This is a genomic window from Alcanivorax sp. REN37 (genome assembly GCF_041102775.1).
In the GTDB taxonomy this organism is placed as follows: domain Bacteria; phylum Pseudomonadota; class Gammaproteobacteria; order Pseudomonadales; family Alcanivoracaceae; genus Isoalcanivorax; species Isoalcanivorax beigongshangi.
This window is the reverse complement of record NZ_JBGCUO010000001.1, coordinates 1,206,114-1,321,456: the sequence shown is the minus strand read 5'-3', so window position 1 is coordinate 1,321,456 and position 115,343 is coordinate 1,206,114. Positions and strand designations below refer to the sequence as shown.

94 protein-coding genes and 2 tRNA genes are annotated in these 115,343 nt (G+C 61.0%); 35 read left to right on the top strand and 61 right to left on the bottom strand.

The annotated features are described in order from the left end of the window. Positions 1–230 precede the first annotated feature (230 nt). The 3 genes from AB5I84_RS05895 to AB5I84_RS05885 all read right to left on the bottom strand — a co-directional run bounded on the left by AB5I84_RS05895 (position 231) and on the right by AB5I84_RS05885 (position 2,544). Positions 231–1,274 (bottom strand): hypothetical protein, encoded by a 1,044-nt coding sequence (locus AB5I84_RS05895; RefSeq protein ID WP_369454930.1) that lies wholly within the window; start codon positions 1,272–1,274, stop codon positions 231–233. Between the two features lie 219 nt (positions 1,275–1,493). Beyond that, complete coding sequence (locus AB5I84_RS05890) at positions 1,494–2,099, bottom strand: glutathione S-transferase family protein (RefSeq protein WP_369454929.1); 606 nt, start codon at positions 2,097–2,099, stop codon at positions 1,494–1,496. Then, positions 2,086–2,544, bottom strand: coding sequence for a VOC family protein (locus tag AB5I84_RS05885; protein ID WP_369454928.1), 459 nt, complete (start codon positions 2,542–2,544; stop codon positions 2,086–2,088). Before AB5I84_RS05885 ends, AB5I84_RS05890 begins: the two co-directional genes overlap by 14 nt. A gap of 129 nt (positions 2,545–2,673) precedes the next feature. Here AB5I84_RS05885 and AB5I84_RS05880 point away from each other — a divergent pair, with 129 nt between their 5' ends. Further along, entirely contained in the window at positions 2,674–3,567 is an 894-nt protein-coding gene (locus AB5I84_RS05880) for a LysR family transcriptional regulator (RefSeq protein ID WP_369454927.1), read from the top strand. Between the two features lie 63 nt (positions 3,568–3,630). On the opposite strand, the gene AB5I84_RS05875 is transcribed toward AB5I84_RS05880, so the two are convergent. Continuing rightward, a complete protein-coding gene (locus AB5I84_RS05875; protein ID WP_369454926.1) occupies positions 3,631–5,013 on the bottom strand; it encodes a dihydrolipoyl dehydrogenase in 1,383 nt (460 codons plus the stop codon). A 147-nt stretch (positions 5,014–5,160) separates the two neighbouring features. Beyond that, positions 5,161–5,757 carry a class I SAM-dependent methyltransferase gene (locus AB5I84_RS05870; protein ID WP_369454925.1) on the bottom strand — a complete coding sequence of 199 codons (597 nt, stop codon included), beginning with the start codon at positions 5,755–5,757 and terminating at the stop codon, positions 5,161–5,163. Positions 5,758–6,034: 277 nt separating this feature from the next. On the opposite strand from AB5I84_RS05870, the gene AB5I84_RS05865 reads away from it, so the two are divergent. From AB5I84_RS05865 to AB5I84_RS05845, 5 genes are all read left to right on the top strand, one after another. Then, positions 6,035–8,011, top strand: a complete 1,977-nt coding sequence (locus AB5I84_RS05865) for a CocE/NonD family hydrolase (protein ID WP_369454924.1) — start codon at positions 6,035–6,037, stop codon at positions 8,009–8,011. A gap of 326 nt (positions 8,012–8,337) precedes the next feature. Further along, on the top strand, positions 8,338–9,537 hold the full coding sequence (locus AB5I84_RS05860) for an acyl-CoA dehydrogenase family protein (RefSeq protein WP_369454923.1): 1,200 nt from the start codon (positions 8,338–8,340) through the stop codon (positions 9,535–9,537). Positions 9,538–9,545: 8 nt separating this feature from the next. Continuing rightward, positions 9,546–10,655 (top strand): sigma-54 interaction domain-containing protein, encoded by a 1,110-nt coding sequence (locus AB5I84_RS05855; RefSeq protein ID WP_369454922.1) that lies wholly within the window; start codon positions 9,546–9,548, stop codon positions 10,653–10,655. 35 nt (positions 10,656–10,690) lie between these two features. Beyond that, positions 10,691–11,824, top strand: coding sequence for an FMNH2-dependent alkanesulfonate monooxygenase (ssuD, locus tag AB5I84_RS05850; protein WP_369454921.1), 1,134 nt, complete (start codon positions 10,691–10,693; stop codon positions 11,822–11,824). After that, on the top strand, positions 11,821–12,678 hold the full coding sequence (locus AB5I84_RS05845; RefSeq protein ID WP_369454920.1) for an amidohydrolase family protein: 858 nt from the start codon (positions 11,821–11,823) through the stop codon (positions 12,676–12,678). Before ssuD ends, AB5I84_RS05845 begins: the two co-directional genes overlap by 4 nt. Before the next feature lie 438 nt (positions 12,679–13,116). Here AB5I84_RS05845 and sfnG read toward each other — a convergent pair whose 3' ends face one another. Beyond that, entirely contained in the window at positions 13,117–14,202 is a 1,086-nt protein-coding gene (gene sfnG / locus AB5I84_RS05840) for a dimethylsulfone monooxygenase SfnG (protein ID WP_369454919.1), read from the bottom strand. Positions 14,203–14,222: 20 nt separating this feature from the next. Further along, on the bottom strand, positions 14,223–14,786 hold the full coding sequence (msuE, locus tag AB5I84_RS05835) for an FMN reductase (protein ID WP_369454918.1): 564 nt from the start codon (positions 14,784–14,786) through the stop codon (positions 14,223–14,225). 419 nt (positions 14,787–15,205) lie between these two features. On the opposite strand from msuE, the gene AB5I84_RS05830 reads away from it, so the two are divergent. From AB5I84_RS05830 to AB5I84_RS05820, 3 genes are all read left to right on the top strand, one after another. Then, the gene (locus tag AB5I84_RS05830; RefSeq protein WP_369454917.1) at positions 15,206–16,429 is read left to right on the top strand and encodes an acyl-CoA dehydrogenase family protein; all 1,224 of its coding nucleotides are present in this window, start codon (positions 15,206–15,208) and stop codon (positions 16,427–16,429) included. Positions 16,430–16,703: 274 nt separating this feature from the next. Next, complete coding sequence (locus AB5I84_RS05825) at positions 16,704–17,312, top strand: OmpW/AlkL family protein (protein WP_369454916.1); 609 nt, start codon at positions 16,704–16,706, stop codon at positions 17,310–17,312. Positions 17,313–17,323: 11 nt separating this feature from the next. Continuing rightward, on the top strand, positions 17,324–18,562 hold the full coding sequence (locus AB5I84_RS05820; RefSeq protein WP_369454915.1) for an SfnB family sulfur acquisition oxidoreductase: 1,239 nt from the start codon (positions 17,324–17,326) through the stop codon (positions 18,560–18,562). Between the two features lie 572 nt (positions 18,563–19,134). Here the strand turns inward: AB5I84_RS05820 and AB5I84_RS05815 are convergent. The 3 genes from AB5I84_RS05815 to AB5I84_RS05805 form a co-directional block, all read right to left on the bottom strand. Next, a complete protein-coding gene (locus AB5I84_RS05815) occupies positions 19,135–20,433 on the bottom strand; it encodes a type II toxin-antitoxin system HipA family toxin (protein WP_369454914.1) in 1,299 nt (432 codons plus the stop codon). Beyond that, positions 20,430–20,780 carry a helix-turn-helix domain-containing protein gene (locus AB5I84_RS05810; RefSeq protein ID WP_369454913.1) on the bottom strand — a complete coding sequence of 117 codons (351 nt, stop codon included), beginning with the start codon at positions 20,778–20,780 and terminating at the stop codon, positions 20,430–20,432. Before AB5I84_RS05810 ends, AB5I84_RS05815 begins: the two co-directional genes overlap by 4 nt. Before the next feature lie 629 nt (positions 20,781–21,409). Then, on the bottom strand, positions 21,410–22,027 hold the full coding sequence (locus AB5I84_RS05805; RefSeq protein ID WP_369454912.1) for a Fic/DOC family protein: 618 nt from the start codon (positions 22,025–22,027) through the stop codon (positions 21,410–21,412). A 692-nt stretch (positions 22,028–22,719) separates the two neighbouring features. Here AB5I84_RS05805 and AB5I84_RS05800 point away from each other — a divergent pair. Next, a complete protein-coding gene (locus AB5I84_RS05800; protein WP_369454911.1) occupies positions 22,720–23,142 on the top strand; it encodes a PACE efflux transporter in 423 nt (140 codons plus the stop codon). Between the two features lie 952 nt (positions 23,143–24,094). On the opposite strand, the gene AB5I84_RS05795 is transcribed toward AB5I84_RS05800, so the two are convergent. The 26 genes from AB5I84_RS05795 to AB5I84_RS05670 all read right to left on the bottom strand — a co-directional run bounded on the left by AB5I84_RS05795 (position 24,095) and on the right by AB5I84_RS05670 (position 55,590). Next, positions 24,095–25,198 carry a hypothetical protein gene (locus AB5I84_RS05795; protein WP_369454910.1) on the bottom strand — a complete coding sequence of 368 codons (1,104 nt, stop codon included), beginning with the start codon at positions 25,196–25,198 and terminating at the stop codon, positions 24,095–24,097. A gap of 198 nt (positions 25,199–25,396) precedes the next feature. Then, the gene (locus tag AB5I84_RS05790; RefSeq protein ID WP_369454909.1) at positions 25,397–26,656 is read right to left on the bottom strand and encodes a CsgG/HfaB family protein; all 1,260 of its coding nucleotides are present in this window, start codon (positions 26,654–26,656) and stop codon (positions 25,397–25,399) included. A gap of 22 nt (positions 26,657–26,678) precedes the next feature. Further along, positions 26,679–27,380 (bottom strand): hypothetical protein, encoded by a 702-nt coding sequence (locus tag AB5I84_RS05785; RefSeq protein ID WP_369454908.1) that lies wholly within the window; start codon positions 27,378–27,380, stop codon positions 26,679–26,681. Between the two features lie 40 nt (positions 27,381–27,420). Next, a complete protein-coding gene (locus AB5I84_RS05780; RefSeq protein ID WP_369454907.1) occupies positions 27,421–28,542 on the bottom strand; it encodes a hypothetical protein in 1,122 nt (373 codons plus the stop codon). A gap of 10 nt (positions 28,543–28,552) precedes the next feature. Continuing rightward, positions 28,553–29,764: a hypothetical protein gene (locus tag AB5I84_RS05775; protein WP_369454906.1), complete on the bottom strand. Its 1,212-nt coding sequence runs from the start codon at positions 29,762–29,764 to the stop codon at positions 28,553–28,555. 347 nt (positions 29,765–30,111) lie between these two features. Beyond that, entirely contained in the window at positions 30,112–31,761 is a 1,650-nt protein-coding gene (gene pgi / locus AB5I84_RS05770; RefSeq protein ID WP_369454905.1) for a glucose-6-phosphate isomerase, read from the bottom strand. Between the two features lie 364 nt (positions 31,762–32,125). Beyond that, positions 32,126–33,019 (bottom strand): UTP--glucose-1-phosphate uridylyltransferase, encoded by an 894-nt coding sequence (locus AB5I84_RS05765; protein WP_369454904.1) that lies wholly within the window; start codon positions 33,017–33,019, stop codon positions 32,126–32,128. 198 nt (positions 33,020–33,217) lie between these two features. Next, complete coding sequence (locus AB5I84_RS05760) at positions 33,218–34,603, bottom strand: phosphomannomutase/phosphoglucomutase (protein WP_369454903.1); 1,386 nt, start codon at positions 34,601–34,603, stop codon at positions 33,218–33,220. A gap of 97 nt (positions 34,604–34,700) precedes the next feature. Next, entirely contained in the window at positions 34,701–35,273 is a 573-nt protein-coding gene (locus tag AB5I84_RS05755) for a PglD-related sugar-binding protein (protein ID WP_369454902.1), read from the bottom strand. Further along, a complete protein-coding gene (locus tag AB5I84_RS05750) occupies positions 35,270–36,280 on the bottom strand; it encodes an MraY family glycosyltransferase (protein ID WP_369454901.1) in 1,011 nt (336 codons plus the stop codon). The genes AB5I84_RS05755 and AB5I84_RS05750 overlap by 4 nt, the downstream gene beginning before the upstream one ends. 17 nt (positions 36,281–36,297) lie before the next feature. Further along, positions 36,298–37,266: an NAD-dependent epimerase/dehydratase family protein gene (locus AB5I84_RS05745; RefSeq protein ID WP_369454900.1), complete on the bottom strand. Its 969-nt coding sequence runs from the start codon at positions 37,264–37,266 to the stop codon at positions 36,298–36,300. Then, positions 37,263–38,420: a glycosyltransferase gene (locus AB5I84_RS05740; RefSeq protein WP_369454899.1), complete on the bottom strand. Its 1,158-nt coding sequence runs from the start codon at positions 38,418–38,420 to the stop codon at positions 37,263–37,265. The genes AB5I84_RS05745 and AB5I84_RS05740 overlap by 4 nt, the downstream gene beginning before the upstream one ends. Then, positions 38,404–40,035 carry a heparinase II/III domain-containing protein gene (locus AB5I84_RS05735; RefSeq protein ID WP_369454898.1) on the bottom strand — a complete coding sequence of 544 codons (1,632 nt, stop codon included), beginning with the start codon at positions 40,033–40,035 and terminating at the stop codon, positions 38,404–38,406. The genes AB5I84_RS05740 and AB5I84_RS05735 overlap by 17 nt, the downstream gene beginning before the upstream one ends. 480 nt (positions 40,036–40,515) lie before the next feature. After that, positions 40,516–41,580: a glycosyltransferase family protein gene (locus tag AB5I84_RS05730; protein WP_369454897.1), complete on the bottom strand. Its 1,065-nt coding sequence runs from the start codon at positions 41,578–41,580 to the stop codon at positions 40,516–40,518. A gap of 266 nt (positions 41,581–41,846) precedes the next feature. Continuing rightward, positions 41,847–42,893 (bottom strand): O-antigen ligase family protein, encoded by a 1,047-nt coding sequence (locus AB5I84_RS05725; protein WP_369454896.1) that lies wholly within the window; start codon positions 42,891–42,893, stop codon positions 41,847–41,849. Between the two features lie 194 nt (positions 42,894–43,087). Further along, entirely contained in the window at positions 43,088–44,185 is a 1,098-nt protein-coding gene (locus AB5I84_RS05720) for a polysaccharide pyruvyl transferase family protein (RefSeq protein WP_369454895.1), read from the bottom strand. Beyond that, on the bottom strand, positions 44,182–45,726 hold the full coding sequence (locus AB5I84_RS05715) for a lipopolysaccharide biosynthesis protein (protein WP_369454894.1): 1,545 nt from the start codon (positions 45,724–45,726) through the stop codon (positions 44,182–44,184). The genes AB5I84_RS05720 and AB5I84_RS05715 overlap by 4 nt, the downstream gene beginning before the upstream one ends. Beyond that, positions 45,727–46,986 carry a UDP-N-acetyl-D-mannosamine dehydrogenase gene (gene wecC / locus AB5I84_RS05710; RefSeq protein WP_369454893.1) on the bottom strand — a complete coding sequence of 420 codons (1,260 nt, stop codon included), beginning with the start codon at positions 46,984–46,986 and terminating at the stop codon, positions 45,727–45,729. It lies immediately after the preceding gene. A gap of 23 nt (positions 46,987–47,009) precedes the next feature. Further along, positions 47,010–48,134, bottom strand: a complete 1,125-nt coding sequence (gene wecB / locus AB5I84_RS05705) for a non-hydrolyzing UDP-N-acetylglucosamine 2-epimerase (RefSeq protein ID WP_369454892.1) — start codon at positions 48,132–48,134, stop codon at positions 47,010–47,012. A 158-nt stretch (positions 48,135–48,292) separates the two neighbouring features. Then, on the bottom strand, positions 48,293–48,625 hold the full coding sequence (locus AB5I84_RS05700; RefSeq protein WP_369454891.1) for a MarR family EPS-associated transcriptional regulator: 333 nt from the start codon (positions 48,623–48,625) through the stop codon (positions 48,293–48,295). A 213-nt stretch (positions 48,626–48,838) separates the two neighbouring features. Then, positions 48,839–49,336, bottom strand: a complete 498-nt coding sequence (gene rfaH / locus AB5I84_RS05695) for a transcription/translation regulatory transformer protein RfaH (RefSeq protein WP_369454890.1) — start codon at positions 49,334–49,336, stop codon at positions 48,839–48,841. Positions 49,337–49,345: 9 nt separating this feature from the next. Continuing rightward, positions 49,346–51,547 carry a polysaccharide biosynthesis tyrosine autokinase gene (locus AB5I84_RS05690; RefSeq protein ID WP_369454889.1) on the bottom strand — a complete coding sequence of 734 codons (2,202 nt, stop codon included), beginning with the start codon at positions 51,545–51,547 and terminating at the stop codon, positions 49,346–49,348. Between the two features lie 14 nt (positions 51,548–51,561). Beyond that, positions 51,562–51,987 (bottom strand): low molecular weight protein-tyrosine-phosphatase, encoded by a 426-nt coding sequence (locus tag AB5I84_RS05685; protein ID WP_369454888.1) that lies wholly within the window; start codon positions 51,985–51,987, stop codon positions 51,562–51,564. Continuing rightward, positions 51,987–53,183: a polysaccharide export protein gene (locus AB5I84_RS05680; protein ID WP_369454887.1), complete on the bottom strand. Its 1,197-nt coding sequence runs from the start codon at positions 53,181–53,183 to the stop codon at positions 51,987–51,989. Before AB5I84_RS05680 ends, AB5I84_RS05685 begins: the two co-directional genes overlap by 1 nt. After that, the gene (locus tag AB5I84_RS05675; protein ID WP_369454886.1) at positions 53,176–54,657 is read right to left on the bottom strand and encodes a capsule assembly Wzi family protein; all 1,482 of its coding nucleotides are present in this window, start codon (positions 54,655–54,657) and stop codon (positions 53,176–53,178) included. Before AB5I84_RS05675 ends, AB5I84_RS05680 begins: the two co-directional genes overlap by 8 nt. A 537-nt stretch (positions 54,658–55,194) precedes the next feature. After that, entirely contained in the window at positions 55,195–55,590 is a 396-nt protein-coding gene (locus AB5I84_RS05670) for a hypothetical protein (RefSeq protein ID WP_369454885.1), read from the bottom strand. Between the two features lie 226 nt (positions 55,591–55,816). Between AB5I84_RS05670 and dauA the strand changes: the two genes are divergently transcribed. From dauA to AB5I84_RS05650, 4 genes are all read left to right on the top strand, one after another. Continuing rightward, positions 55,817–57,544, top strand: coding sequence for a C4-dicarboxylic acid transporter DauA (gene dauA, locus AB5I84_RS05665; RefSeq protein ID WP_369454884.1), 1,728 nt, complete (start codon positions 55,817–55,819; stop codon positions 57,542–57,544). Between the two features lie 61 nt (positions 57,545–57,605). Then, positions 57,606–58,814: an MFS transporter gene (locus AB5I84_RS05660; protein ID WP_369454883.1), complete on the top strand. Its 1,209-nt coding sequence runs from the start codon at positions 57,606–57,608 to the stop codon at positions 58,812–58,814. A 743-nt stretch (positions 58,815–59,557) separates the two neighbouring features. Then, entirely contained in the window at positions 59,558–60,619 is a 1,062-nt protein-coding gene (locus AB5I84_RS05655) for a YeiH family protein (RefSeq protein ID WP_369454882.1), read from the top strand. An 842-nt stretch (positions 60,620–61,461) separates the two neighbouring features. Continuing rightward, positions 61,462–62,448 carry a diaminopimelate dehydrogenase gene (locus AB5I84_RS05650; RefSeq protein ID WP_369454881.1) on the top strand — a complete coding sequence of 329 codons (987 nt, stop codon included), beginning with the start codon at positions 61,462–61,464 and terminating at the stop codon, positions 62,446–62,448. Between the two features lie 100 nt (positions 62,449–62,548). Here AB5I84_RS05650 and AB5I84_RS05645 read toward each other — a convergent pair whose 3' ends face one another. The 4 genes from AB5I84_RS05645 to AB5I84_RS05630 all read right to left on the bottom strand — a co-directional run bounded on the left by AB5I84_RS05645 (position 62,549) and on the right by AB5I84_RS05630 (position 69,164). Beyond that, positions 62,549–62,854: a transposase gene (locus AB5I84_RS05645; protein ID WP_369454880.1), complete on the bottom strand. Its 306-nt coding sequence runs from the start codon at positions 62,852–62,854 to the stop codon at positions 62,549–62,551. Positions 62,855–63,405: 551 nt separating this feature from the next. Next, entirely contained in the window at positions 63,406–65,568 is a 2,163-nt protein-coding gene (locus AB5I84_RS05640; RefSeq protein ID WP_369454879.1) for a 3-hydroxyacyl-CoA dehydrogenase NAD-binding domain-containing protein, read from the bottom strand. Positions 65,569–65,597: 29 nt separating this feature from the next. After that, the gene (locus AB5I84_RS05635) at positions 65,598–66,809 is read right to left on the bottom strand and encodes an acetyl-CoA C-acetyltransferase (protein ID WP_369454878.1); all 1,212 of its coding nucleotides are present in this window, start codon (positions 66,807–66,809) and stop codon (positions 65,598–65,600) included. A gap of 174 nt (positions 66,810–66,983) precedes the next feature. After that, complete coding sequence (locus AB5I84_RS05630) at positions 66,984–69,164, bottom strand: TonB-dependent receptor plug domain-containing protein (RefSeq protein WP_369454877.1); 2,181 nt, start codon at positions 69,162–69,164, stop codon at positions 66,984–66,986. Between the two features lie 261 nt (positions 69,165–69,425). Between AB5I84_RS05630 and AB5I84_RS05625 the strand changes: the two genes are divergently transcribed. Further along, on the top strand, positions 69,426–70,184 hold the full coding sequence (locus tag AB5I84_RS05625) for a glutathione S-transferase N-terminal domain-containing protein (RefSeq protein WP_369454876.1): 759 nt from the start codon (positions 69,426–69,428) through the stop codon (positions 70,182–70,184). 33 nt (positions 70,185–70,217) lie between these two features. Beyond that, positions 70,218–70,460 (top strand): helix-hairpin-helix domain-containing protein, encoded by a 243-nt coding sequence (locus AB5I84_RS05620; protein ID WP_369454875.1) that lies wholly within the window; start codon positions 70,218–70,220, stop codon positions 70,458–70,460. 73 nt (positions 70,461–70,533) lie between these two features. Here AB5I84_RS05620 and AB5I84_RS05615 read toward each other — a convergent pair whose 3' ends face one another. Both AB5I84_RS05615 and AB5I84_RS05610 read right to left on the bottom strand, forming a co-directional pair. Then, positions 70,534–71,991, bottom strand: coding sequence for an MFS transporter (locus AB5I84_RS05615; RefSeq protein ID WP_369454874.1), 1,458 nt, complete (start codon positions 71,989–71,991; stop codon positions 70,534–70,536). 72 nt (positions 71,992–72,063) lie between these two features. After that, positions 72,064–73,545: a RimK family ATP-grasp domain-containing protein gene (locus AB5I84_RS05610; protein ID WP_369454873.1), complete on the bottom strand. Its 1,482-nt coding sequence runs from the start codon at positions 73,543–73,545 to the stop codon at positions 72,064–72,066. Positions 73,546–73,790: 245 nt separating this feature from the next. Here AB5I84_RS05610 and AB5I84_RS05605 point away from each other — a divergent pair, with 245 nt between their 5' ends. Beyond that, complete coding sequence (locus AB5I84_RS05605) at positions 73,791–74,243, top strand: 3D domain-containing protein (protein WP_369456066.1); 453 nt, start codon at positions 73,791–73,793, stop codon at positions 74,241–74,243. A 48-nt stretch (positions 74,244–74,291) separates the two neighbouring features. Here the strand turns inward: AB5I84_RS05605 and AB5I84_RS05600 are convergent. The 7 genes from AB5I84_RS05600 to AB5I84_RS05570 all read right to left on the bottom strand — a co-directional run bounded on the left by AB5I84_RS05600 (position 74,292) and on the right by AB5I84_RS05570 (position 81,034). Beyond that, positions 74,292–74,381: transfer RNA gene (locus tag AB5I84_RS05600), tRNA-Ser, on the bottom strand. Positions 74,382–74,497: 116 nt separating this feature from the next. Further along, positions 74,498–74,686, bottom strand: a complete 189-nt coding sequence (csrA, locus tag AB5I84_RS05595; RefSeq protein WP_369454872.1) for a carbon storage regulator CsrA — start codon at positions 74,684–74,686, stop codon at positions 74,498–74,500. A gap of 179 nt (positions 74,687–74,865) precedes the next feature. Further along, complete coding sequence (locus AB5I84_RS05590; protein ID WP_369454871.1) at positions 74,866–76,095, bottom strand: aspartate kinase; 1,230 nt, start codon at positions 76,093–76,095, stop codon at positions 74,866–74,868. 104 nt (positions 76,096–76,199) lie between these two features. After that, positions 76,200–78,794, bottom strand: a complete 2,595-nt coding sequence (gene alaS, locus AB5I84_RS05585) for an alanine--tRNA ligase (protein ID WP_369454870.1) — start codon at positions 78,792–78,794, stop codon at positions 76,200–76,202. Positions 78,795–78,932: 138 nt separating this feature from the next. Further along, complete coding sequence (locus AB5I84_RS05580) at positions 78,933–79,421, bottom strand: regulatory protein RecX (protein ID WP_369454869.1); 489 nt, start codon at positions 79,419–79,421, stop codon at positions 78,933–78,935. Beyond that, positions 79,399–80,442: a recombinase RecA gene (gene recA, locus AB5I84_RS05575; RefSeq protein WP_369454868.1), complete on the bottom strand. Its 1,044-nt coding sequence runs from the start codon at positions 80,440–80,442 to the stop codon at positions 79,399–79,401. The genes AB5I84_RS05580 and recA overlap by 23 nt, the downstream gene beginning before the upstream one ends. 115 nt (positions 80,443–80,557) lie before the next feature. Further along, the gene (locus AB5I84_RS05570) at positions 80,558–81,034 is read right to left on the bottom strand and encodes a CinA family protein (protein ID WP_369454867.1); all 477 of its coding nucleotides are present in this window, start codon (positions 81,032–81,034) and stop codon (positions 80,558–80,560) included. A 113-nt stretch (positions 81,035–81,147) separates the two neighbouring features. Between AB5I84_RS05570 and AB5I84_RS05565 the strand changes: the two genes are divergently transcribed. Continuing rightward, positions 81,148–83,739: a CehA/McbA family metallohydrolase gene (locus AB5I84_RS05565; RefSeq protein WP_369454866.1), complete on the top strand. Its 2,592-nt coding sequence runs from the start codon at positions 81,148–81,150 to the stop codon at positions 83,737–83,739. A 32-nt stretch (positions 83,740–83,771) separates the two neighbouring features. Here the strand turns inward: AB5I84_RS05565 and AB5I84_RS05560 are convergent, their stop codons facing one another. Beyond that, positions 83,772–84,665, bottom strand: coding sequence for an AEC family transporter (locus AB5I84_RS05560; RefSeq protein ID WP_369454865.1), 894 nt, complete (start codon positions 84,663–84,665; stop codon positions 83,772–83,774). A 170-nt stretch (positions 84,666–84,835) separates the two neighbouring features. On the opposite strand from AB5I84_RS05560, the gene AB5I84_RS05555 reads away from it, so the two are divergent. After that, a complete protein-coding gene (locus AB5I84_RS05555; RefSeq protein WP_369454864.1) occupies positions 84,836–86,404 on the top strand; it encodes a phospholipase D family protein in 1,569 nt (522 codons plus the stop codon). Between the two features lie 54 nt (positions 86,405–86,458). Here AB5I84_RS05555 and AB5I84_RS05550 read toward each other — a convergent pair whose 3' ends face one another. Beyond that, positions 86,459–86,944 (bottom strand): winged helix-turn-helix transcriptional regulator, encoded by a 486-nt coding sequence (locus AB5I84_RS05550; protein WP_369454863.1) that lies wholly within the window; start codon positions 86,942–86,944, stop codon positions 86,459–86,461. A 132-nt stretch (positions 86,945–87,076) separates the two neighbouring features. On the opposite strand from AB5I84_RS05550, the gene AB5I84_RS05545 reads away from it, so the two are divergent. The 6 genes from AB5I84_RS05545 to fdxA all read left to right on the top strand — a co-directional run bounded on the left by AB5I84_RS05545 (position 87,077) and on the right by fdxA (position 94,105). After that, positions 87,077–87,961: an alpha/beta fold hydrolase gene (locus AB5I84_RS05545; protein WP_369454862.1), complete on the top strand. Its 885-nt coding sequence runs from the start codon at positions 87,077–87,079 to the stop codon at positions 87,959–87,961. A 2-nt stretch (positions 87,962–87,963) separates the two neighbouring features. Then, positions 87,964–88,878, top strand: a complete 915-nt coding sequence (locus AB5I84_RS05540; protein ID WP_369454861.1) for a metal-dependent hydrolase — start codon at positions 87,964–87,966, stop codon at positions 88,876–88,878. 28 nt (positions 88,879–88,906) lie between these two features. After that, positions 88,907–89,668: an SDR family NAD(P)-dependent oxidoreductase gene (locus AB5I84_RS05535; RefSeq protein WP_369454860.1), complete on the top strand. Its 762-nt coding sequence runs from the start codon at positions 88,907–88,909 to the stop codon at positions 89,666–89,668. Between the two features lie 56 nt (positions 89,669–89,724). Continuing rightward, complete coding sequence (locus tag AB5I84_RS05530; RefSeq protein ID WP_369454859.1) at positions 89,725–90,804, top strand: saccharopine dehydrogenase family protein; 1,080 nt, start codon at positions 89,725–89,727, stop codon at positions 90,802–90,804. A 323-nt stretch (positions 90,805–91,127) separates the two neighbouring features. Beyond that, positions 91,128–93,695 carry a DNA mismatch repair protein MutS gene (gene mutS / locus AB5I84_RS05525; protein ID WP_369454858.1) on the top strand — a complete coding sequence of 856 codons (2,568 nt, stop codon included), beginning with the start codon at positions 91,128–91,130 and terminating at the stop codon, positions 93,693–93,695. Positions 93,696–93,781: 86 nt separating this feature from the next. Further along, positions 93,782–94,105 carry a ferredoxin FdxA gene (gene fdxA, locus AB5I84_RS05520; protein WP_369454857.1) on the top strand — a complete coding sequence of 108 codons (324 nt, stop codon included), beginning with the start codon at positions 93,782–93,784 and terminating at the stop codon, positions 94,103–94,105. 640 nt (positions 94,106–94,745) lie between these two features. Here the strand turns inward: fdxA and AB5I84_RS05515 are convergent. After that, positions 94,746–95,072, bottom strand: coding sequence for an Hpt domain-containing protein (locus AB5I84_RS05515; RefSeq protein WP_369454856.1), 327 nt, complete (start codon positions 95,070–95,072; stop codon positions 94,746–94,748). Between the two features lie 111 nt (positions 95,073–95,183). Here AB5I84_RS05515 and AB5I84_RS05510 point away from each other — a divergent pair. After that, a tRNA-Arg gene (locus tag AB5I84_RS05510) sits at positions 95,184–95,260 on the top strand. Positions 95,261–95,587: 327 nt separating this feature from the next. Here the strand turns inward: AB5I84_RS05510 and AB5I84_RS05505 are convergent. Next, positions 95,588–96,556, bottom strand: a complete 969-nt coding sequence (locus AB5I84_RS05505) for a quinone oxidoreductase family protein (protein ID WP_369454855.1) — start codon at positions 96,554–96,556, stop codon at positions 95,588–95,590. Positions 96,557–96,704: 148 nt separating this feature from the next. On the opposite strand from AB5I84_RS05505, the gene AB5I84_RS05500 reads away from it, so the two are divergent. Further along, positions 96,705–96,890 carry a PLDc N-terminal domain-containing protein gene (locus tag AB5I84_RS05500; protein ID WP_369454854.1) on the top strand — a complete coding sequence of 62 codons (186 nt, stop codon included), beginning with the start codon at positions 96,705–96,707 and terminating at the stop codon, positions 96,888–96,890. On the opposite strand, the gene AB5I84_RS05495 is transcribed toward AB5I84_RS05500, so the two are convergent. Beyond that, complete coding sequence (locus tag AB5I84_RS05495; RefSeq protein ID WP_369454853.1) at positions 96,887–97,369, bottom strand: hypothetical protein; 483 nt, start codon at positions 97,367–97,369, stop codon at positions 96,887–96,889. The genes AB5I84_RS05500 and AB5I84_RS05495 overlap by 4 nt on opposite strands. A gap of 10 nt (positions 97,370–97,379) precedes the next feature. Next, entirely contained in the window at positions 97,380–98,828 is a 1,449-nt protein-coding gene (locus tag AB5I84_RS05490) for a phospholipase D-like domain-containing protein (RefSeq protein ID WP_369454852.1), read from the bottom strand. Between the two features lie 225 nt (positions 98,829–99,053). On the opposite strand from AB5I84_RS05490, the gene AB5I84_RS05485 reads away from it, so the two are divergent. After that, complete coding sequence (locus AB5I84_RS05485) at positions 99,054–99,221, top strand: hypothetical protein (protein ID WP_369454851.1); 168 nt, start codon at positions 99,054–99,056, stop codon at positions 99,219–99,221. A gap of 158 nt (positions 99,222–99,379) precedes the next feature. Beyond that, a complete protein-coding gene (gene smrA, locus AB5I84_RS05480) occupies positions 99,380–99,940 on the top strand; it encodes a DNA endonuclease SmrA (protein ID WP_369454850.1) in 561 nt (186 codons plus the stop codon). Between the two features lie 3 nt (positions 99,941–99,943). Here the strand turns inward: smrA and sthA are convergent, their stop codons facing one another. The 4 genes from sthA to AB5I84_RS05460 form a co-directional block, all read right to left on the bottom strand. After that, entirely contained in the window at positions 99,944–101,344 is a 1,401-nt protein-coding gene (gene sthA / locus AB5I84_RS05475; RefSeq protein WP_369454849.1) for a Si-specific NAD(P)(+) transhydrogenase, read from the bottom strand. Between the two features lie 150 nt (positions 101,345–101,494). Continuing rightward, on the bottom strand, positions 101,495–105,607 hold the full coding sequence (locus AB5I84_RS05470; protein ID WP_369454848.1) for a choice-of-anchor Q domain-containing protein: 4,113 nt from the start codon (positions 105,605–105,607) through the stop codon (positions 101,495–101,497). A gap of 208 nt (positions 105,608–105,815) precedes the next feature. After that, a complete protein-coding gene (gene hda / locus AB5I84_RS05465; RefSeq protein ID WP_369454847.1) occupies positions 105,816–106,505 on the bottom strand; it encodes a DnaA regulatory inactivator Hda in 690 nt (229 codons plus the stop codon). Between the two features lie 3 nt (positions 106,506–106,508). Then, a complete protein-coding gene (locus AB5I84_RS05460; RefSeq protein ID WP_369454846.1) occupies positions 106,509–107,579 on the bottom strand; it encodes a DUF8605 domain-containing protein in 1,071 nt (356 codons plus the stop codon). 150 nt (positions 107,580–107,729) lie between these two features. Between AB5I84_RS05460 and purM the strand changes: the two genes are divergently transcribed. From purM to AB5I84_RS05440, 4 genes are read left to right on the top strand one after another with little or no spacing between them, the layout of a single operon-like run. Next, positions 107,730–108,767 carry a phosphoribosylformylglycinamidine cyclo-ligase gene (purM, locus tag AB5I84_RS05455; protein ID WP_369454845.1) on the top strand — a complete coding sequence of 346 codons (1,038 nt, stop codon included), beginning with the start codon at positions 107,730–107,732 and terminating at the stop codon, positions 108,765–108,767. Beyond that, a complete protein-coding gene (purN, locus tag AB5I84_RS05450) occupies positions 108,764–109,438 on the top strand; it encodes a phosphoribosylglycinamide formyltransferase (RefSeq protein ID WP_369454844.1) in 675 nt (224 codons plus the stop codon). The genes purM and purN overlap by 4 nt, the downstream gene beginning before the upstream one ends. After that, positions 109,365–110,072, top strand: coding sequence for a DUF3108 domain-containing protein (locus AB5I84_RS05445; RefSeq protein WP_369454843.1), 708 nt, complete (start codon positions 109,365–109,367; stop codon positions 110,070–110,072). The genes purN and AB5I84_RS05445 overlap by 74 nt, the downstream gene beginning before the upstream one ends. Positions 110,073–110,089: 17 nt before the next feature. Continuing rightward, positions 110,090–110,905 carry a DUF3108 domain-containing protein gene (locus tag AB5I84_RS05440; protein WP_369454842.1) on the top strand — a complete coding sequence of 272 codons (816 nt, stop codon included), beginning with the start codon at positions 110,090–110,092 and terminating at the stop codon, positions 110,903–110,905. 110 nt (positions 110,906–111,015) lie between these two features. Here the strand turns inward: AB5I84_RS05440 and dcd are convergent, their stop codons facing one another. Next, the gene (dcd, locus tag AB5I84_RS05435; protein WP_369454841.1) at positions 111,016–111,585 is read right to left on the bottom strand and encodes a dCTP deaminase; all 570 of its coding nucleotides are present in this window, start codon (positions 111,583–111,585) and stop codon (positions 111,016–111,018) included. 87 nt (positions 111,586–111,672) lie between these two features. Continuing rightward, entirely contained in the window at positions 111,673–112,764 is a 1,092-nt protein-coding gene (apbC, locus tag AB5I84_RS05430) for an iron-sulfur cluster carrier protein ApbC (protein ID WP_369454840.1), read from the bottom strand. 131 nt (positions 112,765–112,895) lie between these two features. Here apbC and AB5I84_RS05425 point away from each other — a divergent pair, with 131 nt between their 5' ends. Together AB5I84_RS05425 and AB5I84_RS05420 are read left to right on the top strand one after the other, a co-directional pair. Further along, positions 112,896–113,600 (top strand): SIMPL domain-containing protein, encoded by a 705-nt coding sequence (locus tag AB5I84_RS05425; RefSeq protein WP_369454839.1) that lies wholly within the window; start codon positions 112,896–112,898, stop codon positions 113,598–113,600. A 144-nt stretch (positions 113,601–113,744) separates the two neighbouring features. Beyond that, positions 113,745–115,223: a DUF3336 domain-containing protein gene (locus tag AB5I84_RS05420; RefSeq protein WP_369454838.1), complete on the top strand. Its 1,479-nt coding sequence runs from the start codon at positions 113,745–113,747 to the stop codon at positions 115,221–115,223. The last annotated feature ends 120 nt before the right edge of the window (positions 115,224–115,343 follow it).

Genomic DNA, 115,343 nt, shown 5'->3' with positions numbered 1-115,343 from the left:
TGCCACCGGCACTCTGCTCTTGTCATTCCTTGAATTTATCGTCATCCCTTGCGCAAACGGCTGTTGCCACCTAAAGCGGCAGCACTGCAGCGAAGGCCACCCGCACCATCGCTCATTCCGGCATGAGAATGAAGCCTGTGCGCTGGCTGCACCTCTGCGCTGGTCAGCCACGCCGCCGAGTGGCTCGCCAGGAGAGCTAGTGACGTCAGGGTGGTAGGCAGCGGGCTGCTTCAATACATCAACGGCTGGCCGTACTGCTCTGGCGTGGTGCCTGGAAACAGCAGCGGAGTGCTCGGCAGCGCCACATCGAAAGTGCCACGATAAGGAACGTTCTTTTGCGCGCGAAGATCGGACAGCGTGCCTTCGAATTGCCCACGTAAGCGCCCGAGCTGGCGGCTGACCGTCATGTCACACTGTTGCAGCGCGTAGCGGTTGTGGTAGCCATAACTGCTTTGCTCGCCGTCCCACTCGAAATAATAAAGCAGGGCGTCTGGCCCACCGCAGTCCAAGGGGTTTTCTGTTGCGCCCACCTCGAGCAGCGGATCGATCACCAGCACCCAGTGGGCATCGGCGGTTCGGAACATATGATCTTCACCAATCACTAACGCCCCGTCAGGCCAATAGTGGCTCAACACCAGCTCAGTGCCGGATTGCAATTGAAGGCTGCCATCAACATGGCCGCGAATAAGGTCTTCCTGTCCCCAGGGAGACAGCCGGTAATAGCCCTCCGAGACAATGTATTCACGACCGGTGTTAGCGTCTTTGAGCACGCCGTCGAAGGTCCCTGCGTAGCCGCCGCCTTGCTCGGAGCGCGTGCAGTGAACGTCCCCCCAGAGCATTGGCTTGGCGTCACCCGACACAGGCAAGCTCAACGCCAGACCGCATTGCGCGGCGCCCGTTTCAGTGACTGAGAACATGAGCGTGCTGGTGTGCATCGGCTGGGTGCCGGCAAACCACCAATCTGAATAACTGGCGTCAAAAGTGCCGGCGCGGGTGCCGCTGCCGACGGTTCCATTGACCAGCACCAGCGGCTGTCCACCATCGATGCGCAGGCAGAAGCCATCGTGCTGCGCGGCAATGATGCCTTCGCAGGACAAGCCCAGCGCCGCCATGGCCTCCGCCGCCGGCGATGCTGTGCCAGCAGCTTTGGAGGAACCATCAGCAGCGCTGCTACCACCACCGCAGGCCATCAGCAGGCTGCACAGTGTCAGGAGTCCCAGTTCACGGACCTTGCCCAACCCGTCGCGTCCGCTCGTCAACAGGATCTTTTCCATTGCCGCATCGTTCCTCCATTGGCACTGTTTTCACCCGCCCGCGGCACCCACCTCAACCAGGCAACGCTCGCGGCGATTCAGCCCGCGACAAGATCGAACAGCGATCCTGTCGCGGGCTGCAGTGCTTCAATATAGAGAGCGCCACGCACGCCCCACACCCCCCAAATGGAGTGCCCGGGACGGGCGATAACGGCATAAGAACCGCTCAGGATGAGGCCGTCACCGTGGCTTACCGCCACCCGGCATCGGCACAAAACCCGGTAACGCTTCCACGCGCGCCATCCAAGCACACAGCTGCGGATAGCGCGATACGTCCACCCCGCCTTCCCACGCTACCGACAGGTAGGGATAGACCGCACACTCGGCGATGGTGGGCCGGCCGGCGGCGAGCCAGTCGTGCTGGGCGAGGTGCGCGTCCAGCAGCGCCAGTATGCGAGCGCTGGTGGCCAACGCGACTGACTTGTCCAGCGGGTAGCCGAACTTGTCCACCAACCGTGCCGCATTGGGGCCGTGCTGAACCTCATTGGCCGCCACCGACAGCCATTGCGTCACCTCACCCTGCAGATGTGCCTCGGTCGGCCACCAGGCGGCGCCGCCATAGCGAGCGGCCAGATAGACCAAGATCGCCTGCGCATCGCGCAGCACCACCGAGCCGTCCTCCAGAATCGGCACCTCGCCCCACGGATTCAGCGTCAGCAAGTGTGGCTGCTTGTGTTCGCCGCCGAGGAAGTCCACCGGCTGCAACGTCAGTGGCAGCTGCGCCAGCGCTGCGAACAAGCGCACTTTGTAACAGTTTCCGGATACATCTAGGTCATAGAGTTTCATGGTCGACGTCCTGTTCAGGGATCAGTTGATTGAATTCCAACACGTTGCCGTCCGGATCGCGGATGAACAGTGCCACGCGCCGTGGCCCGATGCGTTTCGGTCCCTCGGTGACGGCAATGCCTGCCTGCGCTAGCCAACATTGCAGCGCCGCCAAATCGGCCACCAGAAACGCGGGATGGGTGATGCCCGGCCACTTCACCGGCTCGTCCAGCAACACATTGCGCCGCCCGGCGCGATGGGCGCCATTGAAGATCAAGTTGATGCGCACCCCGGCGGGCGTCACCATTTCGTTGGCTTCAGCGGCGGGAAAGACATGGGTCTGGCAGAAGCCGAGCCGGGTGTAGAACGCCAACGCCCGCTGCCGATCGGTCACCCGAATGCCCACATGGTCGTACCCCAATGCCGGCTGCGGACACGCACCGGCGCCGTTATAGCCCTTGTCCATCACCGCCCTCCCTCGACTTTCGGCGCATTGAACATGGGCCGATGCTGGCCCAGCATCGAAGCCAGAAAAATGCGCTTGAGCCCACAACACTGTTGCGCGTGGCGCACAAATCACGGCGAGGCAGACGGCATGGACAAACTCAAGGCGATGGCCACCTTCGTGCGCATCATTGACCACGGCAGCCTGAGTGCCGCCGCAGAAGCGCAGGGCCAGTCACCGGGCGCGGTGGTGCGCAGTCTGGCGGCACTGGAGCGAGCGCTGCAGGTCCGACTGCTCAACCGCACCACTCGCCAGCTGGCGTTGACCGAGGAGGGACAGCGTTATTTGGACCACTGCCGTGACATCCTGGCCCGCATCGATCGCGAGGAAGCGGCGCTGCGCGACGACCCGGACACACCCAGTGGCACGGTGCGGGTGACAGCGCCGGAAACCTTCGGCCGCTACCATCTCGCCCCGCTGGTGAACCGCTTTTTGCAAACCCATCCGGCCATGCGTATCCAGTTGGTGCTGGACGACCGGCCGTTGAATTTGGTGGAAGCCGGTCTGGATCTGGCGCTGCGTATCGGCCAGCTTCCCGATTCGTCGTTGGTGGCGCGGCGGCTCGGCACCATGCCGACGGTGCTGTGCGCCAGCCCCGATTATCTGGCCAGCCGCGGCGTGCCAGACCTGCCGGCGGCACTCAGCAACCATGCCTGCGTGACCTTTGCACCGCAGGGGCCGATCTGGCGGTTCCGCATGGCGGGCGAGGAGTTGGCAGTGCGCATCGACCCGACACTCGTGACCAACCAAATCGACAGTGCCCGCCAAGCCTGTCTGGCCGGGCTCGGCTTCGGCCGCTTCTTCCATTACCAGGTGCGCGAGGCGCTGGCCGACGGCAGTCTGGTGCGGGTCCTACAGGACTACGAGCCGGCACCGGCGCCCGTGCAACTGACTTATCCCCACGCCGCCCTGCTGCCGCACCGCGTGCGCTACCTGATCGACTGGCTGACCCCGCAACTGGCGCCGCAGCTGACGGCAGCCTGAAGCGCTCAACCAACCGGCACAAAAAACCGGGGCACGCCCCGGTTCAGTGTGTTGCCGTCTGACTCAACGCTGCGGCAGATCCGGCCCCGGCGCCCGTTCACCCAGTTGCTTGGCGGCCTGCTGCAAGGCACTGCGCAGCCCCTCTTCCACCACCGGGTGGTAAAACGGCATGTGCAGCATCTGGCCCACGGTGAGCCGCTGCTGCATGCACCACGCCAACAGGTGGGCAATATGCTCACCAGCGGCAATCGCCATTTCGGCCCCGAGCAGCTCACCGCTGTCAGCGGCCACATACAGGTGCAAGCGACCGCGGTTGAAGCCTTCCATGCCGGCGCGGGCCTGACGGCTAAAATCCTGTTCGGCGACGATCACGCCGTGCTCCGGCAACTCACGCCGCGACAGCCCGACGCGGGCGGCGTTGGGGCGGGTGAATACGATGCCCAGCGGCGCGCGGCGTTGGTAACGCTGCGCCGCCTCGGGGTGCAACGCATGCCAGGCGGCGATGCGGCCCTCATCAGCGGCTTCATGCATCAATGGACGCAAGCCGGCCACATCGCCAGCCAAATAAATTGGCAGCTCCGCCACCTGCAGCGTGTGGGGGTGCAGCGGCGGCCGGCCGCGCTCATCTAGAGTCACCAGTTGGTCCAGGCCAAGACCGTCCAGATTCGGGCGCCGGCCGAGCGCCAGCAGCGCCCGATCAACCTCCACCTCCCGGTCACCGGCGCGCACCCGCAAGCCATTGCCGGCGGCTTCCACGTTGACCTCATGGCCCAGCGTCACCGTCATCACTTCAGCCAAGCTATCGGCCAGCACGGTGCTAATGGCAGCGTCGGTCAGGCCACCGACCAAGCTGCCGCGACTGAACCCCTCGACCTGCAGCCCCAACTGCGCCAGCCCCTGCCCTAGCTCAGCACCAATGGCGCCGAGGCCAATTACCGCCACCCGTTGACCGGGGTGTTCCAATTCAAAGAACTCATCCGTGGTCACCACTCGCTCACCGAATTCACGCCACGGCGCCGGCACCACCGGACTGGAGCCGGTGGCAATCACGGTGGCGTCAGCGTGGATGCGCTCGCCATTGACCTCCAAGGTGTTGGCATCAAGAAAACGCGGTGCGCCATGGATGCTGTGCTCAGCGGGGGCGCTGGCGCGGATCGGGCCGGCAATGAAGCCGTCGCGCAACCGCCGCACGTGGGCCATCACCGCTGGCACGTCCACGTCCATCCCCTGCCACTGCACCCCCACCTGTTGCAGAAAACGCTGCTGCGCCAGGCCATGGCTCACCGCCAGCAGCGCCTTGGACGGCATGCAACCAACCCGCGCACAGGTGGTGCCATAGGGGCCGTGGTTGATCAGCAAGACGTCATCGGTCACTCGACGGGCTTCGTTGAGAGCAGTGAGGCCGGCGGTGCCGGCACCGATCACCACCAGTTTGAATCTGCGCATGGACACGCTCCTGTCAGGCTGCGGCGCGGTTGCTGGCGCCGGCAGCAAATGGGGCCGACATCAATGCGCCGGCGAATAAAACGGGGGAAAGCAATGCGCTTTTAGCGTTCTGGGGCATCGTTACGGTCGACACCCGCCGATAGCCGCTCAACCGGCCGCCGGCTTCTGCGCCACCGCCTGTAACACCGCAGAGCGGCCGGTGTGATAGCGCCCTTCCAGCACCTCGCGCTCGATCTCCACCAGATGCAAAAACTGTAAGCCGTCGAGTTCCTCGCGCAGCAGATCGGCGGTGATTTTGGTATCCGGATCACTGCCGCCGCCGGTGCCATAAGCAAGCTGCGCTGGCGTATAGGCTTCGATCAGAAACACGCCGCCGGGTTTCAGCGCCGCCACCACCTTGCGATGCAGGATGCGGCGTTCGGCATGGGCCAGCGGCGCAAAAATAGACACCACCGCGTCCCACTGCTGGATGCCCGGCTCCAGGGTTTCCAGCTCCGCGTGCAGAGTATCCAGCTGCACGCCGCGTTCGGCGGCCAATCGGCGGGCTTTTTCCAGGCCCACCTTGGAGCTGTCCATGGCGGTAACCTGCCGGCCCTGAGCGGCCAAGAACACCGCGTTGCGCCCTTCGCCCTCGGCCAAACTCAATACTCGCCCCGGTGGCAAGCTGTGAGCCCATTCCACCAAGAAATCGTTTGGTTCCTTGCCGTAGGCATAGTCGTCGCTGCTGAAACGCTCATCCCACATCGCTGCGGCTCCCTGTGTTGTGACTGGACCAAGCCGCCAAGCTATATCAGGCGGGCATGAAGTGGACATGAAACCACCACCGGGCGACAAGATTGCCAATCCGGACAGTGGCCACGCAAGCTGGCCGCTACGGCACCTTTTGCCATGACCAGAGTGCGCGCGGTTACACAGAGTACGGCGCCGGTTACATGGCGCTGCACAAGCCGCTACAGATGAGCGGGCCCGGGGTTTCTTATAGTCGGAGCAACAATAACAACAGCTGCACAGGCGTACTCCGATGCCCACTTTTTCCCGTCGCTCCGTTCCGCTCCTGTTCACCCTGCTGACCGCGTTAGCGCTGTCACTGACCGCCTGCGGTGGCTCGTCGTCGAGCAGCACGCCAGCCACCTTGGCGCCACCGTTACCGGAACCCGTTGAACCGCAGCCGGAACCCGAACCGGAACCCGAACCGGAGCCCGATCCGCCCACCGCCCCCGAACCGGTCAACCTGCACTGGGACGACAGCTACCAGCGCGACGTCGACTACCCCGCCACCGTCACACTGCCGCAGCAGCTGATCACGGTGCGTGACGGCACCCGCCTGGCCGCCACCCTGATCCTGCCCGCCGACGCGGACGGGAACGCGGCCAGCGGGCCGTTCCCAACCATCGCCACCTTCACCGGCTACAACCAGTTCTACAGTGGCAGCACCTTTGCCGACCCGGCGCTGGTGCAGCGCGGCTATGCCTACATCACCATCGACATGCGCGGCACCGGCGCCTCGCAGGGCACGTGGCAGGCGTTTGGCCCGCTCGACCACAACGACATCGCCGATGCATTGCAGTACATCCAGCAGCAGCCGTGGAGCAATGGCGACATCGGGCTCAACGGCGCGTCCTACATGGGCATCACCGGGCTGCTGGCTGGTGCCCAAGGCGATCCGGCGGTGAAGGCGATTTTTGCCATCGTGCCGATGGGCGATGCCTACCGCGACATCGTGTTCAGCGGCGGCCAGATTAACCTTGGTTTCATTCCACTGTGGATGACGCTGGTAACCGGCCTCGGCGTGGTGCCAACCCCGGCCGGATTTGATAATCGCACCCCCGGCTACACCCTCGGCACACTGCTGGAACACTTGCAGGGGGCGCTCACCGATTTCCAAGTGCCGGTGATCGCCAGCGCGCTACTGGGCGGCGACCGCGCCTACGATGACCCGTTCTGGCGCGTCCGTTCGCCGCTGGAGCACGCCGACAACATCAGCGCGCCGACCTTCATCGTTGGCGGCCTGAAAGATATCTTCCAACGCGGCGAGCCGCTGCTGTATGAAGCCTTGAAAGGCCACACCACCGCCAAGTTGCTGCTCGGCCCCTGGGAGCATTTGGACGGCTCCGCCGGCGCCGGCCTGCCGCGCGATGGCGTGCCGGATCTCGGCCGTATCCGGCTGGCCTGGTTCGACCATTACCTGAAACAGCTCGACAGCGGTGCCGAGCAATTTCCGCCGGTAACGCAGTACTACCTCGGCGCCGAGCGCTACCACACCGCCGCCGACTGGCCACATCCGCAGGCAGAAGTGCGCACGTTCTACTTGCATGGCCGCGAACTACTGCCGCTGTTCGGCAGCCTCAGCAGCGAGGCGCCCACCAAAAAGCACAGCACCGCCCTGCTGCAAACACCGCTCAACGGTCTGTGCTCCGCCAGCGCCAGCCAATGGACCGCCGGCCTATTGGGGATGCTGCTGTCGCCGTGTAGTGCGCAAAATAACGCCGTGGAATTGTTCGAAGCGGTGTACACCAGTGCGCCGTTGGAACAGGACCTGATCATCAACGGCCCGATCGCCGGGCAGATCTGGGCCAGCACCACCGGCTTCGATACCAACGTGGTGGTGCGCATCAGTGTGGTGGATGCCAAAGGCCTGTCGCGACCGCTGACGCAAGGCATCCAGATGGCCTCGATGAGCGCCAACGACAGCACCCGCGCGCGCTATCTGGACGGCGAGTTGATCCAGCCGTGGCATCCGTTTACACGGGACTCCGGCCAGCCGGTGCGTCCGTTCACACCGTTCCAAGCCGATGTGGAAGTGTTCCCCACCAGCGCCGTGATCCGCGCCGGTGAAAAGCTGCGCATCAGCGTCGGCCCCAGCGACTTCCCGCGTCTGAGCCCGATCCCGGACCTGCTCACCAGCTTGTTGGGACTGATGACGGTATACAGCGAACCGGAGCGCGCCTCGCGGGTGAACATTCCGGTATTACCGCTGGCGGCCTTGCCGGCGTCCTGACTCAACTGCTGCCCGGGCCCGAACCGCCCGGGCGGCTGCTCCGTCCCTGGTCCTCCCCGCCACCCGGCATATCAATATCGCGATTGATGCTTTTTCAGCATAAGTCGGAGCGCCTATAACCATTCCTGTAGTGCTGCGGAAGCGGTCGCCGCCGCCCCCTGTTGCCCGCGCAACAGGGGTCCGGCAGCGGTGCCGTGCCGTGCCGATGCCGATGCCGGTGCCGCAACAGCAAAACCGGTAGTGCCGCCCCATGCTGGCGTGTAGCCACTTGGCGCCGCAGTTGCTGTACCGCCGCCGTGCCAGCCGAGTTAAACAGGATGCCCACCATGCCCGAGTCCCTCTCCCCGTCGCAGCGCCACGCCGCCCCGTCCTTCATGGAGCAGGCGCAGCAGCTGGCGGATAGCTTCAAAGCCACTGCCGCGGAACGTGATGCCCGCGGCGGCACGCCATTGGCAGAGCGCAACCAATTGCGCGCCAGCGGCCTGCTGGCGCTGAGTATCCCGCGTCAATACGGCGGCCTCGGCGCCGACTGGGCTGACACCCTGGCCGTGGTGCGGCGGCTGGCTCAAGCGGACAGCTCGCTCGCCCATGTGTTCGGTTTTCAGCACCTGATGCTGGCCACGGTGCAACTGTTCGGCCAACCGCAGCAGTGGCAACCGTGGCTGGAGCAGACCGCTCGCCACCAATGGTTCTGGGGCAACGCGCTCAACCCGCTGGATCGGCGCACGCTGTCGCGCCGCGTGGCCGGCGGGCGCGAGTTTTCCGGGCACAAAAGTTTTTGCTCCGGCGCCGCCGACGCGCAGATGCTGATCGCCTCGGCATTGGACGAAAGCGCTGATGGCCGCTTACTGATTGCCGCTATCCCTGCGGACCGCTCCGGCATCACCGTGCACGGTGACTGGGACAACATCGGCCAGCGCCAGACCGACAGCGGCAGCGTCAGCTTCGAGCGGGTGCGGGTAGAGGAACAGGAATTGCTGTTGGAGCCGGGCCCGCTGAGCACGCCCTACTCCTGCCTACGGCCGCTGCTGGCACAACTGATCTTCACCAACCTGTTTGTTGGCGTCGCCGAGGGCGCGTTCGAGGATGCTCGCCATTACACCCGCCACCACGCTCGTCCGTGGTTCCGCGCCGGGGTGGCCAGCGCCAGCGCCGACCCTTATGTGCTGCATCACTACGGCGAGTTTTGGGCGGCGCTGGAAGGCGCGCGGCTGTTGACCGACCGCGCCAACCAGCAATTCGACCACGCCTGGCAACAGGGCGCGCGACTGAACGCCGCCGAACGTGGTGCGCTGGCGGTGGCAATCACCACCGCCAAGGTGGCCGCCAGCCGCACCGGCTTGGATCTCAGCAGTCGGCTGTTCGAGGTCACCGGCGCCCGCGCCACCCACGGCCCGCTGCGGCTTGATCGCTACTGGCGCAATCTGCGCACCCAAACGCTGCACGATCCGCTGGATTACAAACTCAACGAGCTGGGCGACTGGGCCTTGAATGGCCAGTCTCCCACGCCCACGTTCTATTCCTGAGGCCGACCATGCAGCTGTTCACCCTGCCCCCGTCACCGGCACTGGCCACCTCGATCCGCGCCACCGCGCAAGTGTTCGAAGACCCGCGCTCACAAGCGCTGTTGGCGCATCTGCGCCAAGTGGCGCCAAGCGATGCCAGCGTACTGATCATGGGCGAGACCGGCACCGGCAAGGAGCTGGTGGCGCGCCACCTGCACCAACTCAGCAACCGCCGCCAAGGTCCGTTCGTGGCGGTCAATTGCGGCGCCTTCCCGGAATCGCTGGTGGAAGCCGAACTGTTTGGCCACGACAAGGGCGCCTTTACCGGCGCGTTGTCCGCCAAGGCCGGTTGGTTTGAAGAGGCCCACGGCGGCACTCTGTTTCTCGATGAAATTGGCGACCTGCCGCTGGCAGTGCAGGTGAAACTGCTGCGGGTATTGCAGGAGCGCGAAGTGGTGCGGCTTGGCTCGCGCAAGAGCGTGCCGATCAACGTGCGGGTGTTGGCGGCGACTAATGTGCAGTTGGAACAGGCCATTAGCGCCGGGCACTTCCGCGAGGACCTCTACTACCGCCTCAACGTGGTCAGCCTGGCGCTGGATCCGCTGCGCGATCGGCCCGGTGACATCCTGCCACTGGCACGCCACTTCATTGCCGATTACAGCCGCCGACTCGGCTGCCCACCGGTGGCACTGGGCGCCGACGCGCAGCAGAAACTGCTCGGTTACAGCTGGCCAGGCAACATCCGCGAACTGGAAAACGTGGTGCACCACACGCTGCTGTTGTGCCGCGATCGCCCGATCGGTGCGGATGACCTGCATCTGTCAAAACTGAAGCTCCCAGCGAGAACCAACACGCCGGACGCCGATGACAGCGCCGAGGCCCTGCTGGCGCGGGCCTTCCAACGGCTGTTCGACGACGGCAGCAGCGCCCTGCATGGCCTAGTGGAGCAGGCGCTGCTGCGCGCCGCCTACCGGTACTGCCATTTCAATCAGGTTCACACCGCCGAACTGCTGGGGCTGTCGCGCAATGTGCTGCGTGCGCAGCTGATCCGCAGCGGCGAATTGGTGGTGAAAAAACGCCGGCCGGCGGCGGCCGGGCACCTGGCCAACGGCTTACCTGCCAGTCATTTGTCCCGCTGACGCGGTGACCTTGTTGTCTCGATGAGGACGGTTCCATGTCTGTAGATGTGTTCTGGTTTTTGCCCAGCTCTGGGGATACCCGTTATCTGGGCCATTCCGCCAGCGGCCGCCCGGCCAGCAATGCCTACCTGCGCCAGATCGCGGTGGCGGCCGACCAGCTTGGTTACGACGGCCTGCTGATTCCCACTGGCGCCAGCTGCCTTGATCCGTGGGTGACCGCAGCCAGCCTGGTGCCGGTGACGCAGCGCATCAAGTTGCTGGTAGCGCTGCGCACCTCGCTTGGCAACCCCACCGCCTCCGCGCGCCAAGCTGCCAGCCTGGATGAGGCCAGCGGCGGCCGCTTGCTGCTCAATGTGGTGCCCGGCGGCGATGCCACCGAACTGGCCGCTGATGGCGTGTTCTATTCTCATGACCAGCGCTACCAAGCCGCGCATGAGTTCCTCACCATCTGGCGCCGATTGCTGCAAGGCGAAACGGTGGACTTCAACGGGGAGCATCTGCGCGTGCAAGGTGCGCAGAACTTCTTCCCGCCGCTGCAAAAACCCTATCCGCCGTTGTACTTCGGCGGCTCCTCCCCTGCCGCCCATGCGCTGGCCGCCAAGCATGTGGACGCCTACCTGACCTGGGGCGAACCGCCGGCCGCCGTAGCGGAAAAAATTGCCGATGTGCGAGCCCGCGCCGCTGCCCACGGCCGCAGTGTGCGCTTTGGCCTGCGCCTGCACGTGATCGTGCGCGAAACCAACGCCGCTGCCTGGGCCGCCGCCGAAGCACTGATTAGCCAACTGGATGACGCCACCATTGCCGCAGCGCAAGCCAACTACGCCAAGATGGATTCGGTCGGCCAGCAACGCATGGCGGCGCTGCACGGCGGCCGCCGTGACCGCTTGGAAGTGGCGCCCAATTTATGGGCAGGCGTCGGGCTAGTGCGCGGCGGCGCCGGCACCGCGTTAGTAGGCGATCCAGAAACAGTGGCAGCACGCATTGAGGAATACCGGGCGCTGGGCGTGGACACCTTCGTGCTGTCCGGCTACCCGCATCTGGAAGAGGCTTACCGCGTGGCCGAACTGCTGTTCCCGCTGCTGCCGGGCAAGGGCCGAGTGACTGCCGAAGGCGCCTTCACCGGCGGCGCCTTCGACGTACGCGCAACGGCTGCGGAGCGACGCGCATGAAAGTGATCGACATGCGCTGCCGCCCGGCATTCCTGCACCCGTTCTTCGGCGCCGTGCCCGGCTCGGCGGAGCACCAGGCGGCGCGCTGGCTCAACCGCCGGGTCGGCACGCGCGGTCCCGACCACCATTTCGAACGCTCACTGACTGTCGACGGTTTTCTCGCCGAAGTGCGCGACGCCGGCCTGCACCGGGCGGTGGTGGTGGGCCGCCACACGCCCAGCCAGTGGCTGCCGGATCAACAGATTCATGACGTCGTCACCGGCCATCCAGAGTTGATCGGCATCGGCGCGGTGGACCCGGCGCTACAAGGCATCGAACAGGCGCTGGCCAGTGTCGATCACGCGCTGGACGTGCTCGGCTTGGCCGGCATTGATCTGGAGCCGGGCTTTGCGGAACCAGCACGGCACCCGGACGACCCACTCTATTGGCCGCTCTATGAACACCTGCAGCGCCGCCGCACGCCGCTGTTACTGATGAGCGGGCCCACCACACCGGATCCCTCTTTTAACGATCCGGCGCGGCTGGCAGCAGTAGCACGCGCGTTTCCAGACCTGACGTTGGTGGTGTACCACGGCTTCTGGCCGAACGTGCAGCAGGCGCTGGGGGTGGCATTCCGCTACCCCAATATCCACTTGGTGCCGGACATGTACCTGTTCTTGCCCGGCAGTCACGGCTACATCGAGGCCGCTAATAGCTTCCTCGCTGACCAGTTGTTGTTCGGCTCGTCCTACCCATTCCGGCCAATCCGGCAAAGCATCGAGGACGCGGCAGCGATGGGCTTGGCGGATGACGTGCTGGAGAAGTTTTTCTACCGCAATGCGGAGCGGGTGCTGGGGCTAGTGACTGACGGCTGATTGATGTGACCACTCGGCACCCGTGGATGGGCTTTTTTCCGCGCTGGCATTTGTTCATGGCGGAGCACGTTTTTTCTGCAGGACACTGAGTTTTTATCGTTATCTAGCGCTGAAAATAGTGCCATCGTGGCCGGTCAATATTTCGAAAACCCTCTATCACTAGGGGCCGCCCTCTGCTTGGTCGCTGCTTGCTGCTGTCTGCTGGCGACCAAAATCTTTCTCATCAGCCGCGCCACTCCATTGCTGCTGCAGTGACTCCGCCAGCAAGAGCCAGTAATCGGGCGTCGCATTCGGCCTCGATAAAAACCGGGTGCCAACCGTCTTCCTGTTGTCGAGAACATCCAGCCGCCACACTTTATGGCTTCCACCGAGGCAGTGTTATTCATGCAAGAAAAGCCGGCACTAGGCCGGCTTTTCTTTCCCTGCAGCACTCTAGTTTCAAGCTACTTTCTGCCGCTGCGCTTCCAGCTCCCGCACCAACGGCAGCACCTTGCGGCCGAAGTATTCCACTTCTTCTTGGAAGTGCAGAAACGCCGACAGTACCAGATCCACGCCCACCGCTTTCAACGCCACGATACGCTCGGCGATCTGTTGCGGGGTGCCGATCAGGTTGGTCTTGAAACCATCATTGTACTGCACCAAATCTTCGAAGCTGGACTTGGCCCAGTTGCCTTCGCCTTCCGGGCTGGCGGCGCCCGCGTTTTTGACCTCGGCACCGAACGCATTGACTGCCTCAGGGTTGGCGCGATCGATGATGTCTTGCAGCACCGCGCGTGCTTCCTGCTCGGTGTCGCGGGCAATGATGAATGCATTGACGCCGATCTTGACGCTGCGTCCTTCAGCGGCGGCCTTGGCGCGCACATCGTCCACCTGCGCCTTGATGCCCTCCGGCGTATTGCCGTTGGTGAAGTACCAATCCGACACCCGAGCGGCCATGTCGCGCGCGGCGCGCGAGCTGCCGCCTTGGAACACTTCCGGGTGCGGTTGCTGCACTGGTTTCGGCTTCAGGCTGTAATCGTGCAGGCGATAAAAATCACCCTGGAAGCTGAATTTCTCTTCGGTCCACACGCCCTTGAGCACGCGAATAAATTCCTCTGAACGGCGATAGCGCTCGTCATGCTCCAGCCACGGCTCGCCCAGCGCATAGAACTCCCCCCGGAACCAGCCGGATACCACATTGATGGCAACACGGCCGCCGGTGAATTGGTCGATGCTAGCCAGTTGCTTAGCCACCACCACCGGATGCCAGGGCCCGGGTAGGATCGCCGCGATGACCTTCAGCTTTTCGGTGGCCGCCAGCAGCGCATGGCTGATCGCCACCGGCTCATGTTGGTACTCGGCACCGTAACCGGCGGTGAAGCGGATCTGCGCTAGACCGTATTCGAACCCGGCCTTTTCGGCGGTCTGCGCCAGCCTGCGGTTGTAATCAATGCCCCAATCGGTGCGCTGTTCGATGGTGCTGACCACCAGACCGCCGCTGACATTGGGAATCCAGTAAGCGAATTTGATCGGTTGCTGACTCATGTCATGTTCCTCCGGAAGGTTCAGGCCGCCAATGCGCGAGCACGGGCCAGATGCTGACCGGCGACGGCGGCAGCACGCTGAATGCGGGCTTGCAAGGTGGGCGACTGGATATGCAAACCATTGAAGTCCGCCTCGCTGGCATAGACGCCAAGCGGCAGCGTCTGCGCTTGGAAGAAACCAAACAGCGGACGCAGTTGGTGATCGATCATCAGCGCGTGACGATCGGAGCCGCCGGTCGCGGCCAGCAACACCGGCACGCCCACCAGCGCCTCGTGGTGCACCAGATCAAACAGATGCTTGAACAAACCGGTGTAGGAAGCCCGATAGACCGGGCTGCCCACCACCAAAAAATCGGCCTGTTCGATGGCGCGCAGGTGCCGCTCCACCCGCTCGGGCACGGCTTCGCGGCGGGCACAGGCGGCCAGCGCCGGCCCCAAGTCCGACAGCGCCACGGTCTGCACCGACAGCCGCCGCGCCGGCTCCAACTGCGCCAACAGGGCATCAATCACCACTTGGGTTCGCGACGCTTTCTGCGGGCTGCCGTTCACTGCCACCACTTTCCATGCTGTTGCTGCATTACTCATTGCTGCACCCCATTTTGGCGGGCGCCGGAATTGGCGTCCCTTGGCGGTCACAGAGCAGGTTCCGTGCCAGCCACGGGACACATCGCCCACCGGGAGCTTGACCGGGCGCTGGCCCGCCTGCCGCTGTGGCCAGCGCCCCCTTGACTGCCGCCGCAGCTGAGCAAGCCGCGGCCGCCGCGCTGCCCGTCAGCCAACAGTCCGGCGTCAGGCTGTTGCCAGGGCAACAGTGACGGATCGGCGCTGTATCCAGGCGCCGCCGCCCCGGCCTCAGTGCTTCTCACCGCGTGATTGCCGCGCCGCGCCCGGCCTGTGCCGCAACACCGCGCGACTGCTGAGCCCTGCACTCGGCCCGCGCTCCCCCGCGGCACAAGCCATGCATAGCGGTGGCTCTTCCCATGCTTTCGACGAGGAGCTTCACCATGTCCAACGCGCTCTCGACCGGCACCGATTACCCGCTGCTGGCAGACCGTTTCCGCCCCATCTTCCAACGCATTGCCGCAGGCGCGCGTCAGCGCGAACAGGACCGCAGTCTGCCGTTCGAGCAAATTGGCTGGCTGAAACAGGCTGGCTTCGGAGCGGTGCGAGTGCCGCGCCAGTTCGGCGGTGCCGGCGCCTCGCTGCCGCAGTTGATTTACCTGCTGATCGAGTTGGCCGAGGCCGACTCCAATCTCACTCAAGCGCTGCGGGGCCACTTTGCCTTTGTCGAAGACCGCCTCAATGCCCACGCCAGCAGTGATCAGCAGCGGTGGTTTGAGCGTTTTGTCGCCGGTGAATTAGTGGGCAATGCCTGGACCGAAGTCGGCAGCGTCAAGCTGGGCGAGGTGGTAACGACGGTGTCTCAGCGCGATGACCGATGGGTGGTGAACGGCAGCAAGTACTACAGCACCGGCAGCATCTTTGCCGACTGGATCGATCTGTTCGCCCGCCGCGACGACACCGGTGCCGATGTGATTGCTGCGGTGCGCACGCACCAGCCGGGCGTGCAACAGCAGGATGACTGGGACGGCTTCGGCCAGCGCACCACCGGCAGTGGCAGCGCCCGTTTCGACAATGCCGAAGTGGAGGCCGAACACCTGTTCGAGTTCAGCACCCGGTTCCGCTACCAGACCGCGTTTTATCAGCTGGTGTTGCTGGCAGTGCTGGCCGGCAACGGCAATGCCGCAGTGGGCGACTTTGCTGAACAGGTGCGCCAGCGCACGCGGGTGTTTAGCCACGGTAACGGCGACCGCGTCAGCGCCGATCCGCAAGTTCAACAGGTGATCGGCCACGCTTCGGCGTTGGCGTATGCCGCCACGGCTACCGCACTGCGGGCAGCGGACCCGGCGCAGCGCGCCTACTTGGCACGTTTCGCTGATGATGCCGAGGCCGAGCGCAGCGCGAATATCGATGCCGAGCTGGAATCCGCCCAAGGGCAGGTCGTTGTGGCGGAGCTGGTACTGCGGCTGACCAGTGACCTGTTCAACGCCCTCAGCGCGTCTGCCACCCGCAGCGGTCTGCAGCTGGACCGCTACTGGCGCAACGCCCGCACGGCGGCGTCCCACAATCCGCTGATTTACAAGCAGCGCATTATCGGCGACCGCGAGATCAACGGCACCGAGCCGCCGTATATCTGGCAGATCGGTAGCGGCGCGCAGCACGCGTAAGAGCCGTCCGTACCGGGGCGTCTGCCGAGCCGCTCCGGCACGCACACGGGATGCGCCGTTGAAGCCACGACTGTTGGCCCGGCAACAACAACGCCCGCCGACTGCCCGGCCACCAACAGCGCAGGCACTGTTTCTGCTCCACAGCCCGCAAAAACCAACAAACGGAGATTGGCACGCTTCGTGAAAGAGCCATCCAGCCTGCCTGATCCAGTCCGGACGGCGGGCGCTTTATCGCGCCCTGCGCGCTGTTGTGTCTGCCTAGAGGACCTGATTGATGCCCGTTTTGCACCGGCGCCTGCGCGCCTTGATTGTTTCCCTGTTAGCCGCCAGCACGGTGCCGGCGCTGGCCGCTGACAGCCCCTGGCAACTGCGGGTGGGGCTGTCGAGCATCGTTGCTGACTCCGATCCCGGTCGTATCACGCCGGGCAAAATCACCATCAACAGCGACACCGGACCGTCGCTGAACCTGAACTACTTCTTCACGCCGAACCTGGCTCTGGATGTGCTCGGCGGCCTGCCGTTCAAGCACACCCTGAAACTCGATGGCAGTGCCGTCGGCCGCACCCGCCACCTGCCGCCGATCGTGTCACTGCAATGGCATCTGGCACCGCAAGCGCCGGTGCGGCCTTACCTCGGGCTGGGGGTGAACTACACCTATTTCTTCGATGAAAAGCTGGATGACGGCTCACGGCTGCAGCTGTCGGATTCCTGGGGCATTGCCGGCCAAATCGGCGTCGATCTGCCGCTCAACGAGCGTTGGCAAATTGGCGCCGACGTGCGTTACGCGCGCATTGCCAGCGACGTGAAAATCAATGGCGACAAGGTCGGCAAAGTAGACATCGACCCGTTCGTCTACAGCCTTACCCTCGCCCACCGTTTCTGAAGGAACTGCCCATGTCCTTGTCCAGTATTGCTGAACCTGAACAGCTGGTGCTGTCACAACCAGCCCGACCCGCCACCCGTGTAGCCAGTGAAGCCGATGCGGTGGCCGCCGCAACAGCGCTGGCGGCCGAGTTCCGCCGCGGCGCCGTAGCGCGTGACCGCGAACGGCGACTGCCGATCGAAGAACTGTACGCTTATTCGCAAAGCGGCCTGTGGGCGATCACGGTGCCGCGCCAATACGGCGGCCTCGGTGCCAGCCATCGCACCGTGGCGCAGGTGTTCAAACTCATTGCCGCTGCCGATGGCTCGTTGGGGCAATTGCCGCAAAATCATTTCGTCATCCTTGCCCACCTGGCGCTGGACGCCAGCCCGGCACAGCAACGTTTCTTCTTTGATCTAGCGCTGTCCGGCGCCCGCTTCGGCAATGCGTTCTCGGAGCGCGGCGGCAAGCATGTGGCGGATTTCAAAACGCTGATCACCGCCGCTGATGACGGCGGCCATGTGGTGAATGGCGAGAAGTTCTTTTCTACCGGCGCGCTGCTGGCGCACTGGATTCCGATCGTCACCGTGGACAGCGACGGGCGTCCGCATCTGGCGGTGGTGCCACGCGACACTCCGGGCCTGACGGTGATCAATGACTGGTCCGGCTTCGGCCAGCGCACCACCGCCAGCGGCACCGTACGGTTGGAGCAAGTACGGGTGCCCGCGGCACAGGTGGTACCGATCTGGAAGGCGTTTGATCGCCCCACCGCGGCCGGCGCCATCTCGCAGTTCATTCAGGCCGCCATCGACGCCGGCCTCGCCCGCGGCGCGCTGGACGATACGCTGGATTACGTGCGCCGCCACACCCGCCCGTGGATCGATTCGGGGTTGGAAAAAGCCACCGATGATCCCTACCTGCTGCAACAAATTGGCGACATCCATATCCGCCTGCGGGCAGCGGAAGCAGTGCTTGATCTGGCGGCTGATGCCATCGATCACGCGCTGCTGCACCCCGACCAGCACAACGTGGCACAAGCATCGCTGCTGACCGCAGAAGCCAAAGTGCTGACCACTGAGGTGGCGCTGCTAGCCAGCAATCGCCTGTTCGAGCTGGCCGGCGCCCGCGCCACGTTGGAGGAACACGGCCTCGACCGACACTGGCGTAACGCGCGCGTGCACACGCTGCATGATCCGGTGCGTTGGAAGTACCACATTGTCGGCAACCATGTGGTCAACGGCGTGGCGCCGCCGCAGCATCCGTGGAGCTGATTTTGCTTGGTGTGTCGGCGGGGCGGCGGTATTGGCGCCGGCTGTGCGACTGATTCCCGCCGCCCCCACACCGCCGGCGTCTCTCTCGCTTGGCCGTTGCCGGCTAGCGTTATTGGGCAGCGCTGTCAGCTTTATATCCGCTATCTGCTCACAACAAACAGGCACCACAGTGGTTCCCGTGCCGCTGCTTTGCAGCGGCTGTGCGTTGTAGCTCACTGTTAACCCCGGCGGCTGTTTTAGTTGCACATCCGCATTGCGCCGGCGGCCCGAGCCACCCGGCAACTGCACACAGGAAAGCGCCAACGGCACCGCCCAGTTATGGGGCCAAATGTCCGGCAGCGGCACCACGCTAGCTTCCTTGGAGACACAGCGCCTCCACAGAGTGGCGCCGTTCGACTGCGGCCAGAGGTGGGTTTGCAATGGCTGAACGGGAAAGCAAAAAAAGCCGGAATATCCGGCTTCTTTATCGTTGCTGCGCTGCTTGGGGAGCGGACTGGCCGCTTTCCACCAACGGTGGGCCAGCAACCTTCGCCAACGCTACCTTTACTGGTTTCTAGTCACGCCGACCACGGCTACCAGTTCAGCCTGAACCCCGCCTGCGCACCTTGCGCCAGCGCGTCGGGCACACCGGCAGTCTCGGCGTGTTGCCGCCAGTTGCCTACCGCCTCGCACACCTGCGCCAATATCTGCCGGGTCCGTGCCGGCTTCAGGTCGGCAAAGCGGCCGAAAGCCAATAGGTCATCCAACACGAAGCCGGTGGTTTTGCCATTCACAGACATCTGGTGCTGACTGGTCCAGGCGCCATCCGGGTTCCAGGCGTAAACCACATCAAATGCCGGCGACAGCGACCACTGCCCACGCCGGTTCATTAGGAATGCGATGTTTTTGACGTGGTCATCTTGGTTGCGCAACACGATATTGAGAAACGCTCGCCGCACCTGTTCATCGATGGCCGCCTGCCCCAGCCCCAACAACCGGATGGTCTCCAGCGCCTGCTCGTAGGCGTAGGCCCGTGGCTGGTTGAAGTCAAAGTGTCGCAACGCCCCCAGCGACAGCATATGCAGCTTGCCACCGTCCGCAGTGCGGTCGAAGCGGCGGGTCATGAAGTGCGCCCGCCCGCCTTCCTCGTACAAGCGGCTTGGCGCCATCGACACCCCGGCCTGCAGGGCCGCCAGATAGCAGGCGTATTCCAAGCGCCCGAAGCCCAGCGGATCGGCTAGCTCCTTGTCCGCATTGCCAGACACCCCATCGAACTTCAACAGCCAGTGCTCGAAACCGGCGCGGGTATCCACCTGACCGGAGCGGAACTCCCCGGTGACGGGGTTCCACGCCAGTACTGCTTTGGCGCGCGCGCCGCCCGCCGAGGTACCCACCTTAAGGATTTCCCCCAACGCTCGGTCATCGTGATCCGGGCCAAGATGGCCGGACAGATGCTCGCGCTCGGCCAGCACATCCGCTGCCAAGTTCACCAGCTGCTCGATGTCCAGCGTGCCGGCGCCGGCTTCGCGACTCAACCGGGCTGGCTGGAACTCCAGCGCGCCCATGCCGCGAGTGCCGGTGTAGCAGAGTCGCTCCACCGGATTCATGCTGCCGGGCGAGCGGCCTTGCTGCGCCAGCCAGCGGTCAATCAATAGGTTGCCGAACTTGTCCGGCAGGCTATCCGCCAGCAGGCCGGGCAGTCCCTTGAACGTGTCGCGCGGCAAGGCCGGAAAATCGAATACCCCAGCGCGTAATGGCAACGTGAAGGGCGCTAGCTGGATGCCGGAAGTCAGGAAGGCGGGGTCATACTCGAACACACCGTAGCCGCGAGCGTCATCCCAGACCACCGCGCCGATGCGGCGCCCCCACAGCCAGACCTCGGCGCGGGTCATGACTCATCCCCCCAGGTCCAGGGCTGATCCGCCGTCGGCGCCGCCACCGGACGCGCACGCTGCCGGCCAGCGGCCTGGCCAGAGCGAGGGTCCAGCGGGCTCAAGGTGGCATCCGGCACCAGCTGTAACAAGCGCTCTTCGATGTCGAGCGCACGCAGCACCCGCACCAACGTCTCCAAGGTGCCGCCGCCACTTTCCAGCTTGCTGACGGTCATACGGCTGACGCCGGCGGCACGGGCAACGTCTTCTTGGCGCAGGTTGCGCGACAACCGATAACGCTCCAGCTGAGCGCCGAAGCGAGCCATGACGTCCTTGATCGGCAGGGTATTAAGATCGTCATAACGCATAGGAAACGCATCCCTATTCATTGCAATGCCCACAATGTATAGAAAAGATATCCTTAAATCAAAAAATAATGATAGTAAAACAGATCTCTAGTGCGCCTAATCCGCCATAAAGACTATATTTTTTATCTTTATACGATCACAGCTCGTTATGCCTGCACCACGATGCCACTGTGACAACGCGCCATTATCGAGGGATCGTTTTCCTCAAAATGCGTTCCAACCCCAGCAATCTGATGCTGGAGCCCTGACATGCCGATGCCTCTTCGCCACCTGCCCCCAGCCCTGATACTGGCCATCCTTTCTGCCTGCGCCGCCCCCCAGCCCACGTCCCCCACAGCGCTAATGCAGCAGAACAGCGAGCGGGCGGAACGGGCACTGCAACAAGAGCGCCCATACCCAGCCCGACAATCAGATCCGGCACTGGCGCCCACAGCGCCGATGACCCCCGAGCAATTCTTCTGCCACCCAGACGCCCAAGGTGGCTATGACAGCCCTTCCTGCGCGAAGGCGACCCGCCATGGCAGCGCTCTTGCTGAGGAGCGCAGCGCTCGACAAAAACGGGACTAGCGCTGAGGCTGCCGCAATGGAGGCTTAGCTGCGCGCGTAACAGCAATCAGCAAAGGCGGGAGTCACTTGGCGCTGGACAGAATAATGCCCAGCATCCTCTGCAAACCTTGATAATCAGTGTCAGCACCTCTGGCAGACCGACATGCCTCCGCCATGGCGCTAGCCGATACAGCAGTCCAGCAAAAAACGAAACCTGACAGCTCCGCCAGCTGATCAAACAGAACCCGCTGAGTCCTGCCGTTACCCTCCCTGAAAGGGTGGAGTTCATTGATTCGGCCAAGGTAGTACGCAGCTCTCTCGGCGAACGCCTCAAGCTTGAGTCCCCGAAGCAGGTTCTCCCTATGGAGTTCCTGAAATACTTGCTCTGCTTTTTCTTCGATCAGCCGGTAGGGAAGAAAAAGCCTTCCACCCTTACTGATTTCGGTTTGCCGAACCGTCCCAGCCCAATCATAGACCGGTGAAAACAAGGCCTCATGGATTCTGCACAAATGGGCCAAATCGAAGCTTGCCTCCACAGGATCGGAAACCAACCCCGCCATCAGCAGCGAAGAAATTTCAGCTTCTACCGCCATCAATGTTTGGGTATCAGTGATACAGAGCTTGTTGCGCAGGCACATAGAACCAGGAATCAGGTATGGATCTTCATCCTGCTCATGATCGTAGTGCTCATAGCCCGTCATCGAAGACGGTTCAGGCTGGGAGGTATCGCTGAATAACTCGGTCTACTGCCTTATCAACAGGCATCCGACCGGACGCGATAGCGAGCATAGTGATGCGGGTACGCTTGGACACAACCACGTTCTCAATGGCCAGAGAGCCAATGGCTTGATCGACCTTGAACGAGACCTCTTCGCGAGACAGATGCCGTTTCATGGAACCACCAACGGGTTGTATTTTGCAGGGCGGCCAGTGTGGCAGTCGGCACTGCTGCATGCAAGTCACCGCAGTGCTCCAGCTGTACGCAGCACTGGCCGCCTGCCCACTCCACCATCTGGCTGAGCAGCAGAACAGGTGCTGCATCAAGAGCACCAACGCAAAACGCGCAAAAAAGAGTCGACGCTGGCGCCAACGGTACTCCCCGGAGCAATTTTTCTGCCAAACAGACGCCCGGGACTGCTACGGTCCCCCCCCCCCGGCGCCAAGGCCACGCACTAACCGAACAGTCAGCCGAATCGGGAGGTGCCCCGCCGAGCGGTGCTGGAAACGCACCGCAGTCACGGCCAGCCTTTACATGTTTTTACTGCCTAAGGTTGCCGAAACAGTTGGCCCGGGGCAGATTGGCCTCCTGCCAGAAACCGCAGGCAGGCCATCTTTTTTGAAGACCGGGGCGGTCCGGATTTGTCATCAAATCAGCCGAATCGGATGTTCAAAAATGATCCTGCTGCAGCCGGTTACCCGGCGTTTCGTTTATATCCTGCTGTTTGAACTGTTTGCCATTCCCCTCTCCACCGCGCTGCTGATGATGTTCAGCGGCGGTGCGGCCTCGGACTCTGTGCCGGTGGCCATTGCGGTGTCCGTGATCGCCTTGGTGTGGAATTTTGCCTTCAACTCGCTGTTCGAAGCTTGGGAGCGACGCAGCCTGATCCGCGAGCGCACACTGAAAGTGCGCCTGGTGCATGCCACCGGATTCGAAGTCGGCCTGTTCCTGTTCACCATTCCGCTTTACATGTGGTGGTACGCGGTGGGGCCTTGGATGGCGTTCAAAATGGAAGCAGCGATTTTGCTGTTTTTCTTCGTCTACACCTTCGTGTTTACGCTGCTGTTTGATCGGGTGTTTGTGTTGCCGAGAGCGTGAGGGGGCTGCGGCTGATGCGCTCTCGAATACCAATGATAGGTAGGGTCAGCAAGACGGGACTTCGACGCTATCGCGCTCCCTGCTTTGGCAAAGAGGCCACAGCTGTCTGCAATAATTCCGGAGCGGCTACTAAGACTGCGAATAGGCTTATTGAAAGTCAGCAGTGCCTACTCCGACCAATGCACTGCTTGATAGCCACCGCACTATGTCCTCAAGCAACGTGGCGTCCGTAACTCCTAGTAGGTCTAGCTCGCTCTGCGCCTTGGAGCGAGCCTGCTCGAAGTCTCCCTGCTCCGCCAAGACGACAATTAATTGTGCGGTGGTATTGGCCCTATCCGGTAGCCCCGGTGTGGCGTGGAGAGCTTCCAACAACTCCTGAGAACGGGCCAAGTGACTCTGCCGCCGGGCCAGCACGGCCGCATCGTAAACTTGCTGCCATAGTTCCGGAGCCGGCGGTAATTCTGGAGCTTTACTTTGAATAGCCACCACCGCTACGTTGCAGTCGGCTACCCAGCCCTCATCGACAGAGACCACACGCTCTTGCAGTCCCCCCATGCGCACCTGAATGGGATGACGCTCCGCCCAGACGGCGGCCACTGACTGTTTTCCTCCGGCAAGCCTTACTAGGCTCTGGAACCACGCATCACGTTCCGGTCGGCTGAGAAACGAATGGCAGTACTGGCGACCGCGCTGCCCCACCCACTCGCGCCCTGAGGCCTCCGCCTGAAATGCTACTAATGCTCGACGGTACCCTTGCCTCTCGCCCATCCAATAGGCTCTGCGATTAAATTCTTTCACATCGTCACGATCACTAGGCGACGCCAATGTCGGGAGGGGGCGGTCAGCATACTGGAGTAGCCAACTTCGCGGCCCACTAACCCTGTCTCCAGCTGCGGCCACAGCTATTCCGCACCCGAGTATCAAAGCAGCCCTGACCGCCAAGGAAGTGAACTTAGAAGTCGTTATCCAGGATAACCCGGCCACTCGGCCCCCGCGGATTATCTGCCGCTTCATTCAGACCTCCAGACGGCTGCTTGGCAGGTGCCGTTGCATCCCCAGCCTTGCGGGCCTGACGCGACAACGACGGCATATACACCGCGACCGTGTTCATCCAGTAGCCATCCTCGCTGGGAAAACTCTTCACTTGCACACCTGGTGGCACCACGCCCTCGGTGGCGGCACGACCCTCAGCGGTCATCCGTAACTGGTTCAAGAACCCGTGGCGAGTGTCTTGCAGACGTTCAACATCCTCAGCGGGGCCCTGCTCGCCTAACTGTTGGGTGAATTGCTGGCTGCCCTCAAGCTGCTTCTCATCAAAGCTTCCGCTCCAGTACAGCTCCGTGCCCGTCAAAAAACTCACGAGAGCTTGGTTAGCACGTGACGCTGATTGGCGTTGAGCCAGCTGGCGGAACTGGCGCTGGATCGGAGCGTCCGTGTGCTGACGAATGATGGCACTCCCGAAACCTATGACAATGTTTTCCCCAGTCTCAGGATTACTGATCAGCCGCGCCCCCATTGGGGGAACCACCCCCAGACTGATCTCACGAGCCACATGCTCGAACGCTGCATCCGGGTCTGCAGTCGCCACTACCGCAGCGCCCACTCTATCGACCGCTAGCCGAGTACGGGTGCTACTAGCCAGCATGACTTGGACGGTCTTGTCTTCGGGCCGATCATCCACAGCGTAGACAACGGCTCCGGACAGCATGCCCTGAGTAATGTCCTTACATTTCTCACTCACACTGAGACTGTCATTAACCAGCGTCTCGGAACCCGTATCTATCACCAAGCTCTCGCTTTCCATCGCTTGTACGCACTGCTGGGAAAGGCCTTCCGAATGTCGAACCAGTCCTCCTTGAGCAGCCATAAATGCACGAGAATAAGCGGCACGCTTACTCATCAAGGTGGCGTTGAGGTTGTCGTAGGTCCTGTAGCTAGCGCTAGCGCCGGACAGCACGCCCAGTCCCGTGGCTGTACGAACCACCTGTACACCTTCTCCTTCAACCATAAGCTGTTGATAGGCATACCCCAGCGCATCTTGCATGGACTCCGCCACCACCATTCCTTGGTGCTCGGACGTCGCGCCACTGGGACGGCTCTCACCACCGGCCGCAGGCGGAACGAAGTCATCAAGAGATAGCGCATGCAGAGGCGTGCTCCACAACCAAGCCAGGGCCAGTCCAGTTCCTACTCTCAGGTATGCTGCTCTCATCATCACTCTCGCAATATTCCCAATCTGCTCTGTCTCAGAAGCTCACCAATCCGACTCGAGGGTCTTCTGCATGGTGCTAATACCGCTAGAAGCAGGCGTAGCAGCGCTGGGTGGCGGACGGTTGTTGCTTTCTCGTGTAGGTGATGCGGGCGGCTCCGCCAATGGTCCACGTAAGATCAGTCGCCCAGGCCCAAACAGATCGCGCAAATCCCCACTCAGCTCCAGAACCTGCGCTTGCGCCAGTTTGCTCTGGACATCGGTAATACGGACCCGGCCTACATTTAGCTCCTGATGCCCGAGGCTTTCTCCGGTGTAAGAATCGTGGATCACTTCTCCGCGCTGAATCAGTCGGTAGACTTGCCCAGCTTTCAGCAATCTCCCGCCCTGTCCGAGGAACAAAGATTCACCGGAGATGCTTTCGACAGTGATCGGGAAAATGGCATCTACAATGTCGCGGGCCATATCTTCTGCAATACGCTGGACCAGCCTCTGCAGATCAGCCCCCTCTTGAGAGCGAGTCAGGCTCTCAGCCAGCTTCACCTGTCCAGTAGCCGTCTCGACAATGCGGTACTGCAGCCGAACACGGCTGGTCTGGTTAGTTAAAGTGCGCCCCGCTAACTCTGTGCGCTGGGTCATCACCTGAGCTTGGTCGATATGTCCCACCAGCATCAGATCTGTACCGAGTCGTTGCCCTAGACGGGCCATTTCTTCAATGGGGGCGCTGGCGGACGATGCAATCTGCATCTCGCTTTGACGCTCATTCTCAAAGGTGCGATCTAACACTGCGAAGCGGCGACTTTGAGTCAAATAAGTATTTAGCTCGCTGGCGAGGGCCCCTTCGATGGACTTATCTACCCCTCTCTGGGCTGGCCTAAAGGGGAGCACCACAATCCGCAGTCGATCGGACTGGACCGATCGCTGATAGGCCGCTACCTGTGCCTCCACCTGCACTCGCCAATGGCCCCCCATATTCTCTTGGGACACAATCCGATAAGCCTTAACCGCTCCCCCTGTCGCTTGGGATATCGCTTCCGCATTAGCAGTCGCAGAGGCGAAATCAGAGCTGGAGCTGGTCTCAAGTGCTACCGTCACCTCGGCCATAAACTGGACCGCCTCAACATGCACCCCATTGACTTGAGCCAGCGCCGACACCAAAGCTGAGGCGGTTGCCTGAGCTAGGTTCTGACCTTCTCCCGTTCCTTCAACAGTTACTACATGGAGGCCGGCGGCCAGAGAAAATGGAGCGGCAACGAGCAGTGAAACTAATACTAGAAGCCTTATAAAAGGCGTCTTGCTGCCCATCCTCCCCGGCCCCCCGCTCATGTCAGAGATCTCCCAAGCGGGCTTCGACGTCGCTCACATCCACGTTATTGCTACGACCATAACCAATGAAGGAGCGGGTCGTACCTGACCAAGCGCTAATCAGATCAGGCAAGGAGGAAAGCACTGCTGTGGCTTCGCTCAAAGCGCCTTTTAATTTGCGCGCCTTCATCGGATTGGAGCGCAGTGAGCCGGACACAGCACTTTGTGATGATGCCGTCCAAGCTTGGAACGCCTCCCCTAACTGACCACTTTGACGGGTTCCCTCCACGTAGTGCGGTAATGCGCTGGTTAGGGTTTTCAGTCCTTCGGACGAAAGCGCTTCACTCTCGCTCACCCCTTTTTCGATCAGCTCCTGATTCTCACGGGTCATTTGAATATCGCGCTTGACCGCGTCCGCTCCTGAGACGTTCCCACTTGCATAATTACCGGCGACTGCCTTAGTGGCCGCAGCCTGCTCGCGGAATCCCTGCGCTTCAAGAGTCAGCGACTGAGCCTGGAGGATCTCGCTCATGGCAGAATGCAACTTACCCATTAGCACTTTTTGCTCGTCGACCAGGGTATCGACGTCGACCGCTGTGCCCGATTCCGATTGACCACCCCGCGTCAAACCACCGAAGGCCGCTTGGGAACTCACTGGTGCCCACATCATGCTTCCCATCACCAGGGCCAAGCCCAGCTTCATCATTCCCTTATTTTTCTGCATTGACGTGCTCTCCCAGTTTTTAAAAAGAAACGTACTTCCCTTAACGCAACTTTCTAGCGTTAAGTTGATCGACCAATGTTCGAGCCGCTTGCTCGGACGCTAATTTCAACCCGTTACGCATGGCGACTTCCGGCTCGGGACCCAGCCCGCTGTACTGCACTGGGCCCACTGACGCCACGTTGCGAGGCAGGCGCCCAGAGATATCCCAAACCTGCCCCCGTACCGATACGGTAACCCGTTGATGCCCGGTTACTGGATCGACGTCATGCATGCCCACGTCCATCGTTCCCACAGCAAAATAATTAACATCGCAAGCACGCGCGGCCTGGATCGCATCTCTGCGGGTACTTACAGACATTTCATTCGACAGCTGAAACTCATTGTTGATGGTGGCCATGTCACTGCCGCCGCAAGAAGCCAGCACGTCACCGTAGAGCACCACATCAAAGCCATATCCACTCAAGGTCTCTGTCATTGCGGCATCGACGTCAGCGCTTGAACGAATACGAAAACTAGTCTCATTTGCCCGACGCTGAGAGCTGCCCCCGGTCGTGTGCTTCTCGATCTCCGCAGATTGCTCCTGCAGCCTTGCCTGTCCGCCAGCAGCGTAGCCGCTACGGCTGGCATCTAGAGCCGTATCGGAGCTGCGAATTTGGGTGCGTCTTTCTTCGAACGACTTAACCGTCTCTGCTTCCCTAGCTACAAAGACAAAGCTAAACAGCTCGCCTTGGATCAGCGCCATATCAGAGGTGCCGGCCCCGTCGGCGTTCAATCGCGCGTTCAGCGCGGCCTCGTTAACGCGAATTCGAACTGACACGGTGTAAAGACGCGCATCGCGATCTACGGCATCCTCGAGCACCGTTGTGTCTGTAACGTACTGATCGAGGTTGCCGACGATGTCTTGCTCAATCCCGCGGTAAGCCGCCATGCGAGAAGGTGAGAAAGTCGAAGTGTAATGACTCCAGGCGCTCAACCGCGCCGCGACAATGGCCTCCTGCCTTAGCTCCGGTTTAGGGCCGGAACTGAAAACACCTTGACGGTAAGGCACAGATGCTTTTCCTCTGTAATCCAGGGCCGCCGCTGTGGACATTAGTAGCGATAGCACCACACCGATGATCAACCGCTCCCAGATACTCACGCTCTTCGCCATTGCTATTTTCATCCCACCTTCATCATCGAGATCTCTCGATTACCTGACGGTTTAGCTCCCGCAGTTGTTTCTGCACCTCACGGCCATCTGACCATTTATTTAGCCAGCGTCGATCCTGCTGGGTGACCTGGACGCAAATTTGGTCTAGAAGCGAAAAAATAGATTCACGGAACGCGGTCCAGTCGTCCAACTGTTGTGCCGAAGAGGGCACTTTCTTCACCGCTCCGAATTTGAACGGGGCATCCAGATAAACGCGGCTGTCATCGTAGTTTGCGATACGCACATTCAGATATGTGCCATATGCCCAAGCCGCCTCCGCAGAATTACTGTCGAGCAACACCTTCTTAAAGCCACGCACAACAAAGTGCACTCGGTAGTCTGGCTCAGGCAGCTCAAGCTGATACACGTCGCCGTTGGCAAAACGAGCGGCCATGCTGGCGCCAATAGCCACACCTTTCGCATAGGGAATGAAGGGCACTTGTAATCGATCAGAAAATCGTTTTCCGAACTGGTCGGCTACCCAGCCCTGAAACACGTCCGGGTCCTGGCCATGCGCCCTCAGCATCTCCAGCGCTTGGTCCTCCAGCGCCACAGACATCACGCGAATAGCGTTCCCATAGCTGGCTCGCACCTCTAGGTCCTGCAAACGCCTAGCAAATTGATGGAAGATGTTGTCCGACTCATTGAAATAAAGGGCGCGAATGAGGCTCGCCTCGGTGCCTGCATCTGGGTCCCCCTGCACCACATGAATCAACTGTCGATCCACCGGGTACGCGGCCAGAACCCTTTTGCTTGAGTAGTCGAATAGCAAGGCCTGCGCATGGAGATCAGCGACCATTTTTGTAGTATCACCAAGCTTTTCTCGGGATACATTTTCCCAGTCAACAAGCATTGCCAGTGCCACCGCGCCTTCAATGTCTGAATGCTCGGCCAGGTTTGTCTCTAAGTGGAGGTGTGCAAGCGGAGCACTGGAAATAGCGTCCCATAGCTCCTGTTGTAGATTAGCCCCGCCTTCCTCCGACCGCTCCTGCATTAGAGCCAAGGTATGAGGGAATGAGGCAGCGCTTTCAGCGGCGGTACCTGACAGAGCAAGTCCAGCAAAGTAAACCGTTTTCTTCTCACCGCCCGCTAACACAGTGTCAGGCACTATTGCCAATGCGATCATTAGGACAGCAATTGCCAGCGGGGCGGCCTTACCATAAAAGTTTCTGAACGTTTTCAACGGGTCACTCATGACAGTCTCGAGCCATAATCAGTGCGATCGTCTGGCCCCGCCGCGCTCTGCATTCCTCTTTGTGAGCCGTGACCTAACAATCAGGAGATGGCGGCGCTGCTTTTTGGGGGAAAAAGCGACCCTAGCGCGAGAGCGCGACAGTTTAGATCGCACTGCACTTTGAGCTGACAGACGGTGGGTGAGGGAGTTGAAGAGATGAAGCGCATATTATTAGGGCATCAACGCGCGATGAGGCAGACACAATATTAAGAATGTGAACTGCCCCTGAGTTGGCAGGAATTTAAGCGGCCTCTTGCTTTTCATCAGGCGTGTTCATAGAGCCAGGATTCCTTAACCCATAATGCACATCACCGAGGGCCACTGGCCCTACGGCAACGGCCCTTGTCTAAGTCAGCGGCGGCAGACACCTCCCGCAGGCTACGAATCTGCTCCAACAGCGCCCGGGTGGAACCGTCCAAGTCGGCAGGCATCGCGGCGCCTTGCACCGCCGGCAGCAGGCGCGTAGCCAGCTGCTTGCCCATCTCAACACCCCATTGATCGAACGGGTTGATACCCCACATCACCGCCTCTACAAACACCTTGTGTTCGTAGAGCGCCACCAACAGACCCAAGCTGTAGGGCGTCAGGGCGTCGAGCAGCAAGGTGGTGCAGGGTTGTCCGCCTCGGTAACGGCTGTGGGGCGGCAGCTGGTCGGCATCGTCGAGAATGCCATCACCGAATGCCATCAACTGCATCTGCGCCAGTGCATTGGCCAACGTCAGGTCGTGTTGCGCCTGCAGCTCCGGGGACGCGCCCGATGGAGTGGCGCACAGCAGATATTCGCAGGCCACGGTGTGGGTGCCTTGGTGCAGCAGCTGGTAGAACGCGTGCTGAGCATTGGGACCCACCTCACCCCAGATAATCGGGCAGGTATGATCCGCCACCCCCTGACCATCGCGGGTCACCGACTTGCCGTTGGACTCCATTTCCAACTGCTCCAGATAGGAGGGCCAGAACTTCAAGCGCCCCTCATAGGGCAGGATGGCACGGGTGTGGATGTCGAGATAATTGATGTTCCAAATGCTGGTCAAGGCCAACAATACCGGCAAATTGGCCATCAGTGGCGTGCCGCGAAAGTGCTGATCCATGGCGTGGCCACCGGCCAAGAAATCACGGAACGCTTGCATGCCGACCGACAACGCGATCGGCAATCCGATGGTGGACCAGACTGAGTAACGGCCGCCAACCCAATCCCAAAACAGCAGTTGGTTAGCCGCAGGAATGCCCCATGCATCCATTCGCTCTGGCGCGGCGGACACGCCGAAGACATGGCGCTGCTTGATTTCCCCCTCGCTCCAACCGGGCAAGCCCTGCTGCAACCATGCCAACGCAGTACGTGCATTGGACAAGGTATCCACCGTGATAAAAGACTTGGACGAAATTACAAAGACGGTGCGGGCGGGATCCAATTGGGCTAGCAACGGGGCCAGTTGACTGCCATCCATGCTGGACACGAAGTGGACGCTGACGCCACCGCTGCGCACACCAGGCAGGTCCCGCAGCGCATGGTGCGCCATCACCGGTCCGAGATCAGAGCCGCCCACCCCCAAGTTGATCACATGCTCCACAGCGTCGCCGCGCACACCGCACCATTGGCGCTGGAAAAATTGCTCAACTATGGTTTCCATTCGCTGCAGCTGCTCGGCGACGTCCGGCGCGCGTGCCGCCAGATCGCGCAGCTGCCAGTGCTTGGCGGCACGCCCTTCGGACACATTCACGGGGTCACCAGCGAACAGCTTTTCTACCCAGCGCGTCAATTCCCGCTCACCGGCTAGCGCGACTAGCTCGGTCAATACACCCACGTCCAAGCGTTGCTTGGACAAGTCCAGGGTCAAGCCATCGAGTTGAAATCGCAGTTGCTCAGCGCGCCTCGGTTCGCGCGCAAACAGAGCCTGCAACGGCGTTGTCGCGAAGTGCAGTGCCCGCTGCCGCAGAGCGTCGCGTGCTGGTGCCATCATGCGTGTTCCATTTTTGCTGGTGCTCAAAATCGTGTCACAGCGGTGGCGCTGACCTCACATCATTATTGTGGCGACTGCACTGGAGGCCCACCGGTCGTAGCGGTCGCCCTACGGCCACAACAGGCACAGGGCTAGGGAGCCGGGCGCTTGCTGAACTCAAACTATGCTGCTTAGCTGCGCCGACCGGCCGGTGGGCATCCGGCGCTGCGGAGGAGCATGCTAGACCGGTTCGCGAAACAAAGCAGTTGCCCACACGGCATCAGCCAGAGCCGCTTGAGTCGTCAGCAATCGGGATAGGTGTACAGGAAGGGACCGCACGCTCGACGAGCCGTGGGCAAGGACCAGCAACTATGGCAATAAGATCTCAGTAGTCACAAGCGGACGCTACGATGGCGCGCGCTTCAGCGGCCAGCTCTGGGTGACGAAGGGCATAATGCAGGAACGCCTGCAAGTAACCGGTTTTGCTCCCGCAATCAAATGCCAGCCCCGTCATGACATAGGCCTCTACGGGCTGCTCAGCGATCAACGCGGCAATTGCGTCGGTCAGCTGAATTTCACCACAGGCATCCGGCCGCACTGCCGCCAACAGCGCCATCACACGCGCTGGCAGCACGTAGCGCCCCACCACTGCTAGGTTGGACGGCGCATCGGTGGATGTGGGCTTCTCGACTACACCGGCCATCTGCGCGCTTTCCCCAGCACCTGGTAGCGCGCCGGCAAGTGACACAATGCCGTAACGGTCCACCTGTTGCGCAGGCACACTCTGTACCAACACCTGCGCCGCGCCGGTCGCTTGAAAGCGAGCCAACATACATGCCAGATCCGGCGATGCGCCGTCAGCTTGATCAACCAGAACATCGGGCAACATCACCACAAAGGGTGCTTCCCCTACCCATTCGGCGGCCTGCCGCACTGCATGGCCCAAACCCAATGGCTGGGGCTGAGGCACGCTCTGGATAGTAACCCCCGGCGACACCAGATCGCGCACTTGTGCAGCCAATGCCGTTTTGCCTCGCGCCTCCAGCGCGGCGTCCAAGTCTGCGTCAATGGACAAGTACTGCTGAATAGCGCTGTCACCAGCCCGGGTCACCAACATGATGTCCGTCACACCGGCAGCGACAGCCTCATCCACCACATACTGGATCGCGGGGCGATCGAACACCGGCAGCAGTTCCTTGGGCATCGACTTGGAAGCCGGCAGCATGCGGGTGCCCAAGCCTGCAACGGGAATGATGGCTTTCTTGACTGCAGCGCTCACAGATTCCTCGAAATAGCGTGGGCCCAGAGTGCCCTGCCGCTCACTGACATCGGCGATCGGGAAGTGCTGACACTAGCGCAGTGCCAGCCAAGCCGGAATGGCAGAACAAACGGGTGATACTGGGATCGATGCCTTGGTGAGGTCACTACGGCTGTACGCCTCGCAGCCAGCGCTGTGGCACGCGCCGAACACAGGTTGTCAGGACGCGCCTTCGCTGCTGTGCCGCGCCGCAGCAGCGGTAACGACAGCCATCATTTGCGCTCTGATACGCTCCAGCGCTGGCTCATCCACTCCTTCAAACCGCAGCACCAGATTGGGAGAGGTATTAGACGCTCGGCACAGCGCCCAGCCGTCGGGAAAGTCCACGCGCAGGCCGTCCAGCAGCGTGATGCGGGCGCCTTCGAACAGTGCGGCCTGCGCCCGCACATCTTCCACGATCAGAAACTTGGTTTCTTCGGTGGCAGCCAGCATCAGCTCTGGGGTCGTCAGCGGCATGGGAAAGCGCTCGAAGTAGTCCGATGCCGGACCATCATGCCGACCAAGGATCTGCAGCAGACGCACCGCGGCCACCATCGGATCGTCCACCCCATACCAGTTTTCACTGAGATAGATGTGGCCGCTGGCCTCGCCGCCCAGCAGCGCGCCAGTTTCTTCCATACGGCGCTTGATCATCGAGTGCCCGGTTTTCCACATTTCTGCGCGGCCGCCGGCACCTTCGATGACACCGAATAGCTGCCCGGTGCACTTCACGTCGAACACCACTTGTGCGCCGGGGCTACGCTGAAGCAGATCTTCCGCCAGTGCCATCAGCAACACATCGGTATAGACAATACGGCCGTTCTCCAACACCACGCCGAGGCGATCGCCATCGCCGTCGAAACCAATTCCCAGATCAGCCCCGTGTTCCTGCACCGCCTCAATCAAGCTGGCTAAGTTCGCCGGATCACAGGGGTCGGGATGGTGGTTGGGAAAACTGCCGTCGACATCTTCAAACAGCGACACCACCTCGCAGCCCATGGCGCGGAACAAATAAGGCACCACCATGCCGGCGACACCGTTGCCGCTGTCGAGCACCACTTTCATCGGACGTGGCAGCCTGTGGCGCGCCAATACATCGTCCAGGTAATCGCACAGTACTTCGCGCTGGAACAACTCTCCGGGCCGTTCGCGCCGTAACTCACCGCTGACGATGCGCTGATAAAGCTGTTGAATCTGCTGCGCCGACAACACTTCCCCAGCGATCATGATCTTGAAGCCGTTGTAGTCCACCGGGTTGTGACTGCCGGTGACCATCACCGCGGAGCGGAGATCGAGCTGGGTGTTGACCGCGTGGTAAAGCACCGGGCTAGGCAGCATGCCCAAATCCACCACGTCGCAACCCGCTACCCGCAATCCAGCGGCAAGCTGGCGGCTGAGCTCCGGGCTCGACAGACGCCCGTCGCGGCCAATGGCCACCCTCACCTCTCCCGCATCACGCGCCACTGAACCCACCGCTTGGCCGATGGCGAAAGCGATTTCGTCAGTGAGGGTGTCGCCGTAGATGCCTCGGATGTCGTAGGCGCGGAAAATATTGGGGTTCAGCATTCACTTATCCTGTCAGCAAGACGCCAACAAAAAGCCGGTGACGCGTAGGGCGCCACCGGCGGCAGGTGCTGCTCTCATAGAGAGCAGTCACGAGACACTACGCAGAAAGGCCAATACTTGGCCCGATACGCGCTCCTTCCGGCACCACCACGTGATAGCCACAACTAGCGCCGGCCTGTAGCCATGCATGGGCACCCACCACAACCCCGCCGGCGATCTGGACACCCACTCCGAGGTGAGCAAAGGCATCCAAGCGAGCGTCGTGGTCCACGGTGGCATTGGCGTTTACCAAAGCACCGCGAGCCAGCACCGCCTCGGTGCCAACCACGGCACCAGCCATGACCGCGATTCCGCGGCCGAGCTTGGCCGAGGGACTGACGATCGACTGCGGATGGAACACGTTCACTAATTCCAAGCCCACGGCCTCGATGGCGTCGCACCATTGAGCGCGCACCTCGTTATTGCCTACCGCTGCTATAGCTCCTTGAGCTTGATCCGCGAACTCTGCCAGCGCCGCCACACAACCAACGATCTCACAGCCCAGACTCATTGTGCGTTCGGGATAGCTGTCATCAAGAAACCACACCCGCTGCCACTCACCGCCGAGCAGTGCCGCTTCGGCAACGCTCTTACCGTGACCACCGGCACCCAGCACCAATAGCGTCTTCATGCCGTTTCCCGCTTGCCGGCGTGGAAGCGCAGCGCCAATGCCAGCAGCGGCAGGTAGGCAATCAGCAAACACAACGCCGGATCCATATAGCCCAGTGCGGCCGCAAACGCCCAAGGACCCAGCCACAGCAGGTTGATGGCCAATACCGCCAGCGTCACTGGGCGGTGGCCGCCCACTTCACGGGAGGCGTATTGGTACGCGTGGGAACGGTGTGCCTCATAAACCTTGTCACCGCGCAGCAAACGGCGGAACAGCGTGAAGGTGGCATCGACGATGAACACGCCCATCAGGATCGACCATGCCCACAGCAATGCAGGCTGTGCTACCGCGGCAAACAACCCCAAGGCACCGATCATCAAGCCGAGAAAGCCACTGCCGGCGTCGCCCATGAAGATGCGCGCCGGCGGAAAGTTCCATACCAGAAAGCCCCCTACCGCTGCTGCTAACAAGAACGACAAGGTCGCGATTTCCAGGGCTCCGATTTGCCACAACAGCGCCCCACCGAGCAGACAGATGGTAATGGCCTGCACACTGGCGATCCCGTCGATGCCATCCATGAAGTTGTACAGATTCAACATCCACACAAAATAGAAGGCGGCCAATACATAGCCGGCAATTCCCAGATCGATTTCGTGTCCCGCCCAAAGCAGGGGCGGCAGCTGCGGCATCCAGGCCAGCACCCAAGCGGCACAGGCGAAATGGGCGATCAGACGCCAGCGGGCCGCAATATGCCCGTGGTCATCCAAGAATCCCACTACTGCACACAGGGCCCCGCCACCAAGCAGCGCCACCAAGTACCACCAGCCTTGCAAGGTGCCGGACAGCACCAGCAGCGACAGCAAGAACGCCACAACAATGGCCACTCCCCCGCCCCGTGGCGTCGGCACGGTGTGGGAGCTGCGCTCGTTGGGAATGTCGATAATGCTTTTTTTAAGCGCATACTGGCGCAGATACCCGGTCAATATCACCGCCAAGGCGAATACAGTTGCTACAGCGATCCACAGCATAAAGGTACTCAATTAAGTTAGGCTGGTTGAGTAAATTTTCTAGAAGTGGTTTTTCCCTGGGACATCCCTCGACAAAGCTCATCTTCAAAACTTCCGGAAAACCGTAGTCCCAACTGGTCTTCAAGTGCTTGCGGATCGATCTCGAAATCGCCCAATATCTTGGTGGCAGCTCTACGCTTACCTAGTAACCAAGCTGCCCAGTTCATAATAAAAACTGGTACGGGTAAAAGCCTTGCTGGCTTCTTCAAAGCCACTGCGATACCTTTAACAATTCGCGCCGTACTCCGCAGCTCTGCCTCGCAAGGCAGAATTATCGTACCAGAGGGTAGTTGACGCTTAAAGGTTAGCCAGAGAACATCACACAAGTTGTACACAGAAATAAGGCTGCGCTTATTTCGAGAAAGACCGAAAGGTAAAGGGACGCCAATATTCACGGCTCGAACAAGGCGCTGAAAATTGCCAGGTGCGCTCAGTGCATAAACCATAGGAGGCCTAACAATAATTAAGCGAGTGCTAGTTCCTTCAAAAATAGCACGAAGCTTATTCTCGGCCTTAAGCTTTGAGACAGCATAGTCATCTACAGGATCGACAGAAGAATCCGGAACCAGCGGAGCGTAAGTTTCAGCTCCGTGCACTCCAATTGATGACATATATATAAAAACGCCCACTCCCGACTTTAGTGCATGCTCAGCCAATAACAGTGTCGCATCTACATTTATGCGCTCAAAGGCTCTGAGTGCCTCATTTCCCTGCAGCCGTGTCTGATGAGCCATGCCCGCCAAGTGATATAAAACCGAAACTCCGTGAAGATGGCTTGACCAGTTACCAACATCTTCTAGGGAATCAATTTTAACCCAAGTCGTGTTTTCAGGCAGGTCGTATAATGCCCGCCGAGACAGCGCCACAACTTCGATAGACTCACGGGAAAGACGGTCTATTAAATGAGAGCCGATAAAGCCAGATGCTCCCGTAATCGCAGCTTTCACAAATTTGCCTCCATAGCTCTTAGCGCGTCCCTCAATTTGATCACTTGGTTCTCACGAATATACTTATCAGCCACTTTCTCTCTATCTTTCATACTTATGAAAGAGGCTACTTTCATCTTGTTGGCGGCATCGAGGGCGCCAACTAATTTATAGGGATCGCATGGCTCTACTAACTGATAATTTGAAAACTCCATTAGTATTCTTTGGGCCTGATCACCGCCGCCATAGATAATGTGCTTTCCTGTTGCTAAATACTCATACAGCTTCGAGGGCATAGCACCAGAAAAGCAAGGAGCCAACTGGGCGTAGAGAACATCAGATTGATTATAGTAATAAATAACTTCTTCCCATGGCACTCTACCAACAAACTCCACGTTGACAAGCTGGAGTCTTTTAGAAAGCTCTTGAACTCGATGCAAATCATTACCTGCACCAATAATTTTAAATTTAATTTTTGGTCGAAGAGCAGCAACTTTGACTAGAGTAGAAAGGTCTTGCGCAAGGCCCACATTTCCGATATAGGATACCACCATGGATTCATTCTGAGACGGCTCCACCTTGCTAAGCCTCTCGAATTGTAGTTGCGACACCCCATTAGAGACCTGAATTACATCCCGGCGTTGACGCATCTTCCTACTAACGTACTTGTACTCGGTATCATTTGTAACAGAAACAACCTCAAAAAAACCCAGCGCTCTTTCAAAAATAATACGAAATAGATATTTAGCAAATCGCTGCGAGACCTTCTGATCAGACAGATATTCCCAGCTAAGATCTCTGATATCGAGAACAACCTTGTATTTCAACAGCAACAACGGTGATAAAAATATCAAGAACATTGAGGGTGCTGTAACTAAGTAGACAGAAGCGTCAACTTTTCTAGCCGTCTTCAACAATTTAAACGCGTCCTTCATTTCCTTAAGAGCGCGTCCAAAAAAACCTGCGGGCTTTTCTAAAGAAAGCGCCACCTCATGAACTCTGACACTGTGAGGAAAGCTTACAGGTTTCCCATCTGATGACGGGCATAAATAATGAACTTCTCTTCCGTCCTCTAAAAAACCATTTAAAAAAGGAATCATTCTATTAGCTACAACTGGCTCGATAAGAGGATAGCTGGTGACGACAACTACTTTCATCTTAGAGTTGGCCTTCACGAATGACCTCCCAACTGAACTCGGTAGACAATGCGCCAGACGACCATGTCACCTCTGCAAATTTATTAGCCTTCATTTCACCAAACTTTGGATACCAAAAACCATCCTTTATTCGAACTTCCAAATTTTCCGCACCGCAAAAAAACACTTTCATTTTAAAATCGCCGCCACAAACACAGATAGCATCTCGATCTAAAATATTAATTTTTACTTCTGGATGGAAATGGAAAAAAGCTGATGCTTCACAAAACTTCCCATTCAAGGAATCTCGGATAGTCAGTCTATCATCCGATAAGCGCCACAATCGCCTGTGCATGCAGCCCCTATAGCCATCGTGAGACGCTTCAAATTCAGCGAATCCCTCTTTAATTACTTGCCTAATAATACTTGCTCTGGCCTTGCGCCCAACACGGAACGACGACCAAACATCTGAAGAGTTTTTACCGTCAACTACTACAGTGTTGTGAGCTGCTGTAGAGCGTTGATAGAGTCGTTCGGGCGTTAGCTCATAGACCGAAGTACCCGAATTCACTACAACTCGACTAAGGCCTAAACTAAGCTCAAAACTGAGGCTATCCGCATGAGCGTGACCTGGCTGAAAGGCAGGCCCCACCGGAGCAGCATCACATATTAATGTAGCAATATTTTTCCGAGTTACTAAATAGCCACTGTAAGAACCATCCTTGAATTGAGGCTCAGCCACCCCTAATTTTGACGCATAGCAAATTAGGGAGTTCAATGATGGAGCCCCTCCAAGCGCCCCGTCATTAAATAGCGCTATTTCTCCATCAGAATGTGAAAGTGCAATCGCCCATCGAAGGCCTTTTCTTATTTTATCTTCCAAGATTGGCTTCAGCACACTGAAATCTATTACATCGCTCGCCAACTCTAGCATATCCATCAGATCCCAAAGCATTATCCTGTGATACATTGGGGACAACTCGAAGTGGCCACCGCAATCGTCAAACTGCTCTGAAATTTGCGCCTTGATCTTTGCTATTAACCACTGCCAATCCCGAGACCTAACCTCCGGCAATGCAGCTTGTATAAACCAAAGTGCTTTAAGGTTCGCAAAAAGATGATTGGCCTGAAGATGGATCTCGAGCTTCCTACGAATCTCAATATAGTGGCGCCCAAGAATAGTACCTGCCTTGCAGCTGTCGATCTGCCCCGGATTTAACCATAGCCACTTGCACAGATTTACTGCTCGCAACGAGGTCGGATAAGGATCCCAAGGCACTCCCAAGACCTCCTTATTAGCCTCCCACCAAGCCAAGATGAGATCACGCTGAGAGGATATATCATTACTGCTATTACATGCCCAAAGCTCATCTAAATAGTGGAGATTATACTGCCAAAGCATGGCCTGTTCAGGTATTGGCTCAAATTTATCCCAGCGTACCTTTCCCTTCACATTCAAGAATGTGAATTCGTTGTTGCCATGCCAAGGCGAGGGCATATATTTCTGAAAATCAAATCTCCTATTCTCAAATATAAAGCCATTTACTGGCGGCAGGCGAAAAGGCCAGAAGCGACGTATAATTCGATAATATAGCAAGCTGTACCACTGATGTAGTCTCAATGGTAAAAGAGTATAGAGAATCCTTATCAACATCTATGCATCCTCTTGACTCGATCAATCAACTTGACTCGTCAGTAGGTGAGTAACCTGAATAGTGATGCCCGCTTTTCTCTGGAGAAATCGGGCATGGCTCGCCTCTTTCAATAGAGTGGAAGAAGGCTGCACCACAGCTATCCAGGCCTTTGTCTTGACGCCAGAGATTCATCTTATTGAATCCCCGCCTCCCATAACCGGTCATCTTACGGAAGTTGTCGATTTGCAACGTACGCCCGTCGGCAAACACCTCGATGCGCTTTCTTGGGAAGAACGCTTTTTTCTACACGCATGGCAACCTCATAATAGTTTACATGCAGAACATTACTCCACCCAATCTCAGAAAACTTTAGACGAAACCCAGCCTTTTACTACTTAACCTTAATGTAACTACAATTGTATCTCAAATAACGAAACACTGACATCGTCTTTAGACGTAAAGCCAATAACACAATGCACCGAGCCTCAAGAACAACAAAACTAATTATTAACCAGCTCTGCAAACTCTCTCGTCACCACTCCCCAAGAGCCTAGACTCTCAGCAAGAAAAACATTACCGCGAGATAATTGTAGCGCTTCTTCATATCGAGACGACACCATGAAAATCGCTTCTTTGAGAGATTTTCCACAGCCCGCCTTGTACCAATAAACATGAAAATTCGCACTTATCTTTTCTCGTTGGCTATCCGACACTACTACCGGAAGCCCAGTCGATAAATATTCATAAAGTTTCATTGGGCTTCCCTCATAGGAAAGCTGACTATCGTCCGTATGAAGAACAAGCGCCGGGTTTACTAAACCGCTTAAACTCTTCGGCAATTCATGAATATTGAACCTACCCATCACTTCAATACCGGAAACATTAAACTCTCTTTCAAACCCCCAAATCATCAAGTTAGAAACCAGTCCAGATTCCCGCGCCTGCTCATAAACAGATATCAAAACATTCCAGTCATAATATCTCTGGAAAGCCCCAAAATAAACCAAAGAAATAGGAGTCCCTCTTTGAGCTTCAATATCTGGCCACGAGACCGTGGAGTCATAGCCATTCCTAATCACAAACAACTTCCTCGACCAACCGGCCTGCCTTAAACCTTTTGCGGAACTCTCTGAAACAACCACGGCAGCACCGGTGAGGTTCGCCAGCCATATAGAAACACTCGAAATCCATCTTACAATAGGAAAGCGAGAATTTTTTCCCGTCACGCCGTTTATTTCCCAGAATACATCCATCATTTTTCTTTTATAAAATATAATAGGAAATAATATAAATGGCAGAACTGGACGCCAGCGAATAACTGCACGCGACTCTTTAGCAACTGCAAGCGCCCAAGCAACCCTAAAATAAAAAAACAATCTACTTTCGATAGAGCTATGGCTTTTAGATTCCTTTAGAAAGCCTTCAGGGTCGGGCCCAGAGACTACTCGCACAGAGACTCCGTTTTCTGTCATCCCCCTAACAAATCCTATTGCATGACTGACTCGCCCACACATGCCCTCAGAGAAAAAATGAGGTGTTGCCAGGACGTATAGAATGTCTCTCATCGCCTTCTCGCCCCAAAACAGCAATAGCAAAATTCAAGATAAAAAGAGAATCGGAACCCGAACAACAATACAAATAAACTCACGCAACTTAGACTGTAAGAAATAGAGCATTTCTAGCAATAAATAAGATTCAGCCTACCGCTCTGATTTCGCAAACCAGAACTAACTCAACCAATACAATAAACATTCAACCTAATAAAAACCTTCCAGACGCCCTTAGCTATTCATGATCCTAATATATGAGACGTCATAAACTAGCCCCTAGACTAAGCACATGCTTCCCTCTCCCGCGAAAGCCGCAAAGCAGAACAAGTCATTCCCAACGCAATAAAAATTAAGATAGAGTCCTTAACACTTCCACTAAAAAACTTCTCCACTGACCCATGCGTCAAAATAAGAAATGGCAATATGTATTTCTCCGACACAGCCAACTTGAACGACTTAGCCGAGAAATACAGGTACGAAAACAAAAACAATCCGCCCCCAACCAGACCCGTCACCATGAAGGCTTCAACTAAGAAGTTATGAGGGTAGTTTCCGAACACTTCAATCCTGCCACCAAAAAACGGGTTTTCCTTAATGCTGTCGAATGCAGCTCGCCATATCTCGACCCTTGCACTAGAACTGGCGCCAGATTCAACATCAGCACGTATGTTAAGGACTCTTTCAAAAACTCCGCTACCAGTAATTGAGAGAAATGTCGGCACACAAACCAGTATGCTGATCAAAAAAATGAGCGTTGAAAGCCTGAATCTAGCTCGATATATAACGAGCAATAGGATAAAGGAAATGAAAAGCGATACTACGGACCCCCTTGAGGCGCCAAGCATGAAGCAATACAATCCGGAAATCGCTGCAGACAAATAAAATACCTTTTGAAGCGTCCTGGAGGTCGTTGACATCAACTTCATCAGTGAAACAATGATGGTCAGTGATCCACTGTAGGAGAGCGCCAAGGGGCTCAAATACGAAGCATCGTCGTTATCGCGAGATATTGCGCTAATGCGCGTGACCCCGCCGGTTATTTGCTCAGCGTAGAGAAAATAACTAACTACGCCGAGCAGAAAACCGGAAAATATGATGATATTTGCCAGCCTGTCGAAGTCTTCTTCAGACCTCAACGCAGAAAAGAACAACATCGGAAAAACACAAAAAAGGATAACGTAAGAAAAATAATCAGTAATTGGCAGCGAATATTCTTCCAAAGAGAAGTTAGCGAATACGTTGAAACAATACAGCGTCAGAAAGAAGCCCATCGCGATATATGCTGCCAATGCCCACCCTTTTATATGATTAAGCAGCAAGGGTACCATCTTTACGAACCAGATTAGTCCCAGCAACGATATAAGCACCCTGACCGGCGCAGAATAAAAACGGGACATCGCAAACCCGAACGTATCGATGAATACTCCTAGTCCAACATAATAGCCAGAAAAAGAGAAAAATCCGATCACGTGAAGACTTACGGTCCAAGAAGACAATCTGACATGGGTCAAGGGCATCATCGTTATCTTTTTTTCAACGAATTCAGGAATGAAAAGGACTCCCTAGTATGGTAATCCAATATAGAAGTACAATCGAAATCACTCAGAAACTGCTCCGGCAAATCGTCACCCTCCTTCAGCTGGCGCCAGCGTTGATCAAGGCGTTCAAGTATGCTTGTAACTCTGGAGTCACCCTTTGTGTGGGAAACACTCACAAAAGGTTTGTTATAAATTATCGAAAACGCAGTTCCATGAAATGAGTTGGTGCAGACTGCCTTTGCATGTGCAAATAGAGACACGAAATCAGCTGGGCCCGCATCCCAAACGACCCTGTCGGCAGAAATGAAGCCCCGCGCGGCGGGGTTGGTGCCCGGTATCAATACCACCTTGAGACCGTATCGCTGCTTGATCTGCCTAATGATATCTTCCATATACCGTCTTCTCCTGACAGCGTACACAAGCAGATAATCGCCTGTAATGCCGGGATCCTTAACCAATGTGTTCCACTGTTCGGCAGTTTGTAGAAAGACCGGGTCCACGACAACCTGGGCATCTCTACCTGTCAGATTCCTTACTATCTCTGCCGCCCTGTGCTCACGGACAGATATGCGTTCAATAGCGGCGATTAGGGGAGCCATGGCACGCGCGTCATCCCCCTGAACGTCTGGCACGCCAATACTCGCCGCATAGGATGCCGTTGCTCTCCCAGACTGGACCGCGAACTCGAGAAAATAGGCTGGATCAATTCCAGATGAAGGATTCCATACCTGATCGCTACCGGTTATGAACAGCTCAGCATTAGGCAGCAACTCTAACAAGTGCTCATTGCTCTGGTACCTCAATTCGCTCTTCTTCCATGCCCATCTCCTAAAATCATCGAATCGCCTGCGCCGCTCTCTTATGTTCGAATAATTGATCAAGGTGAGGAGATTGATGACAAGGCCTTTCAACCCCTTCAGCGGCGACATCATGCTTTTTGATGCAGCCTCCCTAGTCTCGGGCCAATAATCAACCATTTGCGGCTCGAAACCCGCTTCTTCTAGCGCTTTTTGCAGCGAATAGGCCTGCAGAACCGCACCATAGTTATATGCGGCGTGAAAAGTTACGACAGCGGTCTTCATGACAACTTCCTCTTCAAAACTCTATTTCCGATCAAAAACAGCTTTCTCCTTGCCATACTCAGCTCCTGCCTACTCAGGAAGCAGAAGCAACAGAAAATTAAGTTAAATATCGCAATAATGGGAAACCCTATCCACAGATAGGCAGCATGAAAATCATCTAAAAGAAGGCGCACAATCTGATAAAGCAGTGCCGTCAAAACAAAGACGATTAGCGACTTAGTAAAAACCTTTACAAGATACAGAAAAATGTGGGCACCGAAGATATTGGAGACATATAAGACACATGCTACACCTCTGATAAATAGAGTTATTGCAACGCATGCTGCGATCCACTCTAGAGTTGATGCTCCACTCTCCCCAACGAGATACAAGGCGCCTGCTGCAGCACCTACAAAGCCGGCAGACATGACGGCAATGGCTCTCAAACGCCCCATTGCATTCATGACCGTGTATATGCTCAAGTAGAGAGCAACCCCGACAACACCAAGTAGCTGGATGACTGTCAATATCCAGTAACTCGAATACGTCTCGCCCACCCACACTGATATTATTGGCTCGGCAAAGAAGATCAAGGGGAAAGAAAAGAGCACCCAGGCACTAACTCCGTATCTGAGTAACTTTTTTATCAGCGCGCCTAATCCATCTATATCTCCTAATGCAGCCATTTTGCTGGCGTAAGCAAATCCGGGCGATAGGACACCGGATACAAACGTGCGAACTTGGGTTGCCACAATAGTGGCTATAGCGAACAATGCAACGCTCGTGGCGCCATGGTATCTCGCGACCGCAAAATCGGCGCCATAGTAAAGAAAAGCCGGCAAAATGGCGATCACCAGACTATAGCCGCTCAAACTAAAGAATTCCTTCATGATACTGCCGGAGAATTGAAATTGGCCCTGACTAAATATCTGGTGAAGTTCCCTTCTTGGAAGGTAGTAGCTGAACATCAAGGACAATGCGGCCGCAGCTAGGGTAGCATACCCTCCTGCAACAGCACTATGATCATTGAACGCCACCATGGCAGGTAAAAACACCAATTGCAGTACTCGCAAACTTACTTGCGGCAGCTGAATATAATCGAATCGTCCAATTGCAGTGGAAAGAGCGTTAAGGGGGGTTTGCATAAACAACACCCCCAAATATATCCCGGCGATCCTTACCAGTCGACTAAACTCATTCACTTTTGATTCGTCGACGGATAGAATTTTGGCGAGCGCTGACGATGCCTGAGTTGATGCCAACACCGACAAAAGCGACAGCGCCAGGAAGAAAGTAAATCCGAGAAATATTGCAGTTTTTGCCTCAGAAAAGTCACCCCTATTCAGAGAAGACCCGATGATGCGTTTTAGTGCGGCAGCAGCCCCTAACTCTAACAGAAACGCAAAGCTTATTATCGAGTATATTGTCAGCCGAAACAGACCAAACCCATCATCACCCATATAATGAATGTATATGGGAGCAGCAACTATGGCCGTGAGAGTTAATGCTAGTATGCCACCGTAATTCCAGGCAGCATTTTTCGCATATGACAAGCCCTGCATTTAACGCCATACTCCGCGAGTATCAATTACCTCACCCCCGGGTCTACTTTTTTTTCTGAAGAAGTCATGATCCACAAGTAGCAAATGCAAATCAGCCATAATCGCTCTGTCGAAATCTACGAGAGAGGCGCTTTCAAACCCTTTCGGTAGTTTAGATATATACGGCTCACATATAAGCAATTCTATTTTTTTATTTTTATGAAGCTCTCTTGCTATACCAAGCGCCGGACTCTCCCTCAGGTCGTCAATATTTGCCTTGAAAGACAACCCATAACAGGAAACTGTGACTCGATCGACCAACTTCTCCTCCGCAATTTTTTTAACCACTTCCAGAGCTTTTGTAATAACCCATTGCGGTTTTGCGTCATTTATCAACCTGGAGGCATGAATTAAGCGAGCATTCTCCGGGTCAACGGATACGATGAACCACGGATCCACCGCAATACAGTGCCCCCCAACCCCCGGTCCCGGCTGCAAAATATTCACGCGCGGATGCCGATTCGCCAGCTTGATCAACTCCCACACATTGATGTCCTGCTCATCACAAATCAGCGACAGCTCATTGGCAAAGGCAATGTTTACATCGCGGAAGGCATTTTCCGTGAGTTTAGCCATTTCCGCAGTGCGGGCATTGGTGGTCAGGCACTCGCCTTTGACGAAGGTCTGGTAAAGCTCTACGGCTGCTTCAGCGCACTTGGTGGTCATGCCGCCGACAATGCGGTCGTTCTCGATCAGCTCGATCATCACCCGGCCAGGCAATACCCGTTCTGGGCAATGGGCGATCAGAATATCGGCCTCATCACCCGCCTGCTGCGGGAAGCTGAGATCCGAGCGTGCTTCTGCCAGCCACGCCGCCATCTGCTCAGTGGCCCCTACCGGCGATGTAGATTCCAAAATCACCAAATCGCCTTTCTTAAGCACTGGCGCCAGCGCTTTAGAGGCTGCTTCGATGTAGCTCAAGTCTGGTTCCGGGATGCCATCTTCACGCAGCTCTTTCTTGAACGGTGTCGGCACCGCCACTAGGAATGCATCAGCGGGCTCGGGTTGGGTGGTAGCACGCAAACGGCCGGCAGACACGGCCTCGTGCACGGCTTTGTCCAGGTCCGGCTCAACAATGTGGATCTTGCCCTGATTGATGGTATCCACGGCGTGTTGGTTAACGTCCACGCCGATCACGGTCTTGCCGTGGCTAGCAAACATGGTGGCGGTAGGCAGGCCGATGTAGCCCAGGCCGATGACGCAGAGGGTATCGAAGCTCATTGATCTTCCTTGGTACGTTGCAATCAGGGTTTCAGTGCGGCGGCGATTTGCTTGGCAGCGGTGCCATCGCCGTACGGGTTGTGGGCACGGCTCATGGCCTGCCACGCACTGTCGTCAGTCAGCAGTTCATGGGCGGCGCGGTAAATGGTGTCGGCTTCAGTGCCCACTAGCTTGACGGTGCCGGCGCTAATGGCGTCGGGGCGTTCGGTGGTATCACGCATGACCAACACGGGCTTGCCCAGTGACGGTGCTTCTTCCTGGATGCCGCCGGAGTCGGTGAGAATCAATTTGGCGTTCATCATCAGCCAGACGAACGGCAGGTAATCCTGCGGGCTGATCAGGTGCACGTTGTTGAGGCCGCTGAGCAAGCGCTTTACCGGTTCTTGCACATTGGGGTTCAGGTGCACCGGATAGACGAATTCGTGATCTGGATGGGTAGTGGCTAACTTGGCGACGGCTTGGCAGATGCGTTCAAAGCCGCCGCCGAAGCTTTCGCGGCGGTGCCCCGTAACCAGTACCATCGGGCGCTCGGTGCCGTAGGGCAGCTCGCTTGCCAAACGGCCGCGCAGTTCCGCATCGCCGTCGATGCGCTCCTTCACCCACAGCAGGGCATCAATCACGGTGTTGCCGGTGACCACCACTGTGGCGGGGTCGACGCCTTCGCGCAGCAGGGCGTCTTGTGCAGTAGCTGTTGGCGCGAAATGCACTTGGGTCAGCACACCGGTCAAACGTCGGTTGGCTTCTTCCGGCCAAGGCGATTGTAGGTTGCCGGAGCGCAGCCCCGCTTCCACGTGGCCGATGGCGATTTTCTCGTAGAAGGCGGCCAGGGAGGCCACGAAGGTGGTGCTGGTGTCGCCGTGCACCAAGATCATGTCCGGCTTTTCCTTGCGGAATACATCACGCAGGCCGAGCAGAATGCGGGTGGTGATGTCGTAGAGGTCCTGCCCCGGCGCCATGATGTTGAGGTCGTAATCCGGTTGGATATCGAACAGCTTGAGCACCTGATCGAGCATCTCGCGGTGCTGGGCAGTTACGCAGACGCGTGACTCAATGCCTTCCTGCGCTTCCAGCGCTTTTACCACCGGGGCCATCTTGATGGCTTCCGGGCGGGTACCAAACACACACATCACTTTCTTCAACTGCGTCATGGCGACTGACTTCCCTCTATTTCAAAAAGCTACGCTGCTGTTTCAGCAGGCGGTACGGCTGCATGGCAGCCCTCTAGGCACGCTACCGCCCCAGGATTTGCCGTTACTTTCCTGAAAACGGGGCCTCTGCGGGCCAAAACTGTTCATTGAACAGACGCTCAGTCCGGCGCGCTGCCCTCTCCCACTTCCTTGCGCAGTCGCGCAATTTCTTCCACCAGTGCTTCGTACTCCGCTTCCTTACGCTTAAGGAAGTTCACAGCCAAACGCGCCCGTGCGCTGATTCCCTTAGGCGTCAGCACATAAAGGTAGGCGGTTTTATTGTCGCTGCGGCGGAAGTTCTCGGCCTTCAACCAGCCCTTGTCGAGCAGCGCACGCAGGCAATAGTTGGCCTTGCCCAAGGACACGCCGAGGGCCTGCGCCAGCTCGCGCTGGGTCAGTTCAGGGTTCTGCTGAAGCAGGGAAAGAATGCGGTAGGAGGCTTCGTCCACCATCCTGGTGCCGGGTCCGTTCAACGAGTGAACGGCGAGTATGAGCAGACGAAATGACGGTTACAAGACAGCCGCGGCGAAATCAGACGTCGAAATGAAGCGTTTCGTAAAATGCACGTTTGGTCACAAAGATTGTGCCAAAAGCGTCGCCCTCGTGTTGCGCAATGTTAAGAAAACCACGCGCGCTTCGGTTGCAGTCAGGATTAGAAAACGGGGTCATCGATCTTTGCTGAGGCTGTCCAGTGGCACACCGACGCGCTGCAACGTTTCCATGCAACGCAACAGAATGATGGCCCGCTGCTGGCCATCGTAGCAGTCGAACACGGCCTCCATTCCAGCAAAGGCGCCCGTGGTCAGCAGCACCTTGTCGCCGGCTTTCAGGATGGGCTCCGCAGCGTCGCCCCGCTGCAGCAGCAGTCGTAAGCGCAACGCTTCCACCCATCCATCCGGCAGTGCCAACGGCGCCGCAGTGCCAAAGCCGACTAATCGCAACACCCCGCGCGTGGAGCGAATCGGCGCCCAGCTCTGTCCCACGTGTTCAAGCTCGATGAACAGGTAACCGGGGAACAACGGACTGGCCTCCACCACGTGCTGCGTGCCTTGCAGCCGCTCCTGGCGTATTTCCGGCAGATAGCAGCTGTAGTTTTGCTGCTGCAGATGCAACAAAGCCCGACGTTCTTGCCGGGCCTTGGTTTGCAGTAAATACCACGCCATCCGGAAGCCTTACTTGTACTCGTACGCGTAGTAGTAATAGGCGTTACTGGCGGTGCGTTCCACTGCGTTGAAGATACAACCTTTGATCTCTACACCGTTGTGCTCAAAGCGCAGGATGGCCTGTTCTACTTCTTTGACGCTGCTGCGGCCGTAACGGGCTACCAGCAGTGAGGTGCCAACAGACTGACCAATAATGGCCGCATCGGTCACCGCCATGATTGGCGGGGTATCGACCAATACCAGATCAAACTGTTTAGACAGCTCGTCAATCAACGCTTTAAAGCGGCTATGCATCAACAATTCGGCCGGGTTCGGCGGCACTTCACCACGCGGAATGAATGAAAGCCCTTCGGTGTTGGTGCTCTGAATCACTTGGGAGAGCTCAGCTCGGCCGGACAGCAGCGCGGACAGGCCGGTATTGCTCTTCTCATTGGCGAAGTAGCGGTGCAGCAGACCTTTGCGCATGTCGGCATCGACCAGCACCACAGACTGACCCGCCTGCGCCAGCACTGCAGCGAAGTTGGCAGCCACGAACGACTTACCCACACCCGGGCTGGGGCCGCTGATCATCAGCACATTGTTATTGGCTTCGAGCATGGCGAAATGCAGCGAGGTGCGCAGGCTGCGCAGCGCTTCGATCGCCAAATCACCGGGACTGGAATCGGCCAGCAAGGTGCCACTGCCAGAGGTTTCGCCGCGGCGGCGACGCACTTTGTTCCAAATACGTTCATTGCGCTGTTGGTCTTCCGACAGCGGCAGCGTGGCGTAAACGGAAATGCCTTCCTGCTCCAGCTGGTCCGGATTTTCCAGGCCGCGGTTGAACAGGGCTTTGACAAACACGTAGCCCAAGCCGGCCATCAAACCGAGCAGCGTCGTCAACGCCACAATCAGCGGCTTTTGCGGCTTCACCGGGTCTGGCGCCACTTCGGCTTTGTCGATGATGCGCACGTTGCCCACAGTACCGGCCTTCATGATGCGCAGCTCTTGGGTGCGGTTCAGCAACTGCACATAAATCTGCTGGTTTAGCTCCACATCACGCATCAGGCGCAGGATTTCTTGCTGGGTTTCCGGCAGGCCTTTTACTTGGCGGTTGAGGCGGTCGCGTTCGTCTTCGAAGTTTTTCTTCTGCTGCATCAGCGTGCGGTAGGCCGGGTGCTCAGAGGTATAAAGACGGCTGACTTCAGACTCTTTCAAGCGCAGATCAACCAGGCTGGCTTCCAGCGATACCAGTTGATCCAGTACTGCTTTGGTTTCCAGCGACAGGTCTACTGACTCGCTTTTCAGCCGGTAGGCGTTGAGCTTTTCTTCAGCGCTGGTCAGGTCCTGCTGGATGGCCGGCACTTGTTCGTCCAAAAATTCGAGGCTCTTTTCCGCCTCGGCGGAGCGCCGCTGCACGTTTTGCAGGAAGTAATTCTGTGCCACCGCATTGAGCAAGGTTTCAACTCGCGCCGGGCGCGGATCGGTCATACTGAGCGCCAAAATGCCAGTGTTACGCCCCTTCTCTGACACAGACAATTCTGCCTGTACCATCTGGATGGCCTTGACGCGCGACAGCTTGGTCACAGTGAATTCCTGCCCGGATTGGGCGGACAATTCGCGCACCAGAATGACAACGCGGCCATCTTCCGACTCTGCTACCGCCCCGCTACGACCACTGGCCAGCAACTCCCCATCTGGGCCGAGCAAGTCGAAGCCGCCGTCGGTAACGCGCAGCGTCAAATCTTTGCCCTGCAGCCAGGCAGGTACTTGCAGCTGGTCGACCCAAAGCGTCTGCTCGGCGTCCGCCCAGCCAGAAAACAGGATGCGATTTTCGGTTGGCGCCGGTGCCGTGAAGCGACCAATGAAGGGCGTGCGACGCGGTTCCACCAGAACGTCTGCGTGCAGTTCATCTACGGCCGCGCCCAGCACCATGCGGGAGCGGATCAGTTCGATTTCTGTTTGCGCAGAGCTTTCCGAGGAAATCAGCTCAGACAGCTCGCCCAGTACCGGCAAGCCTGATTGCTTGGCTTCCACTTGCAGCAAGGCGTCGGCCCGGTAGATAGGTGTAGCCAGCAAGGCGTAGGCCACGCCCATGGCCATGGCGATCAAGGTCACCAGCGCAATCTTGAGCCAGTTGTCTTGCACCAAGGCAAACAGGCGGGTCAGGTCGATCTCATCACTGGCCGGTTCAGCGCTGCGGTTCGGCGTACGGCTGCGGGTTTGCTCAGTCATTGACGGTTCCGTTTTCAAAGACGCTGGGTCCAGGCCGCCACGGCCTCATCCATCAGTTGATACGCCTGCTCGTACACCTCGCGGTGCCGTTTGTAGGGGTCGGGGATTTCTTTGTTGCCGATCCAGCGGCCAAGCAGCATGGTTTTGCCACTGGCTTCCGGGGCAAGTTGGGAGACACGATCTTTCTGGCGCAATTCCATCACCAAGATCAGGTCGGCCTCGCGGCACATTTCGCGGGTGAGTTTGCGCGCTTTGTGAGGGGGGCACTCCAGACCATGGGCGCTGGCCACTTCGCGGGCCAAGGCGTCCATGTCATGGTCCACCAGCCCCACCAAACCGGCGGAGCTGGTTTGCTTTCCGGCCCGCTGTGCCAGCATGGCCGCCACCGTGGGGCTGCGGCAAATGTTGCCGTCGCACACTACAAGAATGCGTTCAAACATTAGTTATCAATATCCTTGATGCGGTCTGCTGCCAGAGCGCCGTAGTAAATCGCCTGCACCGTGGGCATCAGCTGCGCGATGACTTTGTTCCAACGCGCGACTGGCGCCGTCGTCACATAAATAATGTCACGCGGTGCCAGCACGAATTCATCGGCCAGAATCATGGCGGCGGCGTGCTTCGCATTGAGCTGGTAAAGGTCGATATGCCGCTCATCGCCTTCCACGCTGCGGCGCATCACGAAGATACCTGATGCATCAGCCATCAATTCGTTAATGCCTTTGGAATCAGACAGCGCTTCGGCAAGGGTGAGTCCATTACGCCCCATGAACAGGGATTTGGGATCACGCACTTCGCCCATGACAAACACTTTGTTGTCATCACCGCGGCCCACGTGCACTACGTCGCCGCCCCGCAGCATGATGTTATAGCGGCCGTCGCCGCGCTCGTAGACCGCTTTCAGCGACAAGGTGTAGTCGCGACCGTCACGGGTCAGGATGACCTTGCGCCAGTCGGCCTCTTCGGTAAGACCACCGGCTTGGTTAACCGCGTCCAGCAGGCGCATGGGCACGTTGGTAACCGGATAAGCCCCCGGCTGGGTCACGCTGCCCGATACATAGACACGCTGGGAGCGGAAAGCAGCAACGGAGACGTCCACTTGCGGATCTTCGATGTAGCGAGAAATGCGCTGTGTGATCAGCTCGCGGATCTCGGTTACCTTCAGCCCGGCCACCTGCAAGTTACCCACATAGGGGTAGAAGATGGTGCCGTCGTTGTGGACCCAGTTGCCCGCTTCGGAAGGGCTGCGCATGGAGCCGGCAGGAATGGTTAGCTCGGGATGATCCCAAACGGTGATGTTCAGCACATCGCCCGCCCCCACCACGTAGTCGTAATGCTCCTGCTCGGCGTTTTCCAGTACTGGCGGCAGTACCGGCTCTGCCAGCGTCACCTCCGGCGCTTTGCGGGTCGGCGATATTTCGTGCAACCGCAGCAGCTCTGGCAGCGCCACGGCTTCCGCTTCGCTTTCTGGCGCTTCACCACCAAACCAAGGATTACGGCCGGTCTGAGGAATATGGGAGCCGGGTACCAAAGTGCAGGCACCCAACGTTGCAGCCAGAGTCAGCGCAGCGGCTGCTTTGAACAGCGGCGCCAGGCCAGCACGCGCCTGCGGCGCGGCAACAGTGCGATGGTCAGTCAAAACGGAACTCCCACAACGCCATAACGGTGCCCCGCGAATAGTCATCCAGCGCAGAGCGAATTTCCTTATCAGTGTAGTAAGCCGACAGCGTCAGCCGGCCACGCAGCAGCGGCTGACGGTACTGCAGCGAATAAATATCCACATCCTGTCGGCCGATAGGGTCGAGCATCGGAATACCCGCACTGGCCGGGCGGGGCCGCTGGGTGCCATCACGATTCAACTTCGCGCGGTCGTAGCCCACCGACACTTCTTGGCCGCCGGAGAAGAAGTGGCTGACGCCCACACTCAGCACTTGAGCATCGCTTTCCCAGGTTGAAGCAATGTTACGACCGTTAAAACGGTAGCCGGTGCGGTAAATAGAGTGTTCATAGCCCACATTCGGCCGACGTTCATGGGACCAAGCGCCGGCGGTGGTGTCGGTGTACTCGACGAACAACCGCTGCTCGCCCTGCCACAGTTGGGTGCCCAAATCGATCCCGGCTAAGCCCATATAAGTAGACGGCAAGCCACCGGCTTCATCTTCCCCGGTAACTTGACCGTAGACGCCCAGCACAGTGCTCCCTACTGGGAAGCCGAAGCGTACATCGGCGCCGCCGAGCTGGTTGCCAGGATCGCCATCGGGCCCGCGTTGGCCGTTGTCGCGGCCGATCATGGCTTCCCAGAAACTTGAGAAGCCCTGCGGACGGCCGGAACCGCCCCACTGCACGGTGCGGCTCAAGCCCACTTCCATATATCGCCACGGCTTAAAGCTGAAACGCATGCCGATCAATTTGGTACGCGGCACATAGCGCTCGCGCTCCAGCTGCCCGGCAAAGGCGGTGAAATTCCACGGCCCCAGCCAGCTGGCCGGCCGCCAGCCGCTGGGCGTAGAGGCACGACGGTTGATCCAAACACCCGGCGCCGGCCGGGCGTTGTCACTAAGAATGGTGCTACTGCGCCAGCCTGGGCCCCACCAGCGATCGATGGCGCCGGCGCCCAGCACCCAGTTGCCGGCAGTGCCAGCCAGATAGGAGCCGTCGACGCGGCCACTGTCGCCGTCGCGGGGATCATTGGTCCAAGTGCCAGTCAGGCCCATGGCTAACCGACCGGAGCTCATTTCCAGGCGGACAGATGCCTCTGCTTCTTCACGCGGTGCGGCGGAGAAACCACGGAACACCGGCTCATCGCTGGCGCCGCCAAGCGTCACCGAGGCTTGAATAGTGTGGTTGCGCTGGTAATCGCGCTCGAACGCCAGATAGCGCCACGCAGCGCTGTCACGGCATTCCGGAAGGGTCGCGGCGGCATCAAGCCCCGGGGACAGGTCGGCCCACATCAGCGGCCAAGTGGATACCGGCGCGTTGAAACAGCCGCGGTCGGCCAACCACTGGACACTGTGGCGGGCGCGCAGATCATCGGGTTCCAACCATGGACGGGCCTCCGCTGCACCGATCGCGCCGGCGAGCAACAGCGGCAACAGAACAACTCGTGCTTGCAAACTTTCCACCTTCAATTGCGCGGTCTCACGTTCCGGCGAGACGCTGCCATCGGATGCCCATGCATGTGTGCCCAGCCAAAGGCCGCCGGAAACGGCGAGCGGTGACTGCGCCAGATGACGCGGAACACAGGTTTCTGTGCCGTCCGACGGCGCCGCAGACGTCCGCAGCCAACCCGACAACACCTTGCAACAAGCCTTGAACGCGGACGCACGTTAGCAGTTGCGAGGGGTTGGCAACAGTTACGGGTCCACAATGACAAAGCAATTTTGCGATCTTCCGACGGAGAGAATCCTTGCTCCGGGTGGGAAAATGCGGCGCAGAGGGTGGCGTAACTGGCGTGGTCGGTCAAGCGGTGGGATGCAGTTTACGTTTATGCCAAGGGACGGCTTACAGTTACGTAACACAGCCGTGGTGAAGGGCGCAGCGCCTGTCGCCACCGGTAACAAATCGGTGACACAGGGCGATCATTTTGCTGCCGCTACGCGACCTCTGTTGTCGCTTGATCTGGCCAGCACTGCACCCACGGGGCAGGAGAATCAAGAGGCCAGGTGGCTCAGCGCATGTTGATCGGCAGCGTCATCGCCGCATGCCAACTCCACCGGCACCTGATACATGGCATTGAGTGCCGGCAGCATGCCCTCATAGAGCGGCAGTTCTTCTTCCTTTTCAGCAGTCATCACTAGGGCCTTGCACAGGGCGCGGAATGGCTCCCGGTTGCGTTTGAACCAAAGCACGAAGGTTTTCCGCGCAGCGGCTTGGTCGGGGCTGGGTTCGGGCATGGGCTGCGGCAGTGGCGGATACACCAGCGCGAAGGGTTCGTCGCGTTGGAGTAACTGCTCGAGTTCGCTGATCCAGGTTTCAGTGGCGGCGACATCGCCGGGCATAGTGCTGAAGCGCACGATGGGGAAGCGGGACACATCCAGGACTGACATGGTGGCTCCGAGGGGGCTAGGAACGAACTGCCACTCTGTCACTGACCAGCGGTCACAGTCAATACAAATGAGAATCATGCCTATCAATGGGAATCGTCCCCTACACCCCCTGTCGGCGAGGGCGTATGCTTACTCCCCGTCGCCGGCCCTGCTGCCGGTGACGCTGCAACACCGTTAAGCCCCAACGGTTGGCTTGTGGGGCTGCCCTCCCGACCCAGGACCCTTGATGGCTGACCGCTCTCATTTGACCACCTTGCGCTTTGCCAGCGCGGTGCAGGAAGCCTGTCTGCGCGAACCCTATACTCGCGCCCGACTGTTGAAAGATCTGTTCGCCGGCATTTCCGTCGGCATCATCGCCATCCCGCTGTCGATGGCGTTGGCGGTCGCCATCGGCGTACCGCCCCAGTACGGCCTCTACACCGGTATGGTCGCGGGGCTGATCATCGCCCTCACCGGCGGCTCGCGCTTTTCTGTTTCCGGCCCCACCGCCGCCTTCGTGGTGGTGCTGCAGCCGGTGGTACAGCAATTTGGCCTCGGCGGGCTGCTGATCGCCACGTTAATGGCCGGGGTGATCATGCTGGCGATGGCCGGCGCCCGACTTGGCCGCTTCATTGAGTACATTCCAGCTCCGGTCACGCTCGGCTTCACCGCCGGCATCGCCATTGTCATTGCCACCCTGCAAGTCAAGGACTTCCTTGGTCTCAGTAGCAGCGCGCTGCCGGAGCACTACGTGGAGCGGGTGGTGATGTTGGCGCAGGCGCTGCCGAGCTGGCACTGGCCTACCCTGGTTACCGGCCTTGGCACGCTGGCGGTGCTGATACTGTGGCCGCGCCTGCGCATCCCGTTGCCGGGTCACCTGCCGGCGGTGCTGGTGGGGGTCGGGCTGTCGTTGCTGCTGGGCCACTACGGCCACCAGATCGACACCATCGGCACCCGTTTTAGCTTCCTATTCCCGGATGGCAGTACCGGCCAAGGCATCCCGCCGTTCTTCCCGGAGTTCAAACTGCCCTGGACCTGGGACAGCCCCACCACGGCACTGACGGAGCTGGCCACCTGGCAGGCGCTGCTGCCGGCGGCGTTCACCATTGCCATGCTCGGCGCTATTGAATCGCTGCTGTGCGCGGTGGTGCTGGACGGCATGAGCGGCCGGCGCCACAACGCCAACGGCGAGCTGCTCGGCCAAGGGCTCGGCAACCTAGCAGCGCCATTCTTCGGTGGCTTTGCGGCAACGGCAGCACTGGCCCGTTCCGCCGCCAACTTCCGCTCCGGCGCCACTTCGCCGCTGGCGGCGGTATTCCACTCGCTGGTCCTGGTGGCCGCAGTGCTGGTGCTGGCGCGCTGGCTCAGTTACCTGCCGATGGCGTCGATGGCCGCGCTGCTGCTGATGGTGGCGTGGAACATGAGTGAGGCGCCAAAGGTGAAACGGCTGCTGCAACGGGCGCCGCGCCAGGATGTGATGATTCTGCTGGTCTGCCTCGGCCTGACGGTGTTCTTCGACATGGTGATCGCGATCGCCGTCGGCATCGTGCTGGCGTCGCTGCTGTTCATGCAAAACATCGCGTCGATGACCCGCATTACCCCGATCACCGCCCAGCACCTGTCGCTGGCCGGCCAGCCGGTGCCGCCCAATTGGCAGGTGGTGAAGATCATCGGCCCGCTGTTCTTTGCCGCGGCCGAACGGGTGTTCGACGAGCTATTGGAGCAGTGCCACGAGCAGGAAGGCATGATTCTCTACATGAGTGCGGTGCCAATCCTTGATGCTGGCGGGCTCAGCGCCTTCCTGCGTTTCGTCGAGCACGCCAATGCCCGCGGCAGCCAGATCATGGTCACCAACCTGCAGTTCCAACCGCTGAAAACCCTGGCGCGGGCTGAAGTGCAGCCGATTGCCGGGCAGCTGACCTTCGCATCCACGCTGGGCGACGCGCTAACGGAACTGAATCCACCCGCAGCCTGATCGTCCGCGGTGCCCGTTTGGTGCGGGCACCGCCCGTTCGCTGCTCACAGGATGTTTGCCGATGACGGCCCCCCACGCCACCACACCGACCCTGTCGCCTGCTGTCCTGCTACTGATGGCGGTGGCCTGCGGCTTGTGTGCCGGCGCCAACTATTTCAACCAACCGTTGCTGCATTCCATCGCCATCGGGCTGGGGATCAGCGATGCCGATGCCAGCCTCACCGTGACCTTGGCGCAACTGGCCTACGGCGCCGGCCTGCTGCTGTTTGTGCCGCTCGGCGACCTGTTGGAGCGCCGGCGGTTGGTGGTGTCGCTGATGGTGCTGGCCAGTGCCGGCCTGATCCTCAGTGCCAGCGCCCAGTCGCTGCCTCAGTTGACTGGGGGCATCATCATGACCGGGCTGTTCTCGGTGGCCGCACAGGTGTTGGTGCCGATGGCCGCCACGCTGGTACCGCCGGCACAGAGCGGCCGTGCCGTGGGACTGCTGATGAGCGGCTTGTTGGTGGGCATTTTGATTTCCCGCACCGTGGCCGGCGTGCTGTCGGAAGTGGGTGGCTGGACCACGGTGTACTGGGTCGGCGGCGCCACGTTGCTGCTGTGCGCGCTAGTGCTGGCGCGCGTGCTGCCCGCGTCGCGCAACCAGCACGCCGAAGGCGGCTATTTGCACCAATTGCGCTCCCTCGGACGGTTGCTGTACCTGCAACCGCGCCTGCGTACGCGCGGGCTAATGGGCGGCCTGATGTTTGGCTCGCTAAGCGTGCTGTTTTCCACCATGGCGCTGATGCTGGCCGGCGATCCGCATCGTATGGACGACGCCACCATTGGTCTGATCGGCCTGGCCGGGGTGGCTGGCGCATTGATGGCCAGCGCCGCCGGGCGACTGGCGGACCGAGGCTGGGGCCGACACACCACCTGGGCGGCGGTGTTGATCGGCATCGCCAGCTGGGCGCTGCTGGCGTGGGGCGGGCAGAGTCTGATCGGCTTCTTGGTCGGCCTGCTGATGATCGATCTGGCGCTGCAAGGTGTGCACATTAACAACCAGATGGTGATTTACGCGCTACAACCGGACGCCCGCGCACGCCTGAATGCCTGCTATATGACGCTCTATTTTGCCGGTGCGGCCGCCGGCTCGGCGCTGGGTGCTGCGGCTTGGCAATACGGTGGTTGGCATGCGGCCTGCGGGGTCGGAGTGGTGTTAGCCGCGGCGTCGATGCTGGCGCTGCTGCGTGATGAAGTGTGGGCACGGCGAGCGCTCCAGCCAGCAGGCTGACCGCCTACGGTGGGCGACGGGTGTGATGCATCGGTATCACGCTGGCCTCACTGCGTCGCCACGCCTCGCGGAGCTGAACACCACGCGGAGCGCTTCGCGCGAGCGGTGGTAAGTGCCCGTGGCGTCCCGCCCTGTATGGCGAATCCTACGCGCTCGCCGGGCTCCCGCATGCTGCCAGCACGGCCCTCCAGGATTTCAAATCAACGGCGTTACGGCATAGCGGCCGAGAGCAACCGCTGCAGCGATCGGCGCGCCGCTTCACCCGGGCCGGTCGGATGGCTGCCGGGGCCAAGTCCAACCCCATTACCGCCGCTCCTCCTGTGAACACGAGCCCCCAATGGCGCCGTACCGCGACGCGGGTGTAGTGCTCTCCAGTACTGCCAACGGCCTGAGGTCCGACGCCGGCGCTCGACTCGGCCGCTTCAATGCTCCCCAGAGACCATCGCTCCCCCGCCCTCACCCACCGTTTCCCGCTTTAATCGATGCACCGCAACACTCGGCCCGTGGCCCGCTTTGGTCCAGCGGTCATGCCCGTAGCAGGTTGGATCACTGCTCTACCAATCGGCGCCTTGCCGCTGCCGTTCGCGGCGAAGGGCGGGCAATCACGCCTTTATTCATCGAACCGACCATAAGCCACCCGCTAATCGGTTTTGCAGATAAGCAACATCCGCACAAACCGTTATATGCATAGTTCTTCCAGCGATAGATTGGCCACGTCTTCCCGCTTTCACAGGCCACTTGTCATGCTGCTACAACTCCCCACTCCACTGCGTCTACGCCCGGCAATTCACCTGCTGCCCGGTTTGCTGCTGGCCGGTCTGCTGGCAGCTGCAGCCACTTGGTCGGCGCAGTGGAGCCTGCCGGGCACGTTGGGATTGAGCACACTGACGCTGGCCATCTTGCTCGGCATGGTGGTGGGCAACCTGGCCCCGGCCGCAGTGTTGGCGCCCAGTGCTGCGGGCATTCAGTTGGCCAAGCAGCAACTGCTGCGCTTGGGCATCGTGTTGTACGGGGTGCGTTTGAGCCTCACTGATGTGGCGCAGGTGGGCTGGGCCGCCGTCGCGCTGGATGCGCTGGTGCTGACCTCGACCTTCTTGGTGGCGTGCCTGCTGGGCATGAAGTTGCTCCGCTTACCGATGCGCGACGCCATGCTGATCGGCGCCGGCAGCGCCATCTGCGGTGCCGCTGCGGTGCTGGCCACCGCGCCGGTGACCCGCTCACGAGCCGACCAGGTGGCGGTGGCCGTGGCGACCGTGGTGGTGTTCGGCACGCTGGCGACCTTCCTGTATCCGTGGCTGTACGGTGCCGCGCTGCATCTTGAGTGGCTTGCGCAACCGCGGTTATTCGGCATTTTCACCGGCGCCACCGTGCATGAAGTGGCGCAGGTGGTGGCAGTCGGCCAAGCCGTGGACCCGGCGGCGGCCGATGCGGCGGTGGTGACCAAGATGGTGCGGGTGATGCTGCTGGCGCCGTTTCTGCTGACGCTGTCTTGGTGGCTCGGCCGCCAGCACACGGCCGTTGAGGAGGGTCCGCGCCGCCTGCATATCCCGTGGTTTGCCGTGGGCTTCATCGCTGTCACGGGCGTGAACACCCTGTGGCCGTTGGCGGAACCGCTGCGCGCTGCATTGGTACAGCTGGATGACGCGCTGCTGGCGGCAGCCATGGCCGCCCTTGGCCTTGGCACCCGCATCGGCGCGGTCCGTGAGGCCGGGTTGCGGCCACTGCTGCTGGCGGCGTTGCTGTTCGGCTGGCTACTGCTGGTGGGCTTAGCCGGGTTGTATTGGCTGCCGTTCGGCAGCGCCTAAGCGAGCCTCCGCGTGCACTCGTCGAGCCTCCCGACGGCGGTGACGGCGGTTAGCGTAGACAGCTAATAACCGAGCGGACGGCCACCTCCTCGGGCAACTCTATGATCGTTTCGGGCGGTGGTAGACGAGAGCAAGGGCCTTGCGCCGACTAAATGGACAGCGCAATGCCGGATGCCGGATGCCGGATGCCGGGTGCCAGGTGCCATGCACCAGGTCAGTGGGATAGCGGGTGAGCGGGTGAGCGGGTGGGCGGGTGGGCGGGTGGGCGGGTGGGCGGGTGGGCGGGTGGGCGGGTCAGCTTGGAGACTAGTCGGTTAGTCAGCTAGTCCGAGGGTTGGTGGGTCCGTGGATCTCTGGGTCGGTGGGCCGGTGGGTCAGCGAGTCCGCGGGTCCGCGGGTCCGCGAGTCCGCGAGTCCGCGGGTCAGTGGGTCAGTGGGTCAGTGGGTCAGTGGGTCAGTGGATCAGTGGATCAGTGGATCAGTGGATCAGTGGATCAGTTTGAAGGCTAGTCGGTTAGTCAGCTAGTCCGGGGGGTAGCGGGTCAGCAGGTCAGCGAGTCGGCGGGGCGGCTTGATATCTAGCTGGCTAGTCAGGGACGACGGGGAAAATAACAGGCAACCGCCCTGCCTCGCGCATCGCCCCGTCAGTGCCGGTGACCTTGTTTTCTCCCGTCAGCGACGAGGCAGCCCTTGTGCGCCAACCCGCTTCACACTGCCCCTTGAACTCCTACCGCACGCTAGCAGATTGCGATTGGCGGTGGGGTCGCGGCCTTGCCGATGGTAGTATGCGCGGCTTTACCGGCGTGCCGGCACGGCGCGCCCTGGCCAGAGGAGACCACCCCATGACAGCGCGCATCCGCATCGGCATCGCCGGCTACGGCAATCTGGGACGCGGCGTCGAAGCCGCCATCACCCACTCCCCCGACCTGGAGTTGGTTGCCGTGTTCAGCCGCCGCGATCCGGCATCGGTCACCCTACTCAATGCCGAGGTGCCTGTGCTGCCACTGGCTCAGGTAGCGGACTACACCGACGCCATCGACGTGATGATTCTGTGCGGCGGCTCCAAAAGCGATCTGCCGGAACAGGGTCCGCAGCTGGCGGCACTGTTCAACACCGTCGACAGCTTCGATACCCACGCCCGCATCCCCGAGTACTTCGACACCCTTGACGCCCCCGCCCGCGCCGCTGGCAAAGTGGCAATGCTGTCCGGCGGCTGGGATCCGGGCCTGTTCTCGCTCAACCGTCTGTTCGGCGAAGCGATTTTGCCACGCGGCGAAACCTACACCTTCTGGGGCAAGGGCCTCAGCCAAGGCCACTCCGACGCAGTACGGCGGGTGCCGGGCGTGAAAGCCGGTGTGCAATACACGCTGCCCGCGCAGGACGCGATCGAACGGGTCCGCCGCGGCGAGCAGCCGCAGCTGAGCACCCGTGAGAAGCACCAGCGCGAATGCTATGTGGTACTGGAAGACGGCGCCGACGCCGATCAGGTGCGCAACGCCATCGTCACCATGCCGGACTACTTTGCCGACTACGACACCACCGTCCACATCATCGACGACGCCACCTTGGCCGCCGAGCACAGCAAAATGCCTCACGGCGGTTTCGTGATCCGCAGCGGCCTGAGCGGCGAAAGTACCCGTCAAATCATGGAGTTTTCGTTGGCGCTGGACAGCAACCCGGAGTTCACCTCCAGCGTGCTGGTGGCGTATGCGCGGGCGGTATACCGCTTGCAGCAGTCCGGACAATGCGGCGCCTACACCGTGTTCGATATTGCGCCGGGGCTGTTGTCTCCGAAATCTGCCGCACAGCTGCGCAAGGAACTGCTCTGACTGCAAGCGCGCCAGCGCCCAAGAGAAACGGCCCCGCATGGGGCCGTTTTTGTTTCCGCCAGCGGACTGAGCCCGCTTCCCAACGCAGACGACGCTGGGTTCAACAGGTCTGTGCCGGTAGGCGCAACTGTTGCCGTACACGGCGTACCAGCGCCTGCAAGCGGCTGTTAATACGACGTAGGCGCAGGTTCTCTGCCTCAAGCGCCTGCAATTGCTGACGCAACTGATCACAGGACTCCGGTGCCGGCGCCGGTAAACCGCCGTACTGCTCCAACCAGCGACGCACCGCCGGCGGATAGAGGCCGTGCTGCTCGCACACCAGCTCTAACGGCTGCCCGTCGTTGATGATCCAGGACACCACCTGCAGCTTGAAATGGACATTGAGGATGCGCTCGTCAGTAGACATGGGTGTCCTCCCGGAAGCGACCGGCATTAACGAGGTCCCAGCCCATGGCTGATTTCAGCGGATTCAATCGCATGACGTGTTTACCCCTGCGCACTCAGTGCGCTCGTTCTTCATCAACCCGAATACAAAAACCTAAAAGTGGAGAAGCAGCCCGCCTCTGCCGTGCGGTAGGTCGGCTATTCTCATCAGCGACTTGATGCAGGTCAACACCTTCAAAATCAGCAGGTTACAATCAGTTCACTATTCATCTTCGCCGTTCCAGAAAAGTGACAAACCCCGTCACTCCAACAACAAAAAATCAAAACGAAAGGTCGTTCCAGCAAAGAAAAACCAATTACCACACCATTGGCCACTGTCATCCAACGTGTTGGCACCGGTATATTTTCTAATTTATTACATTTAGAAGATGAGTAAAAACACGGCCGCATTTCACACAGCCCCCACCCATTTACTTACGCGGCGGCCTAGTACCCATTATCGGAAACAGCAGAGCGCCACCTGACGCCCACAAAAAAGCCCGCCGAAGCGGGCTTTTCCGATAGCCGGACGACTCAGCGGAAGGTCTCGCCTTTGTCCGCCATGTCACGCAGCAGCTGCGGCACTGCAAAACGGGCGCCGTAGGTGGCAGCCAGTTCCTCAGCGCGGGCAATGAAGCCCTTCAGACCGCCTTGGTACTGGTTGATGTACTGCAGCACACCACCGCTCCAAGCCGGGAAGCCAATGCCGAAGATGGAACCGATGTTGGCATCGCCCACCGAGGTCAGCACGCCCTCCTCCACACATTTGGCGGTTTCCAACGCTTCAGCAAACAGCATGCGCTCCTGCATGTCGCGCAGCGGGATCTCCTGCTGGCCACCAAAGGCATCGTACAAGCCCTGCCAAATGCGCGGCTTGCCGCCCTCCGGGTAGTCGTAGAAACCGGCGCCATCGAGTTTCCCCGGACGCTGGAATTCGTTGACCATGCGCTCCATTACCGCCAGCGCCGGGTGCTGCACGGGCTCTTGGCCCGCCGCTTTGGCCGCGGCTTGGTATTCACCGGCGATCTTGAGCGACAGCTTCATGTTGATTTCATCCATCAGCTTCAGCGCGCCCACCGGGTAACCGGCTTGGGTGGCGGCCTGCTCGATGGAAATCGGGCTGATGCCCTCGCCCACCATGGCGATGGCTTCGTTGATGAAGGTGCCGATCACACGGCTGGTGAAGAAGCCGCGTGAATCGTTAACCACGATCGGCGTTTTCTTGATCTGCAGCGTGTAGTCGAACACCTTAGCGAGCACTTCATCGCTGGTGTTCTTGCCACGGATGATTTCCACCAGCGGCATTTTGTCCACCGGGCTGAAGAAGTGGATGCCGATAAAGTTGGCCTGGTCGCGCACACCTTCCGCCAAACCGGTGATCGGCAGCGTGGAGGTGTTGGACCCCAGCACCGCGCCCGGTTTCACCACGTCCTGAATTTCCTGGAACACCTTGTGTTTCAGCTCGGTGTTCTCGAACACCGCTTCGATGACAAAGTCGACGCCCGCCAGATCGTTGGCATCGGCGGTGGGGGTGATGCGCGCCAGGATTTCATCGCGCTTTTCCGCGGTCAGGCGGCCGCGGGACACGTCCTTGTCGAGCAGCTTGCGTGAGTAGTCTTTGCCGCGCTCGGCGTTCTCCAGCGAGACATCCTTGAGCAATACCTCGGCACCGGAGCGGGCGCTGACGTAGGCAATGCCCGCGCCCATCATGCCGGCGCCCAGCACCGCCATTTTCTCAACCTTGTACTTCGGCACGTCTTTGGGACGGCTGGCACCGGCGTTGATCGCCTGCAGGTTGAAGAAGAACGCGGTGATCATGTTCTTCGCCACCTGACTGGTGACCAAGGACACGAAGTAGCGGCCTTCGATCAAGGAAGCGCTGTCGAAGTCCACCTGGGCGCCTTCCACCGCCGCCGACATGATCGCCAGCGGCGCCGGGTAGTTGGCACCTTTGATTTGCTTGCGCAGGTTGGCCGGGAATGCCGGCAGGTTCATGGCAAAGGCCGGCACTTTGGGATCGCCGCCGGGGATTTTGAAGCCCTGCTTGTCCCACGGCTGCTTGGACGACGGGTTGGCCTTGATCCAGGCGCGGGCCTTTTCCAGCATTTCTTCCGGGGTGGCGGCAATGTCATCGATCAGGCCGACAGATTTGGCCTTCGCCGCCTTCATGCGCTGGCCTTGCATCAGCACGTTCATCAGCGCGTTCTGAATGCCAAGCATGCGCACCACGCGGGTCACGCCGCCGCCGCCAGGCAACAGGCCGAGGGTGACTTCCGGCAGGCCGAATTGGGCCGATGGATTGTCCAGCGCCACCCGATGGTGACAAGCCAAGGCGATTTCCATGCCACCGCCCAGAGCAGTGCCGTTCAGCGCCGCCACTACCGGCTTGCCGAGCGTCTCGATCACGCGCAGCTGGCGCTTGATCTCAGTGACGTTGGCGAGGAATTGCGGGGCGTCTTCCTGGCGCGCCTTGAGCAGGTCGCGCAGGTCACCGCCGGCAAAGAAGGTTTTCTTGGCGGAGGTGATGATGATGCCGTTGATCTGGTCTTTTTCTTGCTGCAGGCGCTCAACGGTGGCCGCCATGGAACGGCCATACAGCTCGTTCATGGTGTTGGCAGATTGGTTCGGATCATCCAGCGTCAGGGTAACGATGCCGTCCGCGTCGAGGTCCCAACGAATCGCAGTTTGTTCAGTCATGAAAAGTCTCCGGGGTCGTGGGGCGCGGCTTACAGGCGCTCGATGATGGTGGCGATGCCCATGCCGCCGCCGACACACAGGGTGCACAGGCCGTAGCGCAGGTTGCGGCGTTCCAGCTCATCAAGAACGATGCCGAGGATCATGGCGCCAGTGGCACCAAGCGGGTGGCCCATGGCGATGGCGCCGCCGTTGACGTTGACCTTCTCCGCCGGCAGATCCAGATCCTTCATGAAGCGCAGCGCCACCGAGGCGAACGCTTCGTTGATTTCATAGAGGTCGATCTGCTCGGCAGTGAGGCCGGCTTTGGCCAGTGCCTTGCGCGCCGCCGGACCGGGGCCGGTGAGCATAATGGTCGGATCGGCGCCGCTGATCGCGGTGGCCACCACGCGCCCGCGCGGGGTCATGCCGTAATCCTTGCCCACCAGCTCGTTACCGATCAGCACCAGCGCAGCGCCATCGACGATGCCAGACGAGTTGCCTGCGTGGTGAACGTGGTTGATCTGCTCTACCCAGTGGTATTTCTGCAGCGCCACGGCGTCGAAGCCGCCCATCTCGCCCATCATCGCGAACGACGGTTGCAGGCCAGCGAGGGATTCCACCGTGGTACCCGGACGCACGTGCTCGTCACGATCGAGAATCACCACGCCGTTGAGGTCCTTCACCGGCACCACCGAACGATCGAAATACCCCTGCTCCCAGGCATGGGCCGCGCGACGCTGGGATTCCACCGCAAAGGCGTCCACGTCTTCGCGGCTGAAGCCTTCCAGGGTGGCGATCAGGTCAGCGCCGATGCCCTGCGGTACGAAGCCGGTCTGATAGTTGGTGCGCGGGTCCATTGCCCAGGCGCCGCCATCGGAGCCCATCGGAATGCGCGACATGGATTCCACGCCCCCGACCATCACCAGCTCATCCCAGCCGGACGCCACTTTCTGAGCACCGGTGTTGACCGCTTCCAGACCCGAGGCGCAGAACCGGTTGAGCTGATAACCGGCCACGGTATCCGGCAGACCAGCAGCCAGCGCCGTGGTCTTGGCGATGCAGGCACCCTGATCGCCCACCGGCGTCACCACGCCCAGCAGCAGGTCGTCGATGCGGTTCGGGTCCATGTTCGGGAACCGCGCCAGCAACTCGTGCACCAAGCCAACGGTGAGATCGAGCGGCTTGACGGTATGCAGGGAGCCGTCCTTCTTGCCGCGCCCACGCGGGGTGCGGATGGCATCGTAAATATAGGCTTCGGTCATGGAGAGGGTCCTTTCGCCTTCAGTCGGTGGATTGCCGGGCACCACCGCCCGGCACAGGCGGTTAACATGCCCGAGCAAACGCTTGGTCACAATGACAGGAGTGCTCAGCTGTTTTGAGCTGTTGGGTGAATGGCGGCGGCCTTTTGCAGGCCGCCGCCACCGGAGAGGAACTGCTTACCAGTGGTAAACGGCGGCGACCTGATAGGCGCGCGCGGATGGGGCGTCAGAGAAGTTACTGCTGTCGAGGCTCATGTCCGGCTTGAACACGGTGCTGTGGCTACGGCCCGCACGGCGGGTCACGTTAAGGGCCTGAGCACTAATTTCAAACTGGCGGCTGGCGGCATAACGGGCGGAGAAGTCGAGCCGGTTGAGGCTTTCTTCGCGCAGGTCACGGCGGCCACCGTCGGCCAACATCACCTTGGTGTTGTAGCTCGGGATGTAGTGGTAATGAGTGCCCAAGGTCAGGTTCATCGGCGCGATGAAGTAATCCAGTCCGACGTTGTAGAGCGCATCCGGTTGGTCGCTGAAGCGGCGCCGCTCCGAGGTCATCGGGTCTTTGACCCGCGAACGCATGAAGGTGGCGTTGCCCCAGGTGGTGAGCCCGGTGTCGCCCACCGGTACCCGCGCTTCCAGCTCAACGCCTTGAAAATAGCCTTCCGAGGCGTTGACCGGTTTCGATACCCAGCGGCCGTTGGTGTCCACTAGCATGGTTTCAATGCGGTCTTCTACATCGCGGTGGAACAGGTTGATGCCGACATGGCCGCCGAGCTGACTCAGGTAATGGTCGAGTCCCAGGTCCACGCCCCAGATCCGTTCCGGCTTCACATCTGGGTTGCCGCTCTTATCGGGCTTGGCGATGGTACCGCTCTTCTGTTCCACCAGCGTCGACAGGTCACGCAGATCAGAGCGGCGCAGGGTGCGGGCCACGCCAGCGCGAGCTTCCCACTGCGGGTGGAAGCGGTAGGCGACACTGGCCGAAGGCAACAGCTCGGTGGCGTCTTGTTTAGAGGTGCGCGCACCGACCGGCGTCGATTGGGTTTCACCGCGCTCCATGCGCAGACCGTAGTTCACCCGCAGCGCGGACTGCGGTTGCCAGGTGGATTCCGCCCAGGCGGCTAGGATGTCTTCGCGCACATCCATCTGCCGCGAGGCGTTGGGCGGGCGCGGCGCGCCATTGCGGGTTTCGGCGTTGTCTTCCTCGCGCCGCTCCTGGCTCCACAGGGTGCCCAGTTGCAGCTGGTGGCGGGCCCACTGACGGCCCACCGAAGCGCTGGCTTGATAGCGCGCCAGATCGATGCGTGCATCGCGGCGGTCGCGCTGATCGATGGCACCGCTGGCGTTATAGCGCACACCGTTGCGTTCGGTGTCTTCCTTGCCCTGCTGCAGATCCAGCTGCAGATCCAGGTCCCACACGGCTGCCAACGGCTGTTGCCACTGAACATGGGAACCCCAGAATTCCCGGATACGCTCACGGTCTTCCACGCTGCGCTCATTCACCGTGACCAGATCGGCAGCCACTTTGTCGCCCACGCTGTGGCGGTCTTCGCGGGTACGCAGGTAATAGGGCGACAGCGTCAGCTCCCTTTGGTCGAGGTTGAAGATCAGCCGTGGGGTGACATTGACTTGATCCAAGCGGCGACCATTGCGGTCTAGCGAGGCACTTTTGGGGTCACCGTTAGGGCGGTAGTCGTAGCTGTCACTGCCCTCGCCGCGGCGGTTGCGCTGCAGGTTCACCGCCAACGCATAGGACAGCCGGTCCACCTGCCCCACTTGGTTGACAGTGGTCGAGGCGATGTTGCCCTGACCTTCATGGTGGCCGAGCGAAAACTGCACGCTGCCGGCCGGCTGTTCAATGTCCCGCCGCAGCACCACGTTGATGGTGCCGGCGGCGCCTTGGCCGTCCATGCCCGCAGTGGGCGTGCGGATGATTTCCACCCTCTCTACCAGCGACACCGGGATGCGATCCAACTCGGTGCTGCGGTCCGAGCTGCCATCCAGCAACCGGCGGCCATCCACCAGCGTCTGGGTGTATTCGCGGCTGGCACCGCGCAGGCGCGGCTCGCGGGCGCGGTTGGGGTTGGGGAAACTGACACCGGCAATACGGCGCAGCGCATCGCCCAGCGCCAGATCACCGAACTGGGCTAACTGTTCGCGGCCAATCACCACTGTGGCATTGACGCTGTTCTGGCGCTGCGCGAGCGCCCGTGCTGCATCCTGAGTAATGACGTCATCGGTCACCAAGACCGGTTCCAGCGCACGCGGCGCGTCGGTGACCGGCAGGGCCTCGGCACCGGCATAACCGGCAAACAGCAACAAGCAACCCGCGGCGGGCCGCAGAGATTTGAGCTTCAACATGTGATGGTCCCCGGATGAGAAAGAAGTCTGGTTCTGCTGGGAGTCCCCTTCCCCGCAAACTGCCGGGCGATCATAGTTTCAGTGAGAATGATTATCAATTGTTTAATTGAACGGTTTTTTCACAGCCGTACTCATCGCCTGCCGCAGGTTAAAATTTACCGCCAAATGCTGCACAGACTCGGTTTGGAGCCGTTGCGGCATTGACCGCTTTCCCGCGGCCCCCTAGTGTCGCCCCATCATTGATTCTCAGGAGCGTTGGAGATGAGCGCTGTTTTCGATATCGGCACCGCGTTGTTGGCCTCCGCCAGCGAACAAGGCCGCGGCATCCAGAGTCGCAGTGGCCACAAACAGCCGGCCGAATTGTTGCGTCTGTACGACATGGAAGGCTGCCCGTTCTGTCGCCGGGTGCGCGAGGCCCTGACTGATCTGGATCTGGACGTGGAGATTTACCCGTGCCCGAAGGGTGGCAGCCGCTATCGCGAGCTGGTCGCCCGCATCGGTGGCAAGGAACAGTTCCCGTTCTTGGAAGACCCGAACACCGACGAGCTGCTGTACGAGTCCGATGACATCATCGAGTACCTGTACAGCACCTATGGCAATCGCCCCGCTCCCACCGGATTGCTCAGCCGCGCACTCAGCACCGCCGGGTCGTTCGGCGCGTCCGCCCTGCGTGCCGGTCGGGGTCTGCGCGCGCGGCACAGCCAACCGCCGGAAGAGCTGCTGGAGCTGTACAGCTTCGAAGCCAGCCCGTTTGCCCGCCGCGTGCGCGAGCTGCTGACCGAGCTGGAAATTCCCTACATCCTGCGCCAGTCCGGCCGCACCCAGGCGATGGACTGGGTACTGCCGCCACTGCGCGCACGGGTGGCACCGGATTACCGCCCAGAGCAGCGCAACCGCTTGGCGCTGTTGGAACGGGCCGGCAAGGTGGCTATTCCTTATCTGGTCGACCCTAACAGCGGCGATGAACTGTTCGAGTCGCAGGCGATCATGGATTACCTGCTCGCCCAGTACGGCGCGTGAGGCGACCTTGGCGGTCCAGATGGAGTCACGCTGATGGCATTTTCAGCAACTGAACGCACCCAACTACTGGCGCTGAAAGGCGTCGGCCCCACCGTCGTACAGCGGCTGGAGCAAATGGGGGTGGACTCGTTCGCGGCGCTGGCCGTCGCGGACGTAGACAGCCTGTTAGCCGCCGGGGCGGCGTTAACCGGCAGCAGTTGCTGGCGCAACAGCCCGCAGGCGCGTGCAGCACTCACCGCTGCGGTGGCCCGTGCTCAGCAGCCAGATCACAGCTGAGGCGCTGCCTAGGGACGACCGTCGGGCAAGAAGAAGGGCCGCATCTGCGGCCCTTTTTTCATGGCAAGTAGCATTAGCTGCCGGCGGGCGGCGGCTTCGGATCGTTGCCGTGCTCTTCGAGCCATTCTTCCACCCGCTCTTCCAGCAACTCCTCAACCCGCTCTTCCAGCGCTTCCTCAACCCGTTCCTCTAGCGCTTCTTCAACGCGCTGCTCAACCAAGTCTTCGGTTTCCATCACCAGGATTTCGAGCTTGTCAGCCAGATCCCAGTCACTCGGCTCGGTGCCGCTGTTGGCGTCAAAGTCCTCGTTGCGGGGATCGATTTCCGCCATCAAGGGTGACGACACCGGTGTCACCGCCACGTAAGCGCCCTGCTCGTCCAGCGGCACGGTATCGCTGGCACGGAAACGGATTTGAATCAGCCCGGCCGCAAACACCAGTGCCGCGGCCAAGAACACAAACAGGCTGGCATTGCCGAGCCCCTGCATCGCCGCCGCGGCCACCAGTGGCCCGACCATGGTGCCGATGCCGAAGGTGCGCAGCATCGCGGCACACGCCGCCACCATCTGACTGCTGTCTACCTGGTCGGTGGTCAACGCAACGCTCATCGGGTACATCGCGGTGGAGAGCGCATAGAACACGCCAGAGAAAGCAAACAGGGCCACCATCGACACCGGACCCAGCAATGCCGTACCGAGCGCCGCCAATGCCGCAATCAGTTGCAGCCCGACCACCACCGGCAAACGCCCGAGCCGGTCAGACAGCCAGCCCGCAGGCCACTGCACAAAAATGGCGCACAGCACACTGAAGCCCATGTAGCCGGATACCTGCGCCACGCTGAGGCCGTAATCCAGCGCATACACCGGTGCCAGACCCAGGAAACAACCGAGCGCGATACCAGAGGCCAAGGCACCGGTGGTGCCGGCCGGCGCCTGCCGCACCAGTCGCCGCCAACTCAAGCCTTCGGCGTCAGTGGGGGTACTGGGAATCAGGCTCTGGGTCAGCGCCAGCGGCACCAGCGACAGCACAATCAGCATTGCTACGCCGGAATAGAGGATGAAATCACTGGGATTGCCAAGTCCGACCAGCAACTGGCCGACCCCGAACGCCGCGTAGTAGTTAACGGTGTAAACACCGAGCAACTTGCCGCGGGTTTCGTTGGTGGCACGATCGTGGATCCAGCTTTCGGTCACCGTCAGCAGGCCTGCAACGCAGAAACCGAACACGAACCGCATTGCCAGCCAGGCCACATGATCGAGCACGATCGGGTGAGCCAGGATGGCCGCGCACGCCAGCGCCGCGTACACCGCGAAGGCGCGGATATGACCGACCTTGCGGATCACCACCACGCCGCGCATGGCGCCCAGGATGAAGCCGGCGGAATAGAACGCCATCATCAGGCCGAGCATCAGCTGGGACGCGCCGTCCAGTCCCAGCCGCAGCGCGATGAGGGTACCGAGCATGGCAGTGCCGCCCTGCAACAGCGCGAGGCTGACGAACAGGGCCACTACCGAAGTCAACATGGCTTTCATGGGCGCAAAGTCTAGCGAACTTGCCCTGTGCCCGCGAACGGTCAGGGAAAAACCCGGTAAAACCGGCCCCAATCAGCTCGGCAGGCCGAGCCGACGCCCCTCCATGCGGCGTAGGAATTCGAGCATGATCTGGCGATAGAGATCATCACCCAGCCACTTGTCTTCCACCCCACTGTCGACGTTGGGGTTATCGTTCACCTCCACCACCACCACCCGGTCGCCGCTTTGCTTGAGGTCGACCCCGTACAGCCCGTTGCCCATCAGCCGCGCCGCCTTGAGCGCCGTGCGCAGCACCTTGGCCGGCACTTCCTGTACTGCCAGCGTGCGGGCGCGCCCGGCTTGGGTTTTGCCACCGGCATGGTTATAGATCTGCCAATGCCCTTTACTCATGAAATACTGGCAGGCGAACAACGGACGGTTGTTGAGAATACCAACCCGCCAATCGAAGTCGGTGTACATAAACTCCTGTGCCAGTACCACCGCGCTCTGCTTGAAGTACTCCACCAGCGCCTTGTCCAGCGCCTCGACGCTGTCGGCTTTGCTAATGCCGCGCGAGAAACTGCCGTCGGGGATCTTCAGCACCACCGGCAAGCCCAGCTCTTCTACCAGCGCCGCCGCATCATGGCGGTTGTCGCGGAACAGGAAGCGGGTTTTCGGCACCGCCACCTGGTGCGCCTGCATCAGCTCGGCGAAGTAGATCTTGTTGGTGCAGCGCAGAATGCTGCCGGGATCGTCCATCACCACCATGCCCTCCTGCTCGGCCTTGCGGGCGAACTGGTAGGTATGGTCACCGAGCGCTGTAGTCTCACGGATGAACAGCGCATCGTATTCCGCCAAGCGTGGATAATCGGCGCGTCCGATCGGCTCCACGTTAATGCCCAGCTCGGCGCCGGCGCGGATGAACTTGCGCAGCGCCACTTTATCGCTGGGCGGCAATTTCTCGTCCGGATTGACCAGCATCGCCAGGTCATACCGGTACTTGCGCCGGGTGCTGGACTTGCGCCACACCTTGGCATTGAACTGTTCCAGCGCGGCGGCGAACGCATCCTCTTCCTTGCCTTTCAGTTGGTGCAAGCTGGTGGCCTTCACCGACTCCACCGCCCAATGGTCGCGCCGGCGGAACTCCACCTGCAGGATCGGGCACGGCATTTGGTCGAACAGCTGGCGCGCAAGCTCTTCCAACCCCGCTTGCTCGGTGTGGCCAAAGAACACTTTCACCGTCAGCCGATCGCCGTCTTGGCGGCGCTTCTTCATCGCCTTATCGAGCGTCGCTTCCAGCGACTCCAGGTGCAGTCCGTAGAGTGCTTTGCGCGACAAATCGTTGACCGTGCGCACCGACGGGATCACCCGGTGACCGCGCCCTTCGGCCAACAGCGAGCAGTAATAGCCGGGGCTCAGATAGCGGTAACTGCGGCACAGGTTAATCACCTGTACCCGGCCACTGCCAAACTGGGTGTTGCTGTCGAGGTACTGCTGGGCGGTCATCAGGTGGCGGGCAGGCAGATAAGCCGCCCAGTCGCGGGGGTCTTCAACGATCAGAATGACGGGAGTCATGGCGCTCCTTGCTGGCACCGTGGGGGATCGAATCCTCGCATTCTGGTGCAAGCGGAGCGCCTTCACCAGTGGCTTTACAAGCGTCCGCCGACACAGATGTAAAACAGCCGCACGGCGGCCCTTATGCCTCTCTGCATTGGCGCCAACGCGAGACCTAGATCCCGCTTCCGCGCGCCCCTGCTGGCCTCCTTCAGCGCCTTGCCTGATACTGGCGAGCTGTAAAAAAGAGGAATCCCCATGTGTCGATGCCCTGTCCGCTCGGTGCCTGCCGCCGGCGTGTGCTGCTGCCCCCTGGTGTGCCGGTGATCCGCGCGCTGCTGCTGGGGCTAGGGCTCGGCTGCGCCATGGCCGCCGGAGCCGGCGAGCACCAGCTACAGGTCACCGCGTCGGCTTACAACTCACTGCCAGGCCAGGGCCAGGGCGATGTCAGCGTGGGGGCCTGGGGCGACCGGCTGCGGCCGGGGATGCGCGCCATTGCCGTGTCCCGCGATCTGCTCGACATGGGCCTGAGCCACCGCAGCCGTGTCACCATTGATGGCTTGCCGGGTGAGTACTTGGTGCTCGACAAAATGCATCCGCGCTGGCGCAAGAAAATCGACGTTTACCACGGCACTGATTTACAGGCCGCCCGTCGCTGGGGAGTGCGTACGGTCACCATCCGCTGGCGTGATGCGCCGCAAAACGCGCCACGGCGCTGAGCGGAAAGCAGAAACAAAAATGCCCGCATCAGCGGGCATTTTCATATATGGCGGTGAGGGAGGGATTCGAACCCTCGATACGGTTTAACGTATACTCCCTTAGCAGGGGAGCGCCTTCAGCCACTCGGCCACCTCACCTGAAACTCGCACCGGCCTCTACTATTTCCGCCGGCTGCAATCTGAATTTCAGACCGCGCGCATCATACCATCTTGTTGCTGAATTCCCAGCGTTGATTGAACTGTTTGCTGAAAAATCAGACAGCTGAGCCTTCGCCCGCCTTCTCGTGCTGGATGCGCTGGTAGATTTCTTCGCGGTGTACGGCCACTTCCTTGGGGGCGTTGACGCCGATGCGTACCTGGTTGCCTTTGACGCCGAGCACAGTCACGGTGACATCGTCGCCAACCATCAGGGTTTCGCCTACTCGCCGGGTAAGAATGAGCATGGGTGGTCCCTCCTGGGTCCTTTGGGTGTCAATGAGCGCAATGTGTCCGCGCCAAGTGAGGCAGCTCCGGAGGAGATCCTTGCTCCGGGCTTGCCTGCCTCTGCTAGGCACGCAGGAAGGGATTATGCAGGATACCGGGTGGAATGTCTTGCCGCGGTACCCTGAAAATCCACCCTCACTCAGTCCTCTGCCGGCGCGTCCAAACCGAAGGCGCTGTGCAGCGCACGCACCGCCAGTTCCAGGTATTTCTCAGCGATCACCACCGAAATTTTGATCTCCGAAGTGGAGATCATTTCGATGTTGATGCCCTCCTCGGCCAGCGCACCGAACATTTTGCTGGCCACACCAGCGTGTGAGCGCATGCCGACTCCGACCAGAGAGATCTTGGCGATCTTGTCGTCGGCAATCAGCTCCGGATTGCCGAGGTTGGCAGATTCCGCTTCCAGCGCTTGGCGGGCACGCTTCACGTCGTTGCGGTTGACGGTGAAGGTGAAGTCGGCGGCGCCATCTTTGCCAACGTTCTGCACGATCATGTCCACTTCGATATTGGCAGCGCCCACCGGGCCCAAGATCTTGTAGGCAATGCCCGGGGTATCCGGCGCGCCGCGCACAATGATCTTGGCTTCATCACGGCTGAACGCGATCCCGGAGATGACCGGCTGTTCCATATCTACCTCGTCGTCGACGGTTATGAGGGTGCCGGGGCCGTCCTTGAAGCTGTGCAGGACACGCAGCGGCACACTGTATTTTCCGGCGAACTCCACCGCCCGGATCTGCAGCACCTTGGAGCCGAGACTGGCGAGTTCGAGCATTTCTTCGAAAGTCACTTTTTCCAGCCGCTGGGCGCGCGGCACCACACGCGGATCGGTGGTGTAAACACCGTCCACGTCGGTATAGATCTGGCACTCATCGGCTTTCAGCGCCGCCGCTAGCGCCACTGCGGTGGTGTCACTGCCGCCGCGGCCAAGGGTGGTAATGCTGCCGTCGTGATCGACACCTTGGAAGCCAGCCACCACCACAATGCGACCAGCATCCAGATCGGCGCGTACACGGGCGTCGTCGATGGCTTCAATGCGGGCTTTCATGTGGCTGTGGTCAGTGAGGATGCGCACTTGGCCGCCGGTGTAGGAACGGGCCGGCACACCCATGTTCTCCAGCGCCATGCACAGCAGCGCGATGGTGCACTGCTCGCCGGTGGACAACAGCACGTCCATTTCACGCGGAGACGGTTCGTCGGCAATCTCTTTCGCCAGCGCGATCAGGCGGTTGGTTTCACCGCTCATGGCGGACACCACCACCACCACCTGATTGCCTTCGGCTTGGAAGCGCGCCACCTTCTCGGCGACGGCTTGGATCCGTTCGACGCTACCCACCGAGGTACCGCCGTATTTTTGTACGATGAGGGCCATATCGGGACGTCTGTCTGCAGTTGAAAAAAGGCGCAACACTCTACCATCTGTGTGCGCCGGATGCATGGCAGAGCGCGCAGCCAAGGCTGCGCTCTCTGTGAAAATCAGCGCTCGGCGATCCAGCCGTCAACACTTGCCAGCGCGGCCGGCAAACCGGCCACATCGGTACCGCCGCCCTGCGCCATGTCAGCGCGGCCGCCACCTTTGCCGCCCAGTTGAGTCGCCACATGGCGCACCAGCTCGCCGGCCGGGAAACGCGCGCTCAAATCAGCCGTGGTACCGGCCACCAACGCCACTTTGTCGCCATCCACGGCAGCGAGGATTACCACCGCAGAGCCGAGTCGATCTTTGAGGCCATCCACCGCGGTGCGCAAGGTCTTGGCATCAGCACCATCGAGTGCGGCGGCCAGATAATTGACGCCGTCATGTTGCTTCACTTGGCTGGACAAATCGCCGCCGGAGCCAGATGCCAGCTTCTGCTTGAGCCGGTCAATGTCCTTTTCCAGTTCACGTACCCGCGCCACCACTTGTTCGACACGGGCCGGTGCCTGCTCGGCGGAAACCTTGAGCGCCCCCGCTACGCGACCGAGCGCCCCCTGCAAGCCGGACACAAAAGCCAATGCCTGAGCACCGGTAACCGCCTCGATGCGGCGCACCCCGGCGGCGGAGGCGCCTTCGGAGGTGATCTTGAACAAACCGATATCGCCGGTGCGGGCCACGTGGGTGCCGCCACACAGCTCTTTCGAGAAACCGTCCGCGCCCATGGTCAGTACCCGCACCTGGTCGTCGTACTTCTCGCCGAACAGTGCCATGGCGCCGGCGGCGCGGGCGCTGTCGATGTCCATCAGCTCGGTGCTGACCGGCTGGTTGGCCAGCACTTCAGCATTCACCAACGCCTCGATCTCGGCGATCTGCTCAGCGGTCACCGCTTCGCCGTGGGAGAAGTCGAAGCGCAGATAGTCCGGCCCCACCAGTGAACCTTTCTGGCTAACGTGCTCACCCAGTACCTGCCGCAGCGCAGCGTGCATCAAGTGGGTGGCAGAGTGGTGACGCATAATGGCGTTGCGGCGTGCGGTGTCCACCGCCGCACCCACCCGCTCGCCGACCCGCAGCGTGCCTTCGCTGACGCGGCCGTGGTGGACGTGGGCTTGCTGACGCTTGCGGGTATCACTGACCTCGAAGCGACCGGCATTGCTGAGCAACACACCGGTATCGCCCACCTGGCCACCGGATTCGGCATAGAACGGAGTGCGGTTGAGCACCACCAGACCGTCCTCACCGACCGCCAAGCTGTCCACCGCTTCACCGTCACGGTACAACGCCACGATCTCGCCTTGGTCATCGAGCAACTGGTAACCGGAGAAGTCAGTGGCGGCATCAATGTTGAGGCGGTCGCTGTAATCGTTGGCGAAGGCATCGGCGCCACGGGCGCGCTCGCGCTGGGCCGCCATCGCCGTTTCGAAACCGTCCATGTCCACCGTCAGGCCGCGCTCGCGGGCCACGTCGGCGGTCAGGTCCGGCGGGAAACCATGGGTGTCATAGAGGGTGAACACCAGGTTGCCGGGCAGTTCGGTGCCGGACAGCTGGCCCATGGCCTGCTCCAGCACCCGCATACCCTGTGCCAAGGTACGGCCAAATTGCTCTTCTTCCGCCCGCAGCGCTTTTTCGATGCGTGCCTGCTGACTAAGCAGCTCGGGGTACGCATCACCCATCTGCTCCGCCAGCGGGGCTACCAGCTTGTGGAAAAACGGCTGCTCGCAGCCGAGCATGTGTCCGTGGCGCAGCGCCCGGCGGATGATACGGCGCAGCACATAGCCACGCCCCTCATTGGACGGGATCACGCCATCGGCAATCAGGAAGCTGGCCGAACGGATGTGGTCGGCAATCACCCGCAGCGATTTCGCCTCCAGATCAGTGGTACCGGTGGCCGCCGCAGCGGCCCTCAGCAGCGCCTGGAACAGATCAATTTCGTAGTTGGAATGGACGCCCTGCATCACCGCAGAGATTCGCTCCAGCCCCATGCCGGTATCCACCGACGGCTTCGGCAGCGGCACCAGGGTGCCGTCCGGCTGGCGGTCATACTGCATGAACACCAGGTTCCAGATTTCGATATAGCGATCGAGATCATCACCAGGAGAACCGGGCGGGCCACCGGGCACGTGCTCGCCATGGTCATAGAACAGTTCGCTGCATGGGCCACAGGGCCCGGTATCGCCCATTTGCCAGAAGTTGTCTTCATCCAGCCGCGAGAAACGCGCCGGATCAATGCCCATTTCGTTGATCCAGATGTCCGCCGCTTCATCGTCGGAGATATGCACGGTCACCCACAGTTTTTCCGGCGGCAGCTTCATCTCAACGGTGAGGAATTCCCACGCAAAGCGGATTGCTTCACGCTTGAAGTAATCACCGAAGCTGAAGTTGCCCAGCATCTCGAAGAAGGTGTGGTGACGGGCGGTGTAACCGACGTTCTCCAGATCGTTGTGTTTGCCGCCGGCACGCACGCAGCGCTGGCTGCTGGTGGCGCGGGTGTAGGCTCGGGACTCACGGCCGAGGAACAGATCCTTGAACTGGTTCATGCCTGCGTTGGTGAACAGCAGGGTGGGATCGTTCTCGGGCACCAGAGAACTGGACGGCACAACGGCGTGTCCCTGACGGGCAAAATAATCAAGGAAAGCCTGGCGAATTTCGGCGCTCTTCATAAGTCTCGCTGCATGGGTCGCGGTAGGACGGAAGGGCAGCAGTATAGCGGGGTCACCATAGCGGCGCCATGCGGGGCCACACCGCCGCCACGGGGAAAATCAGAGTGTGCGCTGCAGCGTTCCCTGCAGCGGCGGCCATTAGTCGTCGTCGCTGCCGGCATCCAGCGCGTGGAAGCACTGATCGGCTGTGAAGCCGCGGTACTGCAGGAAGCGCAACCGTTTGGCGCGCTCGCGGGGATCGGCTGGTGCCGGGCCGCTGAAGCGGCGGCGACTGCATTGACGCGCTTGCTCGAACCAATCCACGTCAGCCTCAGCCAACGCCGTCTCAATCAGCTCTGCGGACAGCCCTTCCTGCTGCATCGACTGACGCACCCGCATCGGCCCATGGCCACGCTCCAGCCGGCTGCGCAAAAACATGCCCGCATAGCGGGCATCGTCAATAAAGCGCTGGGCTTCGAGCCAATCGAGCAGCTGGTCGAGGTCGTCACCGGCACCGTAGCGCTGCGCCAAGCGGTCATGTAGGTCACGGCGGGCATAATCCCGCCGTGCCAGCATGGCCAGAGCGCTGCGCTTCAGCTCCGCCGGACGCTCGGCCGGCTCCAGCTCAATCTTCTTCTTGGGCCTCAAGATCCACCTCACCTGCGGCACCGGCCGGCGCCACCGGAGTCAGCAACTGGGCGCGGATCTGCTTCTCGAGGGTGCCGGCAATGTCCGGGTTTTGGCTCAGGTAGTCACAGGCGTTCTGTTTACCCTGCCCGATCTTGTCGCCTTGGTAGGAGTACCAAGCGCCGGCCTTGTCGATCAGGCCAAGCTGCACGCCCATGTCCAGCACCTCACCGAGATTGTTGATGCCGGTGCCGTATAGGATCTGGAATTCCGCTTGACGGAACGGCGGCGCCACCTTGTTCTTCACCACTTTAACGCGGGTTTCGCTGCCGGTGATCTCATCGCCCTGCTTTACCGAGCCGATGCGGCGGATATCGAGCCGCACCGAGGAGTAGAACTTGAGCGCGTTACCGCCGGTGGTGGTTTCCGGGTTGCCGAACATCACACCGATCTTCATGCGGATCTGGTTGATGAAGATCACCAGACAGTTGGCATTCTTCACCGAGCCGGTGATCTTACGCAGCGCCTGGCTCATCAGACGGGCCTGCACGCCGACGTGGTGGTCCCCCATCTCGCCTTCGATTTCAGCCTTCGGCACCAAGGCCGCCACCGAGTCGACAATGACCACGTCCACCGCACCGGAGCGCACCAGCATGTCGGTGATTTCAAGCGCCTGTTCGCCGGTGTCCGGCTGCGACACGATCAGGTCATCAACATTGACGCCCAGTTTCTCGGCGTAGTCGGGGTCCAGAGCGTGCTCGGCATCAACGAAAGCACAGTTGGCACCGTGCTTCTGCGCTTGTGCGATAACGGACAGCGTCAGCGTGGTTTTACCGGAGGATTCCGGACCGTAGATTTCCACGATCCGCCCCTTGGGCAGACCGCCGATACCGAGGGCTACATCCAGCCCGAGCGAGCCGGTGGAAATGGCAGGAATGGGCTCACGCTTGTGATCGCCCATGCGCATGACCGAGCCCTTGCCGAATTGCCGCTCGATCTGCGCCAGCGCAGCCTTCAGGGCCTTGCTTTTGTTGTCGTCCATTTCTGAGTTCCTCAGCATCAATGTCAGGGTGTGACCAGTGTCCATAAGACCACTGTCAATAAGGACAGCATTATGCGCAGGGGCGACAGCCGGTGCAACCCCCGGGCAGGATGATTCACGCAGTGCTCAGGCGAGCCAACACACCCGCCAGCGCAGCTTGCACCGCGGCGGCCCGCACGGCCGCCCGATCGCCGGCGAAACGGAAGCGCTGTGCTTCGCTGGGGCGTCCCTCGAAGGCCCACGCCAGCCAGACGGTGCCGACCGGTTTGCCTGCACTGCCGCCATCAGGCCCGGCGATGCCGGACACCGACACCGCACACTGTGCACCGCTGGCTTTGCGGGCACCTTCGGCCATTTCAAGCACCACCGCTTCGCTCACCGCACCATGGGTCGCCAATGTCGTCGCGGCCACCCCCAGCAACGCCTGCTTGGCGTCATTGGAATAGGTGACGAAGCCGCGGTCGAACCACGCGGAACTGCCGGGGATGTCGGTGATCGCAGCCGCAATACCGCCGCCGGTACAAGATTCCGCAGTGGTCATCATCCAGCCGCGCGCCGCCAGCGCTATGCCGACCTGCCGTGCCTGTTCCATACCCACGTTCCCCGGTTGCCTATGAGGCACCGAGTGTAGGCATCGACAGGGCTGCCGTCACCGCCCCGCCATAAAGCACCGGTATAAGGGTGCCACATTTCCATGGAGATCCGATGATGCGACACAGTGTGCTGGTCGTGGGTGGCATGGCCGCTTTGACCCTGACTGCCTGCGGCGGCGGCAGTAACAATGGCGGGTCCGGCCCGACTCCCACGGCACCGATCGCGGCCGAGATCAGTGTGGTGGGGCTGGGCCGGGTGGCCACATTGGACCGCTCGCTGGTCTGCGCCCATGGCGACTGCGGCAGCACCCTGCCGGCACCACAGACGGTCGCCGCTGAGGCGGGTGACGGACAGCGATTCAGTCATTGGTCAGACGCTGATTGTGGCAGCGAGCTGACCTGCACCTTGGGCGACCAAGCACTGACGGCGGTGTTTGAACCGCTGCCGGCCCAGGTACCCAGCGGACAATGGCTGGGCGGTGATCTGCATGTGCATACCGACCACTCTTCCGACGGCAGCATGCCGCGCCAAACCTTTGGTGATGCCATGCCCGGCAACGTGTCGGTGGCGGACCAGATCGGCCAGGCGCTCAAGTCCGGCCTCGATTTCCTGTCGCTCACCGATCACCGCACCCATGACCAGCACTACGACCCGCTGTGGGAATCCCCGGCGCTGCTGCTGATCCGCGGCGAGGAAGCCAACGGCAAGCCCCACTCCACCGTGCACGGCGCGGTGGACATGCTGACCCAACCAGCGGTGCAGCCGGGGCGCGATGAGCGGGCGCGGCTTCAACAATCAATCTGGGATGCGCACAGCCAGAACGCGATCTGGGTCTCGGCGCATCCGGAAAAAGATCTGATGCATGACAATGGCGAACTGCGCGACCTGGCCGATGCGGTAGGCGTGGATCTGGTGGAAACCTGGAACAACGCCAAAAAGCCGGATCAAGCGATTGATTACGCCGAGAACCGCTGGAATGCCGGCTACCGGTTCTCGGTGGCGGGCGCCAGTGACAACCATTTCCGTGAGCTATGGCTGACCCACGGACCCGGCTCACCGACCACCCGTGTACATGCCGACGCCGCCAACCAGCAGGGTTTGCTCCACGCCATGCAGCGTGGCCATACCCACATCGGCCATAACGCCAGCGGTCCGTTCGTCACGCTGGATGCGGATTTTGGTGACGGCTATACGGTACAGGCCGGCGACGAAGCGGTGCTGCCCGCCGGCACCCGCGGCACGTTGCGGCTACGGCTGGAAGGCGCCAAAGGCCAGCGGGTGCTGGTTTACCGCAGTCCCGGCCGCAGTGCCGGCGCGGTCACCACCCTGCGCCCCAGCAAGGATTACGAGGTGCACCATATCGAGGTGGAAAGCAGTGACGCACCGCAATGGTACCGGGTGGAAGTGCGCAGCCCGCTGAACCAGCTGCGCGGCCTCAGCGCGCCCTTGTTTGTCGGCCCGGCCCCGGTGCAACCGCAAACGCCGTGGCTGCCCGCCACCAGTGATGCCGCCGACGGCGCCAATTGGGTGCTAGGCGCGGACGGCGCTTTCACCGGCTTTCCCGACGCCGCCGCTAGCGACGGCATCTTGCACGTGGTGGCCGAGCAGCACCACGCTGACGGCACCCGCGTGCTTTACCAACGCCGCGATACGCATGGCAGTTGGCAACCGCAGCCACTGGCAGTTTCCGGCACTGATCGGCAGCCACGCTTTGCCCGTATTGCCGCCCGCGGCCAGCAGGTGGCCGTGGTGTGGCAGGAAATCACCGAAGCGCGTCCGCTGCGGTCAGTGATCCGGTTACGTCAATCCGACGACGGTGGCCGCAGTTGGGGCGCAGCAGAAACTGTGCACAGCGTCGCCGGCCGCGCCGAGCACCCGGTGGTGGCGCTGCACCCGCAGGGCCAGGTGCTGCTGGCTTGGCAGCAGATTCAAGCCGGTGACGCCTTTGATATTTGGTTCCTCGATCGCCAACAAGGACAGGCGGAGAACCTCAGCGCCGAAGGCAAGATCACCCGCCCGGCGGAGCGCCTCGATAGCCGTTCGTCCCGTTACCCGGCGTCGCTCTGGCCGACCTTGGCGGTGAGCGAGAACGGCGACGTGGCAGTTGGCTGGCAGGACAACCGCACTGATCCTGATCCGTTGTGGACCGGTACCGCTGGCGTCGGCGAAGGCACCAACCCCGACAACTGGCAGATCCAGCTGCGCCGCCGCACTACCGAGGGCGACTGGCAGCCGATACTGTCCGTGGGCGCCGACGATGCCGCCGACCAGCATCCGAGTCTCGCCTACAGCGGCGCGGGCGACCTGCTATTGGCCTGGAACCACAAACCGCTGAAGAGCTCCGGCGCCAGCTTCCGGGTGGCCACCGCCCGCATTCAAGGCGATGCCATTCAGCTGCTGCCGCCATTGGACGATCACCCTGCCCCGCAGCAGCGTCCGCGCCTGGGCGCTGCCGAGGACGGCAGCCCGCAGCTCGTTTGGTATCACGGCGGTGCCGACGATTGGCGTTGGAAGTTGGCCAGCAGCCGCTGGCAGGATGGGGAGTGGAGCGCCGCACGCTGGCATGATGGGCCCGGCAACAACAGCTGGCCGGTGGTGGCCGGCAACGACACTGTGTTCGTATCCAGCCGTGATGCGCGCCGTCTGCAACGCGACCCCACTCACCAGATCATGGTGATGCCACTGACCGGCGAACCGCACTGAACGCGAGCGCCCGGGGCAACCGGGCGCCTTGATCAGATCAGGAAACTGGCCGCTGACACGGTCACCAGCGACAGCAAGATGCCGAGCCCAACCATGCGGTTGGACAGCGACGGCGCCAGGCCGTGTTGCTGGGCCAAGATGCCCGCGGTGATCATCGGCGCCATCGCCGCCTGCAATACACTCACCTCACCGATCAGCGCCGGTACGCCCCAGGCCACCACCAGTGCCCACACTGCCAATGGGGCCAGCAGCAGTTTCCACAGCAGCCCCCAGAACAGCGGCTCCGCATCATGCCCAGGCCGGCTGAAGCGTAGCTGCATACCCACCGAGAACAGTGCCAGCGGCGTCAAAGTACCGCCGAGCCGAGAGAGCACCTGATCGCTCCACTCCGGCAACCCGCCCACCGCGCGAATCACCAGCGCCAGCATCAGTGCCAAGAACGCCGGGAATTTGAGCACCCGCAGGAACAGTGCACTGATCGGCATTGATTGACCGGCATAGCGGGCCGCCACGAATACCCCGGCGGTAGACAGCGCCAGGAACGAACCAAGCTGATCGGCGATCACCGCAATGCCGAGCGCGTCGTGGCCGCGCAGCGCTTCGATCAGCGGATAGCCGACAAACGAGGTATTACCGAGACCGGCGGTGAGCACCAGCGCGCCGACTTGGCTGCGGCTCCAGCCACGCAGCCGGCCGAGCAGCTCAATCAGCACCCAAGCGCCAATGAACACCAGCCACATGGCCGCACCGGGGAACAGCAGGTCTGCCGACCACTCCAGCTTCACCACCTGTACCAACACCATCGCCGGCAGCGCGATGTGCAGCACCCACCAATTCAGCGAAGCCGCCAAGCCTTCGGGGTGGGCGACACGGGCAGTGAGCATGCCCGCTCCCAAACAGATGATGACCAGCCAAAGAGCGTCCACAACGAAGAGGTCCCGGGGAAGTTGAATCAACAGATACCGGCCGCACTAGGGCCGGCGATGGTAGTCAGCGTCATACCGAAGCCGATGCGCGCTAGTGTAACATTGCCGCCGCGCGCGCCGCCTCCGTGGCGATGCACTCACCTGTCGCTGACCGGAGACTGACCGCCGCCATGCCTGCCCGCCGTGCCTCCACCAACCATTTAACTTGGCTGCTGTGCCTAGCCTGCGCGATGATGGCGCTGGCCGGATGCTCGCTGCCGCCGCTGGTGGACCGCGAGGCCGGCTATCGCCTGGACGACGCCGACGTGGAGGCCACCTTGATCCATCAAGCGCTGCAGCCCCTGACCGCCCGCCATCCCGGCTTGTCCGGTATCCATCCGCTGGCCGATCCGTTGGATGCGTTCGCTGCTCGCATGCTGCTGGCGCAGACTGCGCAGGCGTCGCTGGATGTGCAGTATTACATCTGGCACCGCGACACCACCGGGTTGATGCTGCTCAATGCGCTGGAAGATGCCGCCGACCGTGGCGTACGGGTGCGACTGCTGCTGGATGACAACGGCATTCGCAATCTTGACCAGATTCTCAGCGAGTTGGACAACCACCCCAACATGCAGGTGCGGCTGTTCAACCCGTTCCCGATGCGGCGCATGAAACCACTCGGCTTTGTCACCGACTTCCGCCGCCTCAATCGGCGCATGCACAACAAGTCATTCACCGCCGATCAGCGCGTCACCATCGTCGGTGGCCGCAATGTCGGTGATGAATATTTTGGCGCCACCGACTCGGTGCTGTTCTCCGACCTCGATGTGGTGGCGGTCGGCCCGATCGTCGATGCCATGACTGACGATTTCGACCGCTACTGGAACAGCGCCTCGGCCTACCCGATCGATCAAGTGGTGGCGCCGTCCAGCGCACAACGCGCCGCAGCACTGGAACGCGCCACCCGCGAACACCTCGATCCGCACAGCGCCTCCCAATACCTCGATCACCTGGAGAACACCGCCTTCATTCGCGGCATCCTCAGCGAAGAGCTAGAGGTGGAATGGGCAGACACTTTCATCGTCAGTGACAACCCGGCCAAAGTGCTGGGCGATGTGCCGGAGCAAGACTTGCTGATCGGCTCGTTGCTGTCGCTGGGCGGCGAACCGGAAAAGACCTTGGATTTGGTATCGCCCTACTTCGTGCCTACCCAGATGGGCGTTGACGCGCTGGCATCACTGACGCGCCGCGGGGTACGCGTGCGGGTGCTGACCAATGCGCTGGAAAGTACCGACGTGGCCGCCGTGCATGCCGGCTATTCGAAGTACCGTAAGCAGCTGCTGGAAGAAGGGGTGGAGCTGTGGGAGCTGCGCCTGATCGGTGCCGAGGATGCCAAACGGCCCGCCGGCCTCGGTCCGTTCGGCAGTTCCGGCTCTAGCCTGCATGCCAAAACGTTTGCGGTGGACGGGCATCATGTGTTCGTCGGCTCGTTCAACTTCGATCCCCGTTCAGCACGACTCAATACCGAGCTTGGCTTCGTCATCAGCAGCCAGAAACTGGCCAATGATCTGGCTCTGGCATTCGACACTGCGATGCCGGTGCGCGCCTACCGCGTGCATGTAGACGAACACGGCAAGTTGTACTGGACCACCATCGAGAACGGCGAGACGGTGCGCTACGACCGCGAACCGGGCACCGGCATGATCCAGCGCGCGCTGGTGAAGTTCCTCACTTGGCTGCCAATTGAAGGGCTGCTCTGACGGCCGAGTCTTTGAAAACCTGGTGGGGGACCGGCCACTGATGGCCGGCCCGATTCAGGACTCAGCTTGCTTCAGGCGCTGCTGGAACATGGCCAGCCCTGGCCCCGCCATTGGCACGGTATTGCGGTAATCCACCGGCTCGCGGCAATGGGAGCACACCATCAGCGGCGTGAAGCGGTGACCGCAGCTGCTGTGGTGGAACTCCAGCGGCGCACCGTGGCCGCCATCCAACCACTTGTCTCCCCACGCGTTGAGCGCCTGCATCACCGGGTACAAATCACGTCCCATGTCGGTGAGCCGGTACTCGTGGCGCAGCGGCCGCTCCATGTACGGCACTTTATGCAATACGCCATCCTCCACCAGCCGGCTCAGGCGGTCGGACAGCACATGGCGGGTCACGCCCAAGTGCGTTTGGAAATCATCAAAGCGGCGCATCCCCATGAACAGGCTGCGCAGCACCATCAGTGTCCAGCGATCACCCAGCAGTGCCAGGCTGCGTGCCATCGAACAGGGCAACGCGCCTACTTCGTCCCACTTCATAGTTCCCTCCATTGACCATGGCGCAAGCCTACTGCGACGGCTCAGCCCTTCCAAGTTCTATTTAGGAACTTACTATTCGAGCAGAACCGTGACATCAAGCAATGTCACTGTTAATTAATTCTGGAGTGGCCCATGACCCCATCCGAATTCGTCACCTCAGGCGCTGTGAACTTAGCGGTCTATCGCTGGCAAAATGACGATGCCGAACGACCGGTGGTGGTCCTGATCCACGGTTATCCAGATAACGCCAGCATTTGGGAGCCGTTGGCGACGCAATTGGCGGAAGACTTTACCGTGATCGCCTATGACACCCGCGGTGCGGGGCTGTCATCAGCGCCGAGCGGCATCGAGTCCTACGCCGCGCCGCATCTGGTGAGTGACCTCGCGGCGGTGATATATGCTGTCAGCCCACAACAGCCGGTGCATTTGGTGGCCTATGACTGGGGTGCGCTGCCGGCCTGGGAAGCCGTGGCAAGAGCCGACTTCGATGGCCGCATCGCCTCGCTGACCACCGCAGCTCCTTCCGCCGACCAGCTTGGGCAATGGTTTCGAGGCCGCCTTACCTCCCGCTCCCCAGTTCGCTTCCTGCAGGGGCTGCGGCAAGTGGCAGCCTCGTCTTACATGCTGCTGTTCCAGTTGCCGAAGCTGCCGGAAATGACCTGGCGCCTGGGTCTTGGCAGGCACTGGCCGCGTTTCGTGAATCTAGTAGAAGGTACCGAAGCGCCGGCGCACCCGAATCAAACCGCCGACGGCATTCAGGGCCTTAATCTCTATCGCGCCAACCTGCGGCGCCTGCTGCGACCGCACGTGCAACCGGTACCCACCGCTGTGCCGGTGCAACTGTTGCTGCTGCAACGCGACCGTTTTCTACCCATCCACCTGTTTGAAAACCTTGAACAGTCGGCCAGCAACCTGCGCCGCACTCAGATTGATGCCGGTCACTGGGCGATGCTGTCCCATACCCGCCAACTCGCCAACGCCATTACCCCCTTCGTCACATCCATCGAGGACACCTGACCATGACCACTACCGCTTCGGACGCCGCTTCCAGCGCCCCGCATAATGTGATTGCCCGCGAGGTGCAATTCGACTGGGAACAAGCACCATTGCATTGGCTGCAGGACGACCCGTTCGCCAGCCATGCCATCAATGAATTCAGCTACCTGTTAATGCAGGGTGAGAAGTTCTTCTGCCGTGTGTTCCGTGAAGCCTTACCACTGGTGGAGGAAGGCAAACTGCGTGATGACGTGCAAGCCTTCATTCGTCAGGAAGCTATTCACAGCCGCGCCCACCACGATTCCATCGAGGGCTACCTCAAGCGACTGGGGATCGACGGCGGTGACTTCCAACGCAACAACGAGCTGCTGTTTGATCGCATGCTATCGCGCAAGCCATTTGGCATTACGTTGCCACGCCGGCTGGAGCGTCAATGGTTGGTAATGCGCATCGGCATGGTCGCGGCCATCGAACACTTCACCTCCGCGCTGGGCGTCTATGTGCTCGACGCTGACTGGGAGCGCAGCGGCGCCGACCCGGTGGTGGCCGACCTGTTCCGCTGGCATGGGGCGGAAGAAATTGAGCACCGCACCGTGGCCTACGACCTGTACCGCTACCTTGGCGGCAGCTGGCCGCTGCGCAGCCTGCTGATGGCACTGGTGTTGCCCACGTTGACCGGGCGCATGGCCGCCGGCACCGCCGAATTGATGCGGCAAGATCCCACTTTCAGTGCTCGCGATACCCGTTTGGGACGGCTGGGTTTCTGGCGCCTGTGGCAGCAATCCGATCGGCGCGGCAATGTGCCGGATGTTGCGTGGTTCATCGCGCGCTCACTGCGCTTCTTCGCGCGCGGGTACGAGCCGCTGCATGAGGCAGATACCGCGCAAGCCCTGGCCTACATCAACAACTCGCCGGCGGTACTAGCCAACCGCGTGTGAAACGGCCACCAAAGGAGCCACCAACAGCATGACGCAAACAGTTTCGCCCAGAGACTGTGCCGTAGTGATCGGCACCGGTACCCGCAGCGGTCTCGGTGGCGCGCTGTGCGCGCGCTTCCATGCACAAGGCTTGGCGGTGTACGCCGCCGGTCGCAGCCGCGAGAAAATTGAACACACCGCACGGGAGATCGACCCAAGCGGCCAGCGGGTGACAGCAGTAGTGATGGAAGCCGCCGAGCCGGCAGATGTCAGCGCCCTGTTTGCACGCATTGCCGCCGATGGCCGCATTCCTAAAGTGGTGGTATTCAACGCTGCTGAACGCAACATCCCGATGTCGATGCTCAACACCACCCCGGAGCAGTTAGAGCAGGTGTGGCGCAGCAACTGTTTTGCCGGCGCACTGGTCGGCCAGGAAGCACTGCGGCGAATGCTGCCACAAGCGGAAGGGACGCTGATCTTCACCGGCGCCAGCGGTTCCCTGCGTGGCCGCGCACGCTTTGCCGCATTTGCTTCGGCCAAGGCCGGATTGCGGGCATTGGCGCAATCCATGGCGCGCGAGTTCGGCCCCAAAGGCATCCATGTGGCCCACGTCATTATTGATGGGGTGGTCAACGGCGACCGTGCTGGCAAGTTTGCCGCCGGGCTCGGCAAAGCCTATCTCATCAGCCGTGGCAACGATGGCTCACTGCACCCAGACGCGGTGGCCGAAAGCTATTGGCAACTGCACCTGCAACATCGCAGCGCCTGGACCCACGAGTTGGATCTGCGCCCGTTCAAGGAATCGTTCTGACCAGTTTGCTGATGTCGTCAGCACTGGGCGGTGCCCCCCCCATTTGGAGTGATCTGATGAGTGACGCTAAACAGAAATCCGCCCAAACGGTCTGGATGATCTACGGCGCTTATGGCTACAGCGGCGAACTGATTGCCCGCGAAGCGGTGCGCCGCGGCCAGCGGCCGGTGCTGGCCGGCCGCGATGCCGCCAAGACCCGCCAGCTGGCCTCCAAGTTAGGGCTGCAAGCAGTAAGCTTTGAGCTCGATAACGTGCAGCAGGCTGCTGGGCACATCAAAGGCATGGATTTGGTTATCAACTGCGCGGGACCGTTCTCGGTCACCGCCCGCCCGATGATGAATGCGTGTATCGCCGCCAAGGCCCACTATTTAGATATCACTGGCGAAATCGACGTGTTCGAGCTGAGCCAAAGCCTTGGCGAACTGGCCGCCAAAGCCGGTGTAGTGCTGTGCTCCGGCTGCGGCTTCGACGTGATCCCCACCGACTGTGTAGCGGTGGCGTTGAAAGAAGCCATACCCGACGCCACTCATTTGTCACTGGGCTTTTCCGGCAGTACTCGGCTGTCCCCCGGCACCGCCAAGACCACAGTCGAAGGCATGGCCATGGGCGGCAAAATCCGCCGGGACGGCAAGCTGGAAACCGTACCGATGGCGCACCACAGTCGCCTCATTGATTACGGCCGCGGCCCGCAGACCTCAGTCGCCATTCCCTGGGGGGATGTATCCTCCGCCTTCCATAGCACCGGCATTGCCAATATTACCGTCTATGTACCCGGCAACCGCGCCATGATTGCCGGCGCCCGTTTGGCGCATTACCTGCGTCCAGTGCTGGCGCTGACGCCGGTACAAAAGCTGCTGAAAGCCGGCGTCGGCAAGTTCATCAAAGGCCCCAATCAACAAGAGCGCGATGCCATGCCGACACTGGTATGGGGCGAAGCCAGCAATGGTCGTGGTCGGAACAAGACTGCACGCATCAAAACTGCCAACGGTTACAGCGTGACCAGCACCGGCTCACTGGCAGTGATCGAATTCCTACTGACACACCAACCCGCCGGTGGCGCTTACACCCCTGCCAGCCTGGTCGGCCACGAACTGGTTACACAATTGCCGGGCTCAGGGCCGATGAACATCAGCTGAATCAGGGTGCGCCGACAGCGAGGCGGCGCCCCCCTTGCCCCGTAAGTCCCAAAACTTCGGGGCACAGGACGGAGACCACCGGAACTGCTCATGGCAGCGCTCCCGTCCTGCTTTTTACTGCCACCCACGATGCCGTCGCCTGACTGAACCACAGCAACCCTGTCGACGCTTACCTACCGACCCCCACCTTGCTCTCCATGGAGCGCACCCAGCGGCTTTGCTATGCTCTCGCCTCTTCGACCCGCCGCCCGTCTCGTGGCTGCAATGACGCCATCCGGCGTCGCTCTCGCCACATCGCCATTTTCTCGAGGATCGATTCCAGCATGTCGCACACCGATTTGAGCGCCCACACCCCGATGATGCAGCAATACCTGCGCATCAAGGCGGAGCACCCGCACCAGATGGTGTTTTACCGCATGGGGGATTTCTACGAGCTGTTCTTCGGTGATGCGGAAAAAGCGGCGCGATTGCTGGATATTACGTTGACTTCGCGCGGCCAATCCGGCGGCCAGCCGATCCCGATGGCGGGGGTGCCTTACCATGCCGCCGAGGGCTATCTAGCCCGCCTGGTCCGGCTGGGTGAATCCGTGGCCATCTGCGAACAGATCGGTGATCCCGCCACGTCCAAGGGGCCGGTGGAGCGCAAGGTGGTACGCATCGTCACGCCCGGCACGGTGTCCGATGAAGCGTTGCTGGATGATCGCCGCGACACACTACTGTGCGCATTGGTGCAGGACGGCGACTACTTCGGCGCCGCCAGCCTTGATGTGGCAGCCGGCCACTTCGTGGTCACCGAAGTAAAAGGCGAGGAAAGCCTGCTCGGCCTGATCGAGCGTTGGCAGCCGGCCGAGTTACTATTCAGCGAAGCTGCCCTACTGCCGGAAAGCCTGCGTCAGCGCCCCGGCGCTCGTCCGCGCCCGATCTGGGAGTTCGACGCCGAGACCGCACAGCGCCAATTGTGCGCTCAATTCCAGACCCACGACCTGAGCGGCTTCGGCAGTCCGCCAGCGCGACAAGTGGCCGCCGCCGGCTGCCTGTTGCAATACGCGCGCGACACCCAACGCACCGACCTGCCCCACCTACGCGGCCTGCGCCGCGAGGATGCCCAATCCGGCATCCAGCTCGACGCCGCCACTCGCCGCAACTTGGAACTGCTGCAGACGTTGGATGGCAAGGACACCCACACATTAGCCTGGGTGCTCGACAGCACCGTCACTGCTATGGGCGCGCGCCTGTTGCGCCGCTGGCTGAGCCAGCCGCTGCGTGACCGCGCTCGGCTTGGGCTGCGTCAGCAGCGCGTTGCCCGGCTGCGGGAAGGCTGGCTGTTCGAGTCACTGCGGCGGGTGCTGGAAGACATCGGCGACGTGGAGCGCATCCTCGGCCGCGTGGCGCTCGGCTCTGCCCGTCCGCGCGACCTCACTCGCCTCGGCCAAAGCTTGCACGCGCTGCCGCACCTGCATTCGCTGTTGGCCGATGACGATGCCGTGCTCGCACCACTCAAGGCATCGCTAACGCTGTTCCCGGAAGAAGCTGACCTGCTCGAGCGCGCGCTGATCGACAACCCGCCGATGCTGATCCGCGATGGTGGCGTGATCGCTCCCGGCTACCACGCCGAACTGGACGAGCTGCGCGCCATCAGCCGCGATGCCGGTGAAGTACTGGAAGACATCGAAAAGCGCGAGCGCAGTCGCACCGGCCTCTCCACACTTCGGGTGAAGTACAACCGCGTGCATGGCTACTACATCGAACTGTCACGTCGTGAGGCCGAGCAAGCACCGGCGGACTATGTCCGCCGCCAGACCATGAAGAACGCCGAGCGCTTCATCACGCCGGAACTAAAAGTATTCGAGGACAAGGCACTGTCCGCCAGCAGCCGCGCACTGGCGCTGGAAAAGTCGCTGTACGAGGACCTGCTGGCCCAGTTGGGCCAGCGCCTCGGCCTGTTGCAGGAAAGCGCCCAATTGCTGGCTGAGTTGGATGTGCTGTGCTGCTTCGCAGAGCGCGCAGAAACACTCAACTACGTGGCACCGGAACTGGTCGACACGCCGACGCTGGAAATCGTCGAAGGCCGCCACCCGGTGGTGGAGCGGGTGCTGGACGACGCTTTCGTGCCCAACAACCTGCATCTGGATCGCCAGCGCAGCATGTTGATCATCACCGGGCCGAACATGGGCGGTAAATCCACCTACATGCGCCAGACCGCCCTGATCGCGCTGATGGCTCACATCGGCTGCGGGGTGCCGGCCACGCGCGCAGTAATCGGGCCGCTGGACCGCATTTTCACCCGCATCGGCTCTTCCGATGACCTGGCCGGCGGCCGCTCCACCTTCATGGTGGAAATGGCAGAGACCGCCAACATCCTTAACCACGCCACCGCTGAGAGCTTGGTGCTGATGGACGAAATCGGCCGTGGCACCAGCACCTTCGATGGCCTGTCGCTAGCGTGGGCGGCCGCCCATCACTTGGCTCAAGAGATTGGCGCCTACACGCTGTTCGCCACCCACTATTTCGAGCTCACCCAGCTTGCCGACCAACTGCCGAACGTGTTCAACGCCCACCTGTCAGCGGCCGAGCACGGTGACAACATCGTGTTTCTGCACCGGGTCCAGGACGGCCCGGCTAGCCGCAGCTATGGTTTGCAGGTGGCGCAATTGGCGGGGGTGCCGCGCACTGTAATCGAGGATGCCCGGGCGCGACTGGCGGAACTGGAAGCCGGTGCGCCGGTGGCATCCAGCGCCCCGGCACCGCGAGCAGCGGTTACACCACAGCAGGCCGATCTGTTCCCCAGTGGCCCGTCAGCGGTGGAGAAAGCATTGGCTGAAGTCGATCCGGACCAGCTGACCCCACGCGCGGCGCTGGAGCTGCTCTACCGGCTGCGGGCGCAACTGTGAGCGGCCGATTGCGGTTTGCCTGACATGGCGGGAGTGACTACACTAGCGCCCGCTTCAGCATTAGCCCATTTCCGCGAGGACCCAACATGGCCTTCATCGTTGGCGACAACTGTGTCAACTGCAAGCACACCGACTGCGTCGAAGTGTGCCCGGTGGATTGCTTCTACGAGGGCCCGAATTTCCTCGTGATCCATCCGGATGAGTGCATTGATTGCGCGCTCTGCGAGCCCGAATGCCCGGTCAACGCCATCTTCTCTGAAGATGAAGTGCCGGATGACCAGAAGGTGTACATCAAGCTCAACGCCGAACTGGCGGAAGTCTGGCCGAACATCACCGAGATGAAGGACGCCCTTCCTGACGCGGCCGAGTGGGATGGCAAGCCGAACAAGCTTGAGCACCTGATTCGCTGAGTGCCCGACCCAAAAATAAAACGCCCGTCATCGACGGGCGTTTTGCTTTCCGGCAGTGACTGCCGTGAATTCGAGACAAAGAAAAAGGGCGGCATCCTGCCGCCCTTTTTTTGAGTGATCCCTACCCATTGCGCTCACCGCAACATCCTTGTTTGGTACCGATCCTTAGTAGTCCCTGTGCAACGATCCCTGAAGCACGGGATGGACTATAGCAGGCCCAAGGTTGCGAAAAGACGTCAGAGCGCATGGAATGAGTGCGAAAAACATCTCATTCAACAATCGATAACAATCATATCAACCACTTAAGCCTCATCGCCCTGCTCAAAGAGGGGGTATAGCACAAGATGAGACTGAGTTTTCTTACAACCCTGTAAGCCAAAGCTTACAAACTTTCTGTCCGATCACTTACATCCAAGGGCTAGGAAAGGGATCCAGGTCGGGGGTTACATTTATATGCAGGAGCCTTTAGCTCCCTTACATTTCTACAGCGTAGCCTCAACAGCATCCCACCTTGGGGTTGGTTAGCATGACTCTCATCAGGGCAATTGCCCGCACCATCCCCCCAAGGCGCTATACCCAAGCATAGCGCTCACAACCCCCCTCTCCGCCCCTTTTGGAGAGGGTTTTTTTTGCCTGCGATTCAACCCAATTCGGCACCCGCGCGCTCCAGCGCCTGCGACAGCAATTCAAGGCGCGCCGCCAAGCTCGGCAGCGGCGCTTCAACCGCCGCCACTTCCAGTTCCGAGCACAGCACCAGTACTTCACTGGCGCCCAAATTGGCGCTGCTGCCTTTCAAGGCATGCGCCTGCTGCTGGATCAGCGCGCGCCGCTGCTGATCGAGGGCGGTACGCAGACCTACCATGCGGCCGCGCGCATCATCCATCCAGGCCTGGACCAGCCGCGGATAATCCGCGCCCATCACCTGGCGCAGTTCATTGTTGAGCTCGGTATCAATGATGCGACCCATGCACTGCCTTCCTTGGTTGCCTCGGTGCCCGCAACAGCGCCCACTGCGCTTCCCCGCGCGGCATCGATTCGGGGTGGTACTTTGACGGCAGGCGGATAAAATGGTGCCCCTGCCCCGGTAGCTCAGCTGGATAGAGCGAGTGCCTCCTAAGCGCTAGGTCGGACGTTCAAGTCGTCTCCGGGGCACCACTTCTTTCCTGCTGAACGCGGCGCCAGATCCGCTCCGCGGCCCTCCGGCCCCCGCTCGCTACAGCGCGCCATTATACGCAAAGCGCGGCAACAGAGACCCTCGTGCCTGCCGATTTCGGACATTTATCTGAATATTGTCCGGCCTATGCATTGCCCGCGGAACCCGGCACCACAAGAAAAAGCCTAGCGTGCAAAGGTGGGCAGAGGGTTTGGGACCATTCCCAAATCAGAGGGGGAGACGGAAGCCTATTTGGAATCTGGATCGACATTGGGCGGGAGCGCCTAAAACCGCTGCCATCCAAAGCAGCGGTTTTAGGCGTAAAGCAATCAGCGTGCGTTGGCAGTCAACAATACCAGGCGACTGGCCGCCGCCGGGCTACGTTCCCACGCGTCCGCCACGTCTTCCAAGCCACACTCCTCCACTGGCTGGATTAGCGCACCGTCGGCGGCCTGCTCGAACCAGTGCGGCAGCCAGCGCTCTTGGTAACTGCGCACATCAGCAGCGCTGAGACTGCCATAGCCGGAACCGATCAGGCTGATCGGGTGTGCGCGCAACCAAGCCGATGGCAGCCCCAGCTCAGCGCCAGCCATCTGGCCGATGGTCACTAAGCGCAGCGGATGGGTGCAGTAGCGCACCAGATGCTGCAGCAACTGGGCGGTGGCGCTGCCCCACAGGTAATCAAGCACGATGTCTAAAGGCGTGGCGCGGTAGATGCGTTCCAACTGCTCGGCGAACTGCTCCGGCGGCAACGTCAGCGGCAGCACCACATCCGCGCCCAACTCCTGCAGTCGTGCCAGCTGCTGCGGATTACGACCGGTGGCAATGATGGTACCGGCGCCACGCAGGCGCGCAGTCTGCACCGCCATCTGCCCCGACACTCCGGTGGCGCCATTCACCAATACCGTCTCCCCGGGCGTGAAACCCGCCCGGCAGGTCAGCGCAGCATCGGAACCCAGTAACGCATTAGGCAGCACCGCAGCCAACGCATCGGACAAACCGTCCGGCACCACGATACCGGAATCAGCCGCAATCAGTGCTTGCTCCGCCATCATGCCGGTGACACCGGCGGCATAGACACGGCGGCCGTCGTCTAGCACCCCAACGCCATCCACTCCGATGGTGGTCGGCAGCGATGCGAAGTGGGTGTAGTGGCGGCCAGCCACCTTCAGCTTGTCGAGTTGTTTGATACTGGCGGCATGAACACGCAGCAATTGCTGGCCAGCGGTCGGTACCGGATCGGCCCAGTCCTGATAGCGTGGCAGTTCACCCAGTTGGTGCAGGATGGCGGCTTTCATGGCGGGTCTCCGGAGCAAATAGGAAGGCAGCGAGTGTAGCGCTGCGACCGCGCGGCTTCACCCTTCCCCTGCGGCACAGTGCGAAACACTGGCAGGCCAGTGCCGCGGGCATTAAGGTTGCGGTTTGCCCCGTCTTGCAGGAGTGATCATGTTGGGCCGTCTCGCCATTGTTGTTGTCTATCTGCTGGTCGCCTTCGCCGTGGTGCGGGTGATCCAGTCCAACGAAAAGCTCGAACGCAAGATCCTTTGGATCCTGCTGGTGGTGCTGGTGCCGCTGCTGGGCATGATCATCTGGGCACTGATGGGCCCTGGCTCTCCGGTCGCGCGCCGCTAGTACTGCTGGCCGATGGTCAGCGCTGCCACGGCGACGCTGACCATCACCACACCCAGCAACTGGGTCTGCTGCCGCCGTGCCTGACGCCAGGCTGCCGGCCAACGCTGCGCCTGCGATGGCAAGTGTTCGCACAACGCCAGCCAAAAATGTGCCGCCAGCATCAATAACGCCCCCCAGCCTGGCGCCAATTGCAGCGCCACCAAGGACGCCAGCAACGCCACCGCCAGCGCTGCGCCCAACCCCGGCGTCGGTGCTGCAGCAGCGGTTTCCGCGAACAAGCCGGCGCAGTAGAGCCCGGCCAGCCCCCACAGCAGCAATGCCGAACCGCTCACCGCAGCGGAGACGTAGGGCAGCCTCCCTGCCCCTTCCGGTAGCCACGCCACCACGGCCAACACCGCCAACGCCAGCAGTGCCAGATGCAAACTCCAGAGCAGACGGCGCGCGCGCGCCGGCAAAGTGGCGCCGGTTTCCAAACGCATGGGGAGATCCTCAGAGATAGGGTTCGAGCAGATAACAGAACGCATTGCGCAGGCGGCGCAGATAGGACTGACCACACAATTCCGCCAAACTCACCAAGCGCGCTTGATCCAAGCGGCGGTCAATCAAGCGGTTCAGGCGGCCGGCCATTTCATCGCCGTAGCACTCCAAATCGAATTCAAAGTTGAGTCGCAAGCTGCGCGCATCCCAGTTGCCGGAACCCACCAACGACCAGCTACTGTCCACCGTCATCAGCTTGGCGTGATCGAACGGCGGTGCGGAAAAATACAGCTCCACGCCATCACGCACCAGCCAATCCAGCACATGGGTGGAGGCCCACTGCACCACCCGCAGATTATTGCGCTCCGGCAGCACCACTTGCACACGTACGCCACGCAGCGCCGCCAAACTGAGCGCAGTGAGCAGCGCTTGGTCCGGCACGAAGTACGGCGTCACGATACGCACATCACGCTGAGCTGAGCCGATCGCCGCCAGCAGGATCAAACGGCGCTTGCCAACATCGGAATCCGGTCCAGCAGAAATACCGCGCGCCAAGGCCGTGCCAACTCCGAACGGGCCCCGGTACACCGCTTCCAGCGTCTCGCCGGTGGTGAACTGCCAGTCCGCTACAAAGCTCTTGAGCAGATGTTCCACCACCGGACCTTCCACGCTCAGGTGCACGTCATGCAAGGTGGCGGGCTGCTTCAGATAACCGGCGCGGATGTTCATGCCACCGGTGAACCCCAGCTGACCATCCACCACCATCACCTTGCGGTGGTTGCGCAGGTTCATGTAGCTCATGCGCAGCGGCGACAGGGAATAGAGGAAGCGCGCCGCCGGCACTCCGGCATGACGCAGCCGCCACATGGCGGTCGGGAAGGAATACAGTGAACCGAGGCCGTCCACCAGCACCCGCACTTTGACGCCGCGGCGACAGGCGCGACCAAGCGCGTCAATCAGCCGTTTTCCAGCCGCGTCGTTGCCGAAGATGTAAGTGGCGAGATAAACCGAATGGTGCGCTGCATCCACCGCGTTCAGCATCAGTTCGAATGCTTCGCCGGCCTCATAGACATCAAGATGGTTGCCCGGCAGCAGCGGCAACCCGGTCAGACGGTTACCAAGCTCGGCCAACGAGTGCTGATGCGGCGGGCCCGGTCGCGGCTGCACCGTCGGGCACAACTCCATCAGCTCCAGCGACACCGTACCCAGTTCATGAGCTCGGCGCTGTACCCGGTTAACGCCGATCAGCACATACAGCAGCGAGCCGATAAACGGCACCAGCCAGATCAAGCCGGTCCAGGCGGCGGCGGAGCGCGCTTCGCGCTTGTGCAGCATGGCGTGGGTGGAAAACAGGAACGCGAGCACGAAACCGGACGCCGCCACAATGCCGGGCCAGTACGTCTCTAACAGTTCCTGAGCAGCACCGTAGAGGTACCACCAATGCGCAATGAATGCGTCCACCTGTGCCTCGCTCTGGGCCGCGTCCGAGTGCCGCCCGACAAATCAGGAGAGCCTAGCAGAAAAGCGCCGCTGACACAGATCAGTCCCAGGAATGACGAGCGACCTAAAGGCGATGACTTTCCCCTGCAAACCGATTAAAAATGCGGTGTTCGCCCGCCGGCGAATGGACCTGCCCCGGCGGCCGGTCGCCACCCACCATTTCACTTGGAAAGAGCTCGAACGATTATGGGACGCCGTCACTTTGACGACCACGACGAAGCGGAATGGAGCGAAAACCATTCGCGCGCAGCCAAGCACAAGCAGCGCAAGGACGAGCAGCGTCGTCGCCACCAGGATGACTCCCCCGCAGCCGCCGCGGCACCGCGCCGGCCACGCAAGGATGACCATTCCTGACGTCTTGCTGCGGGGCCGCTCGGCCCCGCTTTTCCGCAGCGCTCCCCGCCCGCGCCACGGCACCGCTGTTGCCGTGAATTTGCGTTGTTTTCCCATGCAGTGATGGCCAGCTTTGGCTACCATCGGAAACGTCATTCCCCGGCAGCTGGAGGCGCCCGATGAGCAAGCAGGAGCTATCCCTGTTCCAGGCTGAAATGAGCGATGTGCGGCCACTGCCGGCGTCCGACCAAATCGAATCCCCACGCCGTTCGAGGCCCGATCTCGCCCAGTTGGCACGCCGCGATGCCGCCATCGCTCGGCCCCAGCGCGACAGCAACCCGCTGACGCTGCCTGACGCGGTGCCGGAAGTGGGGCCACTGGATATTGTCGGTGAGAAGAAGAACGGTGTGCAGGAAGGCGTGTACCGCAAACTACGGCTCGGCAAGTACGAGATCCAGGCGCGGCTCGACCTGCACCGCATCACCACCCGTGATGCGCGGGTGATGGTGCATGATTTCCTCACCCACAGCTTCCGCCATGGTCTGCGCACGCTGCTGATCACCCACGGCAAAGGCAACGGCCGCATGAAAAGCCATGTAATGCATTGGATGTTGGAAGCGGATCTGGTGCTGGCTTGGCACAGTGCCAAGCCGCCCCACGGGGGTACTGGCGCCACCTATGTACTGCTGCGCAAGTCCCCGGATGACAGCCGCCGCACCCGCGAGGAGTACGGCGGCTGAAGCTCAGCGGCGCAAACGGTTAAGCCCGTTGATGGCCGCCACCCGATAGGCTTCCGCCATGGTCGGATAGTTGAAGGTGGTTTTGATGAAGTACTCGATGCTGTTGTGTGGCGCCGGCTGCGACATCACCGCCTGACCGACGTGGACAATCTCGGTGGCCTGATAGCCGAAACAGTGGATGCCGAGTAGCTCCAGCGTATCGCGGTGGAACAACAACTTGAGCATGCCGGCGCGCTCGCCGGTGATCTGCGCTCGAGCCAGGTTTTTAAAGAACGCCTGCCCCACTTCATAGGGAATCTTGGCTTCGGTCAGCTCATGTTCGGTGGGCCCGATCGAGCTGATGCCGGGAATGGTGTAAATGCCGGTGGGCACGTGGCGCACCTGCTGTTCTTCTTCACCGCAGATCATGCCGGCACAGAAGCGGCCCTGATCGTAGGACGCGCTGGCCAGTGATGGCCAACCGATCAAATCACCCACCGCGTACACACCCGGCACCGCCGTCTGGTAGCGCTCATCCACCGCCAGCTGGCCGCGGCTATTGGCTTCCAAGCCGACGTTCTCCAGCCCCAACTGCTGCGAGTTGCCACTGCGACCGTTGGACCACAGCAACGCATCGGCCCGCAGCCGCTTGCCGGATTTGAGAATCAAGGTGACGCCCTCTTCATCGGGTTCCACCGCGATGTATTCCTCGCCATGGCGGATGGTCACGCCCTGCTCGCGCAGGTGGTAACTGAGGGCATCGGAAATCTCGGTGTCCATGAAGTCGAGCAGGTGCTCGCGGCTGTTGACCAGATCCACACGCATGCCGAGGCCGGTGAAAATACTGGCGTACTCACAGCCAATCACCCCGGCGCCATAGATGATGATATTGCGCGGGGTATGGCTCATGGACAGGATGGTGTCGCTGTCGTACACGCGCGGATGAGAGAAATCCACGTTCTCCGGATGGTACGGACGCGAGCCCGTGGCAAGCAGAATATCGCGAGTTTCCAGCACCCATTCGCGCCCCTGGTCGTCCTCCACCCGCACCTTACCCGGCGCCATGATCGAGCCGTGGCCAGTGAACACCTTCACCCGGTTACGGAAATAGAATCCGGAACGCACCTGCACCTGCGAGGCAATCACATCGGTGATGCGCTCGATCAGGTTTGGCCATTCCATGGCCTGCGGCAGTTCAGTAATGCTTTGCAGCACCGGGTTGCGATGGTGGCGCACTACTTGGCGCACCTGGTGGCGCAGCGCCTTGGAGGGGATGGTGCCGAGGTGGGTACAGTTGCCGCCAACCTTGGGCAGCCCTTCCACCATGGCCACCCGCAAACCGCCCTTGGCAGCACGCATCGAGGCCGCCTCACCCGCCGGGCCACTGCCAATGACTACCAGATCCCACTCGGACGACGTGTTCATGCTTTCTCCTTTTCGCGGCGCGCGCCGCCTGCGGAACAATACTGTTGTCCGCCCCGGCAGCCAGCCGGCCGGACGTGCAGGGAGTGTAAAGCATTTGCCACGCGGGCGGTGAGACAGCGCTCCGGCAGCGGTGCCGCCGGAGGCGGATGATCAGCGGCGGCGGATCGCTGCCAGCAGCAACAAACCGAGCACCGCTAGGCTGCCACTGCCGACTTTCTTGTGCAGTTCGCCACCGGCACCGTGATCACGGGGAAAGGTGATGGTGATCGGCACCATGACGCCATCGCCGCAGTCGTCCACCACCCGCAGTTCGAAGCGATCAGTGAAATTCTTGCTGACGTCGCCGTGCACATAGGTGACGGTCATGGCATCCGGGTCAAGGATGATGCCGGTGCCCAGCACCTTGCGATTTTCATCACGTGCGGCGGTCATCGGCTCCTTGGTGAGCTTGAGTTCGGTCAACACACCGTCGGTGTCCTGCACACCAGCGGCACGCAGGTCAATGGTGACCCGGCCGCCCGGCTGGATGTGGCGGCTGATGCTCTCGCGCGGCAGCAGCGGCGCGCGGTTGTCCACCGTCACCGTCACCAGCCCGCTGCGGGTAATGGTCGCGCCCGGCTCCCAGATCACTTCGCGCTCTTCGTCCTCCGCATCGGGAATCACCGGGCCAAGGGTGAATTTCTGCGCCGTCAGGCTGTAGCGGAAGTGGTCGGTGAACGGCAGCGCATCACACTGCACTTGGCTCGGCCGGTAGATTTCCGGGTCCAGCCGATACACCACGATGCAATCGTCATCCAGTGCATCGCTGCCGGCCGGCTTGTTGGCGCTGCCATCGGTATTGAGGCCCTCGCCGCAAATACGGTCCGGCAGATCAATGTCGGCCACGCTGAATTCGTGCACCACACCGTGCTCGTCGGACAGGATGACCTCGTCATAGCCTTGGAAGAACTGATCGTCGTCACTCAGCCGGCGCTGCCGCACATAGGCGGTACCGAGGGTATCTTCCAGCTCCGCATCACCCGCCACTTTCTCCAGTGTCAGCGAGCCGGTACGCCAGCGGTAATCGTCGCCTGGGATCGCCGGCGGCAGCACATCCAGATACACGGTGCGGGTCACGCGCCGCGCGTTGCTGCCTTCCATGTCCGGCGTCGTAGTGACCTGCAGCTCATAAGCACCGCGGTCACAGCCGTCACCGGCAGGACGCGGCGCACCGCGCTGGTCCACCCGCAAACAGCGCAGCGGCTGGCTGGAATCCGCCGTCACTTCGTCGTCGTTGTTGCCGACATCAAGGATATCGGTGAATGCCAGATCCGTGATCGGCAGGAACGGCACCTGGAATTTCTGCACGTCCTGCGAGGTGGTCAGCACGCCGCCGTTCAGTGCTGCGCGGATGGCGGCAAGGTTGCCACCGAAGGTGTTGGTATTCGCCGGCGGCGTGCTGCTGGCGGCCGGATCGACCCACTGCTCACAACTGGCGTGGTGACCAACAAACAGGTTATGACCACTGGCCTTGAACTGGCGGTTACCGGTGCCGCAGCTGTCGGACGGGTTGGCATAAATTGAGTTACCGATGCGAATCGACACCGACAGCTCGCTGCCATCCTGGTCACTCAACGCCACATTGCCGAGCTCAAAGGCGCCGCTGCCGCCGGTGTTGTCCAGCACCGTCAGGTGCGTCAGGTTGGTGGACACCGCCAGGTGCTCAAAATCGATGGCGGAACCGCCGGTAGCGCTCTGATTGCGCAGAAACACGCTGTTCGACACCGTCAGCCGTCCGTTACCACGGCCGTAGGGCACGTTCAGATCCAGCGCGCCACCGCTACCGTTGGCAGCACGGTTGTCGGAGAAGGTAGCAGCGGTGATGGCGATGCGATGCTCCAGCGTCTGCGCCATGCTACTGAGCACACCGCCATCGAGCTGCGCCTGGTTGTGATGGGCGTGGATATTGGCCAGCGTCAGCGTGACGCTCTGGCCACCAAGGTAAATGGCCCCGCCGCGCTGGGCACGGTGGTGTTCCAGCACCACGTTTTCCATGGTCAGCCCGGCCAACGCTAGCACCGCGCCGCCGTTGCCATTGCCGGCATTGCCGTTGCGCAGGGTGAGGTTGCGCAGCGTAACGCTACTGCGGTTTTCCATAATTCGCGACAGCTGGCCGGCATCGATGATGGTCTTTTCCGGGCTGACGCCCTCAATGACCAGCGCGTTGGCCGGCTCCACCAGCAGCGGCACACCGGCCAAGGTGATGGTGCCTTCCGGCAACTTGATGGTGTCGCTGCCGGTTTGACCGCTGGCACAACCAGTACTGTTTGGAAACTTGTCCAGCGCGGCATAGATCGCTTGGCGCAGCGTGCAGACGCCGGCTTGCGGCGTCCAATCCACTTCGTCATCAGTGCTGTTGACGGTAATTTCCGCCGCACCGGCAGTGCCCACTGCCATTAACGTGGCCACCAAGGCAGCCAACCGCCGTCGGCGCAACAGCGCTAGCGGCGCCGCCAGCAACCACAATGCGCCGAGGCTGCCGACGCTCTTACTGCGGGTCATACCGGTGGCCGGTTCGGAGGTGATGTTCACCCGTGCGCCCACATCACGGTCGGAAAAGGTGCGGCCGATGAAGGCGCGGCGGTCGATCAGATATTCGAAATCATCACGGCCATGGAAGCGCTCGTGCGGGGTGTAACGCAGCGTCGGGTAACCGTCATCATCCACCTCACCGACGATGGTCACTGCCCGGCCGGACTGCCGCTCCACCCAGATGCACGGCGACAAGTTGGCGCAGTCGATGCGGGTATCGCCGAGATCATTGGCGACCACGTCCAGCACTGTGCTCTCGCCCATCACCACGCGGATGTTGTCGGGCATGCCGCTGGCGCGCTGAAATTGGAACGCCCCGGCATCGCAGCGATCTGCGCGCGGCTTGCCACGCTGGTCGTCACCGTTGCAGCTGTAGCGAATGTCGGATTCGTCACTGCCCGCATCAAGCAGCGTCGGTTGGTTAGCCGTGAGCGGATCCAGCGTGTCGTTGGGCAAGAAACCAGGCCGCCATTCGCCGTCATCAGAACGGATCGGTTGGCACAGGCTGCCATCATCCGGGCATGCGCCGTCGCTGTTGCTCAGCGCGAGCATAGTGGCGGCGGCAGAGAGGTTCTGGCCGCCGGGGCGGTTCACTGCTGCGGTATAGAGGTCGCTAGACTGCGGGCAACTGGGGCCGACCACCGAGAACACGGCGGTCAGATCGGCGATGCCGGCACCACTGCAATCAGCCTGGCCATTCCCGCCGATGAAGCTGTTGGCGATCAGATCGTTGTCGCCGGAGCCGTCCATGTGCAGCGCCGGGCCTTGGTTCTGCGCCAGCGTGACGTTGAGCATCGCCATCCGCTGCTGGTTCTCCACTTCACCGAAGTGGATCACAGCGCCGCCGGTTGTCGCTTGGTTGTTCCAGAATGTGGCATTGCCGATCACCAGCGTGACGTTGTCGCCGGCCAAATGCAGCACACCGCCGTCAGTGCCGCTGTGGTTATCGCTGGCAAACACCTTTTCAAGCTGCACGGTACCGCGGTAGTCATCGCCCACCGCCACCGCGCCACCGGCGGCATCGGCGTGGTTGCCTACCAGCAGCGCATCGGACAGGCGCAGCCCAGCATTTTTTTCCAGGAACAGGGCACCACCCTGCTCCGCTTGGCCGTCCAGTAGTTCCAGGGTGGTGCCCCGCACACTGCCCTCAGCGTAGATCAGGCCGCCATGGGGCGGGGTCAGGGCACGCGCATCACCGCCCTTGAGCACCAGCCCTTTCAGCTCGATCTCGGCATCGAGTTTGATCTGCAACACGCGGTCAGCGGCGGCAGCAACCAAGGTGGCGGGCTGACGGTAATCGGGATCGGTACTGGCTGGAGTGGTGACTTCCAGCTTCAGGCGGGGCGAGACATCGTATTCGATGAACACCGGCTCGCCATGTTCATCAAGCTTCTGCTCGCCGTCCTCATCGAGTTCGGGACGCTGGCCGGTCTGACCACCGAGCACCAAAGCGCCCTCGCTGAGGGTGTAGGTTTGTCCGGCCACCACGCGGATGGTGTCTTGGCCGGTGCCGGCGGCACAGCCGTTGACGGCAGCGTGGGTGCTGACCGCCTTGAACGCATCACGCAGTGAGCATTGCTCAGCAAGAGAGCCATCTTCCAGCGTGGTCACGTCAATGACCGCTGCTTGGACCCCGGTACCAAAGCACAGCAGCACCCCTGCACACAGCGGGCGCAACTTGCGAGACAACATAGTGTTCTCCCGGGCCCAAGCCCGTCACTTTTATTTTTTATGTCGACAGTCGACCCAGCACTGCGAGCCCTTTCTTGATGAAGGTCTGTGCTCGCGCTGAAGCGCCATCGTGCATATCCACCCGGAAAAAAAGCCGTTACCCCGGCCTAGGGCTGCCTTTCCACGGGGCGTCACGAACCCCGCCAACACCGGCAGCAGAGGTATTTTTCTACCAGCCCAACGCCTCCTTGACCAGCGGAATCGTCAATCGGCGCTGGCGTGCCAAGGCATGCTCATCGAGCCGGTTTAAGGTGGCCAACAACGCCGCCGGCGAGCGCTGGCCACGGTGGATGATGAAGCTCGCCACGCCCTCACCCAAACGCAGGCCACGCGCGGCGGCGCGCTGCTGCAGCAGCGCCGCCAGATCATCATCGGAGAGTCCGTGCAGGGCGAATACCGGGCCCGCCGCCAAGCGGCTGGACAGGTCCGGCAACTGCACACCGCACTGGGTCGGCGGTCGATCGGCGGTGCAAATCAGCACCCGGCCGGCTGCCATCAGGCGGTTGTAGAGATGGAACAACGCTTCTTCCCAGGCCCGCACACCGGCCACATGCTGCAGATCGTCGACCGCCACCAAATCGAAGCTGTCGAAATCTTCCAGCAGCGCGGGCGGCAACGGCGCCAGTTCAGCGGCCGGTAGCAGGCAAGCACGGCGGCCGGCCTGCTCTGCGGCCACCACTGCCGCGGACAACAGATGAGTGCGGCCGGAGCCCGGCTCGCCATGCAAAAACAACTGGCCCGGTTCACCGGCGGCCAAGCTGGCCAACAGCGCCACCGCCGGACCATTGCTGCCCACCACGAAGCCGTCCAGTGTCAGACCTTCACGTACCCGCAGCGCCAGAGGCAGTTGTGACGGCATCGCTTAGCCTCGCGCGCGCCAGCAAAGCCGCAGCGGTGCCGGGGCAAGCAGGTCGGCATCGGGCTGCAGTGGTGCCTCGCCAGAGGCCGGCGAGCACGCCTGCAATTTACCGCTGGCGAGCAGCATGCGCTGCAGCTGTTCGCTACTGCCGGAGAACGCCACTTGCAGCTGCACCAAATCGTCCTTGAGACGCTCAACCGCCACCGCGCGCACGCCGGCCTGACCACTGACCAGGCTGCGCAGTGCTGCAAACTCCGCCAGCCCACCCACACCCTGCACCTGCAGCGGTTGGGTCTGGGCTTCACCGGCACGCACGGCATAAACCTTGGCCATGCGATCGGCAATTTCATCAGCCAGTTTTTCTGCCAACGCCGTGCCATTGCCGGCCTCCAAGGTGCCGCCCGCCACGTCACCCTGGGCATTCAGCAGCCGCCACCGCAGATTGGGGCGACCATTGGGGTAATAGGTGGCCGCCAGCACGGGACCATCACCGTAGCGTTCGGCGGCGGCACGCAGCGGCGCATCGAAGCGACCACGGATGTCTGCAGCGCTAACACGCTCGCGGTCGGTGCCGTCCATTTTCGGCCAGCTGAGCAGTACGCCACGGAAGGCAGCGCGCTGGCGTAAGGCACTGATGAAGGCATCATCGTCAGCCTCGGCGCTGTGGATATCGCCGCGGTCAGAGGTCAGCCACATTTGGACCGGTGGACGGGCGCTGCCCCACAGCGGCACCCCGGCTTCGCTCAGCGAACGTTGTAGTTCCTGCTCATCGAAACGCACCTGCAGCACCAGCGCATCGGGTTTGCCGAGGTAGCCGAACTGGGCCACCCAGCGCTCCGGCGCTTCCAGCATCGGCGCGGTTTCGCTCCATTGCTGCGGTGTTGCGCTGCCGGTCAGCCGCACCAAGGTCTGTTGCATCGCTTGGCGGAGCACGGCCGTGCGCGCGTCATCACTGCGATCGGGCACCGGCAGTTCCACCGGCGCCGCCAGTGCTAAGCTGCTGGCCAGCAGCAGTACTAACAGGGAAACAACGCGGCGGCCAAGGGCCAAAGCGGGAAGCGCAGAGTCTGTCATGGCGGGGTATCCGTCCAGGGATCACGAAGACGGCGCCATTATCCATATTTCGCCCCAGCGAGGCGAACACCCTGATCTGGCTGTCAAGGCGTGGTCATTTGCGCAGGCCGGCACTAAAATGTGCGCCCTCGCCTTCTGGAGCACCCAATCATGACGGATAACAAGCGCCCCCTGAGCTATCGGGACGCAGGTGTCGATATCGACGCTGGCAACGCCCTGGTCAAACGCATCGGCCCCATAGCCAAACGCACCCGCCGTGAGGAAGTGCTCGGAGGTCTCGGTGGCTTCGGCGCGCTGTGTGCCCTGCCAAGCGGCTATAAAGAACCGGTGCTGGTCGCTGGTACTGATGGCGTCGGCACTAAATTGCGGCTGGCTATGCAGTACGATCGCCACCACACCGTGGGCATCGACCTGGTGGCCATGTGCGTCAACGACCTGATCGTCGGCGGCGCCGAGCCGCTGATGTTCCTCGACTATTACGCCACCGGCAAACTGGACGTGGACACCGCCGCCCGGGTGATCGAGGGCATCGGGGCGGGCTGTGAACTGGCCGGCTGTGCACTGGTCGGCGGCGAAACCGCCGAAATGCCGGGCATGTACGAAGGCGAAGATTACGACCTCGCTGGGTTCTGTGTCGGCGTGGTGGAGCGCAGCGAAATCCTCGACGGCAGCAAAGTTGCCGCCGGCGACCGCCTGATCGGCGTGGCCTCTTCCGGCCCGCACTCCAATGGTTACTCGCTGGTGCGCCGTATTCTTGAGCAAGCCGATTACGACGCTGACACCCAAGTCGGCGGTGTCCCGCTGATCGACGCGTTGCTGGAGCCAACCCGCATCTACGTCAAGCCGATCCTGCAACTGATCCGCCAAGGCAAAGTGCACGCACTGTCGCACATCACCGGTGGCGGGCTGCCGGAAAACCTGCCGCGCGTGATGCCGGAAGGCACCCGTGCGGTGGTTGAAACCGGCAGCTGGGAATGGCCGCCGGTGTTCCAGTGGCTGCAACAGCAGGGCCAGGTGGATACCGCCGAGATGTACCGCACCTTTAACTGCGGTGTCGGTCTGGCACTGGTGGTCCCGGCCGACGCTGTCGACAGCACCCTGGCGTTCCTGGCCGAGGTCGGCCAACAGGCGTGGGAGATGGGTCGCATCGACGCCCATGACGGCGCCGCAGACGTTGTGTTTGCATGAGCCATTCACTCGCGGTCCTGATCAGCGGCAGTGGCAGCAACCTGCAAGCGCTGATCGACGCCATCGAGCACCAGGGGCTTCCTGCCCGCATTGATCTGGTGCTCAGCAACCGCGCTGATGCCGGCGGCCTGGCCCGTGCCAAGTCCGCTGGACTGGCCACGGCGGTGATTGACCACCGTGACCATGACAGCCGCGAGTCATTCGACCAGGCCATGGTGGACCGGCTCGCCCCGCTGGCGCCGGACACCGTGGTGCTGGCCGGCTTCATGCGTATTCTCACGCCAGTGTTCGTGCGCGCGTTCAGTGATCGCCTACTCAACATTCATCCGTCGTTACTGCCGAAGTATCCCGGGCTGCATACCCACCGGCGGGCACTGGACGCCGGCGACAGTCAGCATGGCTGCTCAATACACTTTGTCACCGAAGAGCTGGACGGCGGTCCGCTGATCGCTCAGGCCCCAGTGCCAGTACTGCCGAACGATCACGAAGAGACTCTGTCCAAACGCGTGCAACAAGCAGAGCATCGGCTCTACCCGGATGTTGTACGCTGGCGCGCCGAGCGCCGCTTGTTCCTGACCGCCAACGGAGTGCAGCTCGATGACCGCCTTCTTCCGCCCACCGGTCTGGTGGTGCCTGACCTCGCTGCTGGTGACACTGCCCGCGCAGGCTGAGCCCGCTGCTCCGATCGCGCCGTTCAGCGCCGAATACGCCCTCAGCGGCTCTAACATTCCATTCAATATTAAAGCCCGGCGCACGCTGCGCGCCGCCGATGATGGCCAGTGGTACATGGAAGTGCGGGCCAGCAACCTGATTGGCGAAATCCGCGAAACCACCCAGTTCCGCTGGCACGGCTGCGACACCCCTAGTGAGCGTTACAGCTACCACCGCCGCGGCCTCGGTCGGGTGCGCGATGGCAGTGTGGTACTGGACCACGATGCGCATATCGCCCGCACTCAGCGTACCGGCAAGGACGACAGCAGCTTCCCGATTCCGGCCGGCGCCACCGATGTGCTCGCCCAGACGCTGGCGCTGCAATGCGAGCTGATGCGCGGCACTCGGAGCGAATTGGGTTATCAAGTGGCCAACGAACGGCGACTGGAAACCATGCGCTACCGGGTGGTGGGCAACGAGTCCGTGAAGACCGGCAAAGGCCGCGTGGAGGCCGTGAAACTGGAGCGCATTCGCAGCGGTGACAGCGAACGCAACACCCTGTTATGGTTTGCCCCGTCGCTGGATTACGCATTGGTAAAAATGATCCAGCAAGACGGTAACGACGAGTACAGCCTGGTTCTGCAAACCCCTTGAACCCGACAGGACGTACCATGACTGCCTTTGGCCCACGGATGTTGCGCTCGCTCGGCCCCTGGGCCACAGCGCTGATGGTCACCCTTGCCCAGCCCGGCGTTGCCGACTCACCGGATTCCCCGCCCCCCGCCGATGCCGTGATCACTGCCGACGCACCGGCCACTGCTGCCGTGCTGCAACCGTTCACGGTCAACTACCGGGTCAATGTCAGCAAAATCCCGACTCCGATCCGCGCCACCCTGACGCTGACCGAAGCAGGCGACGATCAGTACCGCATGGGGCTGGCGGTCAAATCGATGCTGATGGACAACAGTGAACAGAGCCTATTCCAGTGGCGCAATTGCCAGCCGCATACGTTGACTTACCAGCACGACTTCGAAGGCTTCCGCCGTGAACGCCACCACCGCATGACGTTCAACTGGGATACGCTACGCGTCAGCGGGCACTCCAGTGCCGACGATGAAGGCCAAGACGACTTCGACTACAGCATCACCGAGGACACCCTCGACGAGCTGACCATGCTGCTGAAAGCACGCTGCATCATGCAGGAAGGCGTGAGCCAGTATCAGCTCACTTCTGCTTACGGCAAGCGGCTGCGCACCCACTTCATCCATGTGGTCGGCGAAGAAACCATGAACACACCACTGGGCCGACTGCGCACCATCAAGTTCGAGAAACGCCGCGATCAGGACAGCAAACGCCGCACCATCTTCTGGCTGGCGCCAGACTTGGATTACCTATTGGTGCGCGCACGCCATGTGGAAGGCACCGGCCTGTTCGGCGAATTGAAAATGACCGGCTACGACGGCCCCTACAACGCGCTGAAGAAGTAACGCCGCGCAGCGGGCGACCGCACTCTAGACGGGCGGCATCCTAGATTGGCCTCCACAAAAAAGCCGCCGGCAGGGAAACCGCCGGCGGCTTTTTTGTAGCGCGCTCTTGATCAGGTGCGCGGCAAGGTCACCCCGGTCTGGCCCATGTACTTGCCGCCGCGGTCCTTGTAAGACGTCTCGCAGACTTCATCGGACTCCAAGAACAGCATCTGCGCAACGCCTTCATTGGCGTAGATTTTCGCCGGCAGCGTGGTGGTGTTGGAAAACTCCAACGTCACGTGGCCTTCCCATTCCGGCTCCAGTGGCGTGACGTTGACGATGATGCCGCAGCGAGCATAAGTCGACTTGCCGAGGCAGATGGTCAGCACTGTGCGCGGGATGCGGAAATACTCCACCGTGCGCGCCAACGCAAACGAGTTGGGCGGGATGATGCAGTAATCACCGACCACGTCCACGAAGCTGCGCTCGTCGAAGTTTTTCGGATCGACAGTGGCGGAATGAATGTTGGTGAACACCTTGAATTCGTTGGCGCAGCGCACGTCGTAACCATAGCTGGAGGTGCCATAAGACACGATCCGATCGCCCTGCTCGTCAGCGCGCACCAGCTCCGGCGCGAACGGCTCGATCATGCCATGTTGTTCCGCCATGCGACGGATCCAGCGATCTGATTTGATGCTCATGTGCTGCCTCGGAATAGCGCGTGTGAAGGACTGCCGCCGGAGCGGACGTGCGCCGCATGATAGAAAAACAGCGGCAATAAAGCACTCTTAGTTGGGGCGCATGGCCATCTTCACGATCGACTGCGGCGCCCCCGGACGCAGTGACAGCAACGCCGCCATGCGCCGCGCCATGCTGCGGTAAAGCCCAGCTTCGAGGCTGTCCGGCGCCGCCATCACTACCGGCGTGCCGGCATCGGCCTGCACCCGAATACGGCTGACCAGCGGCATGCTGCCAAGCAGTTCGGTGCGGTAGCGCGCGGCCAGTGTGCCGCCGCCGCCTTCACCGAACAGATGGTCCACATGGCCGCACTGGCTGCATTGGTGCAGCGCCATGTTTTCCACCACGCCAAGCACGTTGATATCCACTTTTTGGAACATTTCGATGCCCTTGCGGGCATCTGCCAACGCAATTTCCTGCGGCGTGGTGACCACCACACTGCCCGCCACCGGCAGCCGCTGCGCCAGCGTCAGCTGGATATCGCTGGTGCCCGGCGGCAAATCCACCAGCAGAAAGTCGAGGTCTTCCCACAGCGTCTGCGTGGCCAGTTGTTGCAAGGCGCCGCTGGCCTTGGGTCCGCGCCATACCACGGCGGTGTCCGGGTCGATCATGAAACCGATCGACATCAGTTGCACGCCGTGAGCACGCGGCGGCACGAAGTGCTGCTCGCCACGGATTTCCGGCCGGGTGCCTTCTTTGATGCCGAACATGGTCGGCATGCTGGGGCCGAAAATGTCGGCATCCAAAATGCCCACCCGCGCGCCCTCTTGCGCCAGCGCCAGCGCCAGGTTGGCGGTGGTCGTAGACTTGCCAACACCACCTTTACCGGACGCTACCGCGATCAGGTTCTTTACCTTCGGCAGTGGCGCTTTTTCCTGCTGGGTGCGGTGGGCGACCACTTTCCAGTCCAGTTCCAGCGCCAGACGCTTGCTGCCCACCAACGGCGCCAGCAACGACTCCAGCTGCAACCGCAGCGCCGGCAGCAGGCTGTCACAGGGATAACCGAGCTGCACCCGCACCTTGACCTCGCGCCAACCCACGCGGATCTCCTTCACCGCGCCGGCGGCCACCAGATCCTGTTGCAGGGCGTCGGGCACTACTTGGGACAATGCCTGTCTGAGGGCCTGTTCGACATCGGACATGGGGGCGATACTCCTGGAGCCTAGAGCCCGCGCGAAAGCGGGCAAATCGGGAGGCCCATCATAGTGATGCCCGGCGCCACCGGCCAATCCTGTCTGTTGTCTCTTATATTCCAATTACGAGGATCCAACCCATGCTGCGACGCACCACCTCTTCCCTGCTCTTGCTTACCGCCATGGGCATTACCCTGGCCGGCTGCGGCCCACAGAACTCCACCCCAGCACCGGCCTGGCGCGACACGCTGGAGGTGTCCGGCTACGGCGAGGTGAAAGCCTCCCCAGACCGGTTCCGGGTACGCGCGGTGTCGTCCCGCACCGGGGCTGACATCAGCGCCATGAAGCAGGAAGTGGACGCTGAAATCAGCGCCGCCCTGAAGGCCTCCGACGCGCTCAACATCCCCACCGAACAGGTGCACGCCACCAACCTCAGCATCCAGCCGGAATGGCAATGGCAGCCCGAGCGTAAGTTGCTCGGCCACCGCGTGGCCCGCGAAATCGAGTTTGCGGTGGACGGTGTGGAGTCCTACGCCGAGCTGCTGGAATCACTGGCCAAACTGGGCTTCACCGAGGTTAATCAAACCGGTCTAGAAGTGGGCAACACCCGCGAGCTGGAAGAACAGGCGCTGAAACTGGCGGTAGAAGATGCCCGCCGCAAAGCGCAGATCCTGGCTGATGCCGCCGGCCGCACGCTGGGCCCGGTGGTCAACGTCACCACCGCGGGCGGTCAGATGCCGCAGCCGGTGATGTACGCCATGGCGGAACGCAGCGCCGACAGCAGCTACCGGGTGGGCGAATCCAGCATCAGTGAAAACGTGCAGGTGCGTTTCACGCTGGAGTGATGCGCCGCCGACATGCCAGCCCCGCAAGGCGTGTCGGACAATCGCCGCTGCGACACCGGCAAACTGCTGTGTCGCAGCGCGGTTTGCGTCATCATCGGTCCACCATAACAACAAGGCCGCCAACGGCCTGACAGGACCCGCAGGATGAAGCGCAAACTTAAGCAACTCGACCGTGACATGGCTCGCGCGGCCAATTACGCGGAATGGCGTGAAGCCGGCCGTGAGCATGATCGCCTTTCCGGCGCCGACGGGTGGAAGGCGGAAGACGCCTCCCCCCACTATGATTACCTGCTGATTCGCCGCCGGCTGACGCAAATTCGCGACGCCCGCCGCACCGGCAAGGTGCGCGACCTGGTGTTCCATCTGCACGAGGGGCTGCACGGCAACCTCGGCAATCTGTCCGATCCGCTGCTGTACCAGCATTGCAAGGTCGGCACCAAATACCTGATCGAGGAATACCTCGACGAAGTCTGCGCCGCGCTCAATGAGCTGTGCGACCAAGATGACCCGGCGCTGCCGTTTGAAGACAAGCTGGCTTTTTTCGAAACCACCGGCAGTGCCTTTGGTCAGAGCGCGCTGATGCTGTCTGGCGGCGCCGCACTGGGTCTATTCCATATCGGCGTCTGCAAAGCGCTGTGGGAGCAGCAACTGCTGCCGCAGGTGATCTCCGGCTCCAGCGCCGGCTCCATCATTGCCGCGGTAGTCGGCACCCATTCCGACGATGCGTTGGCAGAAAAGCTGCGTCCGGAGAACCTCTATCTGAATGCGTTCCGCTACGTGGGCTGGCGCGGGCTGTTACGCGGCACGCCGTTCCTCGATGGCGACCATTTGGAAGCTTGCCTCGACGAGAACATTCCCGATCTCACCTTTGAAGAGGCCTACCGCCTCACCGGCCGCGAAATCAATATCCCGGTGAGCCCCTACGACCGTCACCAACACGCGCGATTGCTGAATTGGCGCACCTCACCGAATGTGCTGATCCGCAAGGCATCGCGGGCGTCCTGCGCAATCCCCGGCGTGTACCCAGCGGTGAGTCTGTGGGCGAAGAATGTGGACGGCGAGAAAGTGCCCTACATTCCCGGCCGCAAGTTCGTTGATGGCTCGATCAAAGATGACCTGCCGATCAAGCGATTGGCGCGGCTGTATGGCATCAACCATTCCATCGTCAGCCAAACCAACCCACATGTGGTGCCGTTCCTGTCGCGCAATGCCGATACCCGGCGCACGCTGCCGGTGCTAACCGACTGGTTGGTGCGCAACGCCGCCATGAATGCGGGCTATGGGCTCGACCTGCTGATCCGCCGTGTCGGTTCCAACGATGTGGCGCTGGTGCTCGACAAGGCACGCTCGGTACTGTCCCAAAACTACATCGGCGACATCAACCTGATTCCACCACGGCGTCCGCTGGGATTGCTGCGAGTGCTAGCCAACCCCAGCGTCGATGATGTGCGCCGCTACGTCCGGCTCGGCGAGCAGGTCAGCTGGCCGCAGATGTCGCGCATCCACAACACCACCCGCATCAGCCGCACCTTCCGCGACTGCAATGCCCGGCTGGCGCAGATCAAGGCGCGCCGACTCAAGCGCGCGCACCTGAGCCTGGTACCGGCCGGAGCGACTTCGTAACGACGGCGGCGTGAACTTGTGGTAAAGCTTTCCCAGCCGTAGAGTGCGCCGACCGCAGACTGCCAGGGCGCCGTCTGCGGCATCTTCTGCGCCACAGACACTGTGTGCTGCCTGCGCCGC

Bases quoted from the DNA above. Each gene is read 5' to 3' on its own strand.
- AB5I84_RS05895 (WP_369454930.1), bottom strand. From the start codon at position 1,274: ATGGAAAAGATCCTGTTGACGAGCGGACGCGACGGGTTGGGCAAGGTC.
- AB5I84_RS05890 (WP_369454929.1), bottom strand. From the start codon at position 2,099: ATGAAACTCTATGACCTAGATGTATCCGGAAACTGTTACAAAGTGCGC.
- AB5I84_RS05885 (WP_369454928.1), bottom strand. From the start codon at position 2,544: ATGGACAAGGGCTATAACGGCGCCGGTGCGTGTCCGCAGCCGGCATTG.
- AB5I84_RS05880 (WP_369454927.1), top strand. From the start codon at position 2,674: ATGGACAAACTCAAGGCGATGGCCACCTTCGTGCGCATCATTGACCAC.
- AB5I84_RS05875 (WP_369454926.1), bottom strand. From the start codon at position 5,013: ATGCGCAGATTCAAACTGGTGGTGATCGGTGCCGGCACCGCCGGCCTC.
- AB5I84_RS05870 (WP_369454925.1), bottom strand. From the start codon at position 5,757: ATGTGGGATGAGCGTTTCAGCAGCGACGACTATGCCTACGGCAAGGAA.
- AB5I84_RS05865 (WP_369454924.1), top strand. From the start codon at position 6,035: ATGCCCACTTTTTCCCGTCGCTCCGTTCCGCTCCTGTTCACCCTGCTG.
- AB5I84_RS05860 (WP_369454923.1), top strand. From the start codon at position 8,338: ATGCCCGAGTCCCTCTCCCCGTCGCAGCGCCACGCCGCCCCGTCCTTC.
- AB5I84_RS05855 (WP_369454922.1), top strand. From the start codon at position 9,546: ATGCAGCTGTTCACCCTGCCCCCGTCACCGGCACTGGCCACCTCGATC.
- ssuD (WP_369454921.1), top strand. From the start codon at position 10,691: ATGTCTGTAGATGTGTTCTGGTTTTTGCCCAGCTCTGGGGATACCCGT.
- AB5I84_RS05845 (WP_369454920.1), top strand. From the start codon at position 11,821: ATGAAAGTGATCGACATGCGCTGCCGCCCGGCATTCCTGCACCCGTTC.
- sfnG (WP_369454919.1), bottom strand. From the start codon at position 14,202: ATGAGTCAGCAACCGATCAAATTCGCTTACTGGATTCCCAATGTCAGC.
- msuE (WP_369454918.1), bottom strand. From the start codon at position 14,786: ATGAGTAATGCAGCAACAGCATGGAAAGTGGTGGCAGTGAACGGCAGC.
- AB5I84_RS05830 (WP_369454917.1), top strand. From the start codon at position 15,206: ATGTCCAACGCGCTCTCGACCGGCACCGATTACCCGCTGCTGGCAGAC.
- AB5I84_RS05825 (WP_369454916.1), top strand. From the start codon at position 16,704: ATGCCCGTTTTGCACCGGCGCCTGCGCGCCTTGATTGTTTCCCTGTTA.
- AB5I84_RS05820 (WP_369454915.1), top strand. From the start codon at position 17,324: ATGTCCTTGTCCAGTATTGCTGAACCTGAACAGCTGGTGCTGTCACAA.
- AB5I84_RS05815 (WP_369454914.1), bottom strand. From the start codon at position 20,433: ATGACCCGCGCCGAGGTCTGGCTGTGGGGGCGCCGCATCGGCGCGGTG.
- AB5I84_RS05810 (WP_369454913.1), bottom strand. From the start codon at position 20,780: ATGCGTTATGACGATCTTAATACCCTGCCGATCAAGGACGTCATGGCT.
- AB5I84_RS05805 (WP_369454912.1), bottom strand. From the start codon at position 22,027: ATGACGGGCTATGAGCACTACGATCATGAGCAGGATGAAGATCCATAC.
- AB5I84_RS05800 (WP_369454911.1), top strand. From the start codon at position 22,720: ATGATCCTGCTGCAGCCGGTTACCCGGCGTTTCGTTTATATCCTGCTG.
- AB5I84_RS05790 (WP_369454909.1), bottom strand. From the start codon at position 26,656: ATGGGCAGCAAGACGCCTTTTATAAGGCTTCTAGTATTAGTTTCACTG.
- AB5I84_RS05785 (WP_369454908.1), bottom strand. From the start codon at position 27,380: ATGCAGAAAAATAAGGGAATGATGAAGCTGGGCTTGGCCCTGGTGATG.
- AB5I84_RS05780 (WP_369454907.1), bottom strand. From the start codon at position 28,542: ATGAAAATAGCAATGGCGAAGAGCGTGAGTATCTGGGAGCGGTTGATC.
- AB5I84_RS05775 (WP_369454906.1), bottom strand. From the start codon at position 29,764: ATGAGTGACCCGTTGAAAACGTTCAGAAACTTTTATGGTAAGGCCGCC.
- pgi (WP_369454905.1), bottom strand. From the start codon at position 31,761: ATGATGGCACCAGCACGCGACGCTCTGCGGCAGCGGGCACTGCACTTC.
- AB5I84_RS05760 (WP_369454903.1), bottom strand. From the start codon at position 34,603: ATGCTGAACCCCAATATTTTCCGCGCCTACGACATCCGAGGCATCTAC.
- AB5I84_RS05755 (WP_369454902.1), bottom strand. From the start codon at position 35,273: ATGAAGACGCTATTGGTGCTGGGTGCCGGTGGTCACGGTAAGAGCGTT.
- AB5I84_RS05750 (WP_369454901.1), bottom strand. From the start codon at position 36,280: ATGCTGTGGATCGCTGTAGCAACTGTATTCGCCTTGGCGGTGATATTG.
- AB5I84_RS05735 (WP_369454898.1), bottom strand. From the start codon at position 40,035: ATGTTGATAAGGATTCTCTATACTCTTTTACCATTGAGACTACATCAG.
- AB5I84_RS05730 (WP_369454897.1), bottom strand. From the start codon at position 41,580: ATGAGAGACATTCTATACGTCCTGGCAACACCTCATTTTTTCTCTGAG.
- AB5I84_RS05725 (WP_369454896.1), bottom strand. From the start codon at position 42,893: ATGGTACCCTTGCTGCTTAATCATATAAAAGGGTGGGCATTGGCAGCA.
- AB5I84_RS05720 (WP_369454895.1), bottom strand. From the start codon at position 44,185: ATGAAGACCGCTGTCGTAACTTTTCACGCCGCATATAACTATGGTGCG.
- AB5I84_RS05715 (WP_369454894.1), bottom strand. From the start codon at position 45,726: ATGCAGGGCTTGTCATATGCGAAAAATGCTGCCTGGAATTACGGTGGC.
- wecC (WP_369454893.1), bottom strand. From the start codon at position 46,986: ATGAGCTTCGATACCCTCTGCGTCATCGGCCTGGGCTACATCGGCCTG.
- wecB (WP_369454892.1), bottom strand. From the start codon at position 48,134: ATGACGCAGTTGAAGAAAGTGATGTGTGTGTTTGGTACCCGCCCGGAA.
- AB5I84_RS05700 (WP_369454891.1), bottom strand. From the start codon at position 48,625: ATGGTGGACGAAGCCTCCTACCGCATTCTTTCCCTGCTTCAGCAGAAC.
- rfaH (WP_369454890.1), bottom strand. From the start codon at position 49,336: ATGGCGTGGTATTTACTGCAAACCAAGGCCCGGCAAGAACGTCGGGCT.
- AB5I84_RS05690 (WP_369454889.1), bottom strand. From the start codon at position 51,547: ATGACTGAGCAAACCCGCAGCCGTACGCCGAACCGCAGCGCTGAACCG.
- AB5I84_RS05685 (WP_369454888.1), bottom strand. From the start codon at position 51,987: ATGTTTGAACGCATTCTTGTAGTGTGCGACGGCAACATTTGCCGCAGC.
- AB5I84_RS05670 (WP_369454885.1), bottom strand. From the start codon at position 55,590: ATGTCAGTCCTGGATGTGTCCCGCTTCCCCATCGTGCGCTTCAGCACT.
- dauA (WP_369454884.1), top strand. From the start codon at position 55,817: ATGGCTGACCGCTCTCATTTGACCACCTTGCGCTTTGCCAGCGCGGTG.
- AB5I84_RS05660 (WP_369454883.1), top strand. From the start codon at position 57,606: ATGACGGCCCCCCACGCCACCACACCGACCCTGTCGCCTGCTGTCCTG.
- AB5I84_RS05655 (WP_369454882.1), top strand. From the start codon at position 59,558: ATGCTGCTACAACTCCCCACTCCACTGCGTCTACGCCCGGCAATTCAC.
- AB5I84_RS05650 (WP_369454881.1), top strand. From the start codon at position 61,462: ATGACAGCGCGCATCCGCATCGGCATCGCCGGCTACGGCAATCTGGGA.
- AB5I84_RS05645 (WP_369454880.1), bottom strand. From the start codon at position 62,854: ATGTCTACTGACGAGCGCATCCTCAATGTCCATTTCAAGCTGCAGGTG.
- AB5I84_RS05640 (WP_369454879.1), bottom strand. From the start codon at position 65,568: ATGACTGAACAAACTGCGATTCGTTGGGACCTCGACGCGGACGGCATC.
- AB5I84_RS05635 (WP_369454878.1), bottom strand. From the start codon at position 66,809: ATGACCGAAGCCTATATTTACGATGCCATCCGCACCCCGCGTGGGCGC.
- AB5I84_RS05630 (WP_369454877.1), bottom strand. From the start codon at position 69,164: ATGTTGAAGCTCAAATCTCTGCGGCCCGCCGCGGGTTGCTTGTTGCTG.
- AB5I84_RS05625 (WP_369454876.1), top strand. From the start codon at position 69,426: ATGAGCGCTGTTTTCGATATCGGCACCGCGTTGTTGGCCTCCGCCAGC.
- AB5I84_RS05620 (WP_369454875.1), top strand. From the start codon at position 70,218: ATGGCATTTTCAGCAACTGAACGCACCCAACTACTGGCGCTGAAAGGC.
- AB5I84_RS05615 (WP_369454874.1), bottom strand. From the start codon at position 71,991: ATGAAAGCCATGTTGACTTCGGTAGTGGCCCTGTTCGTCAGCCTCGCG.
- AB5I84_RS05610 (WP_369454873.1), bottom strand. From the start codon at position 73,545: ATGACTCCCGTCATTCTGATCGTTGAAGACCCCCGCGACTGGGCGGCT.
- AB5I84_RS05605 (WP_369456066.1), top strand. From the start codon at position 73,791: ATGCCCTGTCCGCTCGGTGCCTGCCGCCGGCGTGTGCTGCTGCCCCCT.
- csrA (WP_369454872.1), bottom strand. From the start codon at position 74,686: ATGCTCATTCTTACCCGGCGAGTAGGCGAAACCCTGATGGTTGGCGAC.
- AB5I84_RS05590 (WP_369454871.1), bottom strand. From the start codon at position 76,095: ATGGCCCTCATCGTACAAAAATACGGCGGTACCTCGGTGGGTAGCGTC.
- alaS (WP_369454870.1), bottom strand. From the start codon at position 78,794: ATGAAGAGCGCCGAAATTCGCCAGGCTTTCCTTGATTATTTTGCCCGT.
- recA (WP_369454868.1), bottom strand. From the start codon at position 80,442: ATGGACGACAACAAAAGCAAGGCCCTGAAGGCTGCGCTGGCGCAGATC.
- AB5I84_RS05570 (WP_369454867.1), bottom strand. From the start codon at position 81,034: ATGGAACAGGCACGGCAGGTCGGCATAGCGCTGGCGGCGCGCGGCTGG.
- AB5I84_RS05565 (WP_369454866.1), top strand. From the start codon at position 81,148: ATGATGCGACACAGTGTGCTGGTCGTGGGTGGCATGGCCGCTTTGACC.
- AB5I84_RS05555 (WP_369454864.1), top strand. From the start codon at position 84,836: ATGCCTGCCCGCCGTGCCTCCACCAACCATTTAACTTGGCTGCTGTGC.
- AB5I84_RS05550 (WP_369454863.1), bottom strand. From the start codon at position 86,944: ATGAAGTGGGACGAAGTAGGCGCGTTGCCCTGTTCGATGGCACGCAGC.
- AB5I84_RS05545 (WP_369454862.1), top strand. From the start codon at position 87,077: ATGACCCCATCCGAATTCGTCACCTCAGGCGCTGTGAACTTAGCGGTC.
- AB5I84_RS05540 (WP_369454861.1), top strand. From the start codon at position 87,964: ATGACCACTACCGCTTCGGACGCCGCTTCCAGCGCCCCGCATAATGTG.
- AB5I84_RS05535 (WP_369454860.1), top strand. From the start codon at position 88,907: ATGACGCAAACAGTTTCGCCCAGAGACTGTGCCGTAGTGATCGGCACC.
- AB5I84_RS05530 (WP_369454859.1), top strand. From the start codon at position 89,725: ATGAGTGACGCTAAACAGAAATCCGCCCAAACGGTCTGGATGATCTAC.
- mutS (WP_369454858.1), top strand. From the start codon at position 91,128: ATGTCGCACACCGATTTGAGCGCCCACACCCCGATGATGCAGCAATAC.
- fdxA (WP_369454857.1), top strand. From the start codon at position 93,782: ATGGCCTTCATCGTTGGCGACAACTGTGTCAACTGCAAGCACACCGAC.
- AB5I84_RS05515 (WP_369454856.1), bottom strand. From the start codon at position 95,072: ATGGGTCGCATCATTGATACCGAGCTCAACAATGAACTGCGCCAGGTG.
- AB5I84_RS05505 (WP_369454855.1), bottom strand. From the start codon at position 96,556: ATGAAAGCCGCCATCCTGCACCAACTGGGTGAACTGCCACGCTATCAG.
- AB5I84_RS05500 (WP_369454854.1), top strand. From the start codon at position 96,705: ATGTTGGGCCGTCTCGCCATTGTTGTTGTCTATCTGCTGGTCGCCTTC.
- AB5I84_RS05495 (WP_369454853.1), bottom strand. From the start codon at position 97,369: ATGCGTTTGGAAACCGGCGCCACTTTGCCGGCGCGCGCGCGCCGTCTG.
- AB5I84_RS05485 (WP_369454851.1), top strand. From the start codon at position 99,054: ATGGGACGCCGTCACTTTGACGACCACGACGAAGCGGAATGGAGCGAA.
- smrA (WP_369454850.1), top strand. From the start codon at position 99,380: ATGAGCAAGCAGGAGCTATCCCTGTTCCAGGCTGAAATGAGCGATGTG.
- sthA (WP_369454849.1), bottom strand. From the start codon at position 101,344: ATGAACACGTCGTCCGAGTGGGATCTGGTAGTCATTGGCAGTGGCCCG.
- AB5I84_RS05470 (WP_369454848.1), bottom strand. From the start codon at position 105,607: ATGTTGTCTCGCAAGTTGCGCCCGCTGTGTGCAGGGGTGCTGCTGTGC.
- hda (WP_369454847.1), bottom strand. From the start codon at position 106,505: ATGCCGTCACAACTGCCTCTGGCGCTGCGGGTACGTGAAGGTCTGACA.
- AB5I84_RS05460 (WP_369454846.1), bottom strand. From the start codon at position 107,579: ATGACAGACTCTGCGCTTCCCGCTTTGGCCCTTGGCCGCCGCGTTGTT.
- purM (WP_369454845.1), top strand. From the start codon at position 107,730: ATGACGGATAACAAGCGCCCCCTGAGCTATCGGGACGCAGGTGTCGAT.
- purN (WP_369454844.1), top strand. From the start codon at position 108,764: ATGAGCCATTCACTCGCGGTCCTGATCAGCGGCAGTGGCAGCAACCTG.
- AB5I84_RS05445 (WP_369454843.1), top strand. From the start codon at position 109,365: ATGACCGCCTTCTTCCGCCCACCGGTCTGGTGGTGCCTGACCTCGCTG.
- AB5I84_RS05440 (WP_369454842.1), top strand. From the start codon at position 110,090: ATGACTGCCTTTGGCCCACGGATGTTGCGCTCGCTCGGCCCCTGGGCC.
- dcd (WP_369454841.1), bottom strand. From the start codon at position 111,585: ATGAGCATCAAATCAGATCGCTGGATCCGTCGCATGGCGGAACAACAT.
- apbC (WP_369454840.1), bottom strand. From the start codon at position 112,764: ATGTCCGATGTCGAACAGGCCCTCAGACAGGCATTGTCCCAAGTAGTG.
- AB5I84_RS05425 (WP_369454839.1), top strand. From the start codon at position 112,896: ATGCTGCGACGCACCACCTCTTCCCTGCTCTTGCTTACCGCCATGGGC.
- AB5I84_RS05420 (WP_369454838.1), top strand. From the start codon at position 113,745: ATGAAGCGCAAACTTAAGCAACTCGACCGTGACATGGCTCGCGCGGCC.